Genomic DNA, 115,343 nt, shown 5'->3' on the forward strand with positions numbered 1-115,343 from the left:
AATTCAACCTGGCCTTTGGTTTACCAGCCTTGGGGGCTCCAACAGAATTTTTGAAAAGAAATCTGCTAAACAGATTCTTGAAGAAGTTTTGGGCGAGTACAGCAAAGTTATAAAGCTAAGCGTTAAATTAAATGCTGAATACATAACTCGTGAATATTGCGTGCAGTTTGATGAAAGCGATTTTGAATTCATCAATCGCCTTATGGCTGAAGAGGGTATCTCCTATTACTTCAAGCACTCAAATGGGCAACACGAACTTGTACTTTGTGATGATAGCCAGGATTTCTATGACTGTGAAAGCGAACAGATAGAGTACGATGGGAGCGGCAGTCATCCGACAAAAAATACTGTAAGTAGCTGGCAGCGAAATTTCAATTATCATGGTGGCGGATTTGAACTGAAAGATTATTGTGAGTTCACCGCAACAAAAGATAATAAACAGCAAGTTAAAACTACCAGCCAACTGAATGATGTCAGTAATTACATGCGCGGCCTTTATGGGCTAAACCATTTCCAGGCTGACGGTGAAAATAAGCATAAATTCACAGATAGCTACCATAAGGCTCTCGCCGAGCGTTCAATGGAAGCGCAAGAAGCTTTATTTGATGTGAGCCATGGGCGCAGTGACTGCCCCTCATTCACAGCGGGCGGCCGTTTTAATTTTGACCACACAATATCGTCAGAGAAAGGGAAGTACCTGATTACTTCCGTCCATATCTCTGCTACAGACGGCAATAGTGCGGAAACACATTTCCACAATACTTTCAGTTGTATTCCGTCATCAGTAACTCCAAGACCTGAGCCAAATATTTTTGCGAAGAAAGTACACTCTCCGCAAGTCGCACGCGTTCTTGAAGTTAAGGCCACCACTTCTGACAGTTCACAAGACCCCTACACCCAAATCAAAGTCAAGTTCCCATGGAATTCACAGCAGAACAGCTGTTGGGTACGGGTGATGCAGTCATTTGCCGGAAAAAACTGGGGCGCCAACTTTGTCCCCAGAGTCAATCAAGAAGTTATTGTTACTTATATTAATGGTGATCCAGACAGACCGCTTATAACCGGAGCCGTATATAACGGTGATAATCCGGGCCCCAATTATACTGCGACCCAAAGTGGCTGGAAAACTGAGTATGAAGGTAGCGCCTTTAACGAACTTCGGTTTGATGACAAAGGCGGAAGCGAAGAGCTTTATATGGAAGCCGGCAAAGACCATAACTTTATCGTCCATAATGACCAAACAGGTAAGATAGAGAACAAACAAACCCTTGAGGTTAAGCAAGACCGGACTATTACGGTTACCGATGGCAGTGAAGTTGTCACCATCTCAAAAGGTGATCAGAAACTCAATGTCAGTAAAGGCAATCAAGTTGTAACTATCGGGTCAGGAAATCACACACTCAAGGTCAGTAAAGGTTCTCAAACTACTGATGCAATGGGTGCAATTAAGATTTCCTCAAAAGCATCTATTGAATTAAAAGTCGGCGGTAGCAGTATTAAACTGACTCCAGCTGGTATCACCATCAAAGGAACAATGCTTTCCTGTAAGGGCGACGCTACTGCAGAAGTTAAAGGTGGCGGAATGCTGACCCTGAAAGGCGGCGTAACCATGATTAACTGATGGGGATATACCAATGACAGACCTCATTAAAGTAGAAGCTCTCACCGCAGATGAACTACTTAAGAATTTTGAAGTTAGTGACGAGGCAGAAGATCATCTGGTACCGGATACAGCACCAGAAGTCAGCATAAACCGCCTTGTGGAAGCGGGCCTATTTCCAGACGCGATCAAGTTGCTTGCTCATGGCCTACCAAAGCGGGAAGCCGTGTGGTGGGCTTGCCTCGCGGCCCGAGATATCCAAGGCCCTCAAACTGACGATGACAATGTAAATGCACTGAATGCAGCTGAAACTTGGGCAAAAAAACCCTGTGAGGAAGCCCGCTTACGCTGCAAACTATTCGGCGAAAAAACAAAACATAAAACTCCGGCGAGCTGGGCAGCTACGGCAGCGAGCTGGTGTCATGGGAGCTTAGCAGCCGAAGGTGAGCCGGTAGTAGAGCCGCCTGAGCACCTTTATGCTCATGCAGTCGCCGGCAGTGTTACCCTTGCTGCCGTGCTATCTGACCCAGTCGATCCCAATAAAAGGTTCATGCGCTATATGGAGCAAGGGCTCGATCTAGCACGAGGCGGAAACGGTAGGGTTGAGGGATAAACTATGGGTAAACCAGCTTCCCGTATTGGTGATATGCATGTATGCCCAATGGTCACCGGCACAGTACCCCATGTGGGTGGCCCAGTTGTAAGCCCAGGAGCACCCACCGTTATCATCGGTGGAATGCCTTCAGCAACCGTTGGTAGCACTTGTACTTGTGTTGGGCCGCCCGATACGGTCGCTATGGGAAGCACTACAGTAATGCTGCAAAAGAAACCTGCAGCAAGAATGGGAGACACCACAGGGCATGGTGGAAAAATAGTTATTGGTTGCCCTACAGTATTGATAGGTGGATAAAATAGGTCCATCCCGCGCGCTAACTAAGTTCGGTGTGTCGGCATAGATAAAATTGGAAACTGGTGTTATCCAATTAAGATCATCCCATATCTATGCTTAAGAGTACTCACACAAGTCCACTCTCATCGAGTGGGCATCTCTCTGCCACACCATATCCGCTGAATAAAGATAACGGCTTAAAATATAGGCCCTAGTACACAAGACAATACTTCTGTGTACTAAAAGTGACCTCCTCTTTTATTAGGATATTTAGCCGACCGCAATGGAGAAGCTAGCTATCTAACACAATTACTTTAAACCCAAAAATCGTTACTCGCATATTAATGCATGTCTTGCACGGACCTAGGAAAACCAACCTAAGAACCGGAAATATTAAACAACTTTATTCAGCTAAAAATAGCACAGAATTACCAATCAAATATAAATAATATGTTTATATAACCTACGGATCACTAATTAAAATATTTCACACAATAAATTTTCATTAACAATATATTTTCGCCGAGCCTTTATCAATGAACTTAACTTAGGGCCGAAATATAAGTAAAGATCACAACCAACCAGAAAATAATCACTTTAGCCAAAATGGCCAGAGGGTTTTTACCATGCAAAAGAAATATAAATTTAAATTATTTTTAATATCTTTTTTATTAATTGCCATATCACCTGGAGGGACTAACGCTATGGCTTCATTCAACCCCTTTAAAGCTTGTACATTTTCAGAAATGAAAATCAAGTTAACCCTAAATGGCGAGCCTGTATCAGGGGCTAAGATCACACGCTCCATACAATGGCAAAAAGAATGGATAGATACATTTACATCCGATGAGGATGGAGTAGCAATTCTTCCATCCAAATTTGCTAACTCTTTAACACAAGTATTGCCTGTTGAGTTTGTGTCTGCCCAGAAAATTACAGTTGAGCATAATGATCATTCCTACAAAATCTGGGTATACGCAAAAAGACACCCGGAAGAAAACTCAGAACTTGATGGAAAGCCCTTTAACTTAACTTGTGAACTTTCAGACGAATTACAACTAGAAGAGGTTTTTGATTCATATTTAAAAACCTCCTGCAAATTTACCTAAACTAAGAAACAAGGATGGCAACACTATGCTCAGCCCAAAATACAGCGCTAAACTTGCTGCTGACACATATCTTGTTAAAGAACCTAATACCCGGGAACTTTTCTTTGATGCCTATAAAGATGATTTTGAAATTGATGAAGAATTGTCAAGCAAATTCAATGGGGAAGCCGGCGCTCTTGTCCTAATAAAAAGTACAGACACAAGAGGCATAGTACTTTCGGGAAAAAAACAATATAAAGGACAAGCTTTTGTAAGCATACTAGGTACTGACAGCCTATATGATGTATTAACAGACCTAAATGCTGGTGTGAAAAGATTTCATACTGGGGGGGCTGTCCATCAAGGTTTTTTTTATACTTTTGAATCTTTTTTACCTAAACTGGAAAACTTTGCTCGAAATCTTCCAAAAGACATTCATACGATCCATTGCGTTGGACACAGCCTTGGTGGTGCATTAGCAACTCTTGCTGCAGACTGGCTTTCATCACATACAGGTAAATCTGTAAAGCTGTATACATTTGGCAGCCCTCGAGTGGGACTTGATCACTTCGCCAGTGGCTGCAAAAGGAAACTGAAGGCTGAGAATATTTATCGCGTTTATCATCGTGCTGATCCTGTTCCTATGGTGCCTACCTGGCCATTTATCCACGTTCCAAATGGTGGGACTGGAGACTTTGAACTGCCAACCCCGAGCCTCAACCCAGGAACAAACCATAGCAGTAAGACTTATATAAAGTCTGTTTCTCCCAACGGAACAGGTCTGGATTGGGATGATGTAAAACTCAGAAAACCTAAAGGTAGCCTAGAAAAAAGTGTTGAAGCATGGTTGAGATCTGATGGTATTCTCTCACTAACTATGAATACGGCCTGGATAGCTGGGGAGGCATTGCTTTGGGTGCTCAAGAAGATCACTCATCTTGCAGGAATTTCTTTAATCGTGACCGGTGGGACAACCTTTACACTTCTAGATAGACTTGCAATATTTCTACACAAAGCTTACCAGATTAGTAAGGATATCTCTTTTTGGATTTTGCGACTTATCCGTAGGCTGGCACAACTGATCGGACTTACTATTGTTGAAGGTACTGATATCACGGTTTCCTTTATTCGTATGGTATTTCTACGTATGCACCGCGCTGTTTCTGACTTAGTAATGAGGGCAGGAAGACCAAACCAGTAATTATTTCTTAAGACCAGTTGTATCTATATGGTTATTAGTGGTACCAAGCCCAGCAATGATTTTTTTATTAATATCACAGCCGGGCTTATATACAATTCTCTATTCTACTGTGTAACTAAAGTCCCCTTCTTCCGTTGCGGATACTTTAATTGCTTTCACTTCTTCACCGCGCGCCATTTTATCCAAACATTCACTAGCCAACTCCGGCAATAATGTTTTGTTCAGAATAACTTCAATATTACGAGCACCTGTATCAGCTTCGTGACAACGAGCAACAATGTTAATCAAAACATCCTCGTCATAGCTAAAGGAAGCTCCGTAATGCTCGTGAACGCGCTTTTCAATCTTACGCATATTGATTCTGCAAATCTCTACCAGATTCTCATCATCGAGAGGGTAATAAGCAATCACATTTGCTCGACCGAGGAAAGCAGGCTTGAATTTTTGTAGCAGATGTGGGCGGATATTGTCCATCAATACATCTGGCTCGGGCTTTTCTTCTACCTGATTGAAGATAGCTCTAATTGCATCCTCGCCTGCATTGGAGGTCATAATTATTACGGTATTCTTGAAGTCGATATCCCTTCCTTCACCGTCTTTAATGGTCCCCTTGTCAAACAGGTTATAGAAAACATCCTGTACACCTGGGTGGGCTTTTTCCATCTCATCCAATAAGATTACTGAATAAGGCTTACGGCGTGCAGCTTCGGTAAGAACACCGCCCTCTCCGTAGCCGACATAGCCGGGAGGAGAGCCCAAAAGCATAGATACTTTATGCTCTTCCTTGAATTCAGCCATATTGATGGTCGTGATATTTTGCTCACCACCAAATAGCTCGTCAGCCAAGGCAAGCGCGGTCTCTGTTTTACCTACACCGCTAGTACCACAGAACATAAACACACCCACCGGTTTACGTGGGTCTGTCAAGCCTGCTCGAGAAGTGCGAATTGCCTGAGCTACAGCCTCAATAGCATGAGGTTGGCCAATAACACGCTTATTCAGGCGCTCTGCCAACGTCTTCACAGCAATGATTTCATCGCTAACCATCTTACCGACAGGAATTCCAGTCCAGTTGGCAACTACTGCGGCAATAGCCTGCTCATCAACAGCTGGCTGCATTAACGGGGTATCCCCTTGGATAACTTCCAAGTCCGCAGTTAATGTTTTGAGCTGTTGCTGATAGTCGGCTAATAAGGCCTCGTCGGGTGTATCTTCACCTTCACCACCTTGGGCCTTCATAAACTCTACATCGATCTGATCGCGGAGTTGCTGAATCTGTCCGATTAGCTCATTCTCTTTAAGTAATTGCTGTTCGAGAACTTCCAAACGCTTTTCTTCGGAAGCTTTAAACTCTTTTAGCTCTGCCAGTTGCTCCTCATGCTCACCCATTGCTGCGTTTTCACGCTCAAGTTTAGCCAGAGTAGTATTAGTGCGATCAATATTGATACGAGCATCTTCAATCGCCCCAGGAGTAGCAGACTGGCTAAGAGCGACGCGCGCGCAGGCCGTATCCAGTAAGCTAACCGACTTATCTGGCAATTGGCGCCCGGGAATATAACGATGAGATAACTTTACCGAAGCTATGATAGCTTCATCCAGAATGCGTACTTTATGGTGCTCCTCCAGCGAGGTTGCGATACCACGCATCATATCAATCGCGTTGCTCTCATCAGGCTCTTCCACTTTTACTACCTGGAATCTACGGGTCAAAGCAGGATCGCGTTCAAAATACTTCTTATATTCCGCCCAGGTTGTGGCAGCTAAAGTACGCAATTCACCACGAGCCAGTGCAGGTTTCAGGAGATTAGCCGCATCCCCCTGCCCCTCTTTACCGCCCGCGCCAATCATGGTGTGCGCTTCATCAATAAATAGAATAATTGGCGTTGCAGATGCTCGCACTTCTGAAATTACAGACTTTAAGCGGTTTTCAAACTCACCTTTTACACTGGCGCCAGCCTGAAGAAGTCCCAAGTCAAGCGTGCGTACGGCTACACCGCGCAATGGCTCAGGTACATCACCACTAGCTATTCGAAGAGCAAAGCCTTCAACGACGGCAGTTTTACCAACACCTGCTTCACCAGTCAGGATCGGATTATTTTGACGCCGGCGAGTTAAGATATCGATACATTGGCGTATTTCCTCATCACGACCAAGTACAGGGTCAATCTCTCCCTTCTTCGCTCTTTCAGTTAGGTTGATTGTATATTTGTCCAAAGCTGGAGCTTTAGAAGCAGCTGCAGCAACTGCAGCTGCGCCATCATCCATATCCGCCGTAGCGCTAATATGGCTAGACTCTCCACTTTGTCCAAACATTGCACGAGCAGTTTCGCGAATCGATTCTGGAGCTATCTCTTTCAGTTCTGGGCAGGATTCTAAAATCTGGCGACGAGAAGTTTCTTCCAGTAAAAGCGCAGCCAAAAAGTGTCCGGAACTGATTGCTCTATGTCCATAATCAATAGAAGCCAGCATCCAAGCATTCTTCGCTGCTTCTACGATAGTTGGGGACAGGGCTGGTGGACGGCTGCTGCCGGCCCGAAATCCAGCAATCGCTGTAGCCAGCTGCTTGGCAAAATTTGCTGGATTACAGTCGTGTTTTTCCAACAGATGGTAAAGGTCAGTATCAGACTGATCCAAAAGTTTCAGTAACCAATGCTCTAATTCAACATTGTACTGGTTCTGTGACAGACAAAGCCCAGCAGCGCCCTCTAGTGAGTCACGCATATGCGGAGTCATGGTATCAACCAATCGCTTCAAATCGATATTGATCACGTTGAATATCCTTTCCTAAATAATAATATTGTTAATTTTACTTATGCAGCAGGTAAAGCTTCATCAGGTGAAATATTGTCTGCACTTAAGGTTATTTGTACTAACCTTTCACCATCTTGTTCACTAGCCATGTGAGTATTCCATCCCAGTAAAGGTTCATTCTCAGCTTTTCTATTTAGCTGGATAGGTGCTACCTGGCTGGTTGAAAGCGTCACCGACAACTCAAAATCCAATTCAATACCAGCACTAAAGCGAATAAACTCCTTAAGCGATTCCAACTTTTTCGTACCCGGAGCAATAGTCATAAATTGCTCATAAGGCATTGACTCAATAATTACCTGAAATTTATTCTGGGCTTGGAAGCAGTGCGTACCCAGAATGGTATTTACTCCCAAGCAATTATTAATACCCTTCGGCACCTGAGCACTAGGCAGTCGGCACAAGATATCATCCGGTAACTCATCCCACTGTCCCTGGAATTGTTCAATGCTTACCGTTAAATCAAAATAATGCTTGATCATGCTGGATAAAGCGGTAGCGGAACAACGTCCACTGGAAAGGTGTCCTCCCATTCCAACTAGTGCTTCATCCGGTATCGGCATTCGATAGCGCATTTCATTTGTACCAAGCCCTGCAAGGGACGCAAGAGCCTGGGTAAGCTTGTCTGGCTCTCGAGAATTCTGCAGGCGTTGCCGCTCATAATTCACAGGCAACTGGTATTTATGCCAAGCTTGATAAAAAAGGGAAATACTTCTGTGATTAAACATATCCAGAAAATCACGCAGTGCCGTATTGTTCTCCCTAAGCTCCCTCTGCACTAACTCTGTCAGGTAATAGGGCATCACCCCCTGACTACCGATTAACCCTGTAAAACCCACCTCCATATGCCACTGATGAGTCTCATTTTCATCGGGCTCTTCATGTTCAACGCTTTTCTTCTCTAGACGTAAAACATCCGAGCTAACAAAAGACAACCCAGATTGAGCACTAAACCGAATCAGCTCTTTAGTCGGAGGGGCAGCGCTCGCTATAGGTTCTTTACTGAAACCTGTACCTGCCAGATGTACTGCACGCTCTACCAGCCTTACCGCTTGAAAAAAATCAAAGTTATAAGGCTCTCGGCGTAAACGCTCAATTACAGTAAAGCTTTTTCGCCGGCGCGAGGTGGCCATCGCTTCAACTCCCCATCTCGACCACTCATAGTGGCAATCAGTTTTGTAAATGAATTAATTGAACAGTATAAGCCCAGGAAACGCTCTATGATGCTAGCAAATAACAATGGACTTGTTCCTGTTAACATCATGGAATCAAGTTCAATCTCAACTTCTGTGCCGCGACATAAAACTACACTTTGATCAATCTGAATCGGAGCAGTAACCGGTTTAGTATTAAGCTTTAATAATGACTCGATTAAATTACGCGTACTAGCAGAGTCACGGAAGTCATAAAGCCTAAAAATTTCTTTTAACGCATTACATCCCTCTGCACCTGATAGAGAAAGATGATTTAAGTTAAGGTGAGAAATTAACCTCCAATACCCTCGCTCTCGTCGAGGCGGTCGTATAGTTGCTGTTGGGGAAACCACACAACTAATTCGGCTAACTGGCAAATCACCGTCAACAACCTCTAAATAAGGCTGGGCGCTACCACTAGGTAATTTTTTGGCTAGATTTCGATTACAGCAGGTTAACTTAATATCTAATGTCTGATCACTAATTCTATGCGGGTTAAAATCCAGATCGACTAAGCTTATATCAATCTCAGATGCTTGTTCATTCCGATGCTCTCCTTCGATCACATCTCTGCGACGACTAAACCAAAAGGCAGATTGATCAGCATGATGTTGACTGTGTCGAATTCCATAGAAAGGCCGGTAACTGGTTGTCTCTCCATCACCATTAGTTGCCGCAACTTCATCCACTGAGTATATTTCTAAGCCATCACTTCTACGAGCATCAGGGACCACATGGTAACTATACTGCGAGTGATTAAGCGGAATAGGATCTGCACTTTGTTTAAATAAATTAACAACCGGAGCACAGCCCAAAGCAAACATGCTTGGAGAAATCTGTTTTTCTAACTCTTCATGAGTTTCGGATAAATAAAAATACAGATTTAACGTGTCGTCAAAGCTCTCATTTAGCGCCTCACCAATATTTAATATATCCAAGAAAAGGAACTTTTCCGGAAAAGCAAAATATTCAGTTAGGAGTCGATATCCTACGAATGCGGTATCAGGATATGGCAATAAACCCTCATCTGGACTTAGCCCCACTTGACATATTTCATCCGGAGAGAGAAAAGTTGGCTTTGGATCACTCTCCCCATTGGCAACAACCAACCTGACACACTTACTTAGTAGCAAGTCATATAAACTATAGATATGAGATGGTTGGCCACGAAGGAAAAAGCGGAGACTCTCAGGGTTTAGCTCAGAAAATTTTATGCTTGGGCTAAAAGTTTTAAGGGATAATTTTAAAACTGCATTAGCGCCCTGAATGTCATTACAGCCCGGAGCGATAAATGGCCTTGGCATCAGGGTGGCACTCACCGCCTGAAATGGGCAAATTTCTGCTGGATAACAAGTTGTAAAGCGGCAGGTTTGCCCTTGAAAGCTGTCACTTTCGAGTAAAGTCTTCGTTTCTACCCGGGTTATCGCATCCAAATCCTTTTCCGGTTCAAACTGAACAATGGCACAAGAGGGAATTGGACGAAGATAATGAGGATACAGAGTTTCCAGCATTGCATCCGTTAACTCCGGAAAATCATCACTCAGCTTTTGCTGCACCCGAGCATTCATGTAAGCGAAGCCGGACAACAGTCGCCCTACTAAAGGATCATCAACTGTATCTGCATCCAGCTGAAGTCGGGATGCGGCAGCTGGGTGCATCTTTGCAAATTCAGCAGAAGTTTGCTGAATGAATGCGAGCTCTCGCTCGTAGAGATCTATTAATTTTTCACTCATCACATAATCTCAGAGACATCCACCAGCTGGGTAACTGGGTTGAGTGCCGAATCAAATACAATAACTTCCGACGCTGGATTTACATGTAATACAGCTTCAACACGAAAGCGTATACTAGGATCTTCGACATCCACTTTGTCTTGGGTGGTTACTTTTACCGAACGTATTCTGGGCTCAAAATTTAAAATTGTTTTTTCAATATCTCGACAAAACTGTTTTCGGCTAGCGGCAGAGGAAAGATTGACTGTTGATAGGTCTGGTAACCCGTAGTTAATATTTGACTGCTCTAAACTTTCATGAGTTGAAGGTGCGGAAATACATTTAAATCTTGTATTGAACAAGTATTCCAAATCACGACGCACCCCTTCACGCAACTGCCTCAACACTTGATGGGATTGATGTACATCCAATTTACTAGATGATTGTAATAATCGATCCAATACCGGGGCCAATAATCGCTTTTCTCTAACCATAATAATTAGGTAGCTCCGACGCCGATTGTTGCCAATGCGGTTGTAAGTTTTAGCTCGGATACAAGATGGTCAACGGTGTAATGACTCTTGAGATGAATCACACTTTGATAGCTACCCGCCTTGCCTGGTTCATCCGTTACTTGCACCCGAGACTCCCGTAGAGGGTATCGAGCCTGCATTTCCCAGGAAAGGTCATCCCTTCCCGTTGTGTATTCATCCAACCAATGCTGCAACTGCCGTTCGCAATCTGCAGCATTCATATAGGCACCCACCTTATCCCTTATCATTACCTTGATATAATGAGCAAATCGGGATGCGCAAAGTATTTGTTGTAACATAGAGCTAATGCGCGCATTAGCCGTGGCTGCTTTAGATGTGTATTGCTTCGGCCTTTGAAGTGATGGAACACTATTAAAGGCGCTGTAAGGAGTATCGTAACAGTGACTCAAGCATACATACCCTAAGTCACTTAAATCCCGCTCAGCAAAATCAGTTACCAAAATTGAAGTGGCCATTCGGATCATGCCAGGAGTACTATCTGGCCTATAAGGCACCATTGGTAGCTGGGTTACCAGCCCTCCGCCCAGATGGTCACGTGCAACCCCTCTAATATGTGAAAACCAGCCAACTTCACTAAACTCTCTTAACAGTACGGCACCCAATGCAAAGCAGGCATTCCCCCATAAATAATTCTGGTTATGGGATGCCCGTACCTGCTCCTGAAACCTCAAACCACGATAGGATGAAAATTCCTGATTATAAGGTTCTCTCATCAAAACTTGAGGAAGTGTCAAAGCGATAAATCGGCTGTCTTCCAGATCCCGAAGGCCATTCCATCGAATGTATTCTTTTTGACGGAACACTTCTGAAAAATTGATAGGCTTTGCTAGATCCGAAAAGTTGTCTACACCAAAAAGTTGCGGTGCTGATGCACAAACAAACGGTGCAAAGGCTGCGGCTGCAGTATGCGCGATGCCCTGCAAAGTAAATACATCATCATAAGGGTGGTCAGGCAGCGGCCGATGGGATACATAGTAATCTCCAAGCAACAAACCAAATGGCTCGCCGCCTGGAGTACCAAACTCTTCATTATATATAAGATGAAACAGCCCAGATTGGTCAAAATCCGGGGCCCGCTCTATATCCTTCGCGAGGTCTTTCCAGCTGGCATCCAAGAGTTTGATTTTAATATTTTCAGCGTGGGGTGTATCAAACACCAATAAGGATATCCCCCGCCAGCTCGCTTCAAGTCTCTGAAACTTCTGGTGATGAATTATACAATTCAGCTGGTCACAGATTAGTTCGTCCAACTCGGCGATAATTCGACTCAGATAATGGCGAACGGAATAATTATCCCTATTTGTACAGGGGGATAATTCTGTGAGCCAATATTCAAATGCAAAAAGATCATCCGGTTCCTGCAGAAATTTATGTAGCTCTCTCTGCTGCCCTCTCGCCAATTTCTCCGGTAGAACATCTGATTGATCTTCCGATATTTGGTCATGTGCTGCACGGGGCACCGGTATACTCCAACAAGAATTATTATTTGAATAAATAATGGTAAAACGCAGGCCTTGAACAAGGCCATGTGAAGAGAGAACCCGCCCCTAGAGGCGGGCCCGGAGCCTTATCCCGCAGACGGGATATTTGCCACCATACGCAAGGACGTCGTCAATTCTTCCATCTGTAACCAGGGTCTCAGATAGGCAATCGCACTATAACATCCAGGCTGACCCGGAATCTCTTTTACTTCCACACGGGCCTCAGAAAGCGGGTACTTCGCTTTCATTTCAGGGCTCGCGTCGGGGTTGGAGTTAGTGTACTGGGAGATCCACTTGTTCAACCAGCGCTCACAATCACCAGCTTCCATAAAGGAACCCACTTTATCGCGTGCCATTACCTTGAGGTAATGTGCAATACGAGAGGTCGCCATCAAATAAGGCAAGCGAGCAGAAATAGCTGCGTTAGCAGTGGCGTCAGGGTCATCGTATGCCTTCGCCTTTTGCGCACTTTGAGCACCAAAGAATACCGAGTAATCCGTATTCTTGTAGTGACACAGAGGCAAGAAGCCTTGAGCGCTTAACTCCGCTTCACGGCGATCGGTAATACCAATCTCTGTGGGGCATTTCTGATCGAGATCCCCATCGTCACTCTTGAACACGTGAGATGGCAGTCCTTCTACTTTACCACCACCCTCAGCACCGCGAATTGCAGTACACCAGGAGTTCTCAGCGAATGCTTGAGTCATGGTGGTGCCCATAACATAAGAAGCATTCATCCAGCAGTATTGATCGTGCTCTGCTGGACGGGAAACGCCGTCTTCATCCACTTCAAACTCTTCGAAGTCAAAAGCTTCAATCGGCTTGGTGTTAGCACCATAAGGGGTACGGGCTAGGGTACGCGGCATTACCAAGGTGACAAAACGGGAGTCGTCACTGTCACGGAAACTGCGCCACTTGATGTACTCGGCGGATTCAAAAATACCACCCAGATCTCTCGGCTTGGAAAGTTCCGTGTAGTCATCAAAACCAAACATGCCGGCACCGGCGGCTGCAACAAACGGACAGAAGCCAGCCGCAGCAACATTAGACATCTTGCTCAGAAGCTCGATATCCTCAGGGTGGCTGGTGAACTCGAAATCCCCGATCATTACGCCGTATGGCTCACCACCCGCAGTACCAAACTCTTCTTCATAGATTTTTTTGAAGGTCTGGCTCTGGTCGAACTCAACTGCCTTATCCAGGTCGCGGAAGAGCTCGCGCTTGCTCAGATTGAGCATGCGGATTTTCATGGTAGCGCCAGTTTCCGAGTTCATGACCAGGTGATTCAGACCACGCCATGATCCTTCCAGCTTCTGGAATTTCTCGTCATGCAAAATCGCAGACAGCTGCTGGGACATTGCCTTATCAATCGCGCTAACAGCTTTCTTGATGGTCTGGGTCAGGTTGCGATCCCAGGTGACCGTCCCTTTCATTACTTGCTCTGTCAAATTCGCAAGCAAGTCTTGTGCTTCTTGAGGCTCAGTTTGTTTAGTTGCCGCAATCGCCTGATCTAGGAGACTCGCCGATTGCTCTTCAGCTTCACTTCCTGCAACATTTTCTACTTCAGTGCTCATTCTGAGTCCTCTCCTTTATCCTCATTCAAGCCCAACTGGTCAGAGATAGCGCTGACGTTTTCTGTGCTCTTGAGAATATCCTCAAGTACTTTTTCAAGCTCCTCAGAGCGATCAGCTTTACTCAGCAGATCACGCAGCTTACTACGGGCTTCAAGCAATTGCTTTAGTGGCTCAACCTGCTCAACAATCTGCTCCGGCGAGAAGGCGTCCATGTTGTTGAAGTCGAGATCAACAGCCATCTTGCTACCGTCACCAGTCAGGGTGTTTTCCACCTGCAAGTTCAACTTTGGGTTTACTTTACCCATTACGTCGTTGAAGTTATCGCGGTCAATTTGGATAAACTTACGATCTTTCAGTGCCTTGCGATTCTCGGCATTATCACCAGAGTAATCACCCATAACACCCGCCACAAAAGGAAGCTCCTTTTTGACTTCGGCTCCGTTAGTTTCAACATCGTAAGTGATATGTACACGCGGCTTACGCACGCGCTTAAGTTTGTTGTGGATGCTTTCAGACATCTAAGGTCTCCTTTCCGACTTTAGGGACTGCTGTTCTCAGTTAATTACCAACCAGTGCTGGCTTCTTCTTGCGGTTGCTCACCCCAACCTTCATCAGAGACTGGCGCGGATACACTTTCAGTAGGTGTATCTGCGGCAACCGCAGGAGCTGATGACGTGCCACTTGTAGTCACTGGTGGGGTTATATATTTTTGTGTATCCGTGCCATCGAGACGAACTCCCGTCAACTGGGAGTAAAGCGCCTTCGACTGATCATCAGGTAGCAATTCAGACATCAATTGTGAAACGGTCATTCGTCCCCAGCCTATCAGCCTCTCCAGGCCGGGCGCCAGCGGCGTATGCGGCTCATAGGTACGAAAATACTTTGCCGCCTGCTCAAGCAATTTTAAGGCATCTTCTCTGGACACTACCGGACCGGTAGGGACAGCTACAGCAGAGGCAGCTACAGAAGTAACCGCTGCTGCAGCTGCATTTCCAGCTTGAACTTCCCCAGCAGGCTCTTCTGACGATTCAGGCGCCACATCTTCTTGAGTCTGCTCCATAGACTCCAAGTGCGTCTTATAAATAAAACGGCTTGTCCGCAACACCTCATCCAATAGAGATGAAATATTCGTGGACGGGGGGGCATCATGGCCGCAGCTTTGTCGCAGGCTATCATTTATGGTCTTAAAGTGCCCCAGCGCTGCCTCGATTGTCTGGACGAGGTTTTGAGCCCATTCACCACTCGCACTGTTTACACATTGATCAATCTGCTCAAGGTTGTAACCCAGCGTTTCTATTCGAGCAGCCTTAGCATCGTCATCTGCAATTCTGTCAGCATCCCGAGCCTGTTGGAATTGGAAGAATGAATAGTCCCCATAATCCCCTTCGGGAGTAATACCGGCACTGCGAATAGGCATTAGCAAGGTGCCATCACCACCATCACCATTCAAACCTGTCAGGGGTGCTACTTTTGTTTCAAGGCCGTCTTCGTCTGGTAAGGGATACAGACCTTCCCAATATTGCTCTACTAACGAGTCGATCACCTGCAGGCCATCTCTCAAGCCAATAAAGCCATGTAAGCGAATCAAGGCCTCGGTATACCAGCTGGCAACCTCCAAGTCCTTACTCTTTTTCCCTAGGATATTTTCTGCAGCTTTTGCTACATCCCTCCAAGGTGCGAGTAGGTCTGTATCTGCATCATCGAACATTGCGGAGCGTTCAGCAGCTCTTGCACTGTTGCGAGCATCTTTGATCGAGTAATAATCAGAAGTTGGCGAACGATCTTCTCGGATATCTTCCCCTACGGGATTATCCTCTGAGATTGGAGCAACTAATTCATCGATATTTATCGTGTTTGGGAATGCCATCAAAAAAGGCCCTTATACCGAATCAAATCCTTTAATCAGAATTCTGAGAAGAGTACACGTTGTAGATATCTAATCAAGGCAAATAATGCGCTTGGTACCTATTACTTTAAAAAACATGTTCAGTTGACAATTTTACGCTATTTATTTTTGTTAGATTTTGGCTTCTTATTCCAAGCCATTACATAGGAACTGCTGTTGAATCGCAACTCCCCACACTAGTCACAAGTTTAAATGTGGCAAAAATATGCAAAAACTCAGACCTACTCTTTTCAAAGTTCTCAAGAGATGACCACAAAAACACAGAATAGAAACTATCCGGGCTCTGAAAGAAAGTGACCAAATAGCGAACTGGTGTTTTTACAACCTCAGCAGACATCTCATAAATATGGCCATTTTGACTGTTGCTTATCAGTGGTTCAGGCCCGGATATAATAACGCCATTTTCCACTCTAGTCAGACACTGCTGTATTTGTGCTTTACCGAAATGCTCAATCGACAAATCATGGGGAAGCAGAGATCGATCTTGCTTTAGTACGATCAAATAGCGACTTAACTCTGAACTTCCGGCCTGAATCACAGCTTCCCTATTCAGATTGTCAAACCCTTGCCAACCGGCTGGAATACCAATAGAAACTGTGCCATCAGTACTTTCCAAAAATTCTAGAGCGGGAGGTAACGGAGGGTCACCACAATTACTAGACTTTTCAGTACAGTGTATTAATTGATCACCCAAGCAGAGCTGAGTATGCCATCCCGCCTCCCAGAACTTTTTCATTAGCTGGCAGGCTTCCCTTCTATCTTCCGTAGCCTTGATTTGAGATTTTGCCCCAGTCAGCAGTCCTTTTATTTGACTAAAGCCCAAACCAAATTCACGCCCCAATGCAGCAATTGCATAGCGCCGCTCTACAGAACCTCTTATCTCTCCAGTAAAAATTATTCTGTAAGACATATCAGTAACCTTAGCTTCCTGCTCTGATACTCACTTTACAACCAGAACCTCTAATACAATTATCTCAATTCAATCAAACTTTATAGGTTTTCTTAAATTAACGTTCTGATCAATAAATCCATAGATGAAAAGTAAAAGTCCACTCTTAATATCAGTGAAGAATTTTCGCATGAAATTTTTTATGCAGCGCACTTAAAGCTGTCGACTTCTGCAAGGAGAAAAGATGTGCATAAATAAAAGGCAAACAACCTGATTCACGCAATTCCAGGAAAGCTGCAGAATCAAGCTCTCCCAATCTCTTCTCTGAAATACAATAAACACCTGTTAATTTATGCTTAACATCACCTGGCAAATCTATATTTATTTCTTTTTCTACCAGCAAATTATTCCGCTGCAAAATACCGACAAACTTCCAAACCTGCGTCTTTTTAAGATGGATATCCTCTAAGCGGCGCTGCGCTTCCAATAAGTGACCACTTGGATTCCCATTCTCTTCAAACAACCTAACACCTAAAGAACTATTTCCGTCTTCAGATAATAGAGACGATTCAACGCAAACAAATGCATTGGAAGAGTCACCTTCTTTATATTTCAAATAGAAGGGATAAGAGCGAATAGATGCGGGAATATAATCACCCTGCCATTGTCCTTCTTGCCAAAAAAGGTTTTCTCCAGGTGTTACGCCAAGTAATGCACAGCTCTCAAGCTTTCCCGTCTCTTTTGATCGAGTAAATATAATAGGACAGGCACGCGCCACCGGTATGAATTCAGGCAATAAGATTGGGCAAATATGCGAATTCTTACTGTGGGAAAGATCACTTTTGATTAATTTGCAATTGCGATGCTTCTTCTTATCCAAGATAACCAGCTGTCTCACGCTGTGCCCTCAATCCTAACTTATATTCTTCTGTAACTGCACACCAAGCATTGAGCTATAGAGCTCAGGGCTTGGCAATGATGGGCACAGCAAGGTTGTCGGGGCCAAGTGTTGAGACCCCTCACTCCACCACAGACTATATGCGGAGTAGCTACTTTTGCTCATCTGCCCTAATAGACCTGCAAAACCTCTTTCCAGACTATTCGATTGGCCTGTGGAGACAACAAAGTCTCCTTGTGCTGGAGGCAGAGAGATAATGCCCGCCCTGTCAGGGGGAGCACTAAATGCCTCACATAACTGGTCTGCATGTAGCATATTTTGCAGCGATGTAATTGCTAATTCAGACAAGCTCTGGAACCAGCTCTTAGCATCAGACATAAAAGCAAATGCATCCACTACTGGGGATAGCGGAGCAGCAAATGTCAACGGAAAATAGCGCCCAACACTATCCACACTAGGTACTAAAATTCCGGCCCACGCATTGGCATCAATGATGCCTTTACTGTGGACAAACCTCCAAACAGGACTGGTCAAGTAGTAGTCCAACCACTCTTGACCTACGAGTTCGCGAGAACCGAATACCGCTCGTTGTAACCAGCCATCCCATACAGTGACAAAACTACCCGGCAGCTGTCGCTGAACAAAGTCCCCGTGACCCGGCAACTTACCAAAAATACCAACTGTATTTTGCAAATCATCTACTCCGTCTACAGGGTCTCAGGGCATCGATATCCGCGGAGTAAACTGCGGTCGAATGGATTGTTTACATTAGATGCAATCAATTTAAATTGAGCCTTTCGCCCTTCCTCAGAGAAAGTGACAAAGTGTTCTGCATTACTTCGCCCGGCTTCCAAATCTGAGCTCGCTAACAGTCTGTACCATGCCCAGTCCCCTTCAAAATGCTTGCGATGAACAGTCTCATTCAGATCTTCAAAGATAATGCGAACCCGATTACTTTCACCACCACGCCAAGTCAGCTTTTTAGTGGTTTTAGGGCCATGGGAGTAAGGAACTCGCTGCTCTCCAAGTTCAAGTTCAAACAAACGAACACTGGAATCCAGTTTCGTTGGCTCAATACGGAAAGAGTAAGAAGCTCCTTCGCCGGCACTGAAGAAAGTTTTTCGAATACGTTCAGCTCGACGCAACTGGGAAAGGGCTTCCCTTGAAAGGCTAATACCCTGCCCTTCAACGTATTTGATTTTCCAGTTTCTGGTATCCACAAATGGTTTCAGATACTGATTGACAAATTTCTCCTCAATACCACCTGGTTTGAAGTACTGGTTAAACTCCATCACCGGCACTTCCTGGTCACGGTCGCTGCGCAGTGGGTACCGGTTTGCCAGGCTATTGCTATAGCTTTGATACACCTCTTCACGCCAGACACGGTTTATATGCGCCTTAGTCTTGGCCATTACCAGTCCCCAAGCGCTGTCAGCAATATCTGTCAGCCACTGGTCAAAAGGTGCTGGTGCATTAGCAGCCTTAACCCTTAACTGTTTAATCGCATCGCTACCGCCGGCAAAACGCGCTTTGGCACGTCCAAAAGCCGCTTGATTCGAATCGGGAGCGCTGTCGATCTCAGTGAGGTATTCCTGAATTTTATTAATAGTATCCAGGTATTCTTGGATACGCGCTGGCCGCCCCTTCTCACTCTGAGTGATTCGCTGGACCTCCTCAAACCTAACATCAACAATGTTTGGCTTGTAATGATCCTGCAAGGCACTGGTTGCACTACCCAGTGCGGCTTGTCCCAACTTTCGAGTAGTACTGGATACAGGTAGCGGTACCCCAGAAGCATCGACTGGAACCTCAGGGCGAAGGGTCAGACGAGTGTTATCTGAAGTTATCTCGGTAATCGCAAGCAGGGGTGAGTAAATAGGATCAGACAACTTTGACAACACATCCAATGCCTGTGAAGTGCTACCAAACCTCTGTATTTTGAACCCGCCAAGGAAGCCCTGCCAACGCTGTAAGTACTCCCCAAGATAGATTCGTTTTACTTCCTCACCAAGCTTTTCACGGTCGGCTTCGGTAAAGTCCTCACCACTCAGATCTCCTCCATATATCCAGCGTTCTTCAGCCATATTTGTCATCAGCTGAGAGTCCGCTCCAAAGTCCAGTTCTTTATAGCCCGCCTTTGTATAGAGGAAGGGAATCGTGAAGTTTGGATTATTGGCCCCCATACCAAAAATTTGCTGAGTGTCTCCACCAATTTCCTGGTAGAGATCTACAGGGGTCAATCCGAAGTCACTATTTTGTAGTTGAGCAAATAACCGCTGAGGTACAGGGATACGACGCAGTTGCTGTCGCGCGCGAGCTACCACCCTCTCATTCTCTTCAATTGAATTGGGGAGAGGCTGAATAAATAGTTGATCCAGGTGGTAGCGCAGCTCTTCCTGCCTCCCGGCTTCACCGGGTAACTGACGCTCCCAGCGAGCAGTGTAATAAGCCTCTATGGTTTTCAAATCCATTTTATCTGGATTAAAAAACATCAAATAGGTTTTGAGAGTACTTACCAAAGCGGGATCATTACTTCCGAGACGACTTAAGTCACTCTCTATATCACGAAGTAAAGCGGGAAGATAAATAGTTTCTAATTTATGGCGATAGAGATCATTTGCTGCAGTATCAATTCTGGTGTCATAAAGCCCCAAATTGCCAATCCACGGATGTTCCTCACGATCGTAGACCGCACTAGCCCGCTTCAAAGGCTCTAACAAATTTAAGGCACTGATGGGCGTAATATTTTTACCTTTCAGCTCACTCTCTGCACCTTGGTACGCGCTGAGATTATCGCTAACCTCTCCCATGGATAATTTATTCTGTGCGAGACTGCCACTCCATAAGAAAATAGCTCCGACAAAGCCTCCCGCCAAAGTAGCAAAAACTCCCCGGCGTAACCAAAGGTTAGCTGACTCAATCCGGCGATTAACGCCTACTAATTCAGCCTCGGGGAAAACGACATCCTTCAATAGTCGATGCAAGAAAAAGCTCTTACCAACACCCTGGAATTTTGGCCCGACGCTACGCTCTAGTCCAAAATCAGCGGTTACGGAGGACATCATACGGTCAACAGGACTGCCCTCCTGAGTGCCACTAGTAAAGTAGACCCCTCTGACCATAGGGACGGTTTCGTAACGATTTGGACCGAAAGTCTGCTTTACAAAATCTGTCAAAATATCTGTAAGGCTTTCCATTCGGGCAGGAAAACCTTGCAACAACGCCCGCTTCTCTACATTCCTCTCCTGATGAACACGCCACAATACGCGTTGGTTCAAACGCTCTATCAGCTGCTCAAATTCTGCTTTGAAATTATCGAGAGGGGCCCCTACCGTGGCGTTAGCTTCACGGGGAAAACTCATTCCCCAAACTTGCTCACGCTCAGCTTGAGAGAGGTTGTCGAAAAACTCTGTAAAACCTGCAACTAAGTCACATTTTGTGAAAGTGAGATAAATCGGGAAGCGAATACCCAACTCTTGTTGCAGTTCATTTACACGCTGGCGGATAATTTTTGCCTGGTGTTGGCGCTGCTCTTCAGTTTGCACCATTAAATCTTGCAAGCTAATTGCAACCAAAGCACCATTGATCGGGCGGCGGCGGCGGTATCTTTTCAATAAGCTCAGAAAAGCTTTCCAAGCGCTATTATCGTAAACCCGGTGGCTGTCCTGAGTCGTATAACGCCCTGCGGTATCAATTAAAACTGCATCATTGGTAAACCACCAATCACAGTTACGGGTGCCCCCTACCCCACCCAGGGCTTCCTTCCCATGACTCTGCGCCAGTGGAAATTCCAACCCGGAGTTCACCAGGGCTGTTGTTTTACCACAACCGGGAGGCCCAATAATGATGTACCAGGGAAGCTGATAAAGGGAAACTTGTCCCTTGTCAGATTTAAACCGAGCACTACGTAATACACCCATCGCTTCACGGAAGCGACCAGAAAGAGCATTCAACTCTTCCAGCGAGCGTTCTTCGTCTGGATCTGTAGAATCGGCTTCTTGTGATTCCTCAATGCCTTTTATTAAAGCCTGGTTTTGACGTCTCTCTACCAACCATTGGCTAATATTCCACACAAGCCAAATAGCAAAAATAAAAACAATAATAGTTAGTCGGACAGAGTGAGAAAGCGTGGCATTATCACCACCAAACTTAATGTAATCTGCCGCAAACCAAATGAGGAGGGAAAGAGCTGAGAGCCCTATGAGCCCCAACACCCACTTATTGGTAAAAAAGTTACGCAAGCGTTTCATGAATTGCTCCGTCTTCCAGGGTATCGACCGTACCCAGGATCAATATCAGCCCGAGTGTTACCCTTCTCCTTGCGGAGACTCATCATCACTTTTGGACAAATCTAAAATCTGGTCTGCGACCGGTGTCGTCGTTTCATAGAGCCACCAGCGATAACCACTATAAGTTGCAAGTAACAATCCCAGGACAACACTCATAATCACCCAGAGGGGTATATAGTGAATCAGCCGGGATTTTCGCTCTACGCATCCTTGCCAACGCGGCGAAAGATCTCGGTCCATTGGCTGCTTATGCTGTTCAATTGTTCTGTAGAGCTCATCACGAATCTGTTCTATTTGTTCGTGTCCACGCTGTACGAGCCGATACTTACCCTGAAAGCCCAAGCTCAAACACAGGTAAAAAAGCTCAAGGAGTTCCAAATGACTTGCGGGAGTTTCCAGCATGCGTTGCAAAATGACAAAACACTTCTCCCCTCCAAAAGTCTCTTTGTGAAACAGGCTAAGAAGAGAGTGCTGGCTCCAACCGCTAGCTGTACCCCAAGGTGTGGTCAAAACAACCTCGTCCACGACAGTACATAGTAAGTAACGGGCTGTTAGCACTGATTCAGGTGTTAAAGCCAGTTGCTTTGCCTCACGCTCGAAGCTTTGGATTTCCGTAGTAAGTCGCTTGTGCAAATCAGGTACGTTGGCGTGATTCATCGTTGTGCGTAATTTGATAATTACGCCTAACAATTTTGAAGCCGCAGACACCAATGGATTAAGGCTGTTGCGGACCTGAGCCTCGACCGGGGCATCTTGGCTGGCAAAGAATTGTGGCTGAGCCTGAGCTGCTGCCGGTGCCGCTGCAGCACCGGGTGTCGGTATCAAAACCGTTCTATCCCCAGCATTAGGGGCCCGTGGAGGAGTAAAGCTGTCATTACTCATATTAATTATTCCTTATGGCCCAGAGTTCCATAGTTAATCCAGGGAACTCTGCGCCCAGATGCACTGCAAAACCACCCGAGCGAGTCATGGCCTGCCATAACTCTCCACTGCGCTCCACCTCAAAGTAAGTGAACCCTGCGTGATAGGGGATTTGTCGAGGAGCCACGGGAAGAGGGCGCAGAGTCAAGCCGGGTAACTGCGCTGAGATAAGTTCTCTAATCGCCTCGACAGGGGCAACTTTTGCCTGCGTGGGGAAGCGGCTGCGCAATAGATCGCCAGGCATATCCGCTTTTGCGGCCATAATAAAACTGGCTGATTTTAATAATGAAGGATCAGTAACCGGCGCAACATATATCCCAAATTTGCGCTGCACCAATTCCATTGCAATCGCTGTTTGCTCCAGCACTGTGGAGAGCGACTGTCTAAGCGCTGAAAACAGCCCAGCAAAGCTAACTTGCAGGTCTTCATGTGCATACACTGGAATTTCTGGAGGGCGCTTAGATTGAGCAGTAAACGTCGAAAGTTCGCCTGCCAACTGCAATAATTCAAGAAATAAATTGTGCGGATGTAATCGGGGCTGAGCCGTGATCTGCTTTAATAAGGGTTCAAAGCGGTTAATAACCTGCAGTAACAAATAATCAGCAATTTCTGCAGATCCGCTTCTTCCGCTGTCGCTCAAACGATGCCCCAAAGCCGAGCCTCGATGGTCGAGCAATCCTTTTACTTCTTCAATATATGCATTGATAACTGCAGAAGTCTCCGCATTTAACAGCGGTGGGATATAGTCAGAATCAAGCTCTACCGGCTTTTCCGGTTGGCGCTCTTTAATTCGGGCAACCCCAACCGCAGCATAGCCACTCAGATCATCACTACCTAATTTGAGACAAGCTCTTAACTTTCCGACTTGGATACGCGCGGACTCACCAGAAGACGCCGCACTATTACGGGCATCAAAGTTCGAAGCCTGATAACGTGCCTGCGGGAAATCCTCTTGATCTCGAATCGACTCCTGACTACCTGGGCGCTTCATCGGCACACATAAGTAGACTATTTCATCACGAGTATTAACCGGAACATCCAGAACATCCGGCAAATGCTCATTTTCAGGGGCAAGTATCGGGGTACCATCGGGAAAAACAGCTTTCACTCTCGATAGAGAAATTTTTCCCATCGATAACGGCTCACTATCGATCGCCAGCTCTACAATCCCCCAGGTATAAGGCCCGAGCGGAGCTGTGCGCGCTTCGACAAGCTGTTCGAGATAGCGATCCTGCTGTTGAAAATGCTGAGGGCGTAAAAACATGCCCTCGCTCCAGATCACTTTATTGTTTGCCGACATAAATGTTCCTTAAAAAGCTCTCGTAATATTTCCAGGGCAGCAATTTTTATTGCCCGGGCAATAATTTCTGCCCTATTGAGACCGCTGCATATCAGGGAGCGTTTTTTTCATTCTTTCATAATCTTCTTTGGAGATTGTTACTGTTTCCCCACTATCATCTTCACTGCCACGAGTAGTCAATTTTGCTCGTCGACGCTTGGCAATATCATCTGGCGAACCAATTCGTACATCGGCCAGCGATACTTCATATTCATTTTTTTTGTGGTCTGTAATTGGCAGCACCATTAGTGCCTCTGCATCCTGATACTGTACAAACTCAGCTAGAAGCCCGATATATTTTACGTCCGGCGTTAAAGCCAGTTCTTCTATACGCTGTTCCCCTGGAGCAAACTCTTTAAGGATTACAGTATCAATCAAATCCTTGCCGAGGCGGGATTGAGCATTCTCGTAAAGGTTAAGAAAATCTTCACGGGCAAACTGGCGCTCATCCGCGAGCATAAACACTCGTATAACAACGGGAGAAGCTCGGCCATCATCATCTGGGTTTACGTCATTCTGTGTCTCTACAACCAACTCGAGACTGGTATCCAGATTTAGAGTCCGCCTCGTTGTTTGGCAACCAACAACTGCAACTGCCAAAACAGCGATTAAACTGACCTGAAATAATTTTTTTATCGACACAAGCAATTCCCTCTTTTCCGTCAACTTATTAATTTTTAATGCTTCGCGCATTTTTTAACTCTGATAATTGATTTTCATAAGTAACTGCAAATTCATCACCAAACAACTTGCGATAGCAATTATCCGGATCACCAACTAGCTCCCTGTAAATTGCAGTAAATCCTTCCCATTTTTTTGCATTTTTGTTTCCAAAAACGCCGGAAGTATTCCCCAGTCTGCGCTCAATATTTTCCGGGCTAAAGAATTTGAGCATGGCGTTGTAACCTGCTCTCATTCCAGCCAAAACCGCAACTTGATGATCCGACAAATCATCAAAACTATCCTTCACTGCCTCAGCGGGATTCATAAAAGCACCGGTACCCGCAAACATGGCTTCCAATGCATCCCGTTCCGTAGCACTAAATTTCAGCGGATTATTAGCTTCCGTTTGAATCATGGTTCGCTGCACACGCAGCTCATTCTTTATGCTGTTTCTTGCGCGCAAAAGGTCAATAAGACGAGCTACTGTTTCCCGGACAATTTCAGCTGCTTGCTGGTCCGCCTGTTGCAACTGGACCGTGTTCATATTCAGGCCGAGAGTAGATGCAAAAACGCTCCCCCCTGAAGAACCTGTGGGCTGAGTTACTGGGGATTGCTGTAAATGCGAAAACTGCTGAGCTTGGGCAGCCAAATCCAGTTGTGGATTTGGTTTTGGCTGTAGTTGCGGTTGCGGTTGCGGTTGCGGTTGCGGTTGCGGTTGCGGTTGCGGTTGCGGTTGCGGTTGCGGTTGCGGTTGCGGTTGCGAGGACGATTGCGGTTGCGAGGACGATTGCCCGGAACCAAACCCTGGAGCGCCATCAACTTGTTGCCCCTGCATAGCAGCGAAAGAGTCTGCAAAGGGGTTATCTTGAGCAGGCGGAGAAATTGGTTGCTGATTAAACCCTTGGGGCTGCCCTAACGGCTGAGATTGCATTGCCTGTGGCTGTAGCTGTGGCTGTGGCTGTGGCTGTGGCTGTGGCTGTGGCTGTGGCTGTGGCTGTGGCTGTGGCTGCATAGCCTGAGGTTGTGGTATCGGAGTTGCGACAGGTTGCTGTGAAATCCCCTGGAAACCACCCATAGGAACTTGCGGCTGCGGAGATACCACTTGAGATTCAGGCACCGCAACCGTCTCAACGACAGGTTCCGGTACCGGCTGGGGATTTATTTGCATTGAGTGCTGGTCAGCTGGCACATGATCATCGTCACTACCATCTTTCCACCACTCATCATCAGACCATTGATTACTGGATTGCTGCTGACCCGTAGAACCCACTAAGCCACCGACGGGTGACATCTCAGGAGCACCACCAACAAGACCAGACGGGTCAGATTGGCCAAAGGCAGCAAGTGGGTCCAGAGGGCCCGATTCCGAGGTGAGAAGACTATCGCTAGTTGGGGTATTAGCCTGATTACCCAGCCCAATCGAGCCCCACTCCCCAGTTTGAGCCACATCTGACTGCGGGCTGGAACCCGGCTCAAGCCAACTATCCAATTCTTTCGCTTCTGCCTGGCTTTGCATTTTTGCCATGGCATCCGCGCTGAATGTTGTTCGATCCGAGGTATCGAGAAAATCTGCACTTCCCAGACCTTTGGGAAGATCTCCCTCTTCCTTAGGCTGTCGCAGTGAAACTTTCAATTTATATTCCCCGAGAACGATCATGTCGCCCTCTTTTAATGGGACTTGATTTCCCTTTCCTAACGGATTTTCTGAATCATTGTAATAGGTTCCATTAGTACTAGTATCTACCAGAAAAAACTGATTATCGGTAAAGGAAATCTGTGCGTGTTTTGAGGAAACCACTCGATCTGGATCGGGTAAAACCCAATAATTATCGGCAGAGCGACCCAAACTGCCACCAGCTTTCGTGAACAGTTTTGTATGTTTAAGCATATTGGCGCCAGAAGGGTCGGCCAATACTGATAGAATTAGATCCATTTATTCCTGACTCACAATAGTGGTTTATTCATAGTCTTCAGGTAGATTTTTGCCCGCATATTCCTGTAAAGATCCAACCCCTACACTTACGCCCAAGGGCCTTTGAGTGTACCGCCACTCAAAGAACTAAAGCTCGGAAGAATGACTTGATCCCGCCCTTGCACCGAACGCATAGTGCTAATACCAGCCTGCATAAATTTTGCAGCCGCCCTATCTGTCAGGAGCGCTTCTGCACAGGGCGTCAATAATTCGCCATTGGGTAACTTGCGTAAATGAAGGGGTAAGTCTTCATAACTTGCAGACGAAGGGGGCTGTAATTTGCCAGTTTGAGAAAAGCCTTGGCAAACCGCTAACCCCAACAAATAAACACTATTCCCCCAAAGATAATATTCATGACCCTGCTCTGGGGTTAATTCTTCAAAATTAAAATACTCTGTTGTAGAAGTATTTTTCCCAAAGGGGAGTCTCAGCATAAATCTGGGAGCTGCCAACGCAACATGCTCACTAGCAGAGTATTCACGGACCGCCTGCCAACTTTCCGCAAACTGATCGCTCAACGGATAGTACCAATCATCAGGATCTACTGAACCTGACAAGTTTGGACAGCCTGCTAATTTTGGATCCCCACCCAATAAAAGTGCACTTCCCGCAGCTTCTGCAATCGTGGATAAATCTATCAGCAGGTGAAGGTCTCGCTCCTCATCAGTAACAAAGTAATCCCCTATGACTAAGTTATAGGGGATATTTCCAGAAGCTGTTTCACGCTCAACCAGTAACTTAAATGTCTGCGACTTTTCCAAGTCGCTTTCGGCTTCAGCAAAATCAGCTAGAAGCTCTTCTTTACTAACGTCTATTAAGTAAAAATCCAGGTTCCCGTGCTCTTCGACACGTCTCAGCAAAAGTTGCAGACTCAGCCAACTAGCCTCTAACTGACGAAAATCACTGTGATGCATCAGTTTACGCATCGCATCAGACGTAGCTTCAGCCAGGGCATTTAGATATTCACCCTGGCGAGGGTCCTCACTTTTCTGCACGTAAGGAGCGACAATATCTTTGATTAGCTGGTCAACCTGGAAAGTATTTTGACCTTCCTTTGCATTACGCTCTCGACCGGCAGCCAGGATTTCATCCAATATCGACTGCTCGCTATCGCGCTGACCCAAGCCCTGCTGAGTGGCTAACTCTGGTTTCCACTGTTGAATTTCCTCAGCAGCCTGCTGGAACTGACGCGGATCGAGCAGCCTGCGCTCCAGCTCAATAAACTTCTTAAACAATGGCAAACGGCTATAAAGGTAATCTGGGTGCAAATCATCAAAGCATGGTAATCCCAGAGGGCGATCCAGTACGGGCAACTGCAAACTCACGCCTAGATCAGCAAAAACGCCCTCAAAGGTATCGCGATTCAACAGGTATACCCTTCGACTGGAAATCGTTTCGGGTTCACACTGGCGGCGACTCGCTCTCCCGCTGAAATCACCCAGGATCGCAACTTTCAATCTATCAGTGCCAAAATCCATAACTGGTTTTTCCTTATTGTTATCGCCAAGGATCTGAAATCCCGTTGAAATGCTGGGCCTACTCACAATTTGTCACCTGCTGACAGGGCTTAATTACCCTACTTCTTATGGCCTTTTAACGCCCTCAACCCGACATTAGGTTTTAGCTAGGCAGTTTCTTTTGGTTCTTTTTCGACTTTATTTGCTTTTTTAGGGCGACCACGCTTAAGCGGTCGTACTCTTTGGTTAACAATCTGCTCAATTTTCTCTTTAAACGCATCCCCGCCGAGCACATGACCTAACTTAATCGTTTCAGCGATATAGTCGAGCAACTTTCGATCAAAGCTATACTGAAATAACTTCCTGTAAGATTGCGCTCTCTCCACCACTGTATCCCCAAGAGATAGATACAAGCGGTGATCCTTGATCAAATTATCTTTCTTAATGTTTGCGTGATGGTTAAAACTTGACCACTCGTAATCCTCAAGGGAGTCTGACAATCCCAAATACAGTGGGCGCAACTCTACGTATCTGTAACAGGTCAACAAATACGCATCAGAATCAATCAAGCTGGACTTATAGCGTCCTCGCCATAGTGTTCCGGAGCGCTTGTAACGGTGATTGACAAACTGCACATAGCGACGCCCAAGGGATTGCATCATAGATGATATCCCATCCGGTATCGTGGGCGTAGCTATGATCTGGATCATATTGGGCAATAAAACATATGCGTGAACATCAACGCCATATTGGTCTGACGCGTTACGCAAACTAATCAAATAATATTGATAATCTTCCTCGTCAAAGAAGCAGGGCAGATTGTTGTGGCCTACCTGCACAATATGCTGGGGAACATTTATCAAATTGAGCCTGGGCAAACGGGGCATTTTGCCTATGGGTCCTTTTTTAGCTGGCTTAAAGCCTTTTCTGTAGAGAGGTAAGGCTCTTATTATCGCAAATCAGTGAAAAGTATTTCAAACTTGGTATGCGAGCAAGTTAACATTAGCCTCGGTGATCGGTTGTAATAATATTACGCCGCATTGTATTGCTTTTTATTAAAGGGGAGTTGCACCAGACATGGATCAAATTAGTCTGGCGGTCAACGGGCGCACTGACATTGGTCAGGTTCGTGAGGAAAACGAAGATAGCATTCGCTGGTACGCGTCGGCGGAGCAGCCTTTTGCCTATATTGTGGTAGCCGACGGGATGGGCGGTTACACCGGTGGCGCCACCGCCAGTAAAATTGCAGCTGAGACGGTTCAAGCCCATCTCGATGACCTGCTGAAACACACTTTTTTCTCCTGCACGTCTGAACAGCAACAGCTTATATTGCGCGCCACCCTTATCGACGCAGTCAACAGCGCAAATACAGCTCTAATCAATACCAAAAACCTGAACCCTCAGTTTTCCAATATGGGAACAACTTTGGTTGCCGCGGTCATGTGGCGCGACTTTTTAATCGTTGCACATATTGGCGATTCTCGCGCATACCTGTGGAACAATTATGGATTGCAGCGCCTTACACGAGATCACAGCGTTGTACAGGAGATGATTGATTCAGGTCAATTAACCCCCGAGCAAGCCAAAGAGTCCAATGTCCGCAACCATATTACCCGTGCCTTGGGGGTTTCCAGCAGTGTAGAGGCGGATATAAATAGCTGGAAACTCACGCAAAACGCACTCCTTTTGTTATGTAGCGACGGGCTCACTGAATATCTTGATGATCATGCGATAGAGCGCGTACTGGCCACTCATCGTCCGGCATTAGAGTGTGTATATCGTTTTATTGACGATGCTAATCGCCTAGGTGGGCGCGACAATATTACTGCAGGAATATTGGAATATTCTTCACAATCATTGCGTCAAATACTCCCCCACGAACAAAGTGTTACCGAACGTCCCAGTTCTTCTGACGTAACAATTAGAAAGTTACACCGCTAATTTGATTTACCGGATACTGTAATATGACACCGGAACGTCTAACCCAGCTAATACCTAACTTACTCAATACGCTTACCCCTCCGACAATTACTCTTTCTCATGAGAGCCCTGCATCGGCTGTGCGCTGGCTCTCTCAGGTCGAACATACTTTAAAAAACATCTCACCCACTCCAGTGAATGAGGGCTTTTGGCCAAAGCTGCCAAGTATCACGTCTAATCGCTTTAGTATCGATTCAGCACCAATATTACCCCTCCTGTATGAAGCTGAAGACAACCCCACGCAATTCACCAATACCCCTGGTATTAACCCCGAGAACGAGGTGGTACCAGCTTTAGATCGTTGCCATCGAATTAACGGGCACGTCGTTACCGCAACAGGGGAAGTCGCTTTCGAGCGAACAGACGTACTTATTCCTGGACCGCTGCCGTTTGAATGGAAACGATATTTTCGCTCCTCTCTCAATGAGGATACTGGCATTGGTGTGGGCTGGCGGCACTCTCTCAGTGAAAAGCTTGTTGTACACGATAACGTTGTAAAGCTGGTTACTGCCGAAGGGAGGTCTGTAAAATTCAAATTACCCGCCATTGGTCACGGGTGCTACAACCGCTTTGAGCGGTTGATGTTATTCAGGCAAAGCCTGCACAGTTATCGATTGACGACATTCAATCAGCATCACAAAATATTTCGCGCTGATGGTGTAAATAGCGCTCTACCACTTGTAGAAATCAGGGATCAATTTGGTAACGCCATAACAATCGACTATCAGGAGGGCCTGCCTAAGAAAATGGTCAGCTCCTGGGGTCGTGTTATTGAATTTAACTGCCAGAACGGTCATATCCATAATTTAATAAATAGCCACGCTGCCGAAGGTCAAAGCGACCTCTGCAACTACAATTATCAAGATGGTCAACTACTCGAAAGTTGTAGCGGCCTTAAAAGAGAAAGGTACCAATATAACAATACACAGTTGGTACAGTTAAATAATAGCCAATCTGGAATTTATCAATTTACCTACGATACACGCGACCGGTGCCAGCTAATACAGTCCAATGAATTAATCACCAGTCTAAACTGGCACGCAAGTCATAATACCTGCACGATCGAGTCAGAGCTGTCCGGTCCCATTTATATACGCTTTAACAAGTTCGGCCAGAGAATTTCTGAACAGCAGCAATCTCGTAGCCTTAGCTGGCTTTTTGATTCCTACGGCAATCTCAGTGAAGAAATTCAGGCCAACGGCCATAGGCTTTTCTTCCGTCACGATGAATTCGGCCGGCTTGTCCGATCCACCTCTCACAATATTAGTAATCGATATCTCTATGACGATCGCGGCTATTTACAAGCGGCTGTTATCAATGGAGAGACCCTATGGCAATACAAGTTTAACGAGAAGGGACGCCCAGAACGTATTGTCGACCCGGCAAAACAAGTTTGGCTGTTTCTCTATACAGATAGGGGGCAGATCACACAGATTCAGGACCCAGAGGGAGGCAAAGTGGACTTCAGCTGGGATGGGCAAGGCCAGCTGCAGTCCGTTCGTAGAGACGATAAAGTCCTGAGCTTTGAGTACGACCACTGGCAACGAATCACTTCGCTTAAAATGAATGGCGAAGTATGGCGTGAGTGGAGTTATGGCAATGCGGGTGAATTGCGTGAAGCCCACCTGGGTATTCACCAGTACGGTCTGGACTACTCTGAACGCGGCCTACCCAATGCTATCCACGGAGACAGTGGCCAGAGTATTCTTTGTGATTATGACAACGCGGGCCGCCCGTGCCATATCAATTTCGCTGATGGTAACAACTGGGAATTAATCTACAGCCCTAGGGATGAACTCACCAGCCTGGAGAGCCCCGTAGGGAATTACTACTGGGAATATGATCACTACGGGCAATTAGTTAGCCACGAGGCACCACAGGATCGAACTTGGCGTTGGCATTACAATATAGACGGCAGCCTGCATGAATATTGTGATAATGACTCTCGCTGGTACTTTAATTATAACAACAGCGGTGTATTAACCGGTATTCGCAATAACAGTGGCCAAAATAGTGAGTTCCACTACGACCAGCATAACAGGCTGGTACAGGCAGATAATGCCCTTTCCTCAGTGCGCTTTAAATACGACAGCCGCGGTCGGGTAACCGCAGAGCATCACGACAGTGCCGATATCCGGGATTTCAGTCTTCAGTATCAATATGACAAACGCGGCTGGTTAAAGAGTGCCAGCTCCGACAATCTAGACTTGTCTTATACATTCGCCCCTTGTGGAGCCCTGTATGGAATCGATGCCAATGGTGAAGCCATTGTTCGCACCGAATCCAAAGGCCAAGATATCCTCCAGGTTCAAGGGGAGGTTCGCAGTAATCACAAATATTTATTTGGGCGCCTGGTAGGTATGGAGTCCGGTCAAGCACTTTCCTGGTACTTTGAGAAATCCCCTCCCCTGCAAATGACCAACCCGCTGCGGGCACAGCAAAGTCCGACTCAACCTCAAACAGAAAGTGACAAGCGCGGCAATATTATTAGTGAAAGCAACATACCAGGCCGCAAGGATTATCAATACCAGTACGACGGCTGGGGCCTGATGAGCCACGCGGAGTGCGGGGAATTTAAAACCTATTTCCGCTACGACCCTTTCGGTCGGCGGTTAAGCAAGACATGCACCCACCGAAAATCAACCCGGCAGCGCCGCGTTGTCACTATTTGGAGCAGCCTGGGTATCTGGGGGGAAATTCACAATATTGACGGCAAGTCCCGAGGTTTAAGCCATTGGATTCACCAACCCCAAACCAATGCCATTCTCTGCCAATGGACTGCCGACAATATCGAGCATTACCTTTCCAACCCCGACGGCAAGCCACTCGCGATTTTTGATACTCAAGGTGCCGCTCAGTGGTCACAAGGTGGGGAGGCTGGAGAGAAAGGAAAAGACCCCCACAATCAAGGGCCGAGTGCCTGGCGGGGAACTAACTTGCTCGCGGATGTAGAGACCGGGCTGTGGTACCACCCCTCAGGCTACTGGAGCCCTGCCCTCGGTATCTGGCTAAATGGGGACCGCTCACATAACCTGACGACTTCTGCCCAATCAATCGGGCAGCTGTAGCGAAGTACTCGGGCAGCTGCATCAACATTTGCTGCCCGGGTCAACTCTTATCTGCCTATACACTATGGGTATATCTATTTGCCCGTAAGTGTTATGGAAGAGCGCTCGGATTTTGAGATCGGTGGGGTCCATGTCGCCAGGGGCGAGTCCTGCCATATTGATCTGCCCGTTGTGCGGCTTTACACAAGCACAGAAATGGCAATCCCAGTTTATGTGCAGCGCGGTAAAAAAGATGGTCCCAAGATGTTCGTTTGTGCCGCCATACATGGTGACGAACTCAACGGTATCGAAGTAATAAGCCGGCTTATCCAAAGCGGCCGCTTGAAGTCATTGCGCGGGACCCTGGTTGCAGTTCCAATGGTTAATGTTTACGGGGTACTGCAACACACTCGCTACCTACCTGACAGGCGCGACCTAAACCGCTCGTTCCCAGGGTCGGCAAAGGGGTCTCTCGCCGCACGTATGGCTCACGTCTTCCTCAAGGAAATAGTCACCAAATGCGACTATGGCATCGACTTACACACAGGAGCCGTACATCGCAGTAACCTCCCCCAAATTCGCGCTAACTTGGACGACGAGCAAACCCGAAAACTCGCCAAGGCCTTCGGTGTTCCCGTGCTACTCAACGCTTCTATTCGCGACGGATCCCTGCGCCAAGCAGCCGCGGATCTCGGGGTGAGAGTATTACTGTATGAAGCTGGTGAAGCTCTACGCTTTGATGAACTCAGTATCCGCGCCGGTGTTAAAGGTGTGATCAATATGATGAAGCACTTGGAGATGTTGCCGCAAACCCGAAAGACAAATGTGATAGAGCCATTTGTTGCTCGACGCAGCGGTTGGCTTCGCGCGGGGGATAGCGGCATCGCCAATCATCTTAAGGCACTCGGGGATCAGGTCTACCGGGGCGACCTATTGGCGACCATTGCAGATCCATACGGCCAGGAACTGGACCAACTGATCTGCAATGAGGATGGAATCATTATTGGGCGACAGAATATCCCTCTGGTCCAGGAAGGCGAGGCGATGTACCACATCGCCTACTTCCGTGAACCCGAGGGTGTTGTCGAGAACCTGGAGCTACTCCAGGATACACTCCTACCGGATGAGAACTTTTAGGGACTCCCTATTGTTTCTTCAACAACTCCAGGACTTCCTTGCTCGGGTAGCCCTGAACTTCAACGCCGGCACTCTTTTCAAATTCACTCACCGCTTTGCGGGTACCCGGACCTGCCTTGCCATCAATTTCTCCGGTGTAAAACCCTTTCTGTTTGAGCAACTTCTGCAACTCTTCCACTTGAACACTATCCAGTGGAGTAAATGGACGCTTCCAATCATTTACCAAAGGCGCACCGCCGCCAATCCGATCTGCCAGCAGGCCTATAGCTATCGCATAGCGATCTGAATTGTTGTAACGCTTGAGGACAAAGAAGTTCTTGAACACTAAAAATGCCGGGCCATTGCGGCCGTCTGGTAACTTTAATTCGGCAATGGCTTTTTTGTTGGGAAAGGGCTCACCATTAGCTCGTGTGACACCAAGCTTTTCCCATTCGGCTACCGACATCTTTCCCGCGGGCATTTTACGAGCGGGAATATTGACCTCATAACCCCAGGGTTTTCCTCGCTGCCAACCGTTACTGGATAACAGGTTGGCGGCAGTCGCGAGCGCATCCGGAATGGAGTTCCAGATATCCCGTTTACCATCACCATCGATATCCACCGCATAGGCTTGATAACTGGTGGGAATAAATTGGGTATGCCCCATAGCTCCAGCCCATGAGCCCAGCAAGTGCTCACCCTCGATATCTCCTGCCTGCAATATTTTTAGCGCGGCCAGCAGTTGCTGACGGCCAAACTTTTTACGCTGGGGATCCGCATAGGCGAGTGTTGCCAGTGAGCGAATGACACTGCGCATTACCTTGTCATTACCGAGGATGCCGCCAAAACTGGATTCCACAGACCAGATCGCAAGCAGGATATTGGGGTCCACCCCGAAACGCTTCTGGATCTTGTCCAACCAGGGCTTCATTTTTTCTTTTTCCCGCTTGCCTCGTTCAATCGCTCTCTTTTGCACCCGATTATCAAAGTACTGCCACACCGGTGCTTTGAATTCGGGCTGATAGGCTGCACGATCCAGAACCCATTGGTCTGGAGAAGTGATTCCTTTAAAGGCTTGGTCGTAAACCTCCGCAGAGATTCCACTCTTAATCGCGGTTTTGCGGAACTCCTTTACCCACTGTTCGAAGGCCGGATCGGCTTTCTCTTGTGCATGGGTATTGGAAGCCAGGAGAACTGCGCTTATCACGAGGATGGCAGACAGATATTGAAACCATTGCAATTTGGGCATGGAGTTACCTTCGACACAACTTTTGCTCGCTCAAGGGTAGAACGAGCCACTCTTATCCGAAAGGTGGATTGGCCGGTAACCGTTGAACTTCCCACCCACTATTAAACTGGACAGTCACATGAGAGGGAAGTTCGTGCTGCTCACCTTTAGGGTGAGCTCTGCCGCAAAACGGGAAGATTAGGGAATGACGTAAAACAGCACCGCAAAGAAGTGCAATATACCGCCCGCCAGCACAAAGAGATGCCAAATTGCATGGTGGAAGCGCAGGCTGCGCCAGAGATAAAAAGCGATTCCGCCGGTGTAGCAGAGACCACCGAGAACTAACAGCCACAAACCGCCAGTTTCCAGACTGTCCGACAGCGGCTTGATCGCAGCCACCACGACCCATCCCATCAAGGCACTGAGAGTGATGGACAGGGCTCGGATCTTCTTCAGCGGGGTGAACTGAATAATCAATCCGATCAGCGCGAGCCCCCAAATAATACCGAACAGCCACCAACCCCAAGGGCCCCTCAGGGTGACCAGGGTGAAGGGAGTATAGGTTCCAGCAATCAATAGAAAGATTGACGAGTGGTCCAGGGTCCGCAGTATCGCTTTGGCGCCGATATGGCTTACTGCGTGGTACAGCGTAGAGGCTAGGAAACAGAGTATCAGGGTGGAGGCATAAACGCTGGAGCTGACAATATGCCAAGCGTCCCCGCGCAGGGCAGCAAATCCGGTCAATACACCCAGACCGGCAATCGCCAGAAGCGCTCCAACACCATGTGTCACACTGTTGGCGATCTCTTCAGCAAAACTGTAACGACTGGCAACGGAAACGGAAGATGACATAAATTAGCCCGGTTAAATTCAGGTCATAAGCCTGCGTGTAGTGCACGACCAATAACTTGGAACAGGTCTAATGATCAGAGGCCTCACTTAAAATAGCAAGGCCATCACCAGACTGCACATTCACAACCGGGCGGTTAGGGCTTAAACGCTAGCGTTGTGAATACCCATTTCGCACAAAGCGGAAGATTCGCGAACAATAGTTTCGTTGCGATCTGGGCCTGTAGAAACAATGTCTACCGGAGCGCCCACCAGCTCTTCGATTCGAGCGATATAGGCGCGTGCATTGGCCGGCAAATCCGCTTCACGACGCACACCGACAGTGTTCTCTGTCCAACCGGGCATAGACTCATAAACCGGCTCGACACCTTCCCAACCTGCAGCATCAAATGGTACTGGGACTTCTTCACCAGCGCTGTTGCGGTAGCCCACACAAACCTTTACCTCCTCGAGGCCATCGAGAACATCCAGTTTGGTCAGGCACAGGCCAGAAATACTGTTGATTCGGATCGCGTGGCGCACAGCAACAGCGTCAAACCAACCGGTGCGGCGCTGGCGCCCAGTGGTAGCGCCAAACTCGTGACCTTTTTCACCCAGGTGACGACCAACTTCGCAGTCCAGCTCAGTTGGGAAAGGACCACCGCCAACGCGGGTGGTGTAGGCCTTGGTAATGCCCAATACATAATCCAGGTACAGAGGACCAAAACCAGAACCAGTCGCAGTACCGCCAGCAGTGGTATTAGAGGAAGTTACGAACGGGTAGGTACCGTGGTCAATATCCAGCAGGGAACCCTGGGCGCCTTCGAACAGGATATGCTCTCCGTTCTCGCGCGCTTTGTGCAGGTGATCGGCAACGTCGGTGATCATCGGCACCAGTTGCTCGCGCCAGATCTTGGCCTGCTCAACGGTGTCCTCATAACTGACCGGGTCAACTTTGTAGTATTCGGTCAGAGCGAAGTTGTGGTAATCAATCAGCTCTTTCAGCTGGTGGCAGAAGTTATCCCAGTTGCACAGATCACCCAGGCGAAGACCGCGACGAGCAACTTTATCTTCGTAAGCAGGACCAATACCGCGACCTGTAGTACCGATCGCTTTGGCGCCGCGTGCTTTTTCACGGGCCTGATCGAGGGCAACATGTACTGGCAAGATCAGCGGACACGCCGGGGAAAGACGCAGGCGCTCGCGAACAGGAACTTCGCGCTCTTCCAACTCAGCCATCTCTTTCAGCAGCGCCTCCGGGGAGAGCACCACACCATTGCCGATCAAGCAGGTTACGCTGGGGCGCAGGATACCGGAGGGAATCAGGTGCAGTACGGTTTTTTCGCCATCGATAACCAGGGTGTGGCCCGCATTGTGACCACCCTGGAAACGCACTACCAGCGAGACCTTCTCGGTTAGCAAATCGACAATCTTGCCCTTGCCCTCATCGCCCCACTGGGTACCCAGTACTACTACGTTCTTGCCCATCTGTATAAATCTCTAAACTCAGGTTTTTCTCTGCGGGAGCCGGGGCCCCACATAAATGGATGTCTGCGGGTAGGCCCGCGCGATAATAGGCACATCCACTGCGCCCGAAAAATCAGTCTCGTGGTTTTACTACCCACGAATCACCCTCAGCAACCAACTCGCGGTCACAGCGGGAATCCAGTTCACTATCGGCACCACCAGCGAGGGCTGTGATGACCACTTCGCCTTGAGCCCGCAGCTCGTGAATCGCCTTCCACAGTTCAGCGCCCTGGGAGCCTCTGACATCTGGCGCCAATATCGCAGCGCCCTCTTCAACGGCAGCGCTGCCCAGATTACTCAATGCCACCAGGTCACTACTGAAGCCTGTTGCCGGGCGATCGCGCCCAAACACGGCTCCGATACCGTTGTAACGTCCACCATTGGCCAATGCCTGGCCGTGGCCCGGTGTGTAGGCGGCGAATACCAGACCGGTTTCATAGTCGTAGCCGCGTACTTCACTCAAATCGAAGAACAGTGTCACCTCTGGATAGCGCTCATTCAGAGCCTCAGCTATCTGCCTCAAATCGGAGACTGCCGCCAGCAAATTTTGCGGGGCTCCAGAAAAGAGTTCGCGGGCCTTATCCAGGCATTCCCGTCCCCCAACCAGCCCCGGGAGCGCCTTCAGCCACTCGGCAGCCTTCTGGTCGCCAACATTCTCCTCAACCCACTCGCACAGATCAGCAGTCGCCTTGCTCTGCAACATGGCCAACAGGGCGCTGCGCTGCTCGTCATTGAGGCCCGCCGCTTCAACCAGACTCTGGTAAATCGCGACGTGGCCCAGGTCCAGGTGCACTTGGCTGACACCCGCTACCTGAAGGCTTTGCAGCATCAGCGAGATCACCTCGAGGTCTGCACCGAGGTTGTCCACACCAAACAGTTCGGCACCAACCTGTATCGGCGCTCGCGAACCCATCGGGGTTCGCGGCTTGGTGTACACCACCTGACCGGCATAGCAGAGGCGGTTAGCGCCTCTGCGGGGAAAGCTGTGGGCATCGATCCGGGCAGTCTGCGGAGTCATATCCGCACGTATACCCAAAGTGCGACCAGATATCTGGTCGGTGACCTTAAAGGTGCTCAGATCTACATCATGGCCCATCCCAATCAGGAGGGACTCAGTGAATTCCAACATCGGCGGTATCACCAACTCGTACCCCCAGCAGTGGTAGAGGTCCAGTAGTTGGCGGCGCAGAGTCTCCAATTGCACGGCATCCGCAGGCAGAATTTCTGCAATGCCATCCGGTAACATCCAGCGATCGGCTTGAGTCATGATGAAATGAATTCGTCAGCGAAGAAATTGCGGTGCCACAGCGCTTGCCACAAACGAGCCGCAGCACTTCCCACAAAAAAACCGGGCTGGGCCCGGTTTGCGTGATTTTAGCATCAAGTGCTAACAGGAAGGTAGGGTTATCGAATCTAACCCGGCGCCTGTAGCACCAGTTGCCCAGTGCTACATAGCATTTTCAGCCCTACTCTCCTTTCGGGTCTTTCAGGTAGCGGAAGAATTCGCTATCTGGATCGACCAACATCATATCTGACTTGCTCCGGAAGGACTCCTTGTAAGCCTGCAGACTGCGGGTAAAGCGGTAAAACTCCGGATTCTTGCTGTAGGCCGCAGCGTAAATAGCTGCCGCCTCTGCATCACCCGCACCGCGTAACTCTTCCGCCTGGCGGTAGGCCTCAGACTCAATCACCACTCTTTGGCGATTGGCATTAGCCTTGATACGCTCACTGGCCTCCTGACCCTTGGCGCGATGATCCCGCGCCTCCAGCTCACGACCAGCGCGCATACGCTGGAACACAGACTCGGAGACTTCCGGCGGCAGGTCAATCCGCTTGACGCGCACATCAATCACATGCACTCCCAGGTCATCCTGAGCCACCTTATTCAGGTTTTTAGTGATCTCCGCCATCAACTCATCGCGCTCGCCACTGACTACCTCATGCAGATCACGCACACCAAACTCGTTCCGGAGCTGATCATTGATCCGCTCCGACAGCAGGCGCACCGCATTGCGATCGTCACCACGAGTGGCGATATAAAACTTATCCACATCAGAGATTCGGTATTTGGCATACGAATCAACCATCATGAATTTGTTTTCACTGTTGAGCATACGAACGGGGCTGGAATCCACCGTCTGAATACGCGCATCAAACTTGCGCAACCTTTCCGCAAAAGGGATTTTGAAGTAGAGACCCGGCTCGGTGTAGGTGCGCACCAGCTCACCAAAGCGCAGTAACACGGCTTTTTCAGTCTCTTTCACTACAAAGGCGCTGGAAGAAAGTACCAATACTCCAACCAGGATGACAACAATGATACCCAGTGTTTTGTTATTCATATCATCCCCTCCTAGCGAATAGTCTGACTGCGACGGGTGCTGGCGTCATCCCGACGAAGGCGCTCAATAACACGCTGATAGACTTCCTCAATCATTACAGGCGAGGTGTCCTGGCTTTGGGCTGCTCGCGCTGCTCCAGCGCCGCCTTGCGCCAATTTATCTAGCGGCAGGTACATCATGTTATTGCCACCCTCTACATCCACCATCACTTTGGAGGTGTTGGCCATCACATCCTGTACCGCATCCAGGTAGAGACGCTCGCGGGTAACTTCCGGGGCACGCTCATATTCAGCCAGCAGTTTCTCAAAGCGTACAGCTTCACCTCGGGCACTCTCGATGACGCGGGCTTTGTATGCCTCGGCCTCTTCGATAATGCGCTGAGCCTGACCACGGGCAACCGGGATTATCTGGTTAGCATCAGCCTGAGCTTCATTTTGCAGACGCACCTCGTCCTCACGGGCTTTGGTCACATCGTCAAACGCATCCTGCACTTCGCGCGGCGCCTTAGCATCAGTGAGGTTAACCACATCAATGCGTATACCGGTCTGGTACAGGTCCAGGTATTCCTGTAATCGCTCCTGCGTATCGGCAGATACTTGGGTCCGGTTCTGGGAAATCACACCGTTTAAAGTGAGAGAGCCCACCACGTGACGAAGGGCGCTGTCGGTGGCTTCCTGCAAGCTCTTCACCGGATCGCGAACACGCAGTACAAAAGACTCAGCATCCCCAACCTGCCACTGCACAGTGAGTACCACTTCTACGATATTGGCGTCTTCGGTCAGCATCTGACCGGTAGTGCGCTCGGTACGCACCTCAGTCATATTGACCTTGGTGACGTTATCGATAAGCGGCGGATTCCAGTGCAGGCCGGCAGATTCCGTGGAGTGGTATTTGCCCAGGCGCAAAACAACCGCCTGTTCGTTGGCGTTAACCTGGTAAACCCCCAGGCCGCCATAAATCAATACGGCGAGACCAATAACCAGTACCCAGGGAAATTTGACAGAGTCGCCACTTGGGCTGCCGCTGCCACCACCACCAAACAGGCCACCTAGTTTCTGCTGAATTTTTCGCAGTAGTTCATCGAGATCGGGCGGGCCTCCGTTATTGCGGTTACCGCCACCACCCCAGGGGTCTTTATTGTTACCACCCGGCTCATTCCAGGCCATTTAACTTACTCCAACTATGATCACTTAATCTTTTACTTCGGCGGATTCTAGCATCCATTGCCGACAAAATATTGCCGACAGGCCCTAGCCTGAGGCAAGTGGGCAGTCTGCGGAGACCAACCCCGAACAAATTCGACTAAAGGTCGCAATATGACCTGAATTTTAAAATCAATGTTTATACGACAACTACTCGGCAATGGGTTCTTCCAAAACCCATTCCGGCGCGTCATTGCCAGCAATATGTGGCGCCAGCAGACGCTGGAAATCACTACGCGGCAATAATATTTGCAATTCGCAGTCACCATTGTCGCGGTAGACTTCCGACTGCACCGCATTAATTTCAAATAGCTGCGCTCGCAGCCTGGACTGATGAGGCTTCACTACCAGTTGCCCGCGCACCATTTGCTCGCCCAGGCGCTCGGCAATAGCCTCAATTAAAAGTTCACAACCCGCACCTGTTACCGCAGAGAGCCAAACTGCCCGGGGTACACCCTGATCATCCCGGTCTATACGCGGTTCAAAATCTGCCAGCAGATCAATTTTGTTATAAACCACCAGTTGCGGCAGTTCCGAAGCATCAATTTCCTCCAGAACCGTTTGCACCTCTTCCATCAGGTGTAATCGGTCATCTGCCGCAGCGTCCACCACATGTAGAAGCAACGTCGCACTGGCGGCCTCTTCCAGGGTTGCCCGGAATGCCTCTACCAGTTTATGCGGCAAGTGAGAGACAAATCCCACAGTATCAGCCAATACCATGGCGCCAACATTGGGTAATTCAACCCTGCGCATGGTCGGGTCGAGGGTGGCAAACAATTGGTCCCTGACATAGACATCTGCATCGGTCAGGCGATTAAATAGGGTCGACTTGCCCGCATTGGTGTAGCCAACCAGAGATACGGTGGCCATTTCTGCCCGGGAGCGCGCGCGGCGCCCCTGCTCCCGCTGGCGGCGTACCTTTTCCAACCGCTTCTCGATTGAGTCTATGCGCGCGCGCAGCAGTCGCCGGTCTGTCTCCAACTGGGTTTCACCGGGCCCACGCAGGCCAATACCACCCTTTTGCCTCTCCAGATGGGTCCAACCTCGCACCAGCCGCGTTGCCATATGGCGTAGCTGGGCCAACTCCACCTGAAGCTTACCCTCGTGAGTTCGCGCACGCTGGGCAAAAATATCCAGAATAAGCCCTGTGCGATCCAGCACCCGGCACTTTAATTCGCGCTCAATATTGCGCTCCTGACTCGGAGACAGGATGTGATCAAAGATAACCAGGGCGGCTTCCTGATCTTTGACTACCTGGCGAATCTCCTCCAATTTACCTCGGCCAACAAAGGTCTTTGGGTCTGGAGTGGCGCGCTGGCCGAAAATAAAACTGACAGGATCTGCTCCGGCAGATAGGGCCAACTCCTCAAATTCACGAGGGTCGTCGGGACTGTCGATGGCGGAGAGTTCTAGGTGTACCAGTACTGCGAGCTCACCGGATTCCGGTCGATCGAAAAACAATGGGAATTCTCTATTGCGAAAAGGGCGCGATAAGCCCTGACTGAGGTGACAACCGGCAAGCCCTGCAAGGGGCTCACCGAGCTGCTGGCGCCCCGGCAAAACGGGGTGCAGGTGAAATTGATACGGATCTTTTAGCTAAAGGATTCGCGCTCACCGCCTTCACCATTACCCTCGCCGCCGTGCTGGGCTGCGGGATTCAATAGCGGTACGCGCACTGCACGCGACGGAACAACCGTAGAAATGGCGTGCTTATACACCATTTGGCTCACAGTATTTTTGAGTAACACCACGAACTGGTCGAAGGATTCAATTTGCCCTTGGAGCTTGATGCCGTTTACCAGATAGATAGAAACCGGAATACGCTCTTTGCGCAATACGTTGAGGTAAGGGTCTTGTAAGCTGTGCCCTTTTGACATCTTTTTTCTCCTTGTCAAAAAGCTGAATGCGGTATGCAGGCCGCAATCGCACCCGCGAAGAGCGCGGATCAAAAAACGACTGAGGTTGAATACGCGTATAAGTAGTGTAGTAGCGAGCCGGAAAAGGCCGGACTCTGTGAAAACTGACTGAACGGGCTTGTCGTTTAATAGCCCAACCACGTTATGGATGCTTAAGCGAGAAATTTCAAGGCTTCTGCCAATATTTCGTCATTCTCACGCACCCCACCTTGCTCATCCTGAGTGTACAAAGTTAGCAGGTCTGGCCAGCGCCGCAGCCAGGTTAACTGGCGCTTGGCAAGCTGCCTCGTCGCCGCAATTCCAGCGGCCACCATATCATCGTAATCGGTTTGGCCTTGCAAGTGTTGCCAAACTTGCCGATATCCCACCGCGCGAATTGCCGGTAAGTCCTCGTGCAGGTCTCCCCGGTCCAGCAGGCCCTGGACTTCATCAATAAAGCCCGCCGCGAGCATCTTGCGAAAACGCAGTTCAATACGCTGGTGAAGCAGGGATCGATCGCGGGGCATAATGGCCATCTGGCACACTTGGTACTGCTCCTGTATTCCCCCAGCTTCCTGCTCGCGACGCAACTGCGAAAGCGGAACACCGGTGAGGCGGTAAACTTCCAGCCCCCTTTCGATACGTACCGAATGGTTGGGATGTAGCTCAGCCGCCAACTGCGGGTCCACCTGGGCCAGCTCCGCATGCAATGCAGGCCACCCTTCACGCTCTGCGCGAGCTTCAATTTCTGCTCTCACCGCTGCGTCTGCCTCAGGCAATTTTGCCATGCCTTCCAACAGAGCACGGAAATACAACATAGTTCCGCCAACCAGTAATGGCACCTTACCAGCAGCGGTAATTTCTGCCATAGCTTCCAGCGCATCTTTGCGGAAACGACCTGCCGAATAAGACTCAGACGGGTCACAGATATCGATCAAACGGTGAGGGTATGCAGCTAGCTCTTCCACTGAGGGCTTGGCCGAGCCGATATCAAGGCCTCGATATACGAGAGCAGAATCAACACTAATTAATTCCACAGGCAAACGATCGGCGAGCGCCATGGCCAGATCCGTTTTGCCGGAGGCCGTTGGACCCATCAAGAAAATTACACGGGGCTTATCACCCGGCAAGCTGTTATTCAAACTACCACCCACTTCTGCCGCGTACCTATTGGCCGCGCATAAACCACTTATCCATATCTGCCAGTTTAACCTGGGTCCAGGTCGGGCGACCGTGGTTGCACTGGCCACTGCGCTCCGTGCGTTCCATGTCCCGCAACAGAGCATTCATTTCCGGGATTGTCAGACGTCGATTTGCGCGAACAGAACCGTGACAAGCCATTGTCCCCAGCACTTCGTTGATACGCTCACCAATACGGGCGCTGTCGCCCTCGCCGAGCAGATCCGAGAGTACATCGCGCACCAGCTGTTCCACTTCAGCGCCGTGTAGCATTGTGGGTACCTGGCGCACCAGCAAAGTCTCCGGGCCAGCCCGCTGCAACACGAAACCAAGCGCGGTAAACACCTCGCTGCGCTCCTCGAAGCAGTCCGCTTCCCGCTGGCTGACAGCCAGGCTTACTGGAACCAGGAGGGGCTGAGCCTGGATTCCACCGGCCGCATAAGCCACTTTCATCTGCTCATAGACAATGCGCTCATGGGCAGCGTGCATATCGACAACAACCATCCCGTGCTCGTTTTGCGCGAGAATATAGATTCCATGCAACTGCGCCAGGGCAAAGCCCAGCGGCGGCACTTCGGATTCGCTTTCAATGCCCGCACCGGCCCCTATGGTCGTCCCGGAAGATGCTTGGGGCACTGGCCGGCTGGTAGGGGCATCCTGCGGCTGTTGTGTCGCCGGGGATGAGTCCTGATACGGTTGGTGCAGAGCGCCGTAAGCGTTCATCTGCTCGCGCAGATTTGAGGGCGAGGGGCGATTGCTGAGTGGCATTTTATGCTGCCCGGCAAATTCACCGGCCTTTAAACCCGTGACCTGTTCCTGGCGCTCCTGCTCCGGCTCGCTTTCTGTTTCCTCTTTCTGCCCCGGGCGCACATCCGCCAGGGCCCGGTGCAAACTGCCAAACAGGAAGTCATGCACCAGGCGACTGTCTCGAAAACGCACTTCGTGTTTGGTCGGGTGCACATTCACATCGACGGAAGCTGGGTCCAGCTCCAGGTAAAGTACAAATGCCGGATGGCGACCGTGGTACAAAACATCGGCGAACGCCCGGCGCACCGCGTGGCTGACCACCTTGTCGCGAATAGCCCGGCCATTGACATAAAAGAATTGTAAGTCGGCCTGGGAGCGCGAGAATGCGGGCTCCGCAACCCACCCCCACAGGCGAAGGCCGCTGCGCTCCACATCGATATGCAGCGCATTCTGCATAAATGCCGGCCCACACACCTGGGCCACACGGCGCTCCATTTCCACCCGCCCGGTGCCCGCGCGCAGATTATGCACACCCTTGCCGTTGTGGCGCAGGCTGATAGAGACATCAAATCGGGACAGCGCCAGACGCTTAATCGTCTCGTCAATGCGATTGAATTCTGTTTTTTCTGTGCGCAGGAATTTCCGCCGAGCAGGCGTATTGAAAAACAGGTCGCGCACATCCACCGTGGTGCCACGGGGGTGAGCCGAGGGCGCGAGCTGCGCCTGCATGTCGCGGCCCTCCGCACTTACCTGCCAACCCTTGCCACTTTCATCGCGGCTGCTGGTCAATGCCAGGCGCGCCACCGAGGAAATACTGGCGAGGGCCTCACCGCGAAAGCCCAGGGTGGCCACCGCCTCCAGATCTTCCAATGCATGAATCTTGGAAGTCGCGTGGCGGGCCAGGGCCATTGGCAGGTCTTCCCGCTCTATGCCCTTGCCGTTATCGCGCACTTTCATGCGCTTGCTACCACCGCCATCCACATCGACCTCTAGCCGTGTAGCGCCCGCATCCAGGCTGTTTTCCAGCAACTCCTTGATTACTGATGCCGGGCGCTCAACTACCTCACCAGCTGCAATCTGGTTGGCAAGGCGGGGAGAGAGTTGCTGGATTTTATCGTGCATGAATCTGGCCTGTTAATGCTGCAAGGACCGCTCGACACTGAGGTTTCAGCCGGAAGGAATACTCAGGGTCTGCCCCACTCGAATCACGGAGTTCTTGATGCCATTCGCTCTCATCAGGGCGGCGACGGAGATATTATATCGCGCCGCGATACCCGAAAGGGTCTCCCCGCGAGCGATAACGTGGTTGCGAGATTTATCGCTCTGGTTGGCGGCGAGCCAGGTATCCGCCGGGGGACGGCTCTTAAAGTGCGCCACTATACCGTCACTGAGCTTTTGCGCCAGCTTGCGCTGGAAACTGGGATCGCGCAGGCGTTTCGCTTCCTGGGGATTGGTAATAAAACCCGTCTCCACCAAAATTGAAGGCACATCCGGCGAACGCAGCACCGAGAAATTGGCCTGCTCCACCTGTTTTTTATGCAGGTGAGTGACGGTGCCAATCTGTGACAGCACACTGGCGCCGATATCCAGGCTGGCATTCATGGTGGCAGTCATAGAGAGGTCGAGCAATACGCCGGCCAGGGTGTCATCCTTATCGCCCAGACTCAAACTGCCGGCGCCACCGATAAGGTCGGACTCGTTTTCCCGCGCGGCTAAAAAGCGGGCGGTTTCACTGGTTGCACCCCGGGAGGAGACCGCGTAGACCCCAGCGCCACGGGCATCTTTACGGGTAAAGGCATCGGCATGGATCGACACAAAAAGGTCCGCACGCATATTGCGCCCAATTTTTACCCGTTCCCGCAGAGGGATATAGTAATCCCCTGTGCGCACCAGTTTGGCAGTAAAGCCCTTCTCACCGTTTATCTTTTTGTGCAGCTGTTTGGCAATCGCCAGCACTACATCCTTTTCCCGCAAGCGACCGGGACCGGAAGCCCCGGGGTCTTCCCCGCCGTGCCCTGCATCAATAGCGACAATGATATTGCGTTCACTACTGACCTGCTCCAGCGTCTTCTCGCTGCCTTTAACCTCGTCATAAAGGTCGATCACCAATCGATCCGGCAGGTTTTCATGGCGCCGCAAAGCAAAGCTGCGCGGATTGGCCTGCTGCTTTAGGTCCAATACAACCCGTAGATCTTTTTTATTCTGACGGGCATGGCGCACCCGGGCGATCGGCGTCTTGTCCAGATCCAACTTGTCCAGCTCAGCCTTCAACTCGGTATCAGAGAGGTCGACAACCACCCGGTGGGGGTCCTTGAGGGTAAATAACTTGTGCTCTGCCGGGTCGCTTAAATCAAAAACCAGACGCGTATGGTCGGGTGCTCTCCAGACGCGCACACCTTCCACTTGCGTCGCAGAAGCCGGCAGGAAAGCTGCCAGCCACAGCGCGACAACTAACAGAGACCGCCACATAAAACTCATTACTTCTCAGCCCCTTTGCTTATTGGTATCAGTATTTCCCTGTGTTCAGGCGTTTTCAGGATGCTCGCAGCAGCTTTTGCAGCAGGTCTATTACGCGCTCACCCTCGGGCGAGTGCGCAATTAACCTGAGCTGGCGACCACTTTCCGGTACTTCCAGCTCAACTTCCAAGTCTGGATCGGGCAATATGCCCTCGCCCCGCTCGGGCCACTCTACAAGACTCAAACTCTGCGCAGAGAAATAATCCCGCACCCCCATAAACTCCAACTCTTCCGGGTCACCCAGACGATAGAGGTCGAAGTGGTAAACCCGGTGAGCCTCGAGTTCGTAGGGTTCCACCAGGGTGTAAGTGGGGCTCTTTACCGCACCCTCGTGCCCAAAGGCCCTCAGTACCCCCCGACAGAAAGTTGTCTTTCCCGCACCCAGCTGGCCATTTAAATACAGCGTCAGCCCCTGTTGCAGGCCCGCCGCGAGACAGGCCTGCCCGAGCAAGTTGCCGCCGGATACGGTGGCTGCTTCATCAGCCAAATGTAATTTGAATTCACTCGCCATCAATCTACCAAACGTCTAATCCAGGGCAATAAGTCCGTAGCGAGTAATCCCCGCATACCCTCTTCGGCAGCGCGATTACCCGCCTCTCCGTGTAACCACACCGCCAGTCGGGCAGCCTCCACCAGCGGCAAGTGCTGGCCAATCAATGCTGCAACAATACCGGTGAGGAGGTCTCCCATACCACCGGAAGCCATGCCCGGGTTACCGCTGTTGATCAGGTCAACACCACCATCATGTGCAATCAGGGTGCCGGCGCCTTTTAATATCACCACGCCACTGAATTTTTGCTGAACTGCAATAGCAGCTGCGCGCGGATCGACGAGCACCTCGGCGGTATCACAACCCAGGAGGCGGGCGGCCTCCCCCACATGTGGGGTCAACACCCAGTCATCCCGCCGGACCCCGGCCAGAACCCGGCCCTCGGCGAGAATATTCAATGCATCGGCATCTACGACCAAGGGCGCTTCAGCTCGGCCGGCTCGCGCCAGAAGCTGCTCACTCCAGGGGGAGCGTCCCAAACCGGGACCCACTGCAATCACGCTGGGGCCTTCGAGCAGCGGTTCCAGTTCCTGCCCGGAAATCACCGGGTGGGCCATCACTTCCGGACTGCGAGTTAACGCTGCGGACAAATGCTCAGGGCGGGTCGCCAGGGAAATCAGCCCGGCCCCACAGCGCGCTGAGGATTGCGCAGCCATCAATGCGGCACCGCCAAATCCGGTATCACCGCCGACAACCAAAATATGGCCAAACTGGTTTTTAAAGCTATCGGCGGCACGTGCTGGCAGGCGACGGATGGCATCAGCCTCGTATCGCATAACCAAAGGCTCAACTGCTCGGTAGGCAGCCTCAGGTGCCCCCAAGCCTTCGAAAATTACTTCTCCGCAGAGTGCCGGGCCGCGACCGCAGTAGAGCCCCATTTTGCGACCGATAAAAGTCACTGTCATATCGGCACTGACCGCCTCGCCGGCACTGCCGGTATCGGCACTCAGACCGGAGGGGATATCCACCGCCAACACCGGGCCGGGGCTTTTGCGGATTCGCTCAACCGCATGCGCCACGCCGGAGCGCAGCTCACCGCTAAAGCCCGTTCCCAGCAATGCATCCACAATCAGTGTATTGGCGTCTGCCGTATCCAACTCTGCGAGAGAGTTCACCACCTGGACACCTTCCCGGCAGGCGTACTCATAGGCCTCCCGGGCATCGCCACTCAGGTGCTGAGGATCGGTACACGCATAGACGGTGACCGGGATTTTCTTTTGCGCGGCGAGGGCGGCAATCACATAGCCATCCCCACCGTTGTTCCCACCACCGCAGAAAACCTGGAGGCGGCTGATCTCCGGCCAGCGCCTGCCTAGATGTGAAAAAGCCGCGCGACCGGCGCGCTTCATCAGTTGAATGGAGGGGATTTCCAGTGCAGCAATCGTCTGTCGATCCAGCTCACGTACCGACTCGGCACTGTATAGAGGTTGAGGCGTGTCCATGCAGCTCCCGCGATGTGGTCAAGAATTCATCTGTGGCAAAATAGGCAATTACATCGCCATCGTTTGCGCCAATCGCAAAGTATACCGCCCCGGCCAGGCATTGTGCTTGCAGGGAATATCGAGCCGCTTTATCTATGACCGAATCACTGCTCGCCGACTTAGCCCAACAGATCAAAATTTGGGGCAGAGAACTGGGCTTCCAACAAGTGGGTATTACCGATTGCCAGCTGGAGGATGAAGGGGAACGCCTGCGCGCCTGGATTGATGCGGGCTATCACGCTGACATGGACTGGATGGGCGCTCACGGTGAGAAACGCTGGCGCCCCGAGTTATTGGAGCCGGGAACACTGCGGGTAATCAGCGTGCGTCTGGACTACCTGCCGCCGGACACCCAGCCGATTAAAGTGCTGAAAGATGCGAGTAAAGCCTATGTATCCCGCTATGCGAATGGCCGCGATTACCACAAGTTGATCCGCAAACGCCTGGCCAATCTATCAAAGCAAATTGATACCTATTGCGCCGAGCGGGGCATTGAATCGAAAGGTCGGGCTTTTACTGACAGCGCCCCGGTGATGGAGAAGGCCCTGGCAGCTAAGGCCGGCCTGGGCTGGATTGGTAAAAATACGCTGGTACTCAACTCGACCGCCGGCTCTTACTTTTTCCTCGGCGAAATCTACACCAACTTGCCACTCCCCATAGATATCAGCGAGGAGCATGATCAGTGTGGCGACTGTGTCGCCTGCCTCAGGGTTTGCCCCACCGATGCCTTTATCGATGACCGCACCCTGGATGCGCGGCGCTGCATCTCCTACCTCACTATTGAAAACAAAGGCCCAATCCCTGAGGAATTTCGCGAGCCCATCGGCAACCGGATATACGGCTGCGACGACTGCCAAATAGTGTGCCCTTGGAATAAGTTCGCCAAGCCCACCAAGGAAAAAGATTTTCATCCCCGACACGGACTGGACAATGGTGAGCTACTGAAGTTGTTTACCTGGAGCGAAGAGGAGTTCCTGCGCAAGACTGAGGGTTCGGCGATTCGCCGAATCGGCCACGAGCGCTGGCTGCGCAACCTGGCTGTAGCCCTGGGCAATGGGGAGGCCACGCCCGAAGTCATCAACACCCTGGAGAGTGCGCGCGTCGACGCCACGCCCCTGGTGCTGGAGCATATCGATTGGGCGCTGGAGCGGTTGCGCAGCGGGCGCAGGCGCAAGCGTAAAATCAAACGCAAGCCCGCTGGCTAATTGGGAGTGGGGGTCAGAGGCGGAAAAAAGTCTCGCGGTAGTGGCGCAATTCCTCAATAGAATCGCGGATATCGTCGAGCGCCAAATGGCTGCTGTGTTTTTTAACTCCATCCAAAACCTCTGGGCGCCAGCGACGAGCCAATTCCTTCACCGAGCTGACATCCAGGTTTCGGTAGTGGAAATAGGATTCCAACTCCGGCATATATTTCACCAGGAAGCGGCGATCCTGGCCGATAGAGTTGCCACACATGGGAGATGCTCCCTCAGGGACCCACTGTCGCAAGAACTCCAGGGTCTCCCTTTCCGCGTCCCTTTCGGAAATACTGGACTCTTTAACCCGCGTTACCAGCCCGGAACCACCGTGCTGTTCGGTATTCCATTCATCCATTGCATCTAGCAAGGCATCGCTCTGGTGGATGACCATTGAGGGACCCTCGGCGAGAATCTCCAGGCGTGAATCCGTCACGATTGTGGCAATTTCAATAATGCGCTCTTTGTCCGGATTCAGGCCTGTCATCTCCAGGTCAATCCAGATCAGGTTGTTCTGATCCACAACGGGTCTCCTCAAACTTTCCGCGCAAGTTACCGCAACTACCCTGCAATAGCTATAATCCGCCGCTAGTCTCCAGGTGCTAGTGCATGAGTAAACGCAAATTAAATCGCCGCCAACAGTGGCGTATCAACAAAATCCAGCAGGAACGCGAAGCCCGCGCCCGCAAGCGCGAGCAATCTGCCGAAGAGGCCCTGGAAGAGGGGCAACTGGGGCAGGAACAGATCGGTCTGGTTATTGCCAACTATGGCACACAGGTTTTAGTGGAGAGCGAGAGTGATCCGAGCCTGCGCCAGCGCTGCCATTTGCGCGCCAATATCGAAACCCTGGTGACCGGCGATCGCGTTGCCTGGCACCCTGCCAGCGAAGACAGCGATGGGGGCATTGGTGTTATCGGCGCGCGCCTGCCGCGCAATTCCGAGCTGCAAAGACCCGATCGCTACGGCGACCTCAAAACTGTCGCAGCCAATATCGATCGCATATTGATCGTTATCGCCCCTTACCCCGAACCTTTTGCCAATGCCATAGACCGCTACCTGGTAGCCGCAGAGACCACCGGCATAGCACCCATGCTGCTGCTCAACAAAACCGACCTGATCGATGAACGCAATCGCGATTCATTGGAGGAGCTACTCGCCCCCTACCCGGAGCTCGGCTATCCGGTTTTACGGTTATCCACCAAAACTGGCGAGGGCCTGCCGGAGCTGCTGGAAACCCTTGCGCAGGGATGTAGCGTTTTTGTAGGGCAGTCCGGGGTGGGCAAGTCATCCCTGGTCAACGCTCTGCTTCCCAGTGCCGGCGCCCGCACCGGTGCCTTGTCAGAGGCAACCCAAAAGGGGACTCACACCACTACAGCGGCGGAACTGTTTCACCTGCCCAGTGGGGGTGATCTGATAGACTCCCCCGGGATTCGCGAGTTTGGACTCTGGCATATGGAGGAGTCCGCCCTATTGGAAGGTTTTGTCGAATTCCGACCATTTATAGGACACTGCCGCTTTCGCGACTGCCGTCACCAGGGCGAACCCGGTTGCGCTATCCAGGAGGCTCTGACCGATGGAAAAATTAGCGAGCGCCGCATGAATAGTTTTCTGCATTTGCGCAACAGCCTGGAATCGGAGAACAAGTTTTGAAACTGATCATCGAAGCGGAAGAACTCGCGACTCAGCTTGAGCGCGAAGAACTGCTGATTGTAGACCTCAGCTCACCCCACAATTACCTCAACGGTCATATTCCAGGTGCTATTCATCTGCCGTTCCAGGCGCTGATGGCTGGCACCGCGCCCGCACCAGGCAAACTTCCCGGTATCGAACAGCTGACCCAGATTTTTCAAGCTATCGGCTTGAAGCCGGAACAACATGTGGTCGCCTGTGACGACGAAGGTGGCGGTTGGGCTGGGCGCTTTTTGTGGACCTTGGAAATGATAGGCCACCGCAATTACAGCTACTTGAATGGTGGCATGTTGGCCTGGCGAGGCGCCGGCCTTCCTCTCACTACCGAGGCACCGGATATTGAGCCGAGTGATATTCAAATCACCGTCAACAGCACAGCTGCGATGGACGCCCAGCAAATCCAGGATCAACTGGGCAATGATGAATTCCTAGTTTGGGATGCTCGCTCCCCCCAGGAATATCGCGGTGAGCGGGTCCTGGCCATGAAGGGCGGTCATATCCCGGGAGCAATCAATTGCGAGTGGACCCAATTGATGGACCCGCAAAAAGATCTGCGCATTAGAGCGGATGCCCGCGAATTCCTCGCTGCACTGGGAATTGATAGCTCACACAAGATTGTCACCCACTGCCAAAGCCATCACCGCTCCGCTTTTACCTGGTTAGTGGGCAAGTCCCTGGGATTGGATATTCGCGCTTATCCAGGCTCCTGGAGTGAGTGGGGCAATTTGCCCAATACTCCGGTACAGCAGTAGATACATTGAGAAAAGACGTAGATTTATGAACCCTAAACTTTTTGCCGCCCTGCAATACCTAACGCCGCAACATGCACTCTCCCGCGCTGCCGGCTGGTTGGCGAATACAGAGCTCAAGTGGATCAAAGATCCTTTCACCCGCTGGTTTGTTGAGAAGTACGGTGTAGATATGCAGGAGGCCAAAGAGAGCGACTGCACTGCCTACCGCACCTTCAATGAATTCTTTACCCGCGAACTGGTGGACGGAGCCCGCCCCATTGTCGAAGGGCAACACACCCTTGCCAGCCCTGCCGACGGCGCCATCAGCCAGCTGGGCCAGATCCATAACGGCCGTATTTTCCAGGCTAAAGGTCACGACTACAGCCTGGTTGAACTGGTGGGCGGTGATCCCAAGGTAGCGGCGCAATTTAATGACGGACACTTCGCCACTGTGTATCTGTCACCGAAGGATTACCACCGGGTGCATATGCCCATGGCAGGCACCCTGCGCAGCATGACCTATGTGCCCGGGCAGCTTTTCTCTGTAAATACGGTAACGGCAGAAAACGTTCCGCGCCTGTTCGCTCGCAATGAGCGCCTAGTCTGTGTATTCGATACGGAAGCAGGCCCCATGGCAATGATTCTGGTGGGTGCAATGATTGTCGCCGGTATCGAAACCGTTTGGGCCGGACAAGTCGCTCCTATCCAGCGCAAAGTCATCAGCACGGATTATCTGGATAAGGCACCCATTCACCTGGAGAAAGGTGAGGAGATGGGACGCTTTAAGCTGGGCTCTACCGTCATTATGCTATTTGGCGCAGACCAGGTGAGCTGGCTCGACCAGCTTGAAGCCGAGTCGCCCGTGCGCATGGGTGAGCATTTCGGTAATTTATTATCCGGCAAGGACTGATATTAGTAAGGGACAGCGGCAGTTTTCACTGCCGCCTCTGAAAAAGAGAGCATTTATTTTGTCAGGCGCGTCAGCAGCTGCCCCAGTCGGCCACCGCGGAATAAATAATTGTCGCGAATATTCGCCGCATCCACCTGGGGGTAAGCTCCGGGCTCTATATCCCTGAGGATACTGACCTTTTCCTCGACACTCATCTTGCCACGCTCGATAAGCTTCTGTTCTCGATCCTCAACTTCAGCCAAGTCACACAGGCGAGGCCTGCTGAGCGTTTGTTTTTGCCCATCGAGAACGATCATTACCTTTGGTCGCAAGCGCCGGTCGTAAGTCTGTTCCACCACCACGCCGACTTCTCCGGTGGACAACTCTACCTGGGTACCCGTGGGATAGAGGCCAATAGCCTGAATGAACTCCACTACCAACTGTTCCTGGTAAGCGATACCCCGCAGGTCATACAACTTGGCAACTGCCCGGGATGGCGCTACCGGCTCACTGGAACCTCTAGGGTTAGTGGCTTCATCATAGAAAGTCACTATTCCGCACATGCGCGCCAACACTGAAATCCTGTCACCGCGCAAGCCCTCAGGGTAACCACTACCATCGTGGCGCTCGCAGTGGGCACTAATGACTTCGATAACCTTCGGATCTATTTGTGGGTCTGCCGACAGCATCTTGACGCTGTGCTGCACAAACTTTCGATACTCCAATTCACTGCGCGGATCGCGCTGCTTCATCTGCAGCACTTCCCCGTCGATAGCCAGCTTGCCTACATCCTTCAGCAGAGTAGCCACCCCGAGCTTTAGTAAATCACTGCGTGAAAGACCGATATGGCGGCCGAATAGCACCGCCCAAATACTGGCACGTACCGAGTGACTATAAGTGTGCTCATCCTTATCTCGTACACGAGCCAGCCAGGCAAACGCATCGGGACTGCGCAGCACACTTTCTACTAAATCCTCAACGACTTGGTTGACCTGCTGTATCGGTATGGGCCTGTTGTTAGCAACAAGCCCCATCACTTCACTCATACCATAGAGGATCTGGCCGTGAAGCTTACGCGCGTTACTGGCTTCTCGCTGCGCCGGCTGCGGAGGGGGGTATTTTTTATGGGAAACAGTGACAGGCTTACAAGGGATAGTGACCGCTGTGCGGCCAGAAGAACGACCCCTTGCGGAAATGTCGCTGCCTCCGAGCAATCGACGCAGGGTAACACCGGCACTACCGACAGTTTTGTGGACATCGACATAAACAAACCGGCAGTATTTCTGTAGCTGGCGGATTTCTTCCAAATCGCGGATATAAAAACCCTGCAGCGCAAATGGGGTTCGTGTCCAAGGCCGGTCGAGCTTGGAGACGAACATGCCGCGCTGTAAATCACCGACAGAAATTTTTGCTTGTTCGATTGCCACTGGGGAAGGTGCCAACAACTGTAGTTAACGCTAAAACGCTGCCCTGAAAGACCCCGTGGCGTAAGATCCTCGGTCCTCTGGGCAAGCTCACCTTTATATCATGGAGAGATATTAAGGTTCACCCGCCCAAAGTGAGACTGTATTCACAGACTCAGAGATCAGTGGCTAGTTTAGGCGTGATATTGGGCTGACAGCTCTACCACAGCTTCAATCATGGCTCCGGCATGTTTGGGATCTACCTTCGGGGTAATTCCGTGACCTAAATTGAAAACGTGGCCACTACCTTGACCAAAAGACTTCAAAACAGCCGCCACTTCTGTGCGAATTCGTTCGGGACTCGCATAGAGAACAGCAGGGTCCAAGTTGCCTTGCAGAGCCACCTTGTCTCCCACTCGGGCGCGGGCGCTGCCAATGTCTGTAGTCCAATCCAAGCCCAGGGCGTCAGCGCCAGTATCAGCCATTGCTTCCAACCACTGACCGCCTCCCTTAGTGAACAGGATGGCCGGCACTCGACGACCGTCGACTTCTTTAATCAGCCCCTGGAGAATTCTCTGCATATATTTCAGGGAGAATTCACGGTAAGCACTGTGGCTGAGTGCCCCGCCCCAGGTATCAAAGATCTGTACGGCCTGGGCACCAGCGCGAATCTGGGCGTTCAAGTAATCGGTAACAGAGTCGGCCAGCACCGTGAGTAACTGGTGCATCAGCTCAGGGCGGTTGTAGAGCATTTCCTTACAGCGGGCAAAATCCTTGCTGGAGCCACCTTCAACCATATAAGTCGCCAACGTCCAGGGGCTGCCGGAGAAGCCGATAAGTGGCACGCGACCATTCAACTCGCGGCGAATGGTGGACACCGCATTCATCACATAGTCCAAATCCTTTTCGCTGTTCACCACTTCCAGGGCTTCGATATCGGCCGCCGTTCGCAGGGGCTTGTGGAACTTGGGGCCCTCTCCTTCAGAGAAATAGAGACCCAGGCCCATGGCATCGGGAATAGTCAGGATGTCGGAAAACAGAATAGCGGCATCCAGCGGGTAGCGCTCCAGGGGTTGCAGCGTTACCTCACAGGCCAGCTCAGTATTGCGGCACAGATCCATAAAGCTGCCGGCTTCGGCGCGGCTGGCTCGATATTCCGGCAGGTAGCGCCCCGCCTGTCGCATCATCCATACAGGCGTTCGATCCACTGGCTGGCGCAGAAGGGCGCGAAGAAAGCGGTCGTTTTTCAATTCGGACGGTTTGGTATCAGACATAGGCACACCGAGCGGGCTAAAAAAACGGGCATTGTACAGGGGCTTGGCCGCTATACACAGGGTGGCAAAGATATTGCGAGGTGCCTATTGGGACTGGCACAAATGTGCACGGAATAATTGGGCAGTGAGGGACCGTGCCCCCACTGCAAATCAGAAACGATTAAATATCCAGGTAATCGAGGATACCTTCACCGGCCTGGCGCCCTTCCCAGATAGCGGTCACTACCAGGTCGGAGCCGCGCACCATATCACCGCCGGCAAACACCTTCTCATTGGAGGTCTGGAATTTGTATTTTTGTTTTTCTGGAGCGACGACACCACCCCAGTCGGCAACTTCAATATTGTGCTGCGGAAACCACTCTGCCGGGCTGGGACGGAAGCCAAAGGCCACCAGAACAATATCCGCCGGGATAATTTCTTCAGAACCGGGCACCACCTGAGGGCGACGGCGGCCGTTTTCATCGGGCTCACCGAGCTCCGTAGTGACCACTTTAACCCCGGCCACCTTGCCATCTCCAACGATCTCAACCGGCTGGCGATTGAACAGGAACTGTACGCCCTCTTCCTTGGCATTGGCCACTTCCCGACGTGAGCCGGGCATATTTTCCTCATCGCGGCGGTAGGCACAGGTTACGCTCTTAGCACCCAATCGAATCGAGCTGCGGTTACAGTCCATGGCGGTATCACCACCACCGAGAACCACCACGCGCTTGCCCTCAACCGAAACAAATTCGGAAGCATCGCGCTCCCAGCCCATATTGCGATTTACGTTGGCAATCAGGAATGGCAAAGCATCGTGAACACCGGGCAGATCTTCACCGGGGAAGCCACCTCTCATGTAGTTGTAAGTGCCCATCCCCATAAAGACAGCATCGTAGTCATTGAGCAGCTGCTCAAAACTGATGTCCTTACCCACCTCAGTATTGAGACAGAACTCAACACCCATCTCAGTAAACACTTCCCGGCGCTGCTGCATTACCGACTTTTCCAGCTTAAACTCGGGAATACCAAAAGTAATCAAGCCGCCAATCTCCGGGTGCTTGTCGAACACCACCGGCTGCACGCCATTACGCACCAAAATATCAGCGCAGCCCAGACCAGCCGGGCCGGCACCAATCACCGCTACTCGCTTACCCGTTTTCTCAACATGGCTTAAGTCTGGACGCCAACCCAGGGCGAAGGCTGTATCAGTAATGTACTTTTCCGCATTGCCGATAGTGACCGCACCAAAGCCATCATTGAGGGTACATGCGCCCTCACAGAGGCGGTCCTGGGGGCACACCCGGCCACAGACTTCCGGCAGTGTATTGGTTTCGTGGCAGAGTTCAGCTGCCTCAATCACATTGCCCTCGCTGATCAGCTTCAACCAGTTGGGAATGTAGTTGTGTACCGGGCACTTCCATTCGCAATAGGGGTTGCCACAATCCAGGCAGCGGTGCGCCTGGCTGGCCACCTGTCGCTCGCTGAAAGGCTCATAAATTTCAACAAACTCGCCGGTGCGGGTGATGATGTCCTTCTTCGGCGGATCGATGCGACTTACGTCGATAAACTGGAAGTCGTTGTTCAGTCTGTCTTTCATACTGTTTCTCCACCCCGCCTTTATTCGCCGCGCTTGCGCACGTCGGAAAGAAGATCTGCAAGGCTCGCCGCCTTTGGTTTAACCAGCCAGAAACGGCTCAAGTAATCATCGAAGTTATCCAATAACTCGGCGCCCCAGGCGCTCTGGGTCTCCGCCGCATACTCTTCGATAACTTCGCGCAGGTGACTCTGGTGTGGCTCGAGAATTTCGCTGCTGATTCGGCGCAGCTCGATCAACTCATGGTTGCAGCGATCGAAGAAATCCCGCTCCATATCCAGGACATAGGCGAAACCACCGGTCATACCGGCGCCGAAGTTAAATCCGGTGCGCCCGAGAACCGCGACCATACCCCCGGTCATATATTCACAGCAGTGATCTCCAGCCCCTTCGACTACCGCAAAGGCACCGGAGTTACGCACGGCGAAGCGCTCACCGGCACAACCCGCCGCAAATAACTTGCCGCCAGTGGCACCGTAGAGACAGGTATTGCCGACAATACTGGTTTCCTGGGAGGCGAATGAGCTACCTTGCGGCGGTCGTATAACCAGCTTGCCGCCGGCCATGCCCTTACCCACATAGTCGTTGGCATCGCCATCCAGATACATATCCAAACCACCGGCATTCCACACACCGAATGACTGGCCGGCGACCCCTTTGAGGTGCAGTTTCACCGGAGCTTCAACCATGCCCTGGTTACCGTAGCGCTTGGCGATCTCACCAGACAGGCGCGCCCCCAGGGATCGGTCACAGTTGGTCACGTCGTAGCTGAACTCGCCACCTTTAAAGCCTTCGATGGTAGGCAGGATATCCGCCACCATCCGCTCCGCCAGTTCACCCTTATCCCACGGATCATTCGTCGCGGACTGACAGGTTTGCGGCTTGCTGTCCAACAGCTCATCCGTATGTAATAGAGGCGCGAGATCCAGCTTTTTCTGCTTGTCAGTTTCGCCATCCAGTACGCGCAGCAAGTCCACACGCCCCACCAACTCTTCCAGGCTGCGCACCCCGAGCTTGGCCATCCACTCGCGGGTCTCCTCGGCGACAAAACGGAAGAAGTTCATCGCCATTTCTGCGGTGCCGATATAGTGCTCGTCACGCAGGTCCTTCTTCTGGGTGGCGATACCGGTGGCACAGTTATTCAGATGACAGATGCGCAGATACTTACAGCCGATCGCCACCATGGGTGCCGTTCCAAAGCCGAAGCTCTCTGCACCGAGAATTGCCGCCTTAATCACATCGAGGCCGGTTTTCAGCCCCCCATCGGTTTGTACCCGAACCTTGCCGCGCAGATCATTGGCACGCAAGGTCTGGTGGGTTTCCGCCAATCCCAGCTCCCAGGGCGACCCGGCATAGCGAATCGAGGTAATTGGGCTGGCTGCTGTGCCGCCGTCGTAGCCGGAGATGGTGATCAAATCCGCATAGGCTTTGGCAACACCCGCAGCAATGGTGCCAACCCCGGGCCGCGATACCAGTTTTACCGAGACCAAAGCATCCGGATTGACCTGTTTGAGGTCGTAGATCAGCTGCGCCAAGTCTTCGATGGAATAGATATCGTGATGTGGCGGCGGGGAAATCAGGGTCACGCCGGGCACCGAATAGCGCAGCCGCGCGATCAGTTCGTTGACCTTGCCACCGGGCAACTGACCGCCTTCACCGGGCTTGGCGCCCTGGGCTACCTTAATTTGCAATACCTCTGCATTTACCAGGTAGTGCGGTGTTACGCCAAAACGACCGGAGGCAATTTGCTTAATCTTGGAGACTTTATCAGTGCCAAAACGGGCAGGATCTTCACCGCCCTCGCCACTGTTTGAACGCCCACCCAGGCGATTCATCGCTTGGGCCAGGGATTCATGGGCTTCGGGGGACAGGGCCCCCAGGGACATGGCCGCCGTATCAAAGCGACGCAAAATCTGCTCTGCCGGCTCCACATCTTCCAGAGCTACCGGTTCGATGTTCTCCTTGAAGTCCAGCATGTCCCGCAATGTCGCCACCGGGCGCTGGTTAACCAGCTCCGCGTAGTCCCGCCACGCGGCATAGTCACCGGTGCTGGCAGCGCGCCGCAGGGTAGTCACCACATCCGGGTTAAAAGCGTGATACTCCTGGCCGTAGACAAACTTGTGCAGGCCGCCGGGGGAAACCGGTTTGCGGGCTTTCCAGGCAATTTCAGAGCGGGCCGCCATATCGGCTTGCAGCTCGGGGAAGCCGGCACCTTCAATGCGAGTGGGCGCTCCGGGGAAACACAGGTCCACCACATCCTTGGAAATACCCACCAGCTCGAATAGCAGTGCGCCGCGATAAGAGGCAACGGTGGAAATGCCCATCTTGGACAGGATCTTTAACAGGCCCTTGATAATGCCGTTGCGGTAATTTTTCTGCGCCTCAGCGGCATCCAGCAGCAATTCACCGGTATCGATCAGGTGATTGATAATGCTGTAGGAGAAATACGGGTGTACTGCGGTGGCACCGACACCAACCAAACAGGCCAACTGATGTGCATCGCGGGCGCTGGCGGTATCCACCACAACATTGGAGTCACAGCGCAAGCCCGCATGTACCAGGTGGTGGTGCACCGCGCCTGTCGCCAGCAGTGCATCGATTGGCAAGTGCCCCTCGCGAATATCGCGATCGGACAGCACTACAATCACAGCCCCCGCCCGAACTGAGGCCTCAACTTTGGCGCAGAGCTGTTCAATCGCCGACTTGAGATCCAATTCAGTGGGGTCGTAGTTCAGGTCGAAGATCTCCGCTTCGAAGCCCGGGCGATCTAGGGATAAGAGTGCCGTGTACTTCATATGGGAAAGTACTGGCGAAGACAGGATCACCCGATCCGCGTGCTCGGGGGTTTCCTCAAATACGGATTTCTCTCGACCCAGGCAGGTTTCCAGGGACATCACCACGGTTTCCCGCAGGGGGTCAATTGGCGGGTTGGTTACCTGGGCAAACTGCTGGCGGAAATAGTCGTAGAGCGAGCGGTTGTAGCGGGACAAAACCGCCATCGGCGTATCATCGCCCATTGAACCGACCGCTTCCTGGCCCGCTTCAGCCATGGGCCGGACGACTTTATCGCGCTCTTCCAGGGAGGAGCTGAACAGCTTTTGGTAGACCTTGAATTGCTGGTGGGAGAAGTTGTTGTCCACCGGCGCGGTAACCAAAGTAGAGCGGATACGGCGTGCTTTATCCTTGAGCCAACGCTTATAGGGCTGTGCCCGCTTGAGCATATTATCGATGTCAGCGGTGTGGTAGAGCTTGCCCTCTTGGGTGTCCACCGACAGCATCTGCCCCGGTCCGAGGCGGCCCTTAGCTACAACATCTTCAGGGGCATAGTCGTACACGCCCACTTCGGAGGCCACAGTGATCAGGTCATCCTTGGTAATCACCCAGCGCGAGGGACGCAAGCCGTTGCGGTCCAGGGTACACACTGCGTAGCGGCCGTCGGTCATCACCAATCCAGCCGGCCCATCCCAGGGCTCCATATGCATGGAGATATATTCGTAAAAGGCGCGCAGGTCCGCATCCATTCCTTCAACATTTTGCCAGGCCGGCGGCACTAGCATGCGCACGGCCCGGTGCAGCTCCATGCCGCCCGCCAACAGCATCTCCAGCATGTTGTCCAGGCTGGAGGAGTCGGAACCCTCACGGTTAACCAGGGGCACCAGCTCATTCAGCTCTGGAATCAGGTCAGTGGCAAATTTACTGGTGCGGGCAACAGACCAGTTGCGGTTGCCGGTAATAGTGTTGATCTCACCATTGTGCGCCAGCAAGCGGAATGGCTGGGCCAGGGGCCAGCGGGGCATGGTGTTGGTAGAGAAGCGCTGGTGGAAAACACAGATCGCGGTTTCCAGGCGCGGGTCGGCCAGCTCTGGGAAAAACTTGGGCAGATCAGCCGGAATCATCAGGCCCTTGTAGGAGAGGACACTGGTTGAAAGGCTGGCGATATAGACTTCGCTACTTAAGCGCAACTCGGCTTTGCGACGGGCCACATAGAGACGGGCATTGAATTTCGCCTCGCCAAGGGGCTCGTCCGCATTGTTGATCAGCAGCTGCTCAAAGTGCGGCAGGCAATCCCGGGCAATGGGGCCAAGGCATTCCGGATTGGTCGGTACGGTGCGCCAGCCGACGGTCTTTAAGCCCTGAGCTTCCAACTCAGTTTCGAGAATTTGTCGGGCTTTATCGGCCTCAGCGTGATCCAGCGGGAGCATGATTGACCCCACTGCGTAGGTTGCTGTCAGCTCAGCACCAAACAGGGTCTTGGCTTCTGCGCGAAGGAAAGCATCCGGCTTTTGCAGCAAAAGACCACAACCATCACCGGTTTTACCATCGGCGGCAATACCGCCCCGGTGGGTCATGCAAGTGAGGGATTCGATGGCCGTCTGCACCAACTTGTGACTTGCCACACCGTGCAAATGAGCGATCAGACCAAAACCGCAGTTGTCCTTAAACTCATCCAACTGATACAGACTGCTACCCATAGAATTCCTCGTCGCTATCGATTGGGGGACCACTGGCGCTTAAAAAAAAGAAGTGCCTGTTATGGGCGAATGTCACTTTAAGCTTCGCGCTACGCTCTCCTGCGGTCCCTTGGAAAAAGATCCCGAGATAAAAAAAGCCCTCTGCTGGGGCTTTTTTTGTTGTTATTGGCGGTTTTTTGCCCCGCCTTTCCTTTCGGGGGGGCGCAATATTACTTGTCCAACACTACATTTTCAACTTTTAGCAGTGTATTAGTCTGTCAAATCAAACAAAACCAAACTTATCTTCTAGCAGCTAACCTTTCTGGTACTCAGTCCTATTATTTTGACAATAAGAGCAGGGTTATCACTCAGCACCACAGTTTTTCAGTGCATTTATAATCATTTTTCTGGGGGTATCATCGACAATAATTGCTTCTCCCAGCGCCTTTAGCAGTACCAAACGCAATTTTCCGTCCAGCACCTTCTTATCCACCTGCATTACTTGGAGGAATTCATCGGTTGTCATGCCCTGCGGTGCCTGCTGCGGCAAATCAGCCGCCTCTAGCATCACTCGCAATCGCTCCACCAGCTCTGCATCGATATCTCCGCGCAATCTGGATAATTCCAGCGCCATAACCATGCCGACGGCAACGGCCTCACCGTGTAACCAACTGCCATACCCCTGCACTGCCTCAATGGCGTGGCCGAAGGTGTGGCCAAGATTCAGTATCGCCCTACGACCACTCTCGCGCTCATCACTGGCAACAACATCCGCCTTGTCGGCGCAGCAGCGCTCAATAGCGTAAGCCAGTGCTGCGGGCTCCCTCGTTAATAACTTTTGTAAATTCTCCTCGATCCATTCGAAGAATAGGCTGTCACAGATCAACCCGTATTTAATGACCTCGGCGAGGCCTGCGGAAAATTCACGTGCAGGCAATGTGGCAAGGGTATCGGTATCCGCGAGGACAAGGCGGGGCTGGTGGAAGGCGCCAATCATATTTTTACCAAGGGGATGGTTAACGCCGGTCTTTCCCCCAACAGAGGAGTCAACCAAAGACAGCAGGGTAGTCGGTACCTGAATAAAGTTAACCCCGCGCTGATAACAGGCTGCAGCAAAACCGCACATATCTCCAACGACACCACCGCCCAACGCGATTAGTGTCGTAGTGCGGTTGTGACGCTTTTCCAGCAGCACATCAAAAATTCGATTCACTGTGTCGAGTGATTTAAAAGCTTCACCATCGGGAAGCTCGACAACATCCACTTTATCGAGCCCTTTTAGCCCTTCCAATAATGTCGCCAAATAAAGAGGAGCAATAGTTTCATTGGTAACAATGCAAACTTGCCGGCCTTTAATGTAAGGGAGGATATATTGCGGGTCACCGAGCAAACCTGAACCAATAATTATCGGATAACTACGCTCGCCGAGTTCTACGTTAAGGCTTTGCATACTGCTCTCAATCCCCTAGTGCTTATCTCAACAGAAGTGAGACGCACTTTAGCACAGACGCTTGGGACTAATCGGACAGCAGGCTGCCTAAGTGTTCTGCGACCAGGAGGGATGCTTGTTTGGGGGAGAGGTCATTGGTGTCGCAAATAATATCTGCAACCTCACGATACAGAGGCTCGCGTTCCTGCAAAATTTCCGCAATACGCTGACGGGGGTTGGGTACACGAAGCAACGGGCGATTGGTATTCTTAGAAGTGCGCTCCAAGAGCTGATCGATATTGGCCTGCAAATAAACTACATGGCCATATTTTTGTAGCTGGCGTCGATTCTCCTCGAGCAAAACTATTCCGCCGCCGGTACCGATAACCTGGCACTCACCCTGGCAGAGCTCTTCCAATATTTCACTCTCACGACGGCGAAATCCGGCTTCGCCTTCCACATCAAAAATCCAGGGAATATCCGCACCAGTGCGCTCTTCGAGCACTTTGTCGGTATCGGCAAAAGGCAGCTGCAATTGCGCTGCCAACAACCTACCGATTGTAGACTTGCCGGCCCCCATGGGGCCGACCAGGAAAATAGAGCGGGTGATCACTTAGAGTAGAAAGCCTCGTCTTCAAGAATACGCGGTGTGATAAACATCAGGATCTCACGTTTATCGTCCGTGCGTATAGTCTTTTTGAATAGGTTGCCAATATATGGAATGTCACCCAGTAGGGGAATTTTTGTTTCACCCTCAATAGCGCTACTTTCAAATACTCCGCCCAGGACAATTGTTTCACCATTGCGAACCAAAACCTTGGTTGCCAAAGTATTTACATTGATGGAAGGAACCTCTCCACCGCCGACAGTAACGTACTCACCCACACTATTTTGTTCGAGGTTCAAACTCATAATAATATTGTTATCTGGAGTAATTTGCGGAGTCACCTTAAGCTCCAATACAGCCTCTCGGAAAGTAATTGAAGCCGCTCCAGAAGAAGTTGCCTCTAGATAAGGGATCTCAATACCCGACTGAATAATAGCTTCCTGTTTATCACCAGTAACAACTTTTGGCTGTGAGACAATTTCTGCTACCCCTACATCCTCAAGTGCAGAAAGCTCAAGATTCAGATAGAAGTCTTCTTTAATAATCGAATAAGCAATACTACCTGCAGGATTACTAACACCGAGGTCCACTAACAAAGGGTCGAACTCTCTGACCAAGGCATCCAGAGTGGTATCCTCTTCAAGGGAAATGCTACCGGCACCTAAACCTCGAGCATCATCACCAATCGAAGTACCATCCGCAAAATCCCACTCAACGCCAAGTTCCTGCTGAAAATCACTATTAGCAGTAACAATGCGAGCCTCAATCATGACTTGTCGAATAGGAATATCAATCACCTCAATCAACTCACGGAACTGGGCGATTTTGTCTTCTGTATCAGTGAGAATGATAGTGTTTGTTCGTTCATCAACAATGGCGCTACCGCGAGGTGAAAGAATGCTCATCTGCTGATTAGCCGCCCCGCCGCTGCCTCCAGTAACTCCCTCTGCACCACCTTGCCCAGAGAACAAGTTGAAAATTTCACCCGCATCCGCATAACGAACGCTAATGAATTCCGTACGTAGAGGAGCCAGCTCTTCCAATTGTTTGCGAGTCTCAAGCTCTTGCCGCTCTCTTTCAGCAATTTCAGCTGCTGGCGCAACCATAATTACACTGCCTTCCTGGCGCTTATCTAGCCCTTTCGCCTTTAAAATAAGGGCCAAAGCCTGATCCCACGGAACTCCATCAAGGCGCAATGTTATTCGACCTTGTACGGTATCACTTGCCACTAAATTAAGATCAGTAAAGTCAGCAATCACCTGTAAAACAGAGCGCACTTCAATGTCCTGGAAGTTAAGAGAAAGCTTTTTCCCATTGAATTGAAATTCATTTTCTTTCTCACGAATTTCTTGAGCGGACAAAGGCTTAACACTCAACACATACTCAGTATCAGCCTGGTAGGCTAAATAATCGTATTCGATATCGCTGGGGTCCACAGCAATTACAGTGTTACGCCCATCATAATCAACGGTAATGTTATTTACTGGAGTAGCAAAGTCTGTAACGTCCAGCCTCTGGCGCAATGTTTCAGGCAAATCAGCGCCCAGGAATGTCAAGTAAATCTTACCATTAGTACGCTCAACATCGATATTAACAGCTGGGTCAGTAAGGCTAACAATAACCTTTCCTTCACCTTCATCACCACGGCGAAAATCTACATTGCTCACAGCAATACTGCCTGTGGTTTGAAATTGTTTTTCACCACCGAGGTTTAAACCACTATCATGCTCAACCGTATTTGGCACTGGAGTCGGGCTTTCAGAAGACTCTGCACCAATTTCCATGACCAACTGATTACCCTGTCGCTCACTGGAATAAACGGGAAGTTGGTCAAGGTTTACGATAAGGCGGGTACGATCTTCACTAGTGACGATTACTGCACTTCTAGCTGCACCAATACCTAATGAGTATTTTTTTTGCGGTAAAATACTTTCGACACCAGCAAAATCCAAAACAATTCGTGCCGGCTGCTCTATCGTGTAACCTGTAGGCTCGGGGGGAGCATCATTAAAGGTCAAACGTAGCTGAACTCTCCCACCAGGCAGTTCAGCAAACTGTATATCATTTAGTTGGTTTACTTGAGCATTGGAATTTACAGAAAGAAGTAATAAACCAAGTAGCAGCAACTGGATCCGAGCCATAAAAAAGGCGAACCATTTATTGTTCATTATCCGTTGTCCCTCTCTTCCAACGCCAGTGCCCGTGGCCTCTCAATCCAGCCGCCGGTGCCATCCGGTATAATTTCAAGAATATCAAGCTGAGTACTTGTCGCATTAACGACGCGACCATGATTTTTACCCAGGTAATTGCCCACAGTAATCCGATGAATTCCACCAGCACCATCATTAATCAGTGCCCAAATTTGGCCTTCACGGGCTAAGCTACCGACCATCGACAAGAGATCAATATTAATCCCTTCTAGTAATTCACGTTGGCGTGTCAGATCTGGGGCAATATCTAATTTTCGTCCAACTATTCGCTGCTCAGACTCCAATATCGGGCGAGTAAAAGGACTCCGCCTTGCAGTAGCAGTGTAGACATAAGGACTGTAAGGAGTAAAAATCGGGATGGGCTCAATTTGTCCTTTGGGCTTACGTTCAATTTCAGCCATTCTTTCACGCAAATCACCGTGATCACTATTCAAACTGCAACCTGAAAGGAAAGACAAGGCACCCAGTATAGGCAGATATTTAATCATTCCTCTTCACTCTGATCCTTATATCGGTAGGTTTTTGCGTTAATAATCATATTAAGCACTCCCCCATCGCCACGCTCAGTGGCAATTTCGAAATCATGAAGGGTTACAATCCTAGGCATACCCGCTATTCCACTGATGAAAGATCCTAACTCGTGATAGCCTCCTTGAACCTCTATTCGAATAGGGAGTTCCACATAAAATTCACCAATGCGCTCTTGTTCCAAGTCAACCTTATTGATTGTTAGGCCACTGCCTCGGCCATACTCGTCAATATCGTCAAGTAGCCCCGGGACTTCAGTATCTTTTGGCAACTGTTTCAATAACGTACCAAAAGTTTCCTCCATCTCAGCTAACTGATCCCGATAAGCATCAAGATTCGCTGCTTCAAATTGCTTTGCCTCAAATTGAACAAACAGCTCTTTTTCTTGATTTTGAGCTATATCAAGTTTGTTATAAATATCTTTTATTAGGAAGTAATAGCCAGCACCAATGATCACTACTGCACTAAATACAAGTACAGCGATTCGTCCAGATAATGGCCAAACGCCTATCCGTGTTAGATCGATATCATTAATATCGATATCATTAAGCTGTCTTACAGTATCTGCCAGTGACATGACTGAAATCCTTTACTATTTTGCGCTATCTTTATCATCTTCTTGCTTGCGCCCACTGACTTTCACCGTAAGCTGGAACTCACTCGCCTGTTCTCCGTATTGCGGAGTTGCGGTTACACCCGTTAATTGAGGGGCTTCATACCAATCTGAGTGGTCTAAATTTCGCATAAAAGAGGAGACTCGGTTGTTAGACTCTGCTACCCCAAATAAGTCCAGCCGATCTCCTTCTCTTTTCATCTCACTTAGCCATAGCCCCTCAGGAGTTGCCTGTACTATTTCATCAAAATAACGGACGGCAAGAGGTCGATTCCCCTGCAATTCCTGAATGACCCGCATCCGATCAATCAGCTCTTGACGACGCTTTTTCAGGTCCTTTATTTCTCTCACCTGAACATTTAATTCACTGATTCGGGCTTGTAGAATTTGGTTTCTCTCACCTTGCTCGATAACTTGCAGATCAGCGGTTTTCTTCCACGAAAACATAGCTGCCGCAGCTGCAATAAATACCAATAGCGCTAGCTGCTGGAACTCTTTTTGCTTTTGTGCTCGGTATTCCTGACGCCAGGGGAGAAGGTTAATTTTTGCCATTTCAGTAGTCCTTCTCCCTCATAGCCAAACCAGTAGCGATCATCAATGATGGAGCCTCACTCACCAGAGCTTGCTGATTGATCTTTGAGGAGACGCTCATTCGCAAAAATGGATTAGCAACTAAAGTCGGCCTGCCCAATTTTTCACCGATTAATTCGTCAACTCCCTCCATTGCGGCAACACCACCACCGAGCAGGATAAAATCCACATCGCTGTAGGACGTGGAGGAGTAAAAGAATTGCAGAGAACGAGTTACCTGCTGTACAACAGCGTCACGGAAAGGCTCCAACACCTCGGCAAAGTAGTCATCCGGCAAACCACTGCCCCCTTGACGTTTCGCTAAAGCAGCTTCCTCAGCTGAGAGGCCATAGCGGCGTTGAATCTCATCGGTAAGCTGGCGCCCGCCAAAAAGCTGCTCACGGGTATACACGGTCTTACCATCCACAAGAACAGACAGGGCACTCATCGTTGCCCCGATATCAATAACGGCAACGACCAATTGCTCCTGCGGAGGCAGCTGATCTTCCAATAGTGTGTAGGCTCTCTCTACGGCATATGCTTCTACATCAACGACACTGGGCTCAAGATCTGCCTCTCCGAGCGCTGAGATTCTCTGCTCAATATTCTCTGTGCGACATGCAGCTAGCAGAACCTCCACCTGCCCCTCCCCCTTTGTGGAAGGTCCCTGCACCTCAAAATCCAGGCTAACCTCCTCTAGCGGATAAGGAATATATTGACCGGCCTCAAATGCTATTTGGGCTTCCAGAGCTTCATCACTAAGGTCCGCTGGCATTTCGAGGGTCTTGGTGATCACCGCTGATCCAGACACTGCAACGGCCGCTTCGCGCAAGCGCGTCTTGGAGCGTCGTACAACTTTGCGGATAGCCTCAGCCGTCGCCCCCACATCATTGATATTCTTATCAACTACGGCATTGGGTGGGAGAGGTTCCACGGCGTAACTTTCGACACGATATTTGTCGCCGTTGCGACTTAGCTCCAGCAACTTGACCGCAGTAGAGCTAATATCGAGTCCCAACATGGCCTTGGGGCCTTTGCTCAGAAAAGGGAAAATTCCCATTTTTTCTTATCTTTTCCGTGGGTTATGAGGGTTTGATGTTATAGCACTTTAAATTAACGCTTCAACCTGCATTTGCATAGGTAATAGCGCACAATATTCGTATAATTATTCACCTAATCACTTTGATGAAGTACACAGAAGCAGTTTCATGACCGTAAAAGCCCGCAATCGTCTGCTCGCACTGCTTTGGCTCGGCCTTGCCGGTGTGGCCGCTACAGCAATGGCCCTAGCCAGTATCTACCTCTACCTCAAACCGGGGTTGCCCTCGGTGGAGAGCCTCCGCGATATCCGCTTACAGACCCCTCTGAGGGTCTATTCACGGGATATGAAACTGATCGGTGAGTTCGGTGAAAAGCGGCGCAACCCTATCACGATCGAGCAAACGCCAGAACCCTTTATCAAAGCGATTCTTGCCGCTGAGGATGCCAGCTTTTACTCCCACAATGGTGTCTCCATCAAAGGTTTGATGCGGGCCGCCTCGCAACTGATTAAGACCGGTTCTATCCAGTCTGGTGGTAGTACACTGACAATGCAGGTGGCGCGCAACTTCTTTCTCAGCCGAGAACAGCGTTTTGTGCGCAAGTTCAATGAAATTTTGCTATCACTGCAAATTGAGCAAGAGCTGACCAAGGACGAGATCCTCGCCCTTTACATCAATAAGATCTTCCTCGGAAACCGCGCCTACGGTTTCCAGGCTGCAGCTCAGGTCTATTACGGCAAAGATATCAAGGATCTGAATCTGGCCCAGTGGACTATGATGGCGGGACTCCCCAAAGCGCCATCAACCTTCAACCCTCTCGCGAACCCCTCCCGAGCCCTGGTACGCCGCAACTGGATCCTGATGCGGATGCTCGACCTTGGCTATATCAACCAGGATCAATATAACCAGTCTATTACTGCGCCGGTAACAGCCAGCTATCACAGCCGCGATCTCGACCTGGATGCACCCTATATCGCCGAGATGGCACGGAAGGAGGCAGTAGACCTCTTTGGCGACAACGCTTATACCGACGGCTACCAGGTCATAACAACGGTAGACAGTCGCCTGCAGGAGTCGGCTCGCAATGCGCTTCAGCACGGTCTGGAAACCTATGATGCGCGCCATGGCTATCGTGGCCCAGAACAGCGTCTTGCACCGGAATTGCTGCAAGATAGCGACCAACTTATCGATTTACTCAACGAGATTCCGATTCTCGGCGGTCTGGAACCCGGCGTTGTCACTGCGGTAGAACCCAAGAAACTTCAGGTTCAACTGAGAGATCGGCGCGTAATTGAATTGCCTTGGAGCAATGGGCTCAGTTCTATCAGGCCCTATATTTCTGAGAGCGCCCGGGGCGCACGTCTTCAGTCCGCTGAAAAAATGTTTGCTCCCGGGGATGTTATTCGGCTGCGCAAGGTCGTTAAGGAAAAGAAAGAGAGCAACTCCAGCAGCGAGATGATCGCCACCGCTGTAGATGAGCCTCTTCAGGCCGATCCGTTTGCGGATCCCGAGAGCGGTGATACCGAGCCTGCTGAACCCCAGGTGACCGAGGAGTGGGTCCTAGCCCAGGTCCCGGAAGCACAGGGCGCCCTAGTATCTATTGAGCCCGAAGATGGGGCTATCCGCGCCCTTGTCGGTGGTTATGACTTCCGCCAGAGCCACTTCAATCGGGCCACACAGGCAGCCCGGCAACCCGGCTCCAGTTTCAAGCCCTTTATTTACGCCTCGGCGATCGAGCGCGGATATACAGCGGCGAGCATTATCAATGATGCCCCGATTATCTTTGAGGAAACCAACCTGCAAGATGTATGGCGGCCTGAGAATGACGGGGGGACCTTCCTCGGCCCAACCCGCCTACGTATGGCTTTGTACAAGTCCCGCAATATGGTCTCAATCCGGTTGCTGCAATCCCTAGGACTGGACTACGCCCTGGGCTTTGTCGAAGGCTTTGGGTTTGAGCGCAGCAAGCTTGCCCGCAACCTGACCATTGCTCTGGGTAGCTCCGCTCTCACGCCCCTGGAGATGGTGCGAGGCTATGCCGCCTTCGCCAATGGTGGCTACCGAGTGGAGCCCTACCTGGTTGACCGGGTATTGGATGTTAATGGCGAAGTCCTGTATCAGGCACTGCCTCTCACTGTGTGCGATAACTGTCCCGAGCCGGGCACAGGCTCTGAAACCCTGTCCGCTGAACCCGTCGATCTCGCGGAATTACAACTGGAAGGACAAGGGGTCGATCAAGGTGAAGAGCCAGCGGAACTACACGTACTGCCCGTTGGCCCCCTCGACCCGAGCAAGAGCCAAGCGCGTCCTCGCGCTCCGCGAGCCATGTCCGCAGAGACGGCATACATAATGGATTCGATGCTTAAAGATGTTATCAAAAAGGGCACCGGGCGCCGCGCTCTGGCGATGAAGCGCGGTGATATTGCCGGAAAGACCGGTACCACCAATGGTCCACGGGATGCGTGGTTCTCGGGTTATAGCCCCTACCTGGCAACCAGTGCCTGGGTTGGCTTCGATTCCTATGGCGAACTGGGTAAAAATGAATACGGTGGCTCAGCCGCCCTGCCTATCTGGATCGATTTTATGAGCAGTGCCCTCGAAGGTCTTCCCGAGCGCCACCTGGCTCAACCAGATGGCATAGTTACGGTACGCATCAACCCTCAAAATGGCTTGCGCACCTCTTACGGGGGCATGTTTGAGATATTCAGGACCAACCGGGTGCCCGGCCGCGAGGTATATAACCCATATCGCAATCGCTACACCGATGAAGATATGGATATGCCCAGCCAGGATGGCCGGGAGGATTCTTTACCGGAAGAGCTGTTCTAAGCGAACAGCTCAATCAAAAAAGGGGCCTCTGGCCCCTTTTTTGATAATACATTGCAAAACAAGTCAGTCACTGCGATAGCGCAGGCAGGCCCGCTCTAATCCCTGCAGGTCGGGAATAACCGCCTCCTCACCAGAAAGCGCCACATGCATTAACTCTCCAGGGTTTAGTGGCTGCTCTCGCAGCGCCAACTCCTCAGGGGTAACCCGCACCAGGCGCGGAGTGCCGCGCAAGAGCAATGCAAAATACGGCAGCTCGCCATCGGGATTTCCCGTGCTCAGCACCGCAATACGCCCCTCTTCTGCAACTGATCCCAAGGCACCACCACGCATCACTTCAAAAGATACCACCGGCAGGCGCTGTTCCCGCCAGATCAGATCTCCCAAATACCACTCGGGTACATCTTGAACTGCCATCGGCGTCTGCATTGCAACAACCTCTGAGAGGCTGTCCACCGGCACCAGCAGCTGCCCCTGCTCAAGGGGCAATAACAGGCTGCTCACTTCCTGGGGGACATCTACCGGCAGCTCTTCAACTTCACTCATTGCCTATCTCTATATTATTCCTGATATTTGCCGTCTCAGCTTCCGACAGCTTCGGCATCCGCGTACTCACGAATAGCCGCCAGCAGTACATCTTCCTGGTAAGGCTTACCCAGGTAGTGGTTAACTCCCAGGGACATAGCGTGATCGCGGTGCTTATTACCGGTACGCGAAGTAATCATTACGATAGGAATATCGCGCAGGCGGCTACTGGAGCGAATATGGCGGGCAACCTCGAAGCCATCCATACGCGGCATCTCAATATCCAGCAAGATCAGATCCGGGATCTTATCCTGCAGCTGGATAACCGCATCCTGACCATCCTTTGCAGTGCTAACCAGATAGCCCTCTCGCTCCAGGAAGCGCGTAGTTACCTTGCGCACTGTAACCGAGTCGTCCACAACCATAACGGTCTGCTGGCGCGCCTCCTGCTCGGACTGCACTTCAGGCTCTTCCTGAATTTGAAGCTGCGGCACTTCCGGCCTTGCCAACTGAGTGGCCTGGCGACGCAGCAGGGCGTGTGCGTCGAGAATCACCACGACGCTACCATCACCAGTTACTGTTGCACCTGATACCCCTTGAACCCCGGAGAACTGCGGGCCGAGGCTTTTCACTACAATCTCGCGACTGCCCTTAATGGCATCCACCTGTAACGCCATAGCGTGCCCTTCAGAGCGCACCAGCAGCACGGGCAGTTGCATATCATCGACACTGAGTTTGGGTTGAGCACCAGACTTCAGCAGAGTACCGAAATAACTAACCTGATAGAGTTCTCCGGCGTATTCGAAGCGCGCCTCATCCGAGCGATAGTAGTGCTCAAGCTCAAATGGGCTGAGGCGTACAATACCTTCGATGGTATTCAGCGGCAGTGCAAACAGGTCATCGCCAATTCGCACCATCAAAGCGCGGTTAACCGAAACTGTGAACGGCAGACGAACGACAAATTCTGTTCCTGCGCCTGCCTCTGAGTTGATATGGACGCTGCCACCGATCTGCTTCAGCTCGGCGGATACAACGTCCATGCCCACACCCCGGCCAGAGATCTGGGTAACTTTTTCTGCAGTGGTAAAACCGGCCTGCAGAATGAACTGAAGAATCTCATTATTCGAGAGCTCAGCATCCGGCCTCATCAGGCCATTTTCCACCGCCTTTTCACGCACCCGGATCAAATTGACACCGGCACCATCATCGCGGATGGTGAGGACAACTTCACTGCCCTCCCTTTTCAGCGCTACATCGATACGCCCACGCTCAGACTTGCCGGCAGCCAAACGCTCCTCTGGCATTTCAATGCCGTGGTCCACAGCGTTGCGCAGCATATGCTCCAGTGGCGCAACCATACGCTCCAACATGGACCGGTCCAGCTCGCCTTCAACGTTGGAGAATCCCAACTCGACCTGCTTGCCCAGCTCAGCACTTACTTGGCGCACGATGCGACGCAGGCGCGGTACCAGACGGGAGAAAGGTACCATGCGGCTGCGCATCAGACCTTCCTGCAATTCGGTATTTACTCGGGACTGCTGGAGCAACAGGGTCTCTGTATCCCGCGCCTTGTTATTCAGAGTGGAGCGCAGTTCCATCAAGTCAGATGTGGACTCCAGCAGGGAACGGGATAACTGCTGAATAGACGAGTAACGGTCCATTTCCAGCGGATCGAAGTCGCCGTCCTGTTCTGCCAACTGCTCCTGGCGGAACAGGATCTGAGCCTCGGTCTCGCGGTCCAGGCGGCGCAGCTGTTCGTTGAGACGCACCAGCGTCACATCCATCTCGTCCAGGGCGAGACCGAACTCACTCATCTGCTCTTCAAGACGACCACGGGAAATTGCAGTCTCACCGGCGAGGTTTACCAACTCCTCCAGAAGTTCAGCAGCTACACGCACCATCTCCTGGGGCTGGTTCCGGGTCGGTGCCGCTACCTCCTGCTCTGCATTACCGGCCTTGCGGATAAACGGCAAAACGTTATCGCTTTCCTGACCTACAGCGATCTCGGGCAGCTGCGTAGCAACTACATCAGCATCCGGCTGAGTACTCTCGGCCGCAATGACTTCATCACCTTGTTCCGCATCCGCTACGAGAACAGTTTCTTGAGGTTGTTCGTCTGAAACTTCAGATTCAATCACTGCTTCTGCAGCTGCCGAGTTAGCCGGCTTCTGATCCGCCCAATCGGTGCTGACCAGCTGTACAAAAGCATCAAGCTGTTCACCAGCCATCCAGGCGCGAACTGTCTCTACTCCATCGGCGAGACGATCGTGGATACCATGGGCATTGGCGAAGAAATCTGCGGAGGGCCGATCGTTGTCGCGCATGCCTTCGATCACCGTTTCAAAACGGTGAGCTACTTCACCCAACCCCATTAGGCCAGCCATACGTGCACCACCTTTAAAGGTGTGCAATACACGCTTCAGGGCCTCACCTTGCTCGCGACCTTCCGGCTCCTCTTCCCAACTCTGGATCAGTTCCTCCAGCTCATCGGTAAGATCTCCCGCCTCCTCCATAAAGACATCGACAACATCCGGGTCAATGTCTGCCAGCAACTTCTGTAAATCGACTGATTGAGCGGAATCCTGTGATGACACCTCGCTACCCGGTTGCTCGATAACCAGGTCGCCAGCAGGTTCAACTTCCGGTATATAGAAGGGTTCTTCAAATTGAGAAACATCCTCAACGGCGGCCTCAACTTCTATGGCCTGCAATTGAGGAATTTCCGAATCCTCAGCCTCACCACCGAGAGATTCCCCATCGTGCGACACCTGTAATACAGGTGGCTCAATCCACTCATCAGGGGAGGCATCTGAAACCAGAAGCTCGGTTACTTCCGTGGGCTCCGGCGCCTGCTCTTCAGGCTCGGCAATAGCCAGTGCTTCGCTATCGATTCCCAGTTCATTGAGGTCGTAGTCATCTTCAGCTGAAGAGCTAGTTTCCTCACCCTGAGCCAGGTAGCGAAGCGCCTCTTCCACAGCTTCACTGACTTCAGGGAGGTCTTGTGCTGCTGCTACTGCATCGATTAAATCAAGTAGCTCGTTGTGTCCCTGCTCAAGAGAGGCCCATAGCGCTGGCTCCTGCTCAAGATCACCAGCAAGGACTTTGCGATAAACATTCAGCAACAGCTCAGCGAGCTCAGCCAGGATCGGCAACTGCGCCCGGCTGGCCGCCTCCTGCAGAACATTGAGTTCGTCAGCGACCAATACAACACGACTTTTATCTGCCGGGTCGGCGCGCCACTCAGTCAGCATTTGGTCTGCATCAAGCAGCACCCGCATGCCATCAGCCATCAAGACTTCGAGAAGCTGGGGATCGACCGCGCGAGGTTCATTCGCCTCGCGCTCGCGAATCAAGTGACCTACAGAGCGCTCCTGCAATTCAGCAACGCGAGCAAGAAACTGTTCCGATTTCTCTATTGCGAGAGGCTCTGAAGAGCGAATCTGTTCCAGCACTTCACGCACATAGGTGGCGCTATCATTGATCAGATCAAAAATATCTGCATCGATAGGCACCTGATAAATACGCAGCTCTTTAGCGAAGCGCTCCAGTGGCGCCATAATTTCGGCAACCACTTTGACTTCCGCCATATGTGCGGAACCTTTAAGTGTGTGGAGTGCCCGGTGCATTGGATCGCTGGGAACACCATACAAAGGCGCGGCAGCCTGCATATCCTGCAAATACTCATCTACGACATTGAGGTGCGTCTCTGCCTCCTGGGCAAAAATTTCCCAGAGTTGAGCCAGGTCTTCTCCGGTGTCCTCAACAACGTCAACTGCCGCGACACCGCCTGCACCTTGGGCTTCCAGATCAGCGGGCATCTCTCCCGCACTCAGCTGCTCAGCCCAAGCTTGTAACTGCAGGGTAAGCTGCTGATCGGGGTCGCTCTGTCCGTGTTTAAACGCCTCAATCATTGAGGGGAACTTCTGATACACCTGCTCAATCAGGTATACATGGGCAGGCCCGGGTTTCACGCTGCCATCGATAACCCGGTTGAGCATATTCTCCACAGACCAGGCCAGTTCACCAATATCCAGGGCCTCGACCATACGGCCCGACCCCTTCAGGGTATGGAAGCCCCGACGAAACTCTACCAGGGCATCCTGATTGGCAAAATTGGCAGCCCACTCCGGGAAGTAACAACTGATATGCGCAAGAACTTCCCCGGCTTCTTCCAGGAAGATCTCGATAATTTCATCGTCAATCAGGCTCTCAGTGTCATCACCGAGTTCCTCCGTCGTATCCGCGACCTCTGCAACTGCAGCAACCGGCTCAACCTCAGCAGACTCTACCATCGGTGCAGCTTCAATGAAGTCAGCAATCTCAGCAGGCGCTTCCTCAGCTTCAGGAGCCTCTATCCCAGTTTCAACTTCAAGTACCGGAGCAGCTTCAACCTGAGGAGCCCCATCAGAGAACCAAGACTCCTCCGGAACAGACTCTCCATCGATTTCCAGCTCGGACTCCACAACAGAATCTGCTTGATCGACAGGCAGCTGCAAAGTTATGGCAGATGACTCTTCCGCATTTATTTCAGCTTGAGAGTCCAGAGATTCGTCAGAAACCGCAGTGGCTTCGTCATCGGGGATTAAATCGTAATCAATAAGATCTGGCAGTTCGGGTTCTGATATCGGGGGCGCTTCCAGACTGGCGTCGGCCTCACTCTCGTCGACGATCTTCAGCGAAACGCCCAAAGCCTCTACGCTATCTTCAGCCAGTGCCAAAAGCATTTCTGCATCAGCCAGACCTTCCGCACGACGCTCCAGGTAGTATTCAACACTGGTAATGGCATCTGCCAGAGTATCCAGCATTGTCCATTCGGGCTGTTCTCCAGCCTCAATCAGGGAGCTGCCAATATAGCGGTTGCAAGCGGAGATGATTTCACCCGCTCGCTGGTAACCCACCATTTCGAGACCACCACAGACTTCCTGTAAACGCTGTGGCACACGACTCAGGTAACTGATATCCCAATGGCTGGCCACATACTCCATGACCGCTTCTTTTACCGCTTCCAGACCGAGTCTGGCCTCGCGTAATACAGAGTCAGTGGCGTCGCCCATAATGGGCTGCTCATCGTCGACTTTTTTATTGCGATCGACGGTGGCGGCAAGCGCTGAATCGAGCTGAACCAATTCCCCGGCGGCACGCATCAAGTACTCTTCAACGTCAGTACCACGGGAGGCGTCGCGAAGGTCTTCGTAGACACTGCGAGCGCGAACCCGCTGCGCTTCCAATCCCAAAATACCGAGTGTATCCGCGAGGCGCTTGGCCACAGCGGCAGTGTCAGACAGCGAGGGTTGTTCTGTATCGGTTGTACTGGGCTCCAGTGCTTCACGCACCAACTGCAGTTCATCGCGCACTGCAGCAATTGCACTGCCCAGGGCTTCTGGCCCCATCGCCAATACGTCTTCAGTATCCGGGCGAGGCGTACCGGGAACCGCCTTATCTAGTGCGAAGCGCTGGTAGAGTTTCTCGCAGTGAGGCCCATTCGGACCTGCGAGGTAGACATAAAAAAGTAGGTTGCGCAGAAAGTCCTGATCCAGGCGCGCATCCAATACCTTTGCGCCACGCCCCTGCAACAACCTGAATTCAATATCCACCTTGCGCAGTAAATGGCGCAGTGCGGGCTGCACATTAATACGGTGTTCGCCGAGCGCCTCCAAAATACCAAACAGTACTTCCCACAGGGATTGGCGACAGCTGCCACTGTAGAGCAGCTGCATTTTTTCAATAATCTTGGTGAGGTAAGCCAGGCTTTCGCCGCTGTTTACATCGCGGATCAGACCTGCAGCCGCAACGTGATACATCTTGCGCAACTTGGTGACCAGGTCATTTAGGCGGGCGCTATCGGCGATGAGGGGCTGGCGCTTTCCAATCACCGTTGCCAATGAAGACAATTCTGGCGAGAAAAGTGCTCCTTCACTGATCAATCGCTCGCGGCGCACTGCGCGCAAGTCATTCATCAGGGGAAGTAAGAGAACGGCATTGTCACGACGCTGAAAAGAAACCTTTTCGAGATAAAGGGGCAACTCCAGCAATGCACGCATCAAAAATTCGCGCGTCTCGTCGGTATTTTCAACCGCACCAGTAGCCAGGGCCTGGATAAGTTGCTCCATCTCTTCTGCTAACATCGCGGCACCACTGAGCTGTGCCATATGCAAGCTACCGTGCACCTGGTGCACTAGCGACAAGCTGTTTTGCAGAAGAGAGGCACCCGCATCGGGTTCTACAGCGAACGTCTCAAGAAATTGGCGCGCTTGTGCCAAAGTCTCGTTAATTTCACCGATCAGCCAATCCAAGGCCATGAAGTTCGGATTGTCGTGACTCACGCCAAGTCCCCAATAATTTATTCAGTACTCAAGCGCTACAGTTTTCTGCGAGAAAAACTCGCGGATTTATCGGAAGCAATTCCGTGCGCCCCTTTTGCGCCCGGCCAACTTTCATAATGGCCGGGCATTATTGTGTGGGTTAGGCCAGGGCCCGGTCTTCGCGGGACTCCAATGAATGAGTATCTTCACCTTCAATAGCGAAAGTATCTGTATCCATTTCCGGCAATTCCACGTCATACAGCTCGCTGTTGCTTTCAACACTTTCCTCTTGCGGAAGTTTGAAGCCGGCAACGGATTCGCGCAGTGCACTCGCGGTCTGCGCCAGGTTACCAATGGACTGGGCGGTAGCTTGGGTACCCGCAGAGGTCTGCGAGGTAATTTCCTGAATCACGTTCATCGTGTTGGAAATGTGGCCTGCAGACGAAGCCTGCTGACGTGCAGCGTTAGAAATGTTCTGAATCAACGATGCCAGGTTGTTGGATACATTTTCAATTTCTTCCAGTGCAACACCCGCATCCTGGGCCAGACGAGCTCCACGTACCACCTCACTGGTGGTTTGTTCCATGGAGATTACCGCCTCGTTGGTATCGGACTGAATCGCTTTTACCAGGCCTTCGATCTGCTTGGTTGCAGCTGCAGAGCGCTCCGCAAGTCGCTGTACCTCATCCGCAACCACCGCGAAGCCTCGACCGGCATCACCGGCCATGCTCGCCTGGATCGCGGCATTCAATGCAAGAATGTTGGTCTGGTCGGCAATGTCGTTAATCAAACTTACGATATCGCCAATTTCCTGGGAGGATTCACCCAGGCGCTTAATTCGCTTGGAAGTATCCTGAATCTGCTCGCGGATGTTATCCATGCCTTTGATGGTGTTCTGTACCACCTTGGCGCCATTACTTGCGATATGTACTGAGCGCTCGGCTACCTGGGCAGATTCAGAGGCGTTCGCAGATACCTGGTCAATGGTGACCGCCATTTCGTTAACCGCGGCGGAAGCTCCGGCAATTTCCTGCGCCTGGTGCTCAGAGGCCTCGGCGAGGTGCAGGGCAGTCTGCTGGGTTTCCTGGGACAAGCCAGATACTTCCTGTGCAGCACCATTAATCCGCGATACCAGCACACGCAGCTGGTCAATAGTAAAGTTAATGGAGTCGGCAATCGCACCAGTAAAGGCTTCGGTTACCGTTGCAGAGGTGGTCAAGTCACCGTCGGCGAGGTCGGCCAGCTCGTCCAGCAGCTGCATAATCGCGTGCTGGTTACGCTCGTTGGTATCTTCCTCTTTTTTCAGGTTTCGGCGGGTACCGGAGAAGGCCATCGCCATCATACCGAAGATCAACAAAACGAAGACCAAAGCCAGTGCAGCAATGGTCAAGTTGTTGGGCTGGCGATCATCTGAAAGGTTTACGATTCGGTCATTCAGCGTACTCAATGCTTCGATCAGCTGGGGAGATGACGCGATAATGCCGTCAGAGGCCTGGCGAGTAGCAAACAGGGCCGGAGTTGCTTCAAAGATATCCCGCACGGAGGTGCTTACGAAGCCGAACAGCTCAGTAATTTCATCCAATGAGTGGCGAGCCTCTTCATCGGTAATACGGGAAATCCCCATCACCACATCGCCGCTCTTCATACCGTCAACCACCTTACCGAAAAGGCTGGCGTCGGTATTAAACTGGTCAGCGGCGGCTTCGGCATCATCGCCACCTTGGAGCATTTTATCGATATTTCGACCAATACGCTCCGCACGCCAAACCTGTAACTGGGCCTGTTCCACCTGATTTGCCGGGGCGTTGTTAGCCAACAGAATTTCTACAATATTGTTGTGCTCCGCCTGTAATTCGGGAAGCGAGTCACTCAGCGTTGAAGCGATATCGTTAAGAAATACGATGGTTTCCTGGTTGCCGATAATCGTGTCGACCTGCTCGCGCAAGCTGCGCCAAACCTGATCATAAGCAGATAGCTGAGCACCCAGAGCGCGGCGACTGCTGTCATCCATTCGCTGGAGCTGGTTCCAGGCATTAGCCATTTCTTCTGTAACATTTTCCAGCTCAGTAAAGGCCTCGCTATCACCTGCGGTTGCCGCCGGTGCATAGGAAACTACCTGATAGGAAAGGGCCCGCAACTCGGCGACTTGCTGCAGGTACTGTTTATCCTGCTCGTCTCGAGTCTGAACTAAGTACATACTGACAATAAGCCCCGCCAGCGTGGCGAGTACCAGTAGACCTAATACCAGCGCGGCAGGGTTACTGCGCAGCGCGGAAAAGGAACTCTGGGAGCCTGGTTTCATAATTTACTCCTAGCGGGCCATTGCATTAGGCCGGTTTAATACCACTTTAGTTTTAACGCTTTAATGACAAGACCCCTCAGTCAGTGCCGCACATCCCTGCACTAATTGCGGGCCACCCGGTTGACCAATTACGGCAACCGAAAACAAAGAACCGGACTGTTCAGCGTAAAGCTGCATCCATAAAACGCACATCCTTGATCAGTGCCCGCATATCGAGAACGAGCCAACGATGCTGCTGTAAAACAAACTGGCCGTGCACCATTGGCGCAAATGGTTCACTCAAATCTGTCGGTGCCTCACGGGCATACTCAAACGCCAAGTGCTGCATCCCAAACAATTTATCCACGATAAGTCCCACGTAGGTCTTATCCCTCTCGAGCACCAAAACACGACGTTGCTGGCGCGGACCTGAGAGGTAGCCGCCATAAAAAGCTGCGAGATCAATAAGGGGAAGCAGGCGGCCACGAACATTAGAGACGCCTTTTACCCAGGGCTGAACGCCGGGAATAAAGGTGTGCTGTGGCACTTCGAGCAATTCCACAACGTCATCCATGGAGGCGACAAAGTGGTTATCCAGAAGGGAGAAACCGATACCGGTCCAGTAGGGTTTGATTTCCCGGCGGCCAGGCAGGCCAGTGGCCTGCGCTTTGGCGCGCCGTGCAATATCAACCAGAGCTAAATAAGGTGTTTGTGACTGCACTTTTCGCAGCTGGCTATTAGGCCAACACCTCCCCGATTGCATCCAGCAATTTGCTCTCATCGACAGGTTTGGTCAGGTAAGCCCTGGCTCCCTGGCGCATACCCCAGACACGGTCTGTATCCTGATCTTTAGTAGTTACCATAATGATCGGAATTTCACCGGTATTGCTGTCTTTGCTCAATTGGCGGGTGGCCTGGAAACCGTTGAGACCCGGCATCACAATATCCATCAGGATCAGATCGGGGCGTTCAGCGCGGGCTACTTCAACTCCGCTTTCACCGTTGGGAGCGGTGATTACTGCGTGGCCATTTTTTTCAAGAATGGTTGTCAGCTTGTGTGTTTCTGTAGGAGAGTCATCAACTATTAGTACTCTTGCCATTATTTCCCCCATGACATCTTTTCGGCAACAACTACTGCGCTCGGCGGTTTTTGTTGTGATTATCCTCGCTAGCATGTGCCGAGATGCACTATGACTACCGATAGTGTGGGTACAAAAATCAACCAATCTGTAACAACCGGAAAATCTGTACTCTAATTAAATTTTGGTACCGAGCTTGTGGGCACAATGCCCACAATGGAGTCCGTTATCTATATTTTCTTTTTCTGTAGGCCACTTTTATGCGGCATGGTGCGGCTTGGCATGAGCGGAAATAGCACCCAGCAGCTCGCTCTTACTAAAAGGTTTGGTCAGATATTGATCGCAACCAACAACACGCCCTTTTGCCTTATCGAACAAACCGTCCTTACTCGACAACATTACAACAGGGGTGGAGCGGAATTCGCTGTTATTTTTTATTAACGCACATGTTTGATAGCCATCAAGGCGCGGCATCATAATATCGACAAAAATGACATCCGGACGGGAGTCCGCGATTTTTGCTAACGCATCAAAACCGTCTGTCGCGGTGACCACGGTACAGCCCGCCTTTTGCAGCAACGTCTCCGCAGTGCGGCGAATTGTCTTACTGTCGTCGATCACCATGACAGTCAGACTTTCCCAGTTAAGCTCCATAGTCTTTTTTGAATCCCCTGTTTACTTATTTTCGGGCACGCGAAAACTTTAGTTGCGCCCTTTTTTCAAACCGCTTGCGGGGTCCGGGCGCCTAGCCTGGCGAAGGTCGCACGCTGAGACGAACTTTTATCACAGAACCCCAGGCGAATCTAGCTGAGTCGACACACTGCAGGCGACGCAGTTCAAATTATCACCACTTATACATTCATTGGAGGTATTGCGTTAAGAAGGTTGCACCTTCGCAAAGCTGCTCTTACCTTATCTATCCAACAACGCTGGTAGCGGCCACAAATTTGGGAGCAAAACCAGTGATAACTGGGATAGAAATACCCAACGATTTGGAAACCCGTATGAATTATTCCCTCGGTGTGGTGATGGACCCCATCGCCCAGATCAATTTTAAAAAAGATACGACGCTTGCACTGTTACAAGCCGCACAAGATTGTGGTTTCCAGCTGTTTTATTTCGAGCAGAGCCATCTTTACCTTGAGAATGGGCGCGCAACTGGGCGCGGCTGCCCTATGCAGGTTTTTGATGATGAGAATCGTTGGTTTTCTCTGGATGAGTCTAGAGAAATGCCACTCGGCGACCTGGATGTAATCCTGATGCGCGTCGACCCTCCCTTTGATAATGAATATGTTTATTCCACTTATATTCTCGAAGCGGCAGAGCGCGAAGGTGCGACGGTAGTCAATAAACCCCAGGCTCTACGCGACTGCAATGAGAAAATTTTTGCAACAAGTTTCCCCCAGTGTTGTCCACCGGTTCTAGTTAGTCGCGACATGGCCAAGCTGCGGGAATTTCACCGAACTCACCAAGATGTCATTTATAAACCTCTGGATGGCATGGGTGGCGCAGGAATCTTCCACTGCAAACCAGATGGCGCCAACTTGGGAGCAATTCTGGAAATGCTTACCGACCACGGCCGCCAGCAGATTATGGCGCAGCGTTACATCCCCGAAATCAAAGACGGTGACAAGCGTATCCTGGTCGTTAACGGTGAAGCGATTCCCTATTGCTTGGCGCGAATTCCGGAAGCAGGCGAGACTCGCGGCAATCTTGCAGCCGGCGGGCGCGGAGAAGCACGCCCCCTGACCGATAGAGATCGTTGGATCGTTGAGCAAGTCGCTCCCACTTTGAAAGAAAAAGGTCTGTTATTTGTCGGGCTGGACGTTATTGGTGACTACCTAACAGAAATTAACGTTACCAGTCCCACTTGTGTACGGGAAATTGATGCCGCCTACAATACGGACATAGGCGCACGACTAATGAGCGGCATCACACACCTGCTGGCACAAAAAAGGTAAACTGGGCGTTTGATAACTCTCAGGGCGGTTTACCACTGAGAACAAGGCTGTGTGAAACGCACGCCCGAATAAGTAGTAGTTGATAATAGATAATGAATTCCTCTGCCAACGCGACACAGTTTCATGCAATGCAGCGTGAACGCTTTGTGTTCTCATTATTTCTAGCCGCCGCGTTACATGCGCTAATTGTTTTCGGAGTGGCTTTTGCTGCTCCGAAAGGTGCACAGGCGCCACCGACACTTGAAGTCACACTTTCTTTGCAAAATTCCGCTCAGGCCCCAGAGGATGCTGACTACTTGGCACAGCACAACCAATTAGCCAGTGGTACCGCAGACTCTCGGAAAGAGTTATCCACTAAGCGCCGTGCCGAGTTTGCCGATACGCAAATTCATCGCGTGACGCCTTTGCCACAACAACAATCTGCGCGGCCAGCAGAACAACGCCGCCTGTTAATTACCACAGTTGGTGAGAGCCCGATTCAGGCTCCTGAACTTTCGGCAGAAGATAAGTTATCCGAGGAAAAGCGCGGCGACGCACCCAATGACCTGCCATTGAGCAACCCTAAAATAGCTAGCCTAGAGGCGCGTCTCGATAAAATTCGCCAAACTATTGCCGAGCGCCCCCGAGTACGCAGATTGACATCTGTAGCTACCAGAGCCTCAGCCGATGCCGCTTATTTACATGAATGGCGCCAGAAGATAGAAGCTGTTGGCAGTGATAACTTTCCCGAAGAGGCCTTGGAAAAACAAATTAGTGGCGAGTTACGCATGATGGTGCGGTTGCTTCCCACCGGAGCCGTCGAGAAGGTTGTTATTCTTCAATCCTCCGGGGAGCGCATTCTCGATGATGCGGCCCAACAAATTGTGCGTCTGGCTGCTCCCTTCGCTCCCTTCCCAGTAGAGATCAAAAACGAGGTTGATCGACTGGAAATTATCCGTACCTGGCAATTCGAAAGAACCGGGGGACTTACTACTTCTGCGGGGGATCTGCCCAGCCGAGGCTAAAATGGGCTTTCAACTGGCGGTTTATTACTGATCTATGCCTAATTCGAATATCGATAGCGACCTGACTCACGGAAACCTGCGCGGCCAGTTCCTTCTGGCCATGCCCGGTATGGAGGACCCGCGCTTCAAACACGCTATCGCACTGATTGTTGAGCACAATAGCGACGGTGCCATGGGCATAGTGATCAATATGCCCAGTAAAGTGCACTGGCACGAGGTATTCGAGCAGCTGTCTCTGGAGGATCTCAGCTTGCGCGGTGACGAACCAGTTCTACTGGGCGGTCCCATGTCACCAGAGCAGGGATTTGTACTGCACGGCACCGGCATGCACTTCGACTCTACCACCGAAATCAATTCAGATATCAGCCTGACTGCCTCCAAGGACATCCTCGAATCCCTCGCCGCAGGGCGCGGCCCTGACGATGTACTACTCGCCCTCGGCTACGCGGGCTGGGGGCCCGGTCAGTTGGAGCAGGAGCTGACAGAAAACGCCTGGCTGACACTGCCGGCAGAGCCCGAGACACTATTCGCCACACCGGTCGAAAAGCGCTGGCAAAGCGCCGCCGCCCGCCACGGCATCAACCTTTCCGGCCTCGGCTCCCAAGCTGGCCACGCCTAACAGAAAAATTACTGACCTCTATGAATAAACCCGTCACAGCGCTAGCTTTTGACTTTGGAACCCGCTCTATTGGCGTAGCTTACGGCCAGAGCCTTACCGGTGGAGCACGGGAGCTGGCCCCACTGCCCGCCAAAGATGGCAAGCCCAATTGGGACTCCGTCGAAGGCCTGATCAATGAGTGGCAGCCCCACCTTTTACTGGTTGGCCTCCCCCTAAATATGGATGGCAGCGAAAGTGAATTTGGCGTGCGTGCGCGCAAATTCAGCCAGCGCCTGCACGGTCGCTATGGCCTACCGGTCGAGCTCATTGACGAGCGTTTAAGCACCCGAGCCGCCAAAGAAGAGGCCAACGAACGCGGGCATCGTGGCAACTACGCACAAGACCCAGTGGACTCAATAGCCGCACGGATAATTCTCGAAGACTGGCTGCGCACCAGGGGCTAGCCCCTCGGCTACAGAGAACCTCACGGCATTGCGACTCTGTTAGAATGGCCGCTTCAACCAATAAGTGATTGAGCCGCATGTCTATAGATCGTATTCGCATTGCCACCCGACAGAGTGCTTTGGCTCTGTGGCAAGCCAACTATGTCAAAGACCGCCTGCAGCAGGCGCACCCCGAACTTCTTATCGAGTTACTTCCCCTAACCAGCCGGGGTGACCAGGTTTTGGACATCCCACTAACCAAAGTGGGTGGCAAAGGCTTGTTCGTTAAAGAACTGGAAGTGGCGATGCTCGAGGGCCGTGCGGACATCGCAGTTCACTCGATGAAAGATGTCCCCATGGAATTCCCCGAAGGACTTCACCTGCCGATTATTTGCGAGCGTGAAGACCCCCGCGATGCCTTTGTCAGTAATATTTATGACAGCCTTGATGACCTGCCCGAGGGAGCAGTAGTCGGCACTTCCAGCCTGCGCCGACAATGCCAATTACTTGCCCGTCGCCCGGACCTCAAAGTCACCTTTTTACGGGGCAATGTGAATACTCGACTGGCCAAACTGGATGCCGGCGATTACGACGCTATCATCCTCGCTGCGGCCGGACTGCTGCGACTTGAAATGCCGGAACGTATCCGCAGCTTCCTGGCAACAGACATCCTGCTCCCCGCTGGTGGACAGGGCGCAGTGGGTATCGAGTCGCGCCGCGATAGCGAACTGGAAGCCTTGATCCAACCGCTTCACTGTCCGGAAACCGCAGCTCGACTCAGTGCGGAGCGCGCCCTAGTTAAGCGCCTCAACGGCGGCTGCCAAGTGCCTATCGGTTGCTACGCCGAGCTGGATGGTGACACCCTGTGGTTGCGCGGACTCGTTGGCAGTCCCGATGGCAAAACCATGATATATGCCGATAGTCGCGGCCCTGCCGCTGAGGGAGAGCGACTGGGTACTGAGCTCGCGGAACAGTTACTGGCCGATGGTGCCGATAAAATCCTCGCCGCTATCTGATATGAGCGATCTCACCTCCGACCTGCTGCAGAGTAAACGTATTCTCAGTACGCGGCCAACGCAGCAGGCTGATAACTGGTGTGCGCTACTGCGCGGCCTGGGGGCCGAGGTAGATAACATCCCCATGCTCGGCATAGAGCCAATTGAGGATCAAGCTGCCATACAGGCCTTAAAAAACTCAATCCTCGATTTCGATCAAACGGATGTCGCGATCTTTGTTTCCCAGAACGCCGTGCGCTACGGCGTAGACTGGCTTGAAGACTATTGGCCACAACTACCCCAAGGACCTCGCTTTTTGGCGATCGGCGCGGCAACCGCAAGCGCCCTGGAGAAGCGCGGTATACCCAGCGAGCAAAGCGGCAATACGATGAACTCCGAGGAATTGCTGCGCCTACCCTGGTTACAGCAGTTGGACGGGAAAAGAGTTCTTATTTTTCGCGGCTCCGGTGGCCGCCCTCTTATCGGCGACACCTTGAGTAATAGGGGGGCGCGAGTAACTTATTGCGAACTCTATCGAAGAGTGCTGCCACCGGAGGCTGCAACCTCCCTGGCTGAGTATAAATTCCAACCCGATATTATCAGTGTGCACAGCGGTGAAACACTCGATAACCTGGTTACCTGTATCCGCCAGATAAACCGAAATACACTCTTTGAAACCGCTCTTATCTGCCCGAGTATACGAGTTGCCACTCGGGCAAATGAGCTTGGTTTTGCCCATTGCTATAGCGCGCTAAATGCCGGCGATAACGCTATGCTGGAAACACTGCGTAAAGCCCTCGGCTGATTTGCAATCGAATTCTCGATCGCTTTGCGCTAAAAATCTTAAAACGGCGTTTAGCCCGCTATTAAGGCTCGCGCCACTCGTTATAATCTGACGACATTTTCCACCTGCGCCGCCATACCCATGACCGATAAAAAAGATCAAAATGTAGCCGCGACCAATGAGCCCCCGGAAAACACAAAGCCCGTAAAAGGCAAAAGTAATTTCGCCAAAGCCTCAGAGGGAAAAGCCTCTACGGGTAAAGCCAGCGGCGGTGCTGCGGCCAGTAGATCCAATGGGCTGTGGTGGTGGTTACTGTTCATCATCATTTTGATTGCTGTGGCCTCACTGGCCTGGTTTAACTCTCCGCAGCTGCGCGAACACCTTGGCGCTTACCTCAACTATCTACCCGGAAAAACGGCAGCCCCGAAGAGCACCACCACTATTACCCCTGCAACGGAAGTGCCGGCTGCCGCTGAAAACACCACCCAAGCGCCGACCTCCAATATCACTTCGGAAGCCCCTGCTGCCACCCCTGCCCCAACTGAACCCCAAACCCCCGATTATTCCGGGGAGTTCAATCAGCTGGAGCAAGCCGATGCCAATTTGCGCAATCTACTGGAGCGACAAAATCGCACTATCGCCCAACTGCAACAGCAACTGGCTTCCATGCAACGCAGTGTCACCGCACAGGGAAACCGTTTGGGTCAGCTGGGAAATGTAAGCCGCGACGATTGGCAATTGGCTGAGGCAGATTACCTGTTGCGTCTAGCCAACCAACGCCTGCTTCTCGAAGACGATAGTCGCGCTGCGCTGGGGCTTGTCGAGCGCGTGGACGAGATATTGCGCGATGTGGACTTACCGGATCTGTACGGGGTACGCCAACAACTTGCCCGCGATATCACCTCACTGAAACTGGTCCAAAACATCGATCGCCAGGGTTTATACCTCCGTCTCAGCGCCTTGGAAGAACAGCTAATCCGCACAAATATTCAACCGCGATTCGATATGGCTTCGGCAGAACAACAACCCAGTGAAGAGCAGCCCAGCGTTGAGGAGAGTGCCCCCCTGTGGAAGCGGGAGTGGCACAACTTCACCCGCTTTATGCGCGAATCGGTACGCCCCATTGATGGAGATATCAACCCGGTAATGCTGTCCCCACAGAGTGAAGCTCGCTTTCGCCAGACTCTGCGCCTATATATGGAGCAGGCCCAACTGGCATTGCTTCGCGGCGATACCACGGTTTACAGGGACGCTCTGGATAGTGCGCGGTCGCTACTACTCAGTTATGGCACTGCCAGTCCGCAGCGCGATGCGCTGGCCCAACAACTGACGGAACTTAGCAAACAGCGTATCCAGGTCGAAATGCCTGACCTCAGCGCCTCCCAGCTTGCCCTGCGCAATTATATTGAGCGCTTACACAAAACATCCGGCACCGCCACACCAACTGCCTCGCAACAGGAGGAGAACCAGTGAAAAAACTGTTCTTCACCGCTCTGGTACTACTGCTGCTCGGCGCTTTTCTACCGGAGGCTATTAACAATTATCCCGGCTACCTGGTAATCGGTATTGGCGGTGAGCTGAATAAAGGCTACGAGATGAACCTCTGGTTCGCAATGTTCTCGCTGGCAGCAGCTCTAATTATCCTGTTCTTTGCCATTTGGCTGGCTCGCAGTATCTTTCGCGGATTCCGAGGTAGTGTCGACCGGCTGAGATTTGGTCGCCAGCGTGTAGCGCGCCGACGCCTGACCAGCGGCTTGGTGGAATTTATGGAGGGCAACTGGTCCCGGGCGCGCCGTCAGCTGCTGAAGAGCGCCCCTCGATCTGAAGCCCCGCTGATCAATTATTTGGCGGCAGCGCGCAGCGCCTTTGAGCTAGGCTTTCGTGAGGAGGCCAATGAATTACTCGCCAAAGCGGAGGCCTGTGGTGAAGATACCCGCCTGGCTGTAGCCCTAAGCCAAGCTCGTATGCAGCTCCTTGATAAACATTACGAGCAGTGTATTGCCAGCCTAGAGCGCGCCAAGCAGCTCGAGCCGAAACATCCTGCCCTGTTACAACTTCTCAAGCAGGCTTATTACCTTCTGGGCGACTGGAGCCGTCTTCGCGCACTACTGCCCGAATTGGAGAAACATGCGAACATGCCCGAAGCTGAGCTGCACCAGCTTGAACTCGAGGTGTATCAACATCAGCTGACCGAAGCTGCTAATCGCAAAGATATCGATAAATTACACGATACCTGGCAAAGCCTGAGTGGCCGCTGGCAACGCAACGAAGCCCTGCGCAGTCTCTACGCACAGCAACTGCATCGGATTGGTGAAGACACAGAGGCAGAGAAGCATTTGCGCTGGCTACTCAATCGAGCTTGGGACCCCAAGCTTGCCGAACTCTACGGCTTCCTGGTGGGGGCCGCCCCTGCGGCACAAATATCAGCAGCTGAAGGTTGGCTGAAAGAGTATGGGGAGAGTGCCGCACTGCTAACCTGTCTCGGACGCCTCTCAATGCGCAATGAACTTTGGGGCAAAGCGCAGCAGTATTTCGAGAAAAGCCTGTTGTTGCGCCAGGATCCCGCTACCTCCGCTGAACTGGCTCGCCTATTTCAATCCCTTGGGGAAAAAGACAAAGCAGCAAAACTCTATGAGGAAGGTTTGCTACAAGCAGTCAAGGACTTGCCCCAGTTGCCTATGCCCAGCCAGGGCACTCCCCTACTAGGCGCACACGCCTGAGTCATCCCCCTGAAAGGCCGACGGGCCTTTCAGCCACTCCCCAATTGCGCCTATAGTGAACTCCCGTTTACCAATAAGGACATGGCTGTGACCCTCTTTGTGCGCTACATAGTTGCCTTACTTTTTACCGCCAGTGTGTTTTTTACCGGCCATGCATCTGCTGAATATTCAGTAACACCTCAAGATAAAGCCTTAACTGATTACGAATATCCCTATCCAGTTCATCACTTTCATTTCGAACAACAGGGGCAACCACTGGCAATGGCCTTTATGGATGTACCGCCTACAGAGGGTAGAGATGCAAGAGGCACGGTACTCCTGTTACACGGTAAGAATTTTTCGGCGGCTTATTGGAAGGAGACTATCTCCCAACTCAGTCAGCTAGGGTACCGGGTTATAGCACCGGACCAGATCGGTTTCGGAAAATCCAGTAAACCGCTTACCCAATATACTTTTCAGGGGCTTAGCAACAATACCAAAGTTTTATTGGATAAATTGAAAATAAGAGAAGTTATGGTAGTTGGGCACTCTATGGGAGGTATGCTGGCTACCCGGTTTACCCTGATGTACCCGGAGCAAGTCAAAAAGTTAGCACTTGTAAACCCTATAGGCCTTGAAGACTGGAAGCGATGGGTTCCCTATGAACCTTTGGACCAAGCCATTGCTCGCGAGAAAAAGCAAACGCCAGAATCTATCAAACGCTACATGAGTAAAGCCTACTTTTCTGAGCAGTGGCGCGAAGAATATAACCCGCTACTGGATATTCAAGCTGGCTGGACCCTGGGACCCGATGCGGCTCATATGGCAACCGTGGATGCCCTAACCTCCGAAATGGTATTCACTCAACCGGTACTTTATGAGTTTGCCAATATCAAGGTGCCCACCCTACTGATTATAGGTACCCGAGATCGAACAGCTATTGGCCGCGCCCGCGCGCCTGAAGCTGTACAAGAAAAATTAGGCCGGTACGATCAATTAGGAAAGCGTACAGCAGCAGAAATCCCCAAAGCCGAATTAGTTGAGATGGAGGGGGTTGGACATTTACCCCAGTTCGAAGCCTTTCCAACTTATATTGATGTTTTAAGTAAATTTCTTGCGGCTCCTATTGGAAAGTAGGACCTACAGCCTGCCCAGTAGAAACCCTATCTAGGAAACACATCATTGGCACAGAGACTGATGTGTAGAGCGTCCATTTTTCAGAAAGTTATAGCTTGTACGCAAGGAAACTATTAGTAATCAATGATAGTGCAAATGGCGTTTTAACATTCAATAAGTCGCCGCTTGCAGATTTTCTACGAGAATTTATTTCGTTTTTAAACAGCCCAGGGCAATCCCACAAAGAGTAGCATGGCAAAATAAGTAATTACCCCTTGTAAAAGGGCGATTAGAATAGCCTTTAAAAAACCCGTACCAAGTACCAGCATATAGGCAATAGCAGCCAGGGGAATTGTCATTAAAATCCCAGCGCTATCCGTCACACCCGGCAACATGCCGCCAACAATTCTTTGAATAATTAGGGCCAACAGCAAAGCGAAAAGACAATAAAAAACACCCGTATTTTTCGCCCCCAACATGGCAGCTGCCAACTTCAGAGGCAGAACAAGAACTGCCACCATAATAATTACAAAAATAATTAATTCCATTTGTTACCTCTCCATTTAATTTTAGTTATTTACTCACTTCCAACTTCTACCGTTTCCCAACCCCAGGAATTAGATATCCACTTGTTTTCAATGCAGCATGTCGCCATAAGCAAAAACACAACCCAGGCACAGCCTGCACTGTCACCCCATGCCAATAAACTGGCAGCAGCATGCAAATTCAGTCGCGAATCATACTTATATAAACCAAAACCACAATAAAGTTCACAAATAAAAAAGCTGGCGCGAATTTCGCTCCAGCTTTGAGAAATAATACATCTAAACTATCAGTTAATAACGATTTGGCAGCTTATTTACGTACCAGAGTCAAGGATGAGGGTAACTGCTCCCCGTTCTTCAAGTAAGTCTCTTCCCGTTGTAACTTGCCGTTACCTAACCAGGTAAAAGTGAGGCTATCCAGACGACTCTTACTGTCCAAAGTAAAATTAGTTACATCCTTGAAAGAGAATGCCAAAGTATCTTCAGCACTATTTTTTTGCCAGCTTAACCTGGGCTGATTACCCTGGGGGCAATAGTGCGTCACTATTAAATTGTCGTTATCCAAGTGGTAGGCCGTCAGGGAATGTTGGTGCCCGTTATAGAGCCAACTTTCCAGTACCACACTTCCTCCAGCTGTATCAGTAAAACTAATAACAAAATCGTCATTTTCCGTCCCTTCCTCTCTCCATTCTCCAGCTAGCCCTTTGATCTTCTCAAAAATTGCCTCTGCATCATTATCCTGGCTGGCAATCACAGGCTGAAATATTGCTATCCCCAAAAATAGAACTACTAGTTTTGATAAATTTCCTATCATATTCCCGTCCAACCTTAGAAAAATACACAACAAGCCCCCTCAAAATAGAAATTTCGGGAGTGGGCATTCCACAGTTGTTTTTTTATATTTTCATGAGACGAATAGCAATACGCTTCATCGCATTGGCCGAGTTAATATCCATATCTCTGTTTATCAAGAACATTAATTATATTTAATTTCCAATTCAAAAATAAATGGCGACAAATACGCTCGGATTAGCCCCCACACTTTTATTCTGGCAATGGATGTTCAAGGTATGGCTGCATACCAATTAACTACAGATATAAACTCTTCGACATTATTATTTCCAGTATTTTATTCCTGTTCACTTGGTACTAATACCAAAACACGAAAACAACTATCTCTATCAGGCGTACTAAATAAATTCTCCTCATTAAAGCATTCCTTATAGTTAATTCAGAGCCACGGTCGAACCCATACCTAGCTGCGACGCCAGCAATAAATTATATATGTAGAGAAAGAGGAAAAATAAAGAGTGACCGCTAAGCGGTCACTGTACTGAGCGCCACCAGAGGCGCTTATTCGGACAGGAGTACTGAGAATATAACGCCGTGCTTATTCGAGGCCCAATTTTGACCACATTTCATCAATCTTTTTAACCACATTCGGGTCGCGCTCAATAGGTACACCCCACTCACGACTAGTTTCACCTTCCCATTTATTAGTCGCATCAAAACCTATTTTTGAGCCTAAACCGGAGACCGGTGAAGCAAAATCCAAATAATCAATCGGAGTATTTTCTACCATCACCGTATCCCGCGCCGGGTCCATACGCGTGGTCATCGCCCAGATTACATCTTTCCAATCCCTGGCATTGACGTCTTCGTCAGCGACAATAACAAACTTGGTGTACATAAACTGACGCAGGAAGGACCAGACACCCATCATTACCCGTTTGGCGTGACCTGCATACTGCTTCTTCATGGTGACCACGGCGAGACGGTAAGAGCATCCCTCCGGCGGCAAATAGAAATCGACAATTTCAGGAAATTGCTTTTGTAAGATTGGCACAAAAACCTCGTTTAAAGCCTCGCCTAAAATCGCAGGTTCATCCGGTGGACGCCCGGTATAGGTGCTGTGGTAAATGGGATTTTTACGGTGCGTAATCTTCTCTACCGTAAATACAGGGAAGCTGTCCACTTCGTTGTAGTAACCGGTGTGGTCCCCATAGGGCCCCTCATCAGCCATATCATCGGGATAGATAAAGCCTTCCAGAACATATTCGGCACTGGCAGGCACCTGAAGATCACTGAGTAAGGCATCGGTCACTTCTGTCTTATCCCCCCGCAGCAGGCCGGCAAAGGCATACTCAGACAAAGTATCCGGCACTGGGGTAACGGCCCCCAGAATTGTGGCGGGATCGGCACCCAGGGCAACAGCTACCGGATAGGGTTCACCGGGATGCTTCTTGCACCAGTCCCGATAATCCAGCGCCCCCCCGCGATGACTGAGCCAACGCATAATCAGGCGGTTCTTTCCGATTAATTGCATCCGGTATATGCCCAGATTTTGCCGTTTCTTCTCAGGCCCTCGGGTAATTACTAAGGGCCAAGTGACCAGCGGAGCGGCATCTCCCGGCCAGCAGGTTTGGATTGGCAGCTGATGCAGATCAACCTGATCCCTCTCAAGGACTACCTGTTGGCATGCTGCACCCTTTACGACTTTTGGCCCCATATTCAGGACCTGCTTAAAGACCGGCAACTTCTCCCAGGCATCGCGGAGATTTTCCGGTGGCTGCGGCTCCTTGAGAAAAGCCAGCAGTTCTCCCACTTCACGCAGTTCGGCAACACTCTCTCTTCCCATCCCCAGGGCGACTCGCTCTGGTGTTCCGAAAAGATTGGCAAGAACTGGGGTCTCAAAGCCTACCGGGTTCTCAAACAACAATGCAGGCCCCTCAGCTCGCAATACGCGATCGGAAATTTCTGTCATTTCCAAAATGGGGTCAACAGGGTGCTTGATTCGTTTTAGTAGGCCGCGCTTTTCCAGCAACTTAATAAAGTCGCGTAGATCTTTATATTTCATGGGCTAACAAGGCGTGACTATAAACCAGAGCGCAGTGTAAAACAGAAGGCGCAGGATGGGTAACAACACACCAATTGGAATGAAGAGAGAGGCGGGAGGGAGTCGCGGCTCGCAAGCCTAGGCTGCGAGCCGCGGAAATAATAAGCTTTTTACAGCTTAGAAGCGGGGGCGACGCGGACGATCTTCGCGAGGCTTAGCTTCGTTAACGCGGATGTTACGGCCAGACAGCGGTTGGTCGTTCATCTCTTCGATAGCTTTGCGCGCTTCATCGTCGTTAGGCATTTCTACGAAACCGAAGCCTTTAGAGCGGCCAGTCTCACGGTCGGTGATAACAGTAGCCCGAGAGATCTCTCCGAATGCACCAAAAGCTTCGTGCAGGTCGTCAGAGGTTACCGCGTAGGCCAGATTTCCAATATAGATATTCACAAAAGGTTCTCACTAGGTGTGTGGGCTGTCGTGCAGTCACAAATGGATAACCAGCTCCACCAGATTAACCATTTGAGATTGGCCCTTTGCGGAGAAATAAACCCCTGGGCCAATTCAGTAAGGCGCGTTGCCTAAAATCCATATCAAGCGCCACAATGTGGAACTTTATATGCCTAATGGCTCGCCTTTTCAACAGTAATAGACGCAATTAATCGTCTTATTCTGCTCCTAATAAATAAAGAGCGCCTTTTTAGGCGCTACTTTATATACAAAAATTATTTCCGTTTCATGGATAGGAAAAATTCGTCATTTGTCTTGAAATCTTTCAATTTATCCACTAGGAATTCAGTCGATGCAACATCTTCCATATCGTGTAACAGCTTACGCAAAATCCATACCCGCTGCAGCTCGCCCTCAGGCATTAACAGCTCTTCCCGGCGAGTGCCGGATCTGCGCACATTAATGGCCGGATATACGCGTTTTTCAGCAATTTTGCGATCCAGCTGCAATTCCATATTACCGGTACCTTTAAATTCCTCGAAAATCACTTCGTCCATTTTCGAGCCGGTATCGATAAGTGCAGTAGCAATAATAGACAGACTTCCGCCTTCTTCAATATTTCGCGCGGCCCCAAAGAAGCGCTTCGGGCGCTCTAAGGCGTGAGCATCAACACCACCGGTTAATACTTTACCGGAGCTAGGAACTGTTGTGTTGTAAGCGCGAGCCAGGCGGGTGATAGAGTCGAGCAAGATAACCACATCTTTCTTGTGCTCAACCAGGCGCTTGGCTTTTTCAATTACCATTTCCGCAACTTGTACGTGACGTGCCGGCGGCTCATCAAAAGTAGAGGCAACAACTTCACCGCGCACTGAGCGCTGCATTTCTGTCACTTCCTCAGGACGCTCGTCAATCAGAAGTACGATCAAATGGCACTCTGGATTATTGCGCGTAATGGCCTGTGCCATATTTTGCAACATAATCGTTTTACCGGCCTTCGGCGGCGCAACAATCAAGCCGCGCTGGCCTTTCCCGATTGGAGCTACAAGATCAATAATACGACCAATCAGGTCTTCGGAGGAGCCGTTTCCGCACTCGAGGGTGAGGCGATCGTTGGGGAATAGAGGAGTGAGGTTTTCGAAAAGAATTTTGTTACGTGCGTTTTCCGGTTTGTCAAAATTAATTTCGTTAACTTTTAATAAGGCAAAATATCTTTCACCTTCCTTCGGTGGGCGAATCTTTCCGGAAATTGAGTCACCCGTACGTAAATTAAATCGGCGAATCTGACTTGGAGATACATATATATCATCCGGTCCCGCAAGATAAGAGGAGTCAGCAGAACGCAAAAATCCAAAACCATCTTGAAGGATTTCTAATACGCCGTCGCCATAAATATCTTCACCGCTTTTGGCGTGGCGCTTGAGGATATTGAAAATAATATCCTGTTTGCGCGAACGGGCCAGGTTTTCAAGGCCCATGCCTTTGGCTATTTCAATCAACTCTTCAATGGGTTTGGTTTTTAATTCGGAGAGATTCATACCAATTGCTTATTAATGTTTCTGTTGTCATATGGCGCGGACACGCCTGAAATTTTGAGGAGGGGTTTGATATTAGAGATTAGCTCGTTTATTTACCCGATACACCTAGGTACCTTTTCCTACCAAGACCACAGTACTCAGTAAACTTTTGCTCTCCATAATCAATTTATGGAGCATTATCAGAACAAGTTCAACTCGAGGAGTATACGCGCCGGGGATGGTCAGGGACCCTGTGGAGGGGCGTTTTGTCAGCTCGTCTCATTTAATTCAAGACCGCTGAACTATTTCAGAATTACAGCCAGTATAACGGGTGTTTCCAATCCTGCAAAGAAATTTACCCCCTTTGCAGGATGGAAACGACAGTCTTACAGCTGACCGTCGATAAACTCAGTCAGCTGCGCGCGGGACAGTGCGCCGACTTTAGTACCTTCGACATTGCCGCCTTTAAACAGCAGCAGCGTGGGGATACCACGGACATTGTATTTGGCCGGGCTCTCTTTATTCGCATCAACGTCTACTTTTACGATCTTCAACTTATCGCCGTAGTGGCCTGCCAGGTCTTCCAACACTGGAGCGATCATCTTGCACGGACCGCACCACTGTGCCCAAAAATCTACCAACACCGGGCCTTCAGCTTTGAGAACTTCTGCTTCGAATTCAGCGTCAGATACGTTGACGATTGAGTGCTCGCTCATATTGCATTCCTGTTCTTTAGTTACTCGATGCGTGGGCACCGCCAACGCATCTTCTCACGGTCACAGCGGTGGTTATACAGCTGCGATGCACCATTGCCCTCAAAATTGGGGCGCAAAATGGGATTTCAAGTCTTTCCTGCCACAGACTTACGCCTGCTCCAGGAAGCGCTGCAAAATCTCATCGATATAGTCAAAGCCAAAAGCCGTGGCAGCAATCCGCTTATCCAGACACTCTACAAGCTCCATTGCCATCAGGGTAGGCCATTGTTTTTGCAGCTCGGACATCGGCAATCCGGTGTAGCGGGTGAAAGTATCACTGGGAACACCATCCGCCAGGCGAAGGGCATTCATAAGAAACTCCAGTGGCAAATCCTCATTCTCAACCCTGTCAGTATGGGGTTCAGACAAGGCACTATGCAGCAGCTCGGGATGTTGCCTGGCGATAGACAAGTAGTCCCTCGGAGTGCGTGTGCGACGACTGCGCAGAATTTTCCCAGTTTCAGCTAGAGTTACCTTGCCATGAGCACCGGCACCAATCCCCAGATAATCTCCGAATGACCAATAATTAATATTATGGCGGGATTCAAGTTCGGGTTTGCTATAAGCCGACACCTCATAACGACGATAGCCCTCGGACGCCAGTAGTTCGCGTCCGCTGCCCTGCATACTGGCGATCAGCTGGGAGCCGGGGGTGACTGGTGGCGCACTGTAGAATGCAGTATTTGGCTCAATCGTTAATTGGTACCAGGAAATATGCTCTGGAGCCAAGGAAATTGCTCGGCGCAAATCGCCAAGGGCTTCTACCTCGGTCTGATTGGGCAATCCGTGCATCAGGTCGAGGTTAATATTGTCAAAGCCCGCGCGACGCGCCATCGTCAGGGCACCTTCGGCCTCTTCTCCGCTGTGAATACGTCCCAACTGCTGTAGCTGATTGGAATCGAAGCTTTGCACTCCAATAGAAAGACGGTTAACTCCAGCAGATCGATAGCCAGTGAACTTGGCTTGCTCAAAAGTGCCGGGGTTGGCCTCCAGGGTTATCTCGATCCCCTCAGCAAAACCCACCACCTGCTCAGCAGCCTCCAGGATCTGCCCAATTGCTTGGGGGGAGAACAGGCTCGGCGTACCGCCACCAAAAAAGATGGACTGCAATTTCCGTCCCTGCACCCAAGGCAACTGGCTGATCAGGTCCTGGCGCAATTGCGCCACATACTCGGATTCCGGCAGGGCGTAGTCGGAATTAGCCCGGTCTCTATCAGCCTGGTGGGAATTGAAATCACAGTAGGGACATTTGCGCACACACCAGGGGATATGGATATACAGGCTCAGCGGTGGCAGCTGTAATTCAGCAATCTGATCAGGCAAGGTTGGCACCCTGCATATTTTGCTGCCATAAAAGCTCAAATTGAGACATGGCCTGGGCTCTGTGGCTCAATCGATTCTTCAAATCTCTCGGCAGTTCAGCGGAAGTCATTCCCTCAGATTCAACAAAGAACAGCGGGTCATAACCAAAACCCTGCTCTCCCGCCGGCTCCCGCAAAATCGTCCCGCTCCACTTTGCACTAGATACCAAAGGCACCGGGTCATCCCATTGCCGCACAAAAGCCAGCGCGCAGTGGAAACTGGCAGTGCGATGCTTAGATTCAACATCAACCATGGCCTCCAATAACTTCGCATTGTTTTTTTCATCAGTCGCCCCAGCACCTGAGTAGCGTGCAGAGTAAATTCCCGGCGCACCACTCAATGCATCTACCGACAGCCCGGAGTCATCGGCTAATGCCGGCAGGCCACTGATACGGCTGGCGTGGCGGGCCTTAATCAAAGCATTCTCAATAAAGCTCAATCCGGTCTCATCAGCGTCACTCACCCCAAAGTCAGATTGAGGAAGAACCTGTATATCCCATGAGGCGAACAGCTGTGAAAACTCGCGAAGTTTGCCGGCATTACCGCTGGCAAGAACAATTTTATTTACCATATTGCTTCAAACAAAAAGCGGGCCTCGGCCCGCGGTGAATCTTAAAGAAGGGGTTTCGACCAGCTCTCAGCCAGTGGAACCTTGGCAGATATCTATCGGTTCAGTCTGCGACGGAAAGTGATCGTCTCACTTTTACCATTGGGCAGCTTGATATCTACGTTAAAAGTAAGGGTTTCCTCATCCTCAAAACGCAGGGGCGCGAGATAGTAAACAGCATCCCCTTCCCGAATTTCTTTGAACTTAAGTGGTCTTGACTGCTGGATCAGGTTGGTAGCTGTACCAGACATCTCAGCGCTGAGGCCATGAGTTCCGCCCTCTTTCTTGACGACAGAGACATTTACATAGGCCCGATCTTTTGCTCGAGCCAACTGGTACTGACGGGCGATATCCGGCTGGATAAAATCGCTATTGAACACTGAATAGACTACTCGATAGTCGCCAAAATCAACGTAGTTCTTAATCGTACGCGCTTCTTGCGCGGCAGCGCCGACAGATAAAAATAGCAAGGCCACAGAAGCAGCCAGGGTAAGGATGCGTTTCACGCTCCACCTCCAGTTGTTATAGGCGCCACCTCTCCCGGTAGGTTTGGTGGTCAATTCCAGTCAGGCCCCCTCAGGAGTGCCTCTCTCGATCTATTTATCGCGCCAAAGTCCTCCACAAAAGAGCTGGCGCAAATCTTAGTTTAGCGAGTTAGATGATAGATGGCTGTCTCACCAAACAAATTTGGTAAAAAGTCTTTGAATGCCCGCCCAACCGTGGACTCAGAAACCACTTGCCGATGCAGAATCGCCCAGCCATTTTCCCGGCATAACACCTCAAAGTCTGTAAAAGTACAAAAGTGAATATTGGGAGTGTCATACCATTCGTATGGCAATAAGTCGGATACTGGCATGCGCCCGGAGAATGCGAGGTGCCAGCGGGCCTTCCACTGCCCAAAATTGGGAAACGTAATAATACAATCCCGCCCAACCCGGAGCATTTCCTCTACCACTAAATGAGGCTGACTCAAGGTTTGCAGTGCCTGGGTCATCACCACAGCATCAAAGCTACCATCAGCAAAATTTCCCAGCCCTGTATTCAGGTTTTGCTCGACAACATTGACCCCACGGGCCACACATCGCTCTATTTGCTCGGGATCAATCTCCAGGCCATAGCCTTTCACATTTTTATTTCTTCCCAGCTGATCGAGCAGTGCACCATCGCCACAGCCGAGGTCGAGAACCCGGCTGTTGGGAGCGATCCATTCCTGGATCACATCCAAATCTATCCGCATCAGTACACCTCCTCAGCAATTTCTGCCGCAACTCTCTGCATATAGGCACGAAATACACCTTCATAACGACCATTGGGCAGCAGGAAGGCATCGTGTCCCATTGCTGACTCTACTTCGGCATAGCTGACTGGAATATCCGCGTGCATCAGGGCATCGGCGATTTCCCTCGAGCGCTCCGGCGCAAAGCGCCAATCAGAAGTAAATGACACCAATAAAAACCGGCACTTGGCATGGGAGAAGGCCTCTACCGGGTCATCCCCGTATTCCCGAGCTAAGTCGAAGAAATCCAGCGCTCGAGTCATCAGAATGTAAGTATTGGGATCGAAGGTGGTGGAAAAACTGGCTCCCTGGTAGCGCAGATAACTTTGTATCTGAAACTCCACCTCTTCATCCGACCCCTGCTGAAAGCTGCCACTGCGCAATTCTCGACCAAACTTGCGCCCCAACCCATCGTCAGATAGATAAGTGATGTGCCCGATCATACGCGCAACGGCCAGGCCTCTACGGGGTAACTTATCCTGTTGGAGGTAGTGCCCATCACAAAAGTCTGGATCGGATGTTATCGCTTGGCGTGCGGTCTCATTAAACGCGATATTCTGTGCAGATAACTTCATCGCAGAGGCAATCACCACACAATTACGCAGGCGCTCAGGGTATTCCAGTGACCAGCGCATCGCCTGCATTCCACCGAGACTGCCGCCAACAACCGCCGCCCACTGTCGAATGCCTAGCATATCCGCCAGACGCGCTTGACTGTGGACCCAGTCGCGGACGCGCAGTGATGGAAAATCCGGCCCCCAGGTAGTGCCGGTATCCGGGTTGATGGATACGGGGCCGGTAGATCCGTGGCAACCGCCGAGATTATTAACGGACACCACAAAGAAATGATTAGTATCTATCGGCTTACCCGGACCGATATAGTGGTCCCACCACCCCGGACGCTTATCATCGATACTGTGTCGCCCCGCAGCGTGATGATGCCCAGACAGAGCATGACAGATCAGAACTGCGTTAGTCTTTTCCCTATTGAGTTCACCGTAAGTCTCATAAACCAGAGTGTAATTTTTCAGTACTCGACCACAGGCCAATTCCAGCGGTTCACTAAAGTGATGGCTTTTAGGCTCAACAAGGCCCACGGAGCCTGGGTCACCGGTAGTTGCGGTTTGGGCTTCCGCAGAAGCGATAGGATTTTCCGTTGACAAGGCACTGTATCTGTCAGGTTGATAGGTGCTGCCTGGCAAATTGCCGAAGCAGTCAGTGAATAAGATCACTGCAACTTATAACAAATGCCAGTCAGAACCAATATCAATTAGCACCCAATTCAGGTGGTATGGGAGGCCTTCAAGGGGGTTACATTGTGCGCGCGCGGCGCCGGCGCAACCGGCTGTGGTGCAGAGCTGTTGTGCCGCAGTAAATCCTCTAACGCCACCAGCGCCTTATCATTGCGCTGAACCTCATCCTCGAGAGTTCGAAGATCCGTGCGACGACTGCGAGTTTTCTGTTTCAACTCGGTGAGCTTAATCAAATGGCGATTGAGTAATTGTTTCTGATACTGCGCATGCTGTTTAAGAGGCTCAAGAGCCTGCTCTAACCAATTTTCCGCTTTGTTACCCATATCGTCGTACAGCCGACCCACTTCACTGGCAAGCGTGGTAATAAAGCGCTCGCTGAGACGGCTGCGGCGCGCCAATAACAACTGCGGGGATCGCCTCAGCTGAGCGGCCTGGCGATGCAGTCCACGCAACGCGAAGCGAAATTTGCGGATAGTAAAATACTGCTCGGCATCATCCACTTTCTTTAAGCTGGAGCGCTCAAATACAGCGTCGAGCAAGCGATTAGCCTGATCCACTTCCCGCTCGAGATTAGACATCTGATGGTCTACCCCTTCCATAAAAGTATCGATAGCCCTGGCCATGCCCATGGGCGTCCAACGGCGATTGAGAGTAGCCAGGGTATCGTCAATCAGCGCCTGCAACTGCTGTCTGGATATCGGCGCCAACAAAGAAGTGCTTTGTCGTGTAAGCATTCTCTGGCTGGATTTGAGCGTCAGCAATTCCTGATGACAAATCTTATGCTGCTCGCGCACGGTCGTCTGCAACTGTTCCAACTCTGCCAATTGCTCTGAGGTGTTGCCACTATTGCGCTGCAGGTGAGCCAACGCTGCCCGGCCACTATTCAAACGACGCTTGAGTAGATCGCGGGTATCAGCCATCAGGGTGAGAGCTTGATGCAGTGAGCGGTGCTCGGCCATTTTATGCCGGTGCTCCAACAGGCGCTGAACCAGCATCCTTTCAAACTCACCGAAGCGGCTGCTTCGCACCAAATCCGCATCCCGCTGCTGGCGCCCCAACAGAGCCATTTTTGCAGAGACTCCGGCAACACTTTCCTGAGGCAGAGACAAGAGGCCGGCCACTTCGCTGCGCATGCGTCGCAGCAGCAGCTCAGCATCCTCCTCCGGATCATCCCAAAGCACATCCATCTTGTTGAGCAGGGCCATCACGGATGTTCCGCGATGCTCTTGCAGTGGCGCCAGGTGAGTCTCCCACATACTCATATCGGTACCACTTACCCCAGCATCGGCAGCCAGCAGAAAGGCAACCGCCTGGGCCCCGGGCAGTGTACTCAATGTGAGCTCCGGCTCATTGCCGAGGGCGTTCAGTCCCGGGGTATCAATAATACGCAACCCCTGATCCAGCAATGGGTGCGGCAGACAAATCAAAGCAAAACGCCAGGCGGGGATCTCAACTAGATTCCCTTTGCCATCTAAGTGGCGCCGATCGAAGCCATAGCGAGCGGCCTCTTCCGGCATTACTGACTTGGTCGAGGCAACCTTCAATAAAGTCTCTCGGGTCGCCTCGGGATCATTGGCATCAAACTCGTGAGTTACCCACTTTTGCGGAATTCGACGGAAGCTCTCCAGGCTGGTATTCGTCGCCAGGGTCTCAATCGGAAGCAGCCGCAAACTGGCGCGCTCGCCGCCATCACTGAAAATTTCCGTGGGACACATAGTGGTGCGCCCCGGTCTTGAGGGCAGTAGACGCTGTCCGTAAGTTTGCGACAACAGGGCATTGAGCAGTTCAGTTTTCCCCCGTGAAAACTCCCCAACTAAAACCAGGGTGAACTGATCATCTGCAAGTAGGGCGCGGGCCTGCTGTACAACCTGGCAGGCACCAGCAGAATTAGAGAAGTGCTGTTCAAGCCATTGGCTGAAGTGGGCAAACTGGCGATCGAGATTCTTTTTCCAACGGTCGTAGTCAGAAATATGCTGGCGTAAAAGTGCGTCTTCCATTTCACGGTGTTCTTGTTATTGAGACCCGGAACTACCGGCCCCTACTAAGACAAGAGAAAGAGCCGTCAGTCGATAGTATAAGAGTCTAACACCGCGCCAAATACGATCTAGTGCGCACAGGTGAAGAAATGTTCAGCCGGTCACAATTTAAGAAACCTTCGAACAACTGCGCAAGCCCCAGAGGGCGGGGCTTGAAAGGTGCAGGGGATATTTTGGGGTGATCAGAGTCCGGTTAAAAGCCGGGGATATGCCAAAACAGGCTGTACACGAAAGCCGGCATGTTGGCCATTTGGGCAAAACCAATAAGCAGCCTGTTAATCACAGTGAGCAGGATAAAGACAAATATCGGGCTGATATCAATCACCCCCAACGGCGGGATCAAGCGTCGCACAGGTCCGCAAAATGGCTCCAGGAGTTGGTGCAGTAAAATTAGAATTGGATGGCCGCTATTCGGCGCAATCCAACTGGCAACGATGGAGACCAATAAGCCGACAAACACCATCGCTATCACAGTGGAGACACAGCCGATCAACGACCACAGCAGGGCACTGAGGGGGTTAACCAGGCCGTAACCTGCGATCATGGCGCAAGCCATAATCATCGCCCAACCGACTATCAACGCCAGTACTACTGAGGCCATATCGACGCCAAAAAGTCCTGGCACCACTTTGCGCAGCGGCAGCACCAAAGGGTTGGTAACCTTCACAACGCCCTGAGATATGGGGTTGTAAAAATCCGCACGGCCCAACTGCAATAGGAAACGCAATAACACGGCGAAAAGGAACAAAATGCCCAGTATGCCCACGACATAAACGCCGATATCGCTGAAGGTATTGACCATGGATAAACCCTAAACAAAAAGATTTTCAGCAGCCACCGCTGCACCTACCCAATTGGACCGGAACCTGTTACCGATCCAATTCCTTTGCCATTTCTGTCGCCCGCTCCTCGCAATCGCGCATGGCATCGGCCACTAACTGCGGCAACCCACCCTTCTCGAACCGTTGAACAGCGCGCTCAGTGGTTCCACCTGGTGACATCACATTGCGCTTCAACTGGGCGACGTCAACATCGCTGGCGACCGCCAGTTTGGCGGCGCCCAGGGCAGTTTGCAACACAAGGCGCTCCGCATCTGCACGAGGAAGGCCACCGGCGGAAGCCGCATCAATCATGGCCTCCATAAACTGGAAAAAGTAAGCCGGCGCCGATCCCGCTACCGCAATCACCTGATCGATGCCGCGCTCTTCCTCAACCCAGTATGAGATGCCTACCGCATCGACGATGCGCCCGGCAAGTTCCTTCTGTTCGCCCGTAACCTTGCTATCGGCATAAAGACCGGTAACTCCGGTTTGCACCAGGGCCGGGGTATTAGGCATAGCCCTGACAATAGGGAGGTGCATTCCCATCCAACGCTGGTAAGCCGCGAGCGGAATTCCCGCAGCAAAAGTGATAATCAAGGGCGAGCGATCCACCAAATGGGGTTTCAGTCCCTCACAAAGTTCTCGCATAACCTGCGGTTTCACCGACAGCACAATTACACCGGCATCGACAATAGCGGCAACATTATCGTCACTAATAGCTACCCCGTGGCTCTCGGCAAAAGCATTGAGCTTGTCCCGATCACGGCCTGTAGCAGTGATCCGGTCCGCCGGATAACCGGAGGCCACCAAACCACCGATCACTGCCCCCGCCATATTGCCGGCGCCACCAATAAAAACCATCTTAGGGTTCTCTGTACTCACTCATATCACCTTGGGCGGTTACAAAAATTTTGTCGCTTTTCCCCGTTCGGGGCATTCCGCTAATATGTGGCCGCCAGATTCAAATAACAAGAGAGCCATACCAAGTGGCTCCTAACGGAGGACAGTATGCAAAAAGGATGGCGTTCACTGCTTGTAGGAGCACTGATCACTGCGACCAGTGCCGCTGGTGCAGTAGAAACTCGTACGCTAAATAACGGCCAATTGGTACTCGAAGATGTGCCAAACATTCCCCAAACTATCATCAATGAGCTCAATCGTTATCAAAACGTGCGCTCAGCTAGCTTCCGGGGCTGGGACCTTGACGGTAACGGTATCTATGTCAGTACCCGCTTCGGCGAAGTTTCTCAATTACACAAGGTAGAGAATGCAGGTGGCGCTCGCCGACAACTAACTTTTTTCGAAGAGCCGATAGGCGGCATCTCTACCCGCCCGGAGCACAGCCAACTGGCATTCACCATGGATGCCGGCGGCAATGAATACGCCCAGATTTTCCTGTTTGATACAGAAAACGGCACTAGCGAGATGATTACTGATGGTGAGTCTCGCAATGGCAGTATTCTCTGGAATAAGCAGGGCTCAGCTATCGCTTACCAGAGTACTCGCCGAGATGGCAGGGCCAATGATATATGGCTAACCACTTTCGACGGTGACAAAAAGGAAGACCGCTTGATCCTTAAGTCTGAGGATGGCAGTTGGTGGGGCCCCAGTGATTTCTCACAATCCGGCAGCCAAATTTTGGTCATGCAATATATCTCCTCCACTCGATCTAATGTTCATTTGCTGGATCTCGACAGCGGCGAAGTCTCACTACTCGCCGGTACGAGCGATGAAGAGGCTGATTCCCGCAATTTCCCAGCGGGTTTCAGTTATGACAATCGCTCGGTTTATATCATCTCTGATAAAGGGCGCGAATTTACCCAGCTGATCCGCAAAGACCTGGAGAGTGGCGATGAAAAGATAATTACCTCCGATATCCCCTGGGATATCAGCAGCTTTATCCTCAGTAAAGACGGTCGCCGCGGCGCTTTTGTCGCCAACGAAAATGGTATGTCCACCCTTTATCTATACGATTCACGCAATGACCGCTACCGCAAGATCGACTCGCTGCCGATCGGTCTTATCGGTGGAATAGAATTTAACCCCGAAGGTGATAAGCTGGCCCTAACCCTAAACACACCTAAAACTCCCTCCGATTCCTTCGTAATGGATCTTGGCCGCCGCCCGCTATCCAGTGGTGACCTTACCCGATGGACATTTAGTGAAGTCGGCGGTCTCGACAGCGAAAGCTTTGTCGAACCCGAACTGGTGCACTATCCCACTTTCGATGAGGTGGATGGAAAGCCGCGTGAAATTCCCGCATTCGTCTATAAGCCGCGCAATGCCAAAGGCCCTGTACCTGTGGTTATTTCAATCCACGGTGGTCCTGAAGGACAGTACCGCCCCATGTTTTCCAGTACATACCAGCTGTGGCTAGAAAAACTTGGTGTTGCTGTAATTGCCCCAAATGTACGCGGGTCCGCTGGTTATGGTAAGAGCTATCTAGCCATGGATAACGGCTACAAGCGCGAGGACTCAGTCAGGGATATCGGTGCTCTTCTGGATTGGATTGCTACTCAGCCTGACCTGGATGCGGAACGCGTTGCAGTGTTTGGTGGCAGCTACGGTGGTTATATGGTGCTGGCCAGTAGTGTTTACTATTCCGATCGTTTAAAAGCAGCAGTGGATATCGTCGGCATCTCTAATTTTGTCACCTTCCTCACCAATACCAAGAGCTATCGTCGCGACCTTCGTCGAGTCGAATACGGTGATGAGCGGGATCCGCAGATGCGCGCCTTCCTGGAAAAAATCAGCCCCAACAACAATGTAGACAAGATCCAGGTGCCAATGTTTGTAGTGCAAGGACAAAATGACCCTCGGGTACCTGTCACCGAAGCTGAGCAAATCGTGGCTGCACTTCGCGAGAATGGCAATCAAGTCTGGTATATGAACGCACTCAATGAAGGGCACGGTTACCGCAAGAAAGAAAATAGTGATGCCTTTACCCAGGCAACAGCTCTCTTCTTTGCCGAACACCTACTAAGTGAAGATCAAAAAAAGCAGCTCAGCTTGAATGAACAATAATTATTTGTTCCCAGAAAAAGAAAACGGCCTTTAGGGCCGTTTTCTTTTTAGAACTTAACTATGTAAGGAGCCCCTGATTAACTAAACAAAAAAGGAAATGTTTCCACAATCGCAATCAAGTTCAGAACAATCGCCAGTATCCAAAGCCAATAGCGGCTCTTATCTCCGAATATCCCAATAACTGCCGAATTCAAAAAACCGGTAACCAATGAGATTTTGGGAGAAACAAATGCAATCAGGCAGATAAAAGCCAACCATTCAAGCGCCACCCAAGTCACCAGTACACTATTCGTTACAGACAGAGATAGCACCGCGCTCACTGATAAAAGCAGCAGCAATACATCTACAGTCCCAGATTTTGTCATCCCGTATCCCAAAAAAATCTACTTGCGTACTAATTCTGTCATGCAGAATAGTTTCGTGCCCCAAAAATATCTGTGCCGATACGCACAATAGTGGCGCCGCAGGCAATAGCAGCTTCCATATCTTTAGACATCCCCATGGATAGAGTATCTAAGGTCTGCTCAGGAAATTCTTCACGAAGACTTTGCAGCAACCCTGCCAACTGGATAAATGGTTTTTCCTGCTCAAATACATTGTCACGAGCAGCGGGAATCGCCATCAAGCCACGCAGGCATAGCCCCGGCAATGTCATCACTTCACGCGCCAGAGCCACCAAATCCTGTGGAGCTATGCCAGACTTGCTCTGCTCGCCATCGATATTCACCTGCAAGCAGATATTGAGTGGTGCCATATTACTGGGACGCTGTGCCGACAGACGTTGGGCGATTTTTAAGCGATCTACCGTGTGCATCCATTGGAATCGCTCTGCCACAGCGCGGCTTTTATTCGATTGAAGCGGCCCAATAAAATGCCAGTGAATATCCAGGTCGGACAGGGCATCCTGTTTTTGCAGGGCTTCCTGTAAATAATTTTCGCCAAAGTGATGCTGGCCAGCTGCAAAAGCAATCCGCAGGTCTTCCGCCGGTCGTGTTTTGGAAACCGCCAGCAGGGTAATTTCTGCAGGGTTGCGATCGCAGTTGTTGCAGCATGTCACAATCCGCTCACCTACTGCATTCAGGTTTTCGACGATTGTCTCTTTGCGCATATACTGATGCCCTTACCGATTTGAGCGGCGATTTTACCTGAGCCCAAACAAGAACCATAAGGTAGCAGTATGGATATCACTGAACTCCTCGCCTTTAGCGCCAAGCAAAACGCCTCGGACTTACACCTCTCGGCGGGCCTGCCGCCGATGATCCGTGTCGACGGCGACGTGCGCCGTATCAACCTGCCCTCAATGGAGCACAAGCAGGTACATGGCCTGATCTACGAGATCATGAACGATAAGCAGCGCAAGGATTACGAAGAACTACTGGAAACAGACTTCTCTTTTGAAGTCCCCGGTGTCGCCCGCTTTCGTGTAAACGCCTTTAACCACAACCGAGGTGCTGGCGCCGTATTCCGGACCATTCCCTCCAAAGTTCTCACTATGGAAGACCTGGGAATGGGTCAGGTGTTCAAGCAGATTTCGGATACTCCCCGTGGCTTGGTGCTGGTGACCGGGCCCACGGGTTCCGGTAAGTCCACCACCCTGGCGGCGATGATGGACTACATCAACGACAACAAATACGAGCATATCCTCACCATCGAGGACCCGATCGAATTTGTGCACGAATCCAAAAAATGCCTGGTGAACCAGCGTGAGGTGCACCGGGATACCCACGGCTTTGCCGAAGCACTGCGCTCTGCACTGCGTGAAGACCCGGATATCATTCTCGTAGGTGAGATGCGGGACCTGGAGACCATTCGCCTGGCGCTGACTGCGGCAGAGACCGGTCACTTGGTATTCGGCACCCTGCACACCACTTCCGCCGCCAAAACCATTGACCGTGTGGTGGATGTATTCCCGGCGCAGGAGAAAGCCATGGTGCGTTCAATGCTGTCGGAATCCCTACAGGCCGTTATCTCCCAGACGCTAATGAAGAAAAACGGCGGTGGCCGGGTCGCTGCCCACGAAATTATGCGTGGTACCCCAGCCATCCGTAACCTGATCCGCGAAGACAAAATCGCGCAGATGTACTCGGCCATCCAGACCGGAGCCAGCGTCGGCATGCAGACCATGGACCAATGTCTGGAAGACCTGGTGGCACGCCGCATCATCAGTCGCGAAGTGGCTCGCGAAAAAGCCAAGATGCCGGAGAACTTCTAAACGGCCAAAACCCGCCCCCAATCTGGGGAAGAAAAGTCGAGATAAAACGCGGTAAACACCATGGATATTGAAAGACTTCTACAACTGGTTGTAGAGAAGGGCGCTTCGGATTTATTTATCACGGCGGGCGTCCCGCCCTCCATCAAACTACACGGCCGAGTGGTGCCCTGCAGCAGCACCGCGCTCACGCCAGAGAAAGCGCGCGAGTTGGTGGTGGGAACCATGAACGAGAAACAGCGGCGCGAGTTTGCCGAGCAAAAGGAATTGAACTTCGCGATTGCAGTGCGCAACGTGGGGCGTTTCCGGGTATCGGCCTTCTTCCAGCGCAATCTGGTGGGTATGGTGCTGCGTCGCATCGAAACCAAAATCCCCACTATCGATGGACTCGGACTACCCGATGTACTCAAAGACCTGGCCATGACCAAACGCGGGCTGATTATTTTTGTGGGCGCCACCGGTACCGGTAAGTCCACATCCCTCGCCTCCATGATCGGCCACCGCAATGAGAACACCAAGGGCCATATCATCACCATTGAGGACCCGATCGAATTTATCCACCAGCATCGCGGCTGTATTGTGACCCAGCGCGAAGTGGGCCTGGATACCGAGTCTTTCGATGTAGCCCTGAAAAACACTCTGCGTCAGGCACCAGATGTTATTCTGATCGGTGAGGTACGCTCCCGCGAAACCATGGACCACGCCATCGCTTTCGCCGAGACCGGCCATTTGTGTCTGTGTACCCTCCACGCCAACAATGCTAACCAGGCCCTCGATCGGATCATTCACTTCTTCCCGGCAGACCGCCACAAACAGTTGTTTATGGACCTGTCCCTCAACCTGAAGGCGATGGTGGCCCAGCAGCTGGTACCAACCCCCGATGGCGATGGCCGCCGTGCCTGCCTTGAGATCATGATCAATACCCCACTGATGTCGGACCTGATCCGCAAAGGCGAAGTGGATAAGATCAAGGAGTTGATGAAGCGCTCTGGTGAGCAGGGAATGCAGACCTTCGACCAGGCACTCTACGAGCTCTACGATGGGGGAGAAATTACCTATGAGGATGCCCTCTCCCACGCCGACTCCGCCAATGATTTGCGCCTGATGATTAAGCTCAAATCCGAATCCGATGCCGAGTACTTAAATAGTGCCGCTGGCGAGTTGAGTCTACAAAATGATTCAGAGTACGGAGACGGTGGTCCTCAGCTCTACTAGCCCCCGATCCAGCCAGATCAAAACCGTTTACAGACATATCAAAGGTTCCCAGCCTGTAAACGGTTTTCACCCGGTATAATCCGCTGCTGATATTTCCGCAATGCAAAAGCTGATCCCGCCCGATATTGAATGATCTCGCAGGCTCTTTTCTGCAGCATTTTTATTGGAAGAAAATAGCCTTTCAATAAGTCTCTATTTTCCTGCGCAATATCCCGTTAAAAGAGTGACCAATCAATATGAATAAAAAAGTCGCCTTGATCACTGGTGGCAACCGGGGCATTGGTGCCGCGACAGCCAAATTACTTGCCCATAGGGGGTACCAGATTGCCATTAGCTACCGGCAGCGCAAGCAGCAAGCGGAAGAACTGATCGCCGAGCTTCGGTCTTTTGGTGTTTTAGCAATAGCCGTTCGCGCCGATATCTCCTCAGAGAAAGATATTGTTCAGCTATTCAATACGGTCGACGAGCAACTAGGCCCAATTAGCTGCCTGGTTAACAGTGCGGCAATCATTAAACCGCAAATGCGTGTCGAAACGATGGACGCTGAGCGCATCAATGAAATCCTGCGTACCAACGTCACCGGCACCCTGCTCTGCTGCCGGGAAGCAATCAAAAGAATGTCTAACAAAAATGGGGGCACTGGAGGAACCATCGTGAATATTTCCTCTGCTGCCAGCCGTTCGGGATCACCTAATGAGTACATCGACTATGCAGCGAGTAAGGGCGCTGTCGATACGCTGACCATCGGGCTCAGCCAGGAGATTGCCGATGAAGGGATTCGCGTAAATGGTGTAAGGCCCGGATTTATCTATACGGAGATGCACGCTGATGGTGGCGAAGCAGATCGAATTGAGCGAGTAAAGTCTGCAATTCCACTCAAGCGAGGGGGGCGAGCAGAGGAAGTGGCTAAAGCTGTGGCTTGGCTACTCGGTGATGAATCCACCTTTACTACCGGTTCATTTATTGACGTTGCAGGCGGGAAGTAGGACCAAAAATTATGTTAGAAGCACTCTTTTCACTAATTGCAGCAACCGCTCTGTTGCTCGGCTCCCCTGGCCCGGCACCACTTGCCCTGGCCGCATCGGGAGCGACATTTGGAGTGAGAAAAAGCGGCGGTTTCCTTATCGGCATCCTGCTTGGCCTGAGTGTCGCCATTGTCGGGGCAACCGCCGGCATCGCCGCACTACTGGCAGCCTGGCCAGAAGCGCGCTTGGCGGTTCAGCTTTGCGGTGCCTTATATATTGGCTATATCGCGATCAAAATTGCCACGGCCCCGGTACTGGAGCAAGGCGAATCGTCGACGGCTCAGCCTCCGTCGCTGCTGGATGGGTTTATTTTTAACTTATTGAATCCCAAGGCCTATGCTGCTTTTCTCGCCATATTCTCCCAATTCTTACTACCGATTGAAGAGAGTGGCCTGAGCTATTTAGCCACAGGCTTGGTCTGTTTACTGGTAGCCGCTGCGGTGGATTTTATCTGGTTGTGCTTAGGAGGAAGCCTGAGGCCGGTTTTTCATAAACCCAGGCAGGCGCGAATAATCAGGGTATGTTTTGCGGTATTAATGGTGGCAGCCGTACTCGCTGTTTTTATCCGCGGAAGCATTTAAGCTCTAACACATCTCTGCGATCAATCCTTTTACCGAGGGCAGCATGCGCCGGCTCACCAGCGGCGCTGCTGTTACGCCATCCAGCTCCACCCGGTAATTTGTACCTTCCCTGCGCAACCCAACAATATATTGCACAGCCACTAGCGCGCTGCGATGAATACGCACGAAACGCTGTCCAAACTCACTCTCAAGCTCTTTTAGAGACTCATCCAGAATGGTCTCTCCAGCGGCGTGATGGGCTACAACATACTTGCTGTCCGCAACCAGACAGCGGATAGAATCTACATCCAGCAGCTCCACCCCCAGGCGACTTATCGCCTTAATGCGGCTGCGGCCACTGGGCTCCTCCAGATCCTGCTTAGTTGTTAACAACTGCTGCTGCGGCTTACTCAGACGCTGCGCTTTGGAAACTGCCTCGCGCAACTGTTCGACATTCACAGGTTTTAATAGATAACCAACCGCTGAGGTGGCAAAAGCGGGCAAAGCAAACTCATCGTGAGCAGTGCAGAAAATTATTGCCGGCGGACACGCGAAGCTGGATAACTGCTGAGCCAATTCCAGGCCGCTACCACCGGGCATTTCAATATCCAGTAGCACAAGGTCCGGGTCGAGTTCGCGGATCTGTGATAGTCCGACTTCAATATCTGCCGCTTCTCCCACAGCAATACAATTATCGATCCTCTCCAACTGCCGGTGCAGACGGGCACGAGCCAAAGGCTCGTCATCAACAATCAGTACGCGCAACTGGGTCACTCCATCACCTCGAAAGTCTTCTTGGAATTTGTGCTGGACTCTATTTCCCGCCGGTCCACTTCCCGGGGAGATAAGGGTAGCTGTAGTATGACCCGGTACCGGCCCTCCTCCCGACGGGCGGTAAATTTGAAGCGATCGCCGTAGTATGCAGTGAGA

Annotated in this window: 94 protein-coding genes (2 of these 94 running past the window's edge); 27 read left to right on the forward strand and 67 right to left on the reverse strand. The window is 51.1% G+C overall.

All coding sequences use genetic code 11. The features are described from left to right. The 5 genes from ACJJI3_RS15355 to ACJJI3_RS15375 form a co-directional block, all read left to right on the forward strand. Window positions 1-1,621, forward strand: the 3' portion of a protein-coding gene (locus ACJJI3_RS15355) for a type VI secretion system Vgr family protein (protein ID WP_444940197.1). Its footprint begins 287 nt before the window's first position; only the last 1,621 of its 1,908 coding nucleotides appear in the window; the start codon falls outside the window, past its left edge; it ends in the stop codon at window positions 1,619-1,621. Between the two features lie 13 nt (window positions 1,622-1,634). After that, window positions 1,635-2,213 (forward strand): DUF6931 family protein, encoded by a 579-nt coding sequence (locus ACJJI3_RS15360; protein ID WP_444940198.1) that lies wholly within the window; start codon window positions 1,635-1,637, stop codon window positions 2,211-2,213. Between the two features lie 3 nt (window positions 2,214-2,216). After that, window positions 2,217-2,510 carry a PAAR domain-containing contractile injection system baseplate protein gene (locus tag ACJJI3_RS15365; RefSeq protein ID WP_413664124.1) on the forward strand — a complete coding sequence of 98 codons (294 nt, stop codon included), beginning with the start codon at window positions 2,217-2,219 and terminating at the stop codon, window positions 2,508-2,510. Window positions 2,511-3,115: 605 nt separating this feature from the next. Beyond that, complete coding sequence (locus tag ACJJI3_RS15370) at window positions 3,116-3,598, forward strand: DUF6795 domain-containing protein (protein ID WP_444940199.1); 483 nt, start codon at window positions 3,116-3,118, stop codon at window positions 3,596-3,598. A gap of 25 nt (window positions 3,599-3,623) precedes the next feature. Further along, the gene (locus ACJJI3_RS15375; protein WP_413664122.1) at window positions 3,624-4,778 is read left to right on the forward strand and encodes a lipase family protein; all 1,155 of its coding nucleotides are present in this window, start codon (window positions 3,624-3,626) and stop codon (window positions 4,776-4,778) included. A 99-nt stretch (window positions 4,779-4,877) separates the two neighbouring features. On the opposite strand, the gene tssH is transcribed toward ACJJI3_RS15375, so the two are convergent. From tssH to ACJJI3_RS15465, 18 genes are all read right to left on the reverse strand, one after another. Next, a complete protein-coding gene (gene tssH / locus ACJJI3_RS15380) occupies window positions 4,878-7,547 on the reverse strand; it encodes a type VI secretion system ATPase TssH (protein ID WP_444940200.1) in 2,670 nt (889 codons plus the stop codon). 41 nt (window positions 7,548-7,588) lie between these two features. After that, window positions 7,589-8,719 (reverse strand): type VI secretion system baseplate subunit TssG, encoded by a 1,131-nt coding sequence (gene tssG, locus ACJJI3_RS15385; RefSeq protein ID WP_444940201.1) that lies wholly within the window; start codon window positions 8,717-8,719, stop codon window positions 7,589-7,591. Continuing rightward, window positions 8,683-10,512, reverse strand: coding sequence for a type VI secretion system baseplate subunit TssF (gene tssF, locus ACJJI3_RS15390; protein WP_444940202.1), 1,830 nt, complete (start codon window positions 10,510-10,512; stop codon window positions 8,683-8,685). Before tssF ends, tssG begins: the two co-directional genes overlap by 37 nt. Then, window positions 10,512-10,985, reverse strand: coding sequence for a type VI secretion system baseplate subunit TssE (gene tssE / locus ACJJI3_RS15395; RefSeq protein WP_444895421.1), 474 nt, complete (start codon window positions 10,983-10,985; stop codon window positions 10,512-10,514). Before tssE ends, tssF begins: the two co-directional genes overlap by 1 nt. 5 nt (window positions 10,986-10,990) lie before the next feature. Continuing rightward, a complete protein-coding gene (tssC, locus tag ACJJI3_RS15400; RefSeq protein WP_444906606.1) occupies window positions 10,991-12,505 on the reverse strand; it encodes a type VI secretion system contractile sheath large subunit in 1,515 nt (504 codons plus the stop codon). Window positions 12,506-12,612: 107 nt separating this feature from the next. Beyond that, entirely contained in the window at window positions 12,613-14,100 is a 1,488-nt protein-coding gene (gene tssC, locus ACJJI3_RS15405) for a type VI secretion system contractile sheath large subunit (protein ID WP_413664116.1), read from the reverse strand. Then, entirely contained in the window at window positions 14,097-14,618 is a 522-nt protein-coding gene (gene tssB, locus ACJJI3_RS15410; protein ID WP_413664115.1) for a type VI secretion system contractile sheath small subunit, read from the reverse strand. Before tssB ends, tssC (ACJJI3_RS15405) begins: the two co-directional genes overlap by 4 nt. 44 nt (window positions 14,619-14,662) lie before the next feature. Further along, on the reverse strand, window positions 14,663-15,967 hold the full coding sequence (gene tssA, locus ACJJI3_RS15415; protein ID WP_413664114.1) for a type VI secretion system protein TssA: 1,305 nt from the start codon (window positions 15,965-15,967) through the stop codon (window positions 14,663-14,665). A 178-nt stretch (window positions 15,968-16,145) separates the two neighbouring features. Then, window positions 16,146-16,916 (reverse strand): hypothetical protein, encoded by a 771-nt coding sequence (locus ACJJI3_RS15420; protein WP_444940203.1) that lies wholly within the window; start codon window positions 16,914-16,916, stop codon window positions 16,146-16,148. 151 nt (window positions 16,917-17,067) lie between these two features. Beyond that, a complete protein-coding gene (locus ACJJI3_RS15425; protein WP_444940204.1) occupies window positions 17,068-17,775 on the reverse strand; it encodes a SapC family protein in 708 nt (235 codons plus the stop codon). Between the two features lie 33 nt (window positions 17,776-17,808). Further along, the gene (gene tagF, locus ACJJI3_RS15430) at window positions 17,809-18,486 is read right to left on the reverse strand and encodes a type VI secretion system-associated protein TagF (protein WP_444911956.1); all 678 of its coding nucleotides are present in this window, start codon (window positions 18,484-18,486) and stop codon (window positions 17,809-17,811) included. A 14-nt stretch (window positions 18,487-18,500) separates the two neighbouring features. Next, window positions 18,501-22,043 carry a type VI secretion system membrane subunit TssM gene (gene tssM, locus ACJJI3_RS15435; protein ID WP_444940205.1) on the reverse strand — a complete coding sequence of 1,181 codons (3,543 nt, stop codon included), beginning with the start codon at window positions 22,041-22,043 and terminating at the stop codon, window positions 18,501-18,503. Between the two features lie 57 nt (window positions 22,044-22,100). After that, window positions 22,101-22,964 (reverse strand): type IVB secretion system protein IcmH/DotU, encoded by an 864-nt coding sequence (gene icmH / locus ACJJI3_RS15440; RefSeq protein WP_413664109.1) that lies wholly within the window; start codon window positions 22,962-22,964, stop codon window positions 22,101-22,103. Window position 22,965: 1 nt separating this feature from the next. Further along, window positions 22,966-24,303, reverse strand: a complete 1,338-nt coding sequence (gene tssK, locus ACJJI3_RS15445; protein ID WP_413664108.1) for a type VI secretion system baseplate subunit TssK — start codon at window positions 24,301-24,303, stop codon at window positions 22,966-22,968. A 72-nt stretch (window positions 24,304-24,375) separates the two neighbouring features. Beyond that, complete coding sequence (tssJ, locus tag ACJJI3_RS15450; RefSeq protein ID WP_413664107.1) at window positions 24,376-25,035, reverse strand: type VI secretion system lipoprotein TssJ; 660 nt, start codon at window positions 25,033-25,035, stop codon at window positions 24,376-24,378. Continuing rightward, window positions 25,013-26,938 (reverse strand): type VI secretion system-associated FHA domain protein TagH, encoded by a 1,926-nt coding sequence (tagH, locus tag ACJJI3_RS15455; RefSeq protein WP_444940206.1) that lies wholly within the window; start codon window positions 26,936-26,938, stop codon window positions 25,013-25,015. Before tagH ends, tssJ begins: the two co-directional genes overlap by 23 nt. An 86-nt stretch (window positions 26,939-27,024) precedes the next feature. Further along, the gene (locus ACJJI3_RS15460; RefSeq protein ID WP_413664105.1) at window positions 27,025-28,521 is read right to left on the reverse strand and encodes a type VI secretion system contractile sheath domain-containing protein; all 1,497 of its coding nucleotides are present in this window, start codon (window positions 28,519-28,521) and stop codon (window positions 27,025-27,027) included. Window positions 28,522-28,601: 80 nt separating this feature from the next. Then, window positions 28,602-29,321 (reverse strand): transposase, encoded by a 720-nt coding sequence (locus ACJJI3_RS15465; RefSeq protein ID WP_413664104.1) that lies wholly within the window; start codon window positions 29,319-29,321, stop codon window positions 28,602-28,604. A gap of 190 nt (window positions 29,322-29,511) precedes the next feature. Here ACJJI3_RS15465 and ACJJI3_RS15470 point away from each other — a divergent pair, with 190 nt between their 5' ends. The 3 genes from ACJJI3_RS15470 (at window position 29,512) to ACJJI3_RS15480 (ending at window position 34,598) form a co-directional block, all read left to right on the forward strand. Beyond that, a complete protein-coding gene (locus tag ACJJI3_RS15470; protein ID WP_413664103.1) occupies window positions 29,512-30,375 on the forward strand; it encodes a Stp1/IreP family PP2C-type Ser/Thr phosphatase in 864 nt (287 codons plus the stop codon). Window positions 30,376-30,398: 23 nt separating this feature from the next. Then, window positions 30,399-33,482, forward strand: coding sequence for a DUF6531 domain-containing protein (locus ACJJI3_RS15475; protein WP_444940207.1), 3,084 nt, complete (start codon window positions 30,399-30,401; stop codon window positions 33,480-33,482). Between the two features lie 93 nt (window positions 33,483-33,575). After that, window positions 33,576-34,598, forward strand: a complete 1,023-nt coding sequence (locus ACJJI3_RS15480) for a succinylglutamate desuccinylase/aspartoacylase family protein (RefSeq protein ID WP_444935153.1) — start codon at window positions 33,576-33,578, stop codon at window positions 34,596-34,598. Window positions 34,599-34,605: 7 nt separating this feature from the next. Here ACJJI3_RS15480 and ACJJI3_RS15485 read toward each other — a convergent pair whose 3' ends face one another. The 13 genes from ACJJI3_RS15485 to ACJJI3_RS15545 form a co-directional block, all read right to left on the reverse strand. Further along, entirely contained in the window at window positions 34,606-35,826 is a 1,221-nt protein-coding gene (locus ACJJI3_RS15485; protein ID WP_444940208.1) for a lytic murein transglycosylase, read from the reverse strand. A gap of 177 nt (window positions 35,827-36,003) precedes the next feature. Then, entirely contained in the window at window positions 36,004-36,657 is a 654-nt protein-coding gene (gene trhA / locus ACJJI3_RS15490; RefSeq protein ID WP_282930278.1) for a PAQR family membrane homeostasis protein TrhA, read from the reverse strand. Window positions 36,658-36,798: 141 nt separating this feature from the next. Then, complete coding sequence (locus tag ACJJI3_RS15495; protein WP_282930279.1) at window positions 36,799-38,121, reverse strand: adenylosuccinate synthase; 1,323 nt, start codon at window positions 38,119-38,121, stop codon at window positions 36,799-36,801. 112 nt (window positions 38,122-38,233) lie between these two features. Next, window positions 38,234-39,427, reverse strand: coding sequence for an ATP phosphoribosyltransferase regulatory subunit (locus tag ACJJI3_RS15500; RefSeq protein WP_444940209.1), 1,194 nt, complete (start codon window positions 39,425-39,427; stop codon window positions 38,234-38,236). 199 nt (window positions 39,428-39,626) lie between these two features. Then, entirely contained in the window at window positions 39,627-40,499 is an 873-nt protein-coding gene (gene hflC / locus ACJJI3_RS15505) for a protease modulator HflC (RefSeq protein WP_413664098.1), read from the reverse strand. Window positions 40,500-40,510: 11 nt separating this feature from the next. Next, entirely contained in the window at window positions 40,511-41,665 is a 1,155-nt protein-coding gene (gene hflK / locus ACJJI3_RS15510; protein ID WP_444940210.1) for an FtsH protease activity modulator HflK, read from the reverse strand. A gap of 186 nt (window positions 41,666-41,851) precedes the next feature. After that, window positions 41,852-43,162, reverse strand: coding sequence for a ribosome rescue GTPase HflX (gene hflX / locus ACJJI3_RS15515; protein WP_413664097.1), 1,311 nt, complete (start codon window positions 43,160-43,162; stop codon window positions 41,852-41,854). A gap of 131 nt (window positions 43,163-43,293) precedes the next feature. Beyond that, the gene (gene hfq, locus ACJJI3_RS15520; RefSeq protein ID WP_020413623.1) at window positions 43,294-43,578 is read right to left on the reverse strand and encodes an RNA chaperone Hfq; all 285 of its coding nucleotides are present in this window, start codon (window positions 43,576-43,578) and stop codon (window positions 43,294-43,296) included. A gap of 191 nt (window positions 43,579-43,769) precedes the next feature. Then, complete coding sequence (miaA, locus tag ACJJI3_RS15525) at window positions 43,770-44,693, reverse strand: tRNA (adenosine(37)-N6)-dimethylallyltransferase MiaA (RefSeq protein ID WP_444898267.1); 924 nt, start codon at window positions 44,691-44,693, stop codon at window positions 43,770-43,772. A gap of 70 nt (window positions 44,694-44,763) precedes the next feature. Next, window positions 44,764-46,644 (reverse strand): DNA mismatch repair endonuclease MutL, encoded by a 1,881-nt coding sequence (gene mutL, locus ACJJI3_RS15530; protein WP_444940211.1) that lies wholly within the window; start codon window positions 46,642-46,644, stop codon window positions 44,764-44,766. A gap of 45 nt (window positions 46,645-46,689) precedes the next feature. Beyond that, window positions 46,690-48,000, reverse strand: coding sequence for an N-acetylmuramoyl-L-alanine amidase (locus ACJJI3_RS15535; protein WP_444940212.1), 1,311 nt, complete (start codon window positions 47,998-48,000; stop codon window positions 46,690-46,692). A gap of 55 nt (window positions 48,001-48,055) precedes the next feature. Further along, window positions 48,056-48,550 (reverse strand): tRNA (adenosine(37)-N6)-threonylcarbamoyltransferase complex ATPase subunit type 1 TsaE, encoded by a 495-nt coding sequence (gene tsaE, locus ACJJI3_RS15540; protein ID WP_413664094.1) that lies wholly within the window; start codon window positions 48,548-48,550, stop codon window positions 48,056-48,058. Next, window positions 48,550-50,031: an NAD(P)H-hydrate dehydratase gene (locus ACJJI3_RS15545; RefSeq protein WP_444940213.1), complete on the reverse strand. Its 1,482-nt coding sequence runs from the start codon at window positions 50,029-50,031 to the stop codon at window positions 48,550-48,552. Before ACJJI3_RS15545 ends, tsaE begins: the two co-directional genes overlap by 1 nt. A 134-nt stretch (window positions 50,032-50,165) precedes the next feature. On the opposite strand from ACJJI3_RS15545, the gene queG reads away from it, so the two are divergent. Further along, a complete protein-coding gene (gene queG, locus ACJJI3_RS15550) occupies window positions 50,166-51,275 on the forward strand; it encodes a tRNA epoxyqueuosine(34) reductase QueG (RefSeq protein WP_444940214.1) in 1,110 nt (369 codons plus the stop codon). Between the two features lie 13 nt (window positions 51,276-51,288). Here the strand turns inward: queG and orn are convergent, their stop codons facing one another. Beyond that, complete coding sequence (gene orn, locus ACJJI3_RS15555) at window positions 51,289-51,828, reverse strand: oligoribonuclease (protein WP_108731440.1); 540 nt, start codon at window positions 51,826-51,828, stop codon at window positions 51,289-51,291. An 86-nt stretch (window positions 51,829-51,914) separates the two neighbouring features. Between orn and rsgA the strand changes: the two genes are divergently transcribed. From rsgA to asd, 3 genes are read left to right on the forward strand one after another with little or no spacing between them, the layout of a single operon-like run. Next, window positions 51,915-52,955: a small ribosomal subunit biogenesis GTPase RsgA gene (rsgA, locus tag ACJJI3_RS15560; protein ID WP_413664090.1), complete on the forward strand. Its 1,041-nt coding sequence runs from the start codon at window positions 51,915-51,917 to the stop codon at window positions 52,953-52,955. Beyond that, window positions 52,952-53,746: a sulfurtransferase gene (locus tag ACJJI3_RS15565; protein WP_413664089.1), complete on the forward strand. Its 795-nt coding sequence runs from the start codon at window positions 52,952-52,954 to the stop codon at window positions 53,744-53,746. The genes rsgA and ACJJI3_RS15565 overlap by 4 nt, the downstream gene beginning before the upstream one ends. Window positions 53,747-53,771: 25 nt before the next feature. Then, window positions 53,772-54,635: an archaetidylserine decarboxylase gene (asd, locus tag ACJJI3_RS15570; RefSeq protein ID WP_413664088.1), complete on the forward strand. Its 864-nt coding sequence runs from the start codon at window positions 53,772-53,774 to the stop codon at window positions 54,633-54,635. A 53-nt stretch (window positions 54,636-54,688) separates the two neighbouring features. Here asd and ACJJI3_RS15575 read toward each other — a convergent pair whose 3' ends face one another. From ACJJI3_RS15575 to ACJJI3_RS15625, 11 genes are all read right to left on the reverse strand, one after another. Beyond that, the gene (locus tag ACJJI3_RS15575; protein ID WP_444926465.1) at window positions 54,689-56,041 is read right to left on the reverse strand and encodes a cyclic di-GMP phosphodiesterase; all 1,353 of its coding nucleotides are present in this window, start codon (window positions 56,039-56,041) and stop codon (window positions 54,689-54,691) included. A 170-nt stretch (window positions 56,042-56,211) separates the two neighbouring features. Then, window positions 56,212-57,291, reverse strand: a complete 1,080-nt coding sequence (gene hemE / locus ACJJI3_RS15580; RefSeq protein ID WP_108731435.1) for a uroporphyrinogen decarboxylase — start codon at window positions 57,289-57,291, stop codon at window positions 56,212-56,214. A 160-nt stretch (window positions 57,292-57,451) separates the two neighbouring features. Continuing rightward, window positions 57,452-58,870, reverse strand: a complete 1,419-nt coding sequence (locus tag ACJJI3_RS15585) for a glutamate synthase small subunit GltD family protein (protein ID WP_282930294.1) — start codon at window positions 58,868-58,870, stop codon at window positions 57,452-57,454. A 20-nt stretch (window positions 58,871-58,890) separates the two neighbouring features. Continuing rightward, on the reverse strand, window positions 58,891-63,339 hold the full coding sequence (gene gltB, locus ACJJI3_RS15590; protein WP_444940215.1) for a glutamate synthase large subunit: 4,449 nt from the start codon (window positions 63,337-63,339) through the stop codon (window positions 58,891-58,893). A gap of 343 nt (window positions 63,340-63,682) precedes the next feature. Further along, window positions 63,683-64,768 carry a 3-dehydroquinate synthase gene (gene aroB, locus ACJJI3_RS15595; protein ID WP_444940216.1) on the reverse strand — a complete coding sequence of 362 codons (1,086 nt, stop codon included), beginning with the start codon at window positions 64,766-64,768 and terminating at the stop codon, window positions 63,683-63,685. Between the two features lie 67 nt (window positions 64,769-64,835). Next, complete coding sequence (gene aroK / locus ACJJI3_RS15600; protein WP_282934602.1) at window positions 64,836-65,357, reverse strand: shikimate kinase AroK; 522 nt, start codon at window positions 65,355-65,357, stop codon at window positions 64,836-64,838. Further along, on the reverse strand, window positions 65,357-67,522 hold the full coding sequence (locus ACJJI3_RS15605) for a type IV pilus secretin PilQ (RefSeq protein ID WP_444940217.1): 2,166 nt from the start codon (window positions 67,520-67,522) through the stop codon (window positions 65,357-65,359). Before ACJJI3_RS15605 ends, aroK begins: the two co-directional genes overlap by 1 nt. Further along, entirely contained in the window at window positions 67,522-68,052 is a 531-nt protein-coding gene (locus ACJJI3_RS15610; protein WP_444940218.1) for a pilus assembly protein PilP, read from the reverse strand. The genes ACJJI3_RS15605 and ACJJI3_RS15610 overlap by 1 nt, the downstream gene beginning before the upstream one ends. Then, entirely contained in the window at window positions 68,049-68,669 is a 621-nt protein-coding gene (locus ACJJI3_RS15615) for a type IV pilus inner membrane component PilO (protein WP_444940219.1), read from the reverse strand. Before ACJJI3_RS15615 ends, ACJJI3_RS15610 begins: the two co-directional genes overlap by 4 nt. 15 nt (window positions 68,670-68,684) lie before the next feature. Then, window positions 68,685-69,257 carry a PilN domain-containing protein gene (locus ACJJI3_RS15620; RefSeq protein WP_444934676.1) on the reverse strand — a complete coding sequence of 191 codons (573 nt, stop codon included), beginning with the start codon at window positions 69,255-69,257 and terminating at the stop codon, window positions 68,685-68,687. A 1-nt stretch (window position 69,258) separates the two neighbouring features. Further along, on the reverse strand, window positions 69,259-70,335 hold the full coding sequence (locus ACJJI3_RS15625; RefSeq protein ID WP_444940220.1) for a pilus assembly protein PilM: 1,077 nt from the start codon (window positions 70,333-70,335) through the stop codon (window positions 69,259-69,261). Between the two features lie 148 nt (window positions 70,336-70,483). Between ACJJI3_RS15625 and ACJJI3_RS15630 the strand changes: the two genes are divergently transcribed. Then, a complete protein-coding gene (locus ACJJI3_RS15630; protein WP_444940221.1) occupies window positions 70,484-73,144 on the forward strand; it encodes a penicillin-binding protein 1A in 2,661 nt (886 codons plus the stop codon). A 63-nt stretch (window positions 73,145-73,207) separates the two neighbouring features. On the opposite strand, the gene ACJJI3_RS15635 is transcribed toward ACJJI3_RS15630, so the two are convergent. The 6 genes from ACJJI3_RS15635 to pilG all read right to left on the reverse strand — a co-directional run bounded on the left by ACJJI3_RS15635 (window position 73,208) and on the right by pilG (window position 83,982). Next, the gene (locus ACJJI3_RS15635) at window positions 73,208-73,687 is read right to left on the reverse strand and encodes a chemotaxis protein CheW (protein WP_444940222.1); all 480 of its coding nucleotides are present in this window, start codon (window positions 73,685-73,687) and stop codon (window positions 73,208-73,210) included. A gap of 35 nt (window positions 73,688-73,722) precedes the next feature. Further along, window positions 73,723-79,965 (reverse strand): hybrid sensor histidine kinase/response regulator, encoded by a 6,243-nt coding sequence (locus ACJJI3_RS15640; protein WP_444942565.1) that lies wholly within the window; start codon window positions 79,963-79,965, stop codon window positions 73,723-73,725. Between the two features lie 163 nt (window positions 79,966-80,128). Beyond that, complete coding sequence (locus tag ACJJI3_RS15645) at window positions 80,129-82,270, reverse strand: methyl-accepting chemotaxis protein (protein ID WP_444940223.1); 2,142 nt, start codon at window positions 82,268-82,270, stop codon at window positions 80,129-80,131. Window positions 82,271-82,430: 160 nt separating this feature from the next. Next, window positions 82,431-82,970: a chemotaxis protein CheW gene (locus tag ACJJI3_RS15650; RefSeq protein WP_444940224.1), complete on the reverse strand. Its 540-nt coding sequence runs from the start codon at window positions 82,968-82,970 to the stop codon at window positions 82,431-82,433. Between the two features lie 16 nt (window positions 82,971-82,986). Continuing rightward, window positions 82,987-83,349 carry a twitching motility response regulator PilH gene (gene pilH, locus ACJJI3_RS15655; protein WP_108731421.1) on the reverse strand — a complete coding sequence of 121 codons (363 nt, stop codon included), beginning with the start codon at window positions 83,347-83,349 and terminating at the stop codon, window positions 82,987-82,989. Window positions 83,350-83,586: 237 nt separating this feature from the next. Then, window positions 83,587-83,982, reverse strand: coding sequence for a twitching motility response regulator PilG (gene pilG / locus ACJJI3_RS15660; protein WP_020413651.1), 396 nt, complete (start codon window positions 83,980-83,982; stop codon window positions 83,587-83,589). 350 nt (window positions 83,983-84,332) lie between these two features. On the opposite strand from pilG, the gene gshB reads away from it, so the two are divergent. The 9 genes from gshB (at window position 84,333) to ACJJI3_RS15705 (ending at window position 92,949) form a co-directional block, all read left to right on the forward strand. After that, window positions 84,333-85,289 (forward strand): glutathione synthase, encoded by a 957-nt coding sequence (gene gshB, locus ACJJI3_RS15665; RefSeq protein WP_444942566.1) that lies wholly within the window; start codon window positions 84,333-84,335, stop codon window positions 85,287-85,289. A gap of 92 nt (window positions 85,290-85,381) precedes the next feature. Continuing rightward, window positions 85,382-86,293 carry an energy transducer TonB gene (locus ACJJI3_RS15670; RefSeq protein WP_444940225.1) on the forward strand — a complete coding sequence of 304 codons (912 nt, stop codon included), beginning with the start codon at window positions 85,382-85,384 and terminating at the stop codon, window positions 86,291-86,293. 34 nt (window positions 86,294-86,327) lie between these two features. Further along, window positions 86,328-86,912: a YqgE/AlgH family protein gene (locus tag ACJJI3_RS15675; RefSeq protein ID WP_444940226.1), complete on the forward strand. Its 585-nt coding sequence runs from the start codon at window positions 86,328-86,330 to the stop codon at window positions 86,910-86,912. A gap of 20 nt (window positions 86,913-86,932) precedes the next feature. Further along, window positions 86,933-87,355 (forward strand): Holliday junction resolvase RuvX, encoded by a 423-nt coding sequence (gene ruvX, locus ACJJI3_RS15680; protein ID WP_444940227.1) that lies wholly within the window; start codon window positions 86,933-86,935, stop codon window positions 87,353-87,355. 77 nt (window positions 87,356-87,432) lie between these two features. Beyond that, window positions 87,433-88,350 (forward strand): hydroxymethylbilane synthase, encoded by a 918-nt coding sequence (gene hemC / locus ACJJI3_RS15685; protein ID WP_444940228.1) that lies wholly within the window; start codon window positions 87,433-87,435, stop codon window positions 88,348-88,350. Window position 88,351: 1 nt separating this feature from the next. Beyond that, window positions 88,352-89,134 (forward strand): uroporphyrinogen-III synthase, encoded by a 783-nt coding sequence (locus tag ACJJI3_RS15690; protein ID WP_444940229.1) that lies wholly within the window; start codon window positions 88,352-88,354, stop codon window positions 89,132-89,134. Between the two features lie 120 nt (window positions 89,135-89,254). Next, window positions 89,255-90,586, forward strand: a complete 1,332-nt coding sequence (locus ACJJI3_RS15695) for a uroporphyrinogen-III C-methyltransferase (RefSeq protein ID WP_444940230.1) — start codon at window positions 89,255-89,257, stop codon at window positions 90,584-90,586. Continuing rightward, window positions 90,583-91,833 (forward strand): heme biosynthesis HemY N-terminal domain-containing protein, encoded by a 1,251-nt coding sequence (locus ACJJI3_RS15700; RefSeq protein WP_444940231.1) that lies wholly within the window; start codon window positions 90,583-90,585, stop codon window positions 91,831-91,833. The genes ACJJI3_RS15695 and ACJJI3_RS15700 overlap by 4 nt, the downstream gene beginning before the upstream one ends. A gap of 87 nt (window positions 91,834-91,920) precedes the next feature. Further along, entirely contained in the window at window positions 91,921-92,949 is a 1,029-nt protein-coding gene (locus tag ACJJI3_RS15705; RefSeq protein ID WP_444940232.1) for an alpha/beta fold hydrolase, read from the forward strand. A gap of 197 nt (window positions 92,950-93,146) precedes the next feature. On the opposite strand, the gene ACJJI3_RS15710 is transcribed toward ACJJI3_RS15705, so the two are convergent. The 14 genes from ACJJI3_RS15710 to proC all read right to left on the reverse strand — a co-directional run bounded on the left by ACJJI3_RS15710 (window position 93,147) and on the right by proC (window position 107,262). Then, complete coding sequence (locus ACJJI3_RS15710) at window positions 93,147-93,476, reverse strand: hypothetical protein (RefSeq protein WP_413664065.1); 330 nt, start codon at window positions 93,474-93,476, stop codon at window positions 93,147-93,149. 307 nt (window positions 93,477-93,783) lie between these two features. Then, the gene (locus ACJJI3_RS15715; protein WP_444940233.1) at window positions 93,784-94,287 is read right to left on the reverse strand and encodes a hypothetical protein; all 504 of its coding nucleotides are present in this window, start codon (window positions 94,285-94,287) and stop codon (window positions 93,784-93,786) included. 576 nt (window positions 94,288-94,863) lie between these two features. After that, window positions 94,864-96,330 (reverse strand): 4-hydroxy-3-polyprenylbenzoate decarboxylase, encoded by a 1,467-nt coding sequence (gene ubiD / locus ACJJI3_RS15720; RefSeq protein WP_444940234.1) that lies wholly within the window; start codon window positions 96,328-96,330, stop codon window positions 94,864-94,866. A gap of 156 nt (window positions 96,331-96,486) precedes the next feature. Beyond that, the gene (rbp, locus tag ACJJI3_RS15725) at window positions 96,487-96,756 is read right to left on the reverse strand and encodes an RNA-binding regulator (RefSeq protein WP_020413665.1); all 270 of its coding nucleotides are present in this window, start codon (window positions 96,754-96,756) and stop codon (window positions 96,487-96,489) included. A 275-nt stretch (window positions 96,757-97,031) separates the two neighbouring features. Next, window positions 97,032-98,291 carry a transcription termination factor Rho gene (gene rho / locus ACJJI3_RS15730; protein WP_108731406.1) on the reverse strand — a complete coding sequence of 420 codons (1,260 nt, stop codon included), beginning with the start codon at window positions 98,289-98,291 and terminating at the stop codon, window positions 97,032-97,034. Window positions 98,292-98,656: 365 nt separating this feature from the next. After that, window positions 98,657-98,986, reverse strand: coding sequence for a thioredoxin TrxA (trxA, locus tag ACJJI3_RS15735; RefSeq protein WP_282930316.1), 330 nt, complete (start codon window positions 98,984-98,986; stop codon window positions 98,657-98,659). Between the two features lie 147 nt (window positions 98,987-99,133). Beyond that, window positions 99,134-100,348, reverse strand: coding sequence for a radical SAM family heme chaperone HemW (gene hemW, locus ACJJI3_RS15740; protein WP_444940235.1), 1,215 nt, complete (start codon window positions 100,346-100,348; stop codon window positions 99,134-99,136). Next, the gene (gene rdgB, locus ACJJI3_RS15745; RefSeq protein ID WP_444940236.1) at window positions 100,341-100,958 is read right to left on the reverse strand and encodes an RdgB/HAM1 family non-canonical purine NTP pyrophosphatase; all 618 of its coding nucleotides are present in this window, start codon (window positions 100,956-100,958) and stop codon (window positions 100,341-100,343) included. Before rdgB ends, hemW begins: the two co-directional genes overlap by 8 nt. Window positions 100,959-101,050: 92 nt before the next feature. Further along, window positions 101,051-101,500 carry a DUF4426 domain-containing protein gene (locus ACJJI3_RS15750; protein ID WP_444940237.1) on the reverse strand — a complete coding sequence of 150 codons (450 nt, stop codon included), beginning with the start codon at window positions 101,498-101,500 and terminating at the stop codon, window positions 101,051-101,053. Window positions 101,501-101,640: 140 nt separating this feature from the next. After that, window positions 101,641-102,231: a methionine biosynthesis protein MetW gene (gene metW / locus ACJJI3_RS15755; RefSeq protein WP_413664059.1), complete on the reverse strand. Its 591-nt coding sequence runs from the start codon at window positions 102,229-102,231 to the stop codon at window positions 101,641-101,643. Next, a complete protein-coding gene (gene metX / locus ACJJI3_RS15760; protein WP_413665826.1) occupies window positions 102,231-103,415 on the reverse strand; it encodes a homoserine O-succinyltransferase MetX in 1,185 nt (394 codons plus the stop codon). The genes metW and metX overlap by 1 nt, the downstream gene beginning before the upstream one ends. 137 nt (window positions 103,416-103,552) lie before the next feature. Further along, window positions 103,553-105,520, reverse strand: coding sequence for a dynamin family protein (locus ACJJI3_RS15765; protein WP_413664058.1), 1,968 nt, complete (start codon window positions 105,518-105,520; stop codon window positions 103,553-103,555). Window positions 105,521-105,752: 232 nt separating this feature from the next. Beyond that, window positions 105,753-106,361 carry a YggT family protein gene (locus ACJJI3_RS15770; RefSeq protein WP_444940238.1) on the reverse strand — a complete coding sequence of 203 codons (609 nt, stop codon included), beginning with the start codon at window positions 106,359-106,361 and terminating at the stop codon, window positions 105,753-105,755. Between the two features lie 67 nt (window positions 106,362-106,428). Next, a complete protein-coding gene (gene proC, locus ACJJI3_RS15775) occupies window positions 106,429-107,262 on the reverse strand; it encodes a pyrroline-5-carboxylate reductase (protein WP_444940239.1) in 834 nt (277 codons plus the stop codon). Between the two features lie 126 nt (window positions 107,263-107,388). Here proC and ACJJI3_RS15780 point away from each other — a divergent pair, with 126 nt between their 5' ends. Further along, window positions 107,389-109,404 (forward strand): alpha/beta hydrolase family protein, encoded by a 2,016-nt coding sequence (locus ACJJI3_RS15780; RefSeq protein ID WP_444940240.1) that lies wholly within the window; start codon window positions 107,389-107,391, stop codon window positions 109,402-109,404. A 77-nt stretch (window positions 109,405-109,481) separates the two neighbouring features. Here ACJJI3_RS15780 and ACJJI3_RS15785 read toward each other — a convergent pair whose 3' ends face one another. Beyond that, window positions 109,482-109,781 (reverse strand): hypothetical protein, encoded by a 300-nt coding sequence (locus tag ACJJI3_RS15785; RefSeq protein WP_444895471.1) that lies wholly within the window; start codon window positions 109,779-109,781, stop codon window positions 109,482-109,484. Between the two features lie 26 nt (window positions 109,782-109,807). Beyond that, window positions 109,808-110,512 carry a YggS family pyridoxal phosphate-dependent enzyme gene (locus ACJJI3_RS15790; RefSeq protein WP_444895472.1) on the reverse strand — a complete coding sequence of 235 codons (705 nt, stop codon included), beginning with the start codon at window positions 110,510-110,512 and terminating at the stop codon, window positions 109,808-109,810. Between the two features lie 69 nt (window positions 110,513-110,581). Between ACJJI3_RS15790 and ACJJI3_RS15795 the strand changes: the two genes are divergently transcribed. The 4 genes from ACJJI3_RS15795 (at window position 110,582) to ACJJI3_RS15810 (ending at window position 114,434) form a co-directional block, all read left to right on the forward strand. Next, window positions 110,582-111,616, forward strand: a complete 1,035-nt coding sequence (locus ACJJI3_RS15795; protein ID WP_108731395.1) for a type IV pilus twitching motility protein PilT — start codon at window positions 110,582-110,584, stop codon at window positions 111,614-111,616. A gap of 60 nt (window positions 111,617-111,676) precedes the next feature. Further along, a complete protein-coding gene (locus ACJJI3_RS15800) occupies window positions 111,677-112,828 on the forward strand; it encodes a PilT/PilU family type 4a pilus ATPase (protein WP_108731394.1) in 1,152 nt (383 codons plus the stop codon). Between the two features lie 236 nt (window positions 112,829-113,064). Then, entirely contained in the window at window positions 113,065-113,814 is a 750-nt protein-coding gene (locus ACJJI3_RS15805; protein WP_444940241.1) for an SDR family oxidoreductase, read from the forward strand. Window positions 113,815-113,825: 11 nt separating this feature from the next. Further along, window positions 113,826-114,434, forward strand: coding sequence for a LysE family translocator (locus ACJJI3_RS15810; RefSeq protein WP_413664051.1), 609 nt, complete (start codon window positions 113,826-113,828; stop codon window positions 114,432-114,434). A gap of 3 nt (window positions 114,435-114,437) precedes the next feature. Here the strand turns inward: ACJJI3_RS15810 and ACJJI3_RS15815 are convergent, their stop codons facing one another. Both ACJJI3_RS15815 and ACJJI3_RS15820 read right to left on the reverse strand, forming a co-directional pair. After that, on the reverse strand, window positions 114,438-115,187 hold the full coding sequence (locus tag ACJJI3_RS15815; protein WP_444940242.1) for a LytR/AlgR family response regulator transcription factor: 750 nt from the start codon (window positions 115,185-115,187) through the stop codon (window positions 114,438-114,440). After that, window positions 115,184-115,343: the 3' end of a sensor histidine kinase gene (locus ACJJI3_RS15820; protein ID WP_444940243.1), read on the reverse strand. It continues 998 nt past the right edge of the window; only the last 160 of its 1,158 coding nucleotides appear in the window; the start codon falls outside the window, past its right edge; the stop codon is at window positions 115,184-115,186. The genes ACJJI3_RS15815 and ACJJI3_RS15820 overlap by 4 nt, the downstream gene beginning before the upstream one ends.

Source organism: Microbulbifer maximicatervae (SeqCode) (genome assembly GCF_052466985.1).

Bases quoted from the DNA above. Each gene is read 5' to 3' on its own strand.
- ACJJI3_RS15795 (WP_108731395.1), top strand. From the start codon at position 110,582: ATGGATATCACTGAACTCCTCGCCTTTAGCGCCAAGCAAAACGCCTCG.
- ubiD (WP_444940234.1), bottom strand. From the start codon at position 96,330: ATGAAATATAAAGATCTACGCGACTTTATTAAGTTGCTGGAAAAGCGC.
- ACJJI3_RS15610 (WP_444940218.1), bottom strand. From the start codon at position 68,052: ATGATTAAATATCTGCCTATACTGGGTGCCTTGTCTTTCCTTTCAGGT.
- ACJJI3_RS15635 (WP_444940222.1), bottom strand. From the start codon at position 73,687: ATGAGTGAAGTTGAAGAGCTGCCGGTAGATGTCCCCCAGGAAGTGAGC.
- ACJJI3_RS15620 (WP_444934676.1), bottom strand. From the start codon at position 69,257: ATGGCAAAAATTAACCTTCTCCCCTGGCGTCAGGAATACCGAGCACAA.
- ACJJI3_RS15630 (WP_444940221.1), top strand. From the start codon at position 70,484: ATGACCGTAAAAGCCCGCAATCGTCTGCTCGCACTGCTTTGGCTCGGC.
- tssA (WP_413664114.1), bottom strand. From the start codon at position 15,967: ATGGCATTCCCAAACACGATAAATATCGATGAATTAGTTGCTCCAATC.
- gltB (WP_444940215.1), bottom strand. From the start codon at position 63,339: ATGGGTAGCAGTCTGTATCAGTTGGATGAGTTTAAGGACAACTGCGGT.
- ACJJI3_RS15470 (WP_413664103.1), top strand. From the start codon at position 29,512: ATGGATCAAATTAGTCTGGCGGTCAACGGGCGCACTGACATTGGTCAG.
- ACJJI3_RS15780 (WP_444940240.1), top strand. From the start codon at position 107,389: ATGCAAAAAGGATGGCGTTCACTGCTTGTAGGAGCACTGATCACTGCG.
- tsaE (WP_413664094.1), bottom strand. From the start codon at position 48,550: ATGGCGAGTGAATTCAAATTACATTTGGCTGATGAAGCAGCCACCGTA.
- ACJJI3_RS15790 (WP_444895472.1), bottom strand. From the start codon at position 110,512: ATGCGCAAAGAGACAATCGTCGAAAACCTGAATGCAGTAGGTGAGCGG.
- hemE (WP_108731435.1), bottom strand. From the start codon at position 57,291: ATGTCTGATACCAAACCGTCCGAATTGAAAAACGACCGCTTTCTTCGC.
- ACJJI3_RS15585 (WP_282930294.1), bottom strand. From the start codon at position 58,870: ATGAAAGACAGACTGAACAACGACTTCCAGTTTATCGACGTAAGTCGC.
- ACJJI3_RS15710 (WP_413664065.1), bottom strand. From the start codon at position 93,476: ATGGAATTAATTATTTTTGTAATTATTATGGTGGCAGTTCTTGTTCTG.
- rsgA (WP_413664090.1), top strand. From the start codon at position 51,915: ATGAGTAAACGCAAATTAAATCGCCGCCAACAGTGGCGTATCAACAAA.
- ACJJI3_RS15365 (WP_413664124.1), top strand. From the start codon at position 2,217: ATGGGTAAACCAGCTTCCCGTATTGGTGATATGCATGTATGCCCAATG.
- hfq (WP_020413623.1), bottom strand. From the start codon at position 43,578: ATGTCAAAAGGGCACAGCTTACAAGACCCTTACCTCAACGTATTGCGC.
- hflK (WP_444940210.1), bottom strand. From the start codon at position 41,665: ATGGCCTGGAATGAGCCGGGTGGTAACAATAAAGACCCCTGGGGTGGT.
- ACJJI3_RS15375 (WP_413664122.1), top strand. From the start codon at position 3,624: ATGCTCAGCCCAAAATACAGCGCTAAACTTGCTGCTGACACATATCTT.
- tssF (WP_444940202.1), bottom strand. From the start codon at position 10,512: ATGAGTGAAAAATTAATAGATCTCTACGAGCGAGAGCTCGCATTCATT.
- ACJJI3_RS15485 (WP_444940208.1), bottom strand. From the start codon at position 35,826: ATGCCCAAATTGCAATGGTTTCAATATCTGTCTGCCATCCTCGTGATA.
- ACJJI3_RS15765 (WP_413664058.1), bottom strand. From the start codon at position 105,520: ATGGAAGACGCACTTTTACGCCAGCATATTTCTGACTACGACCGTTGG.
- ACJJI3_RS15465 (WP_413664104.1), bottom strand. From the start codon at position 29,321: ATGCCCCGTTTGCCCAGGCTCAATTTGATAAATGTTCCCCAGCATATT.
- ACJJI3_RS15495 (WP_282930279.1), bottom strand. From the start codon at position 38,121: ATGGGCAAGAACGTAGTAGTACTGGGTACCCAGTGGGGCGATGAGGGC.
- ACJJI3_RS15370 (WP_444940199.1), top strand. From the start codon at position 3,116: ATGCAAAAGAAATATAAATTTAAATTATTTTTAATATCTTTTTTATTA.
- trxA (WP_282930316.1), bottom strand. From the start codon at position 98,986: ATGAGCGAGCACTCAATCGTCAACGTATCTGACGCTGAATTCGAAGCA.
- metW (WP_413664059.1), bottom strand. From the start codon at position 102,231: ATGCGGATAGATTTGGATGTGATCCAGGAATGGATCGCTCCCAACAGC.
- pilG (WP_020413651.1), bottom strand. From the start codon at position 83,982: ATGGAGCTTAACTGGGAAAGTCTGACTGTCATGGTGATCGACGACAGT.
- hemC (WP_444940228.1), top strand. From the start codon at position 87,433: ATGTCTATAGATCGTATTCGCATTGCCACCCGACAGAGTGCTTTGGCT.
- miaA (WP_444898267.1), bottom strand. From the start codon at position 44,693: ATGGGTCCAACGGCCTCCGGCAAAACGGATCTGGCCATGGCGCTCGCC.
- tssE (WP_444895421.1), bottom strand. From the start codon at position 10,985: ATGGTTAGAGAAAAGCGATTATTGGCCCCGGTATTGGATCGATTATTA.
- ACJJI3_RS15770 (WP_444940238.1), bottom strand. From the start codon at position 106,361: ATGGTCAATACCTTCAGCGATATCGGCGTTTATGTCGTGGGCATACTG.
- tssG (WP_444940201.1), bottom strand. From the start codon at position 8,719: ATGGCCACCTCGCGCCGGCGAAAAAGCTTTACTGTAATTGAGCGTTTA.
- asd (WP_413664088.1), top strand. From the start codon at position 53,772: ATGAACCCTAAACTTTTTGCCGCCCTGCAATACCTAACGCCGCAACAT.
- ACJJI3_RS15420 (WP_444940203.1), bottom strand. From the start codon at position 16,916: ATGTCTTACAGAATAATTTTTACTGGAGAGATAAGAGGTTCTGTAGAG.
- ACJJI3_RS15640 (WP_444942565.1), bottom strand. From the start codon at position 79,965: ATGGCCTTGGATTGGCTGATCGGTGAAATTAACGAGACTTTGGCACAA.
- gshB (WP_444942566.1), top strand. From the start codon at position 84,333: ATGAATTATTCCCTCGGTGTGGTGATGGACCCCATCGCCCAGATCAAT.
- ACJJI3_RS15810 (WP_413664051.1), top strand. From the start codon at position 113,826: ATGTTAGAAGCACTCTTTTCACTAATTGCAGCAACCGCTCTGTTGCTC.
- mutL (WP_444940211.1), bottom strand. From the start codon at position 46,644: ATGCACGATAAAATCCAGCAACTCTCTCCCCGCCTTGCCAACCAGATT.
- ACJJI3_RS15805 (WP_444940241.1), top strand. From the start codon at position 113,065: ATGAATAAAAAAGTCGCCTTGATCACTGGTGGCAACCGGGGCATTGGT.
- queG (WP_444940214.1), top strand. From the start codon at position 50,166: ATGACCGAATCACTGCTCGCCGACTTAGCCCAACAGATCAAAATTTGG.
- tssM (WP_444940205.1), bottom strand. From the start codon at position 22,043: ATGAAACGCTTGCGTAACTTTTTTACCAATAAGTGGGTGTTGGGGCTC.
- ACJJI3_RS15690 (WP_444940229.1), top strand. From the start codon at position 88,352: ATGAGCGATCTCACCTCCGACCTGCTGCAGAGTAAACGTATTCTCAGT.
- aroB (WP_444940216.1), bottom strand. From the start codon at position 64,768: ATGCAAAGCCTTAACGTAGAACTCGGCGAGCGTAGTTATCCGATAATT.
- hflC (WP_413664098.1), bottom strand. From the start codon at position 40,499: ATGAATAACAAAACACTGGGTATCATTGTTGTCATCCTGGTTGGAGTA.
- ACJJI3_RS15715 (WP_444940233.1), bottom strand. From the start codon at position 94,287: ATGATAGGAAATTTATCAAAACTAGTAGTTCTATTTTTGGGGATAGCA.
- ACJJI3_RS15675 (WP_444940226.1), top strand. From the start codon at position 86,328: ATGCCTAATTCGAATATCGATAGCGACCTGACTCACGGAAACCTGCGC.
- pilH (WP_108731421.1), bottom strand. From the start codon at position 83,349: ATGGCAAGAGTACTAATAGTTGATGACTCTCCTACAGAAACACACAAG.
- trhA (WP_282930278.1), bottom strand. From the start codon at position 36,657: ATGTCATCTTCCGTTTCCGTTGCCAGTCGTTACAGTTTTGCTGAAGAG.
- rdgB (WP_444940236.1), bottom strand. From the start codon at position 100,958: ATGGTAAATAAAATTGTTCTTGCCAGCGGTAATGCCGGCAAACTTCGC.
- ACJJI3_RS15615 (WP_444940219.1), bottom strand. From the start codon at position 68,669: ATGTCACTGGCAGATACTGTAAGACAGCTTAATGATATCGATATTAAT.
- ACJJI3_RS15645 (WP_444940223.1), bottom strand. From the start codon at position 82,270: ATGAAACCAGGCTCCCAGAGTTCCTTTTCCGCGCTGCGCAGTAACCCT.
- ACJJI3_RS15670 (WP_444940225.1), top strand. From the start codon at position 85,382: ATGAATTCCTCTGCCAACGCGACACAGTTTCATGCAATGCAGCGTGAA.
- ACJJI3_RS15480 (WP_444935153.1), top strand. From the start codon at position 33,576: ATGGAAGAGCGCTCGGATTTTGAGATCGGTGGGGTCCATGTCGCCAGG.
- tagH (WP_444940206.1), bottom strand. From the start codon at position 26,938: ATGGATCTAATTCTATCAGTATTGGCCGACCCTTCTGGCGCCAATATG.
- ACJJI3_RS15800 (WP_108731394.1), top strand. From the start codon at position 111,677: ATGGATATTGAAAGACTTCTACAACTGGTTGTAGAGAAGGGCGCTTCG.
- ruvX (WP_444940227.1), top strand. From the start codon at position 86,933: ATGAATAAACCCGTCACAGCGCTAGCTTTTGACTTTGGAACCCGCTCT.
- tssC (WP_413664116.1), bottom strand. From the start codon at position 14,100: ATGAGCACTGAAGTAGAAAATGTTGCAGGAAGTGAAGCTGAAGAGCAA.
- ACJJI3_RS15475 (WP_444940207.1), top strand. From the start codon at position 30,399: ATGACACCGGAACGTCTAACCCAGCTAATACCTAACTTACTCAATACG.
- icmH (WP_413664109.1), bottom strand. From the start codon at position 22,964: ATGAGTAATGACAGCTTTACTCCTCCACGGGCCCCTAATGCTGGGGAT.
- ACJJI3_RS15605 (WP_444940217.1), bottom strand. From the start codon at position 67,522: ATGAACAATAAATGGTTCGCCTTTTTTATGGCTCGGATCCAGTTGCTG.
- tssB (WP_413664115.1), bottom strand. From the start codon at position 14,618: ATGTCTGAAAGCATCCACAACAAACTTAAGCGCGTGCGTAAGCCGCGT.
- ACJJI3_RS15535 (WP_444940212.1), bottom strand. From the start codon at position 48,000: ATGAGTTTTATGTGGCGGTCTCTGTTAGTTGTCGCGCTGTGGCTGGCA.
- tssK (WP_413664108.1), bottom strand. From the start codon at position 24,303: ATGTCGGCAAACAATAAAGTGATCTGGAGCGAGGGCATGTTTTTACGC.
- ACJJI3_RS15360 (WP_444940198.1), top strand. From the start codon at position 1,635: ATGACAGACCTCATTAAAGTAGAAGCTCTCACCGCAGATGAACTACTT.
- rho (WP_108731406.1), bottom strand. From the start codon at position 98,291: ATGAATCTCTCCGAATTAAAAACCAAACCCATTGAAGAGTTGATTGAA.
- ACJJI3_RS15625 (WP_444940220.1), bottom strand. From the start codon at position 70,335: ATGGGAATTTTCCCTTTTCTGAGCAAAGGCCCCAAGGCCATGTTGGGA.
- ACJJI3_RS15695 (WP_444940230.1), top strand. From the start codon at position 89,255: ATGACCGATAAAAAAGATCAAAATGTAGCCGCGACCAATGAGCCCCCG.
- ACJJI3_RS15545 (WP_444940213.1), bottom strand. From the start codon at position 50,031: ATGGACACGCCTCAACCTCTATACAGTGCCGAGTCGGTACGTGAGCTG.
- ACJJI3_RS15500 (WP_444940209.1), bottom strand. From the start codon at position 39,427: ATGACTCAAGCCGATCGCTGGATGTTACCGGATGGCATTGCAGAAATT.
- tssJ (WP_413664107.1), bottom strand. From the start codon at position 25,035: ATGCGCGAAGCATTAAAAATTAATAAGTTGACGGAAAAGAGGGAATTG.